At 42.5% G+C, this 115,343-nt stretch carries 113 protein-coding genes, 1 other RNA gene, 2 pseudogenes and 1 other annotated feature (2 of these 117 only partly in view); of the genes and pseudogenes, 32 read left to right on the top strand and 84 right to left on the bottom strand.

Features of this window, described 5'->3' with window-relative positions; all coding sequences use genetic code 11:
* The 3 genes in view from ybaK to IGI84_RS04535 are tightly spaced (at most 50 nt apart) and all read right to left on the bottom strand, a layout consistent with a single transcriptional unit that may run on beyond the window.
* Positions 1-354, bottom strand: partial view of a Cys-tRNA(Pro) deacylase gene (ybaK, locus tag IGI84_RS04545; protein ID WP_220427085.1) — the 5' portion only. The gene continues 138 nt to the left of window position 1, outside the view; 354 of the gene's 492 nt are visible here — the first part of the coding sequence; the start codon lies at positions 352-354; the stop codon falls past the left edge of the window.
* A gap of 50 nt (positions 355-404) precedes the next feature.
* On the bottom strand, positions 405-1,157 hold the full coding sequence (gene aroD, locus IGI84_RS04540; RefSeq protein ID WP_081119498.1) for a type I 3-dehydroquinate dehydratase: 753 nt from the start codon (positions 1,155-1,157) through the stop codon (positions 405-407).
* Between the two features lie 5 nt (positions 1,158-1,162).
* Positions 1,163-2,332 (bottom strand): class I SAM-dependent rRNA methyltransferase, encoded by a 1,170-nt coding sequence (locus IGI84_RS04535; RefSeq protein WP_430600842.1) that lies wholly within the window; start codon positions 2,330-2,332, stop codon positions 1,163-1,165.
* Between the two features lie 237 nt (positions 2,333-2,569).
* On the opposite strand from IGI84_RS04535, the gene IGI84_RS04530 reads away from it, so the two are divergent.
* The 3 genes from IGI84_RS04530 to IGI84_RS04520 all read left to right on the top strand — a co-directional run bounded on the left by IGI84_RS04530 (position 2,570) and on the right by IGI84_RS04520 (position 6,023).
* Positions 2,570-4,654 carry an LTA synthase family protein gene (locus IGI84_RS04530; protein WP_430600957.1) on the top strand — a complete coding sequence of 695 codons (2,085 nt, stop codon included), beginning with the start codon at positions 2,570-2,572 and terminating at the stop codon, positions 4,652-4,654.
* 179 nt (positions 4,655-4,833) lie between these two features.
* Positions 4,834-5,571, top strand: coding sequence for a hypothetical protein (locus IGI84_RS04525; RefSeq protein WP_220427086.1), 738 nt, complete (start codon positions 4,834-4,836; stop codon positions 5,569-5,571).
* On the top strand, positions 5,550-6,023 hold the full coding sequence (locus tag IGI84_RS04520; protein ID WP_077454214.1) for a hypothetical protein: 474 nt from the start codon (positions 5,550-5,552) through the stop codon (positions 6,021-6,023). Before IGI84_RS04525 ends, IGI84_RS04520 begins: the two co-directional genes overlap by 22 nt.
* Before the next feature lie 117 nt (positions 6,024-6,140).
* Here IGI84_RS04520 and IGI84_RS04515 read toward each other — a convergent pair whose 3' ends face one another.
* The 3 genes from IGI84_RS04515 to IGI84_RS04505 are packed head-to-tail and all read right to left on the bottom strand — an operon-like array spanning position 6,141 to position 8,645.
* Complete coding sequence (locus IGI84_RS04515; RefSeq protein ID WP_005237199.1) at positions 6,141-7,601, bottom strand: sensor histidine kinase; 1,461 nt, start codon at positions 7,599-7,601, stop codon at positions 6,141-6,143.
* Positions 7,601-8,314, bottom strand: coding sequence for a response regulator transcription factor (locus IGI84_RS04510; RefSeq protein ID WP_142425101.1), 714 nt, complete (start codon positions 8,312-8,314; stop codon positions 7,601-7,603). Before IGI84_RS04510 ends, IGI84_RS04515 begins: the two co-directional genes overlap by 1 nt.
* The gene (locus IGI84_RS04505; protein ID WP_081119493.1) at positions 8,295-8,645 is read right to left on the bottom strand and encodes an SdpI family protein; all 351 of its coding nucleotides are present in this window, start codon (positions 8,643-8,645) and stop codon (positions 8,295-8,297) included. The genes IGI84_RS04510 and IGI84_RS04505 overlap by 20 nt, the downstream gene beginning before the upstream one ends.
* Before the next feature lie 145 nt (positions 8,646-8,790).
* Here IGI84_RS04505 and IGI84_RS04500 point away from each other — a divergent pair, with 145 nt between their 5' ends.
* A complete protein-coding gene (locus IGI84_RS04500; RefSeq protein ID WP_081119492.1) occupies positions 8,791-9,561 on the top strand; it encodes a Cof-type HAD-IIB family hydrolase in 771 nt (256 codons plus the stop codon).
* A 62-nt stretch (positions 9,562-9,623) separates the two neighbouring features.
* Positions 9,624-9,987, top strand: a transfer-messenger RNA (tmRNA) gene (gene ssrA / locus IGI84_RS04495).
* Between the two features lie 404 nt (positions 9,988-10,391).
* Here the strand turns inward: ssrA and IGI84_RS04490 are convergent.
* The gene (locus IGI84_RS04490) at positions 10,392-10,607 is read right to left on the bottom strand and encodes a helix-turn-helix domain-containing protein (protein ID WP_087664377.1); all 216 of its coding nucleotides are present in this window, start codon (positions 10,605-10,607) and stop codon (positions 10,392-10,394) included.
* A 116-nt stretch (positions 10,608-10,723) separates the two neighbouring features.
* Here IGI84_RS04490 and IGI84_RS04485 point away from each other — a divergent pair, with 116 nt between their 5' ends.
* The 3 genes from IGI84_RS04485 (at position 10,724) to IGI84_RS04475 (ending at position 13,149) form a co-directional block, all read left to right on the top strand.
* Positions 10,724-11,023, top strand: a complete 300-nt coding sequence (locus IGI84_RS04485) for a hypothetical protein (protein WP_220427087.1) — start codon at positions 10,724-10,726, stop codon at positions 11,021-11,023.
* A 147-nt stretch (positions 11,024-11,170) separates the two neighbouring features.
* Positions 11,171-11,539: an ACT domain-containing protein gene (locus IGI84_RS04480; RefSeq protein ID WP_220427088.1), complete on the top strand. Its 369-nt coding sequence runs from the start codon at positions 11,171-11,173 to the stop codon at positions 11,537-11,539.
* A gap of 509 nt (positions 11,540-12,048) precedes the next feature.
* Entirely contained in the window at positions 12,049-13,149 is a 1,101-nt protein-coding gene (locus IGI84_RS04475) for a mandelate racemase/muconate lactonizing enzyme family protein (protein ID WP_220427089.1), read from the top strand.
* Positions 13,150-13,202: 53 nt separating this feature from the next.
* Here the strand turns inward: IGI84_RS04475 and IGI84_RS04470 are convergent, their stop codons facing one another.
* Both IGI84_RS04470 and IGI84_RS04465 read right to left on the bottom strand, forming a co-directional pair.
* Positions 13,203-14,618: a glycoside hydrolase family 1 protein gene (locus IGI84_RS04470; RefSeq protein WP_220427090.1), complete on the bottom strand. Its 1,416-nt coding sequence runs from the start codon at positions 14,616-14,618 to the stop codon at positions 13,203-13,205.
* Positions 14,619-14,633: 15 nt separating this feature from the next.
* Positions 14,634-15,938 carry a PTS transporter subunit EIIC gene (locus IGI84_RS04465; protein WP_220427091.1) on the bottom strand — a complete coding sequence of 435 codons (1,305 nt, stop codon included), beginning with the start codon at positions 15,936-15,938 and terminating at the stop codon, positions 14,634-14,636.
* Positions 15,939-16,109: 171 nt separating this feature from the next.
* Between IGI84_RS04465 and IGI84_RS04460 the strand changes: the two genes are divergently transcribed.
* Positions 16,110-16,811 carry a GntR family transcriptional regulator gene (locus tag IGI84_RS04460; RefSeq protein WP_077454231.1) on the top strand — a complete coding sequence of 234 codons (702 nt, stop codon included), beginning with the start codon at positions 16,110-16,112 and terminating at the stop codon, positions 16,809-16,811.
* A 53-nt stretch (positions 16,812-16,864) separates the two neighbouring features.
* Here the strand turns inward: IGI84_RS04460 and IGI84_RS04455 are convergent, their stop codons facing one another.
* From IGI84_RS04455 to IGI84_RS04440, 4 genes are all read right to left on the bottom strand, one after another.
* Entirely contained in the window at positions 16,865-17,629 is a 765-nt protein-coding gene (locus IGI84_RS04455; protein WP_244351626.1) for a serine hydrolase, read from the bottom strand.
* A 36-nt stretch (positions 17,630-17,665) separates the two neighbouring features.
* Entirely contained in the window at positions 17,666-18,580 is a 915-nt protein-coding gene (locus IGI84_RS04450) for an NlpC/P60 family protein (protein WP_430600839.1), read from the bottom strand.
* A gap of 21 nt (positions 18,581-18,601) precedes the next feature.
* Positions 18,602-19,675: a dipeptide epimerase gene (locus IGI84_RS04445; RefSeq protein ID WP_430600838.1), complete on the bottom strand. Its 1,074-nt coding sequence runs from the start codon at positions 19,673-19,675 to the stop codon at positions 18,602-18,604.
* 188 nt (positions 19,676-19,863) lie between these two features.
* Positions 19,864-21,525 (bottom strand): peptide ABC transporter substrate-binding protein, encoded by a 1,662-nt coding sequence (locus tag IGI84_RS04440; RefSeq protein ID WP_430600836.1) that lies wholly within the window; start codon positions 21,523-21,525, stop codon positions 19,864-19,866.
* A gap of 711 nt (positions 21,526-22,236) precedes the next feature.
* Between IGI84_RS04440 and IGI84_RS04435 the strand changes: the two genes are divergently transcribed.
* Positions 22,237-22,572, top strand: a complete 336-nt coding sequence (locus tag IGI84_RS04435) for an antibiotic biosynthesis monooxygenase family protein (protein ID WP_430600834.1) — start codon at positions 22,237-22,239, stop codon at positions 22,570-22,572.
* A 74-nt stretch (positions 22,573-22,646) separates the two neighbouring features.
* On the opposite strand, the gene IGI84_RS04430 is transcribed toward IGI84_RS04435, so the two are convergent.
* The 10 genes from IGI84_RS04430 to IGI84_RS04385 all read right to left on the bottom strand — a co-directional run bounded on the left by IGI84_RS04430 (position 22,647) and on the right by IGI84_RS04385 (position 29,309).
* Positions 22,647-23,420 (bottom strand): hypothetical protein, encoded by a 774-nt coding sequence (locus tag IGI84_RS04430; RefSeq protein WP_430600833.1) that lies wholly within the window; start codon positions 23,418-23,420, stop codon positions 22,647-22,649.
* Positions 23,421-23,590: 170 nt separating this feature from the next.
* Positions 23,591-23,818, bottom strand: coding sequence for a hypothetical protein (locus tag IGI84_RS04425; protein ID WP_005237217.1), 228 nt, complete (start codon positions 23,816-23,818; stop codon positions 23,591-23,593).
* A gap of 180 nt (positions 23,819-23,998) precedes the next feature.
* Positions 23,999-24,460 (bottom strand): GAF domain-containing protein, encoded by a 462-nt coding sequence (locus IGI84_RS04420; RefSeq protein WP_430600831.1) that lies wholly within the window; start codon positions 24,458-24,460, stop codon positions 23,999-24,001.
* Positions 24,461-24,637: 177 nt separating this feature from the next.
* Positions 24,638-25,288, bottom strand: a complete 651-nt coding sequence (locus IGI84_RS04415; RefSeq protein WP_077454239.1) for an NAD(P)H-binding protein — start codon at positions 25,286-25,288, stop codon at positions 24,638-24,640.
* 135 nt (positions 25,289-25,423) lie between these two features.
* The gene (locus IGI84_RS04410; RefSeq protein ID WP_077454240.1) at positions 25,424-25,849 is read right to left on the bottom strand and encodes an Rrf2 family transcriptional regulator; all 426 of its coding nucleotides are present in this window, start codon (positions 25,847-25,849) and stop codon (positions 25,424-25,426) included.
* Positions 25,850-26,041: 192 nt separating this feature from the next.
* Positions 26,042-26,446: a VOC family protein gene (locus tag IGI84_RS04405; RefSeq protein ID WP_096742382.1), complete on the bottom strand. Its 405-nt coding sequence runs from the start codon at positions 26,444-26,446 to the stop codon at positions 26,042-26,044.
* A gap of 268 nt (positions 26,447-26,714) precedes the next feature.
* A complete protein-coding gene (locus IGI84_RS04400; protein ID WP_430600829.1) occupies positions 26,715-27,266 on the bottom strand; it encodes a helix-turn-helix domain-containing protein in 552 nt (183 codons plus the stop codon).
* Entirely contained in the window at positions 27,230-27,484 is a 255-nt protein-coding gene (locus IGI84_RS04395; protein ID WP_430600827.1) for a hypothetical protein, read from the bottom strand. Before IGI84_RS04395 ends, IGI84_RS04400 begins: the two co-directional genes overlap by 37 nt.
* A 50-nt stretch (positions 27,485-27,534) precedes the next feature.
* Complete coding sequence (adhP, locus tag IGI84_RS04390; protein ID WP_077454243.1) at positions 27,535-28,548, bottom strand: alcohol dehydrogenase AdhP; 1,014 nt, start codon at positions 28,546-28,548, stop codon at positions 27,535-27,537.
* A 344-nt stretch (positions 28,549-28,892) separates the two neighbouring features.
* On the bottom strand, positions 28,893-29,309 hold the full coding sequence (locus IGI84_RS04385; protein WP_430600825.1) for a hypothetical protein: 417 nt from the start codon (positions 29,307-29,309) through the stop codon (positions 28,893-28,895).
* A gap of 544 nt (positions 29,310-29,853) precedes the next feature.
* Between IGI84_RS04385 and IGI84_RS04380 the strand changes: the two genes are divergently transcribed.
* Positions 29,854-30,906 (top strand): zinc-binding dehydrogenase, encoded by a 1,053-nt coding sequence (locus IGI84_RS04380; RefSeq protein WP_430600823.1) that lies wholly within the window; start codon positions 29,854-29,856, stop codon positions 30,904-30,906.
* Between the two features lie 230 nt (positions 30,907-31,136).
* Here the strand turns inward: IGI84_RS04380 and rplS are convergent, their stop codons facing one another.
* The 7 genes from rplS to rpsP all read right to left on the bottom strand — a co-directional run bounded on the left by rplS (position 31,137) and on the right by rpsP (position 34,881).
* On the bottom strand, positions 31,137-31,484 hold the full coding sequence (rplS, locus tag IGI84_RS04375; RefSeq protein WP_002357176.1) for a 50S ribosomal protein L19: 348 nt from the start codon (positions 31,482-31,484) through the stop codon (positions 31,137-31,139).
* A 166-nt stretch (positions 31,485-31,650) separates the two neighbouring features.
* Positions 31,651-32,397, bottom strand: coding sequence for a tRNA (guanosine(37)-N1)-methyltransferase TrmD (trmD, locus tag IGI84_RS04370; protein WP_074536035.1), 747 nt, complete (start codon positions 32,395-32,397; stop codon positions 31,651-31,653).
* A complete protein-coding gene (gene rimM / locus IGI84_RS04365) occupies positions 32,387-32,911 on the bottom strand; it encodes a ribosome maturation factor RimM (protein WP_005228921.1) in 525 nt (174 codons plus the stop codon). Before rimM ends, trmD begins: the two co-directional genes overlap by 11 nt.
* 155 nt (positions 32,912-33,066) lie before the next feature.
* Complete coding sequence (locus IGI84_RS04360; protein ID WP_430600821.1) at positions 33,067-33,891, bottom strand: hypothetical protein; 825 nt, start codon at positions 33,889-33,891, stop codon at positions 33,067-33,069.
* An 87-nt stretch (positions 33,892-33,978) separates the two neighbouring features.
* Positions 33,979-34,236: a hypothetical protein gene (locus IGI84_RS04355; RefSeq protein WP_005228919.1), complete on the bottom strand. Its 258-nt coding sequence runs from the start codon at positions 34,234-34,236 to the stop codon at positions 33,979-33,981.
* 112 nt (positions 34,237-34,348) lie between these two features.
* Positions 34,349-34,594, bottom strand: a complete 246-nt coding sequence (locus IGI84_RS04350; RefSeq protein WP_005228918.1) for a KH domain-containing protein — start codon at positions 34,592-34,594, stop codon at positions 34,349-34,351.
* Between the two features lie 11 nt (positions 34,595-34,605).
* The gene (gene rpsP, locus IGI84_RS04345; protein ID WP_005228917.1) at positions 34,606-34,881 is read right to left on the bottom strand and encodes a 30S ribosomal protein S16; all 276 of its coding nucleotides are present in this window, start codon (positions 34,879-34,881) and stop codon (positions 34,606-34,608) included.
* A 254-nt stretch (positions 34,882-35,135) separates the two neighbouring features.
* On the opposite strand from rpsP, the gene IGI84_RS04340 reads away from it, so the two are divergent.
* A complete protein-coding gene (locus tag IGI84_RS04340) occupies positions 35,136-35,687 on the top strand; it encodes an NAD(P)H-dependent oxidoreductase (protein ID WP_220427103.1) in 552 nt (183 codons plus the stop codon).
* Positions 35,688-35,769: 82 nt separating this feature from the next.
* On the opposite strand, the gene IGI84_RS04335 is transcribed toward IGI84_RS04340, so the two are convergent.
* Together IGI84_RS04335 and IGI84_RS04330 are read right to left on the bottom strand one after the other, a co-directional pair.
* Entirely contained in the window at positions 35,770-36,303 is a 534-nt protein-coding gene (locus IGI84_RS04335; protein ID WP_081118434.1) for a dihydrofolate reductase family protein, read from the bottom strand.
* Between the two features lie 13 nt (positions 36,304-36,316).
* Positions 36,317-36,886 carry a DNA-3-methyladenine glycosylase I gene (locus tag IGI84_RS04330; RefSeq protein ID WP_430600819.1) on the bottom strand — a complete coding sequence of 190 codons (570 nt, stop codon included), beginning with the start codon at positions 36,884-36,886 and terminating at the stop codon, positions 36,317-36,319.
* Between the two features lie 100 nt (positions 36,887-36,986).
* Here IGI84_RS04330 and IGI84_RS04325 point away from each other — a divergent pair, with 100 nt between their 5' ends.
* Genes IGI84_RS04325 through IGI84_RS04315 form a run of 3 tightly spaced genes read left to right on the top strand, consistent with a single transcriptional unit; the run spans position 36,987 to position 39,424 of the window.
* Positions 36,987-37,373 carry a GntR family transcriptional regulator gene (locus IGI84_RS04325; protein ID WP_170920129.1) on the top strand — a complete coding sequence of 129 codons (387 nt, stop codon included), beginning with the start codon at positions 36,987-36,989 and terminating at the stop codon, positions 37,371-37,373.
* On the top strand, positions 37,370-38,251 hold the full coding sequence (locus IGI84_RS04320) for an ABC transporter ATP-binding protein (protein ID WP_077453500.1): 882 nt from the start codon (positions 37,370-37,372) through the stop codon (positions 38,249-38,251). The genes IGI84_RS04325 and IGI84_RS04320 overlap by 4 nt, the downstream gene beginning before the upstream one ends.
* Positions 38,252-38,263: 12 nt before the next feature.
* Positions 38,264-39,424: an ABC transporter permease gene (locus IGI84_RS04315; RefSeq protein WP_430600816.1), complete on the top strand. Its 1,161-nt coding sequence runs from the start codon at positions 38,264-38,266 to the stop codon at positions 39,422-39,424.
* A 46-nt stretch (positions 39,425-39,470) separates the two neighbouring features.
* On the opposite strand, the gene IGI84_RS04310 is transcribed toward IGI84_RS04315, so the two are convergent.
* From IGI84_RS04310 to IGI84_RS04295, 4 genes are all read right to left on the bottom strand, one after another.
* Entirely contained in the window at positions 39,471-39,671 is a 201-nt protein-coding gene (locus IGI84_RS04310) for a CsbD family protein (protein WP_008377398.1), read from the bottom strand.
* Positions 39,672-40,021: 350 nt separating this feature from the next.
* Positions 40,022-41,440 carry a signal recognition particle protein gene (ffh, locus tag IGI84_RS04305; RefSeq protein ID WP_005228902.1) on the bottom strand — a complete coding sequence of 473 codons (1,419 nt, stop codon included), beginning with the start codon at positions 41,438-41,440 and terminating at the stop codon, positions 40,022-40,024.
* 14 nt (positions 41,441-41,454) lie between these two features.
* A complete protein-coding gene (locus IGI84_RS04300; protein WP_005228897.1) occupies positions 41,455-41,793 on the bottom strand; it encodes a putative DNA-binding protein in 339 nt (112 codons plus the stop codon).
* Positions 41,783-42,256, bottom strand: a complete 474-nt coding sequence (locus IGI84_RS04295; RefSeq protein WP_077453503.1) for a DUF523 domain-containing protein — start codon at positions 42,254-42,256, stop codon at positions 41,783-41,785. Before IGI84_RS04295 ends, IGI84_RS04300 begins: the two co-directional genes overlap by 11 nt.
* Before the next feature lie 150 nt (positions 42,257-42,406).
* On the opposite strand from IGI84_RS04295, the gene IGI84_RS04290 reads away from it, so the two are divergent.
* Together IGI84_RS04290 and pnpS are read left to right on the top strand one after the other, a co-directional pair.
* On the top strand, positions 42,407-43,111 hold the full coding sequence (locus tag IGI84_RS04290; RefSeq protein WP_142425440.1) for a response regulator transcription factor: 705 nt from the start codon (positions 42,407-42,409) through the stop codon (positions 43,109-43,111).
* The gene (gene pnpS / locus IGI84_RS04285) at positions 43,111-44,847 is read left to right on the top strand and encodes a two-component system histidine kinase PnpS (protein ID WP_200126905.1); all 1,737 of its coding nucleotides are present in this window, start codon (positions 43,111-43,113) and stop codon (positions 44,845-44,847) included. Before IGI84_RS04290 ends, pnpS begins: the two co-directional genes overlap by 1 nt.
* 146 nt (positions 44,848-44,993) lie before the next feature.
* On the opposite strand, the gene IGI84_RS04280 is transcribed toward pnpS, so the two are convergent.
* Both IGI84_RS04280 and IGI84_RS04275 read right to left on the bottom strand, forming a co-directional pair.
* Positions 44,994-45,902, bottom strand: coding sequence for a phosphate ABC transporter substrate-binding protein PstS family protein (locus IGI84_RS04280; protein WP_016608721.1), 909 nt, complete (start codon positions 45,900-45,902; stop codon positions 44,994-44,996).
* A gap of 187 nt (positions 45,903-46,089) precedes the next feature.
* Entirely contained in the window at positions 46,090-47,259 is a 1,170-nt protein-coding gene (locus tag IGI84_RS04275; RefSeq protein WP_096742372.1) for a pyridoxal phosphate-dependent aminotransferase, read from the bottom strand.
* 178 nt (positions 47,260-47,437) lie between these two features.
* On the opposite strand from IGI84_RS04275, the gene IGI84_RS04270 reads away from it, so the two are divergent.
* Positions 47,438-48,157, top strand: a complete 720-nt coding sequence (locus IGI84_RS04270) for a DUF2087 domain-containing protein (protein ID WP_200126907.1) — start codon at positions 47,438-47,440, stop codon at positions 48,155-48,157.
* A 161-nt stretch (positions 48,158-48,318) separates the two neighbouring features.
* Here IGI84_RS04270 and IGI84_RS04265 read toward each other — a convergent pair whose 3' ends face one another.
* From IGI84_RS04265 to map, 8 genes are all read right to left on the bottom strand, one after another.
* The gene (locus IGI84_RS04265) at positions 48,319-48,846 is read right to left on the bottom strand and encodes a type II toxin-antitoxin system Phd/YefM family antitoxin (protein WP_005237249.1); all 528 of its coding nucleotides are present in this window, start codon (positions 48,844-48,846) and stop codon (positions 48,319-48,321) included.
* A 101-nt stretch (positions 48,847-48,947) separates the two neighbouring features.
* The gene (locus IGI84_RS04260; RefSeq protein WP_325123428.1) at positions 48,948-51,347 is read right to left on the bottom strand and encodes a heavy metal translocating P-type ATPase; all 2,400 of its coding nucleotides are present in this window, start codon (positions 51,345-51,347) and stop codon (positions 48,948-48,950) included.
* A 126-nt stretch (positions 51,348-51,473) separates the two neighbouring features.
* Positions 51,474-51,683, bottom strand: coding sequence for a copper chaperone CopZ (gene copZ, locus IGI84_RS04255; protein WP_005228873.1), 210 nt, complete (start codon positions 51,681-51,683; stop codon positions 51,474-51,476).
* A 37-nt stretch (positions 51,684-51,720) separates the two neighbouring features.
* Positions 51,721-52,167, bottom strand: a complete 447-nt coding sequence (locus tag IGI84_RS04250; RefSeq protein WP_142424768.1) for a CopY/TcrY family copper transport repressor — start codon at positions 52,165-52,167, stop codon at positions 51,721-51,723.
* Between the two features lie 141 nt (positions 52,168-52,308).
* A complete protein-coding gene (locus tag IGI84_RS04245) occupies positions 52,309-53,295 on the bottom strand; it encodes an aldose epimerase family protein (protein ID WP_142424769.1) in 987 nt (328 codons plus the stop codon).
* Between the two features lie 285 nt (positions 53,296-53,580).
* Positions 53,581-54,807, bottom strand: a complete 1,227-nt coding sequence (locus IGI84_RS04240) for a glycosyltransferase family 4 protein (RefSeq protein ID WP_220427113.1) — start codon at positions 54,805-54,807, stop codon at positions 53,581-53,583.
* 19 nt (positions 54,808-54,826) lie between these two features.
* On the bottom strand, positions 54,827-55,750 hold the full coding sequence (locus IGI84_RS04235) for a YihY/virulence factor BrkB family protein (protein ID WP_005237256.1): 924 nt from the start codon (positions 55,748-55,750) through the stop codon (positions 54,827-54,829).
* 79 nt (positions 55,751-55,829) lie between these two features.
* A complete protein-coding gene (gene map / locus IGI84_RS04230) occupies positions 55,830-56,594 on the bottom strand; it encodes a type I methionyl aminopeptidase (protein WP_142424770.1) in 765 nt (254 codons plus the stop codon).
* Positions 56,595-56,770: 176 nt separating this feature from the next.
* Here map and IGI84_RS04225 point away from each other — a divergent pair, with 176 nt between their 5' ends.
* Complete coding sequence (locus IGI84_RS04225; RefSeq protein ID WP_077453512.1) at positions 56,771-57,217, top strand: flavodoxin; 447 nt, start codon at positions 56,771-56,773, stop codon at positions 57,215-57,217.
* A 54-nt stretch (positions 57,218-57,271) separates the two neighbouring features.
* On the opposite strand, the gene IGI84_RS04220 is transcribed toward IGI84_RS04225, so the two are convergent.
* Positions 57,272-57,847 (bottom strand): TetR/AcrR family transcriptional regulator, encoded by a 576-nt coding sequence (locus IGI84_RS04220; RefSeq protein ID WP_005228861.1) that lies wholly within the window; start codon positions 57,845-57,847, stop codon positions 57,272-57,274.
* A 231-nt stretch (positions 57,848-58,078) separates the two neighbouring features.
* Between IGI84_RS04220 and IGI84_RS04215 the strand changes: the two genes are divergently transcribed.
* The 11 genes from IGI84_RS04215 (at position 58,079) to vanS (ending at position 69,537) form a co-directional block, all read left to right on the top strand.
* Positions 58,079-59,314, top strand: a complete 1,236-nt coding sequence (locus tag IGI84_RS04215) for an aminopeptidase (protein ID WP_430600813.1) — start codon at positions 58,079-58,081, stop codon at positions 59,312-59,314.
* Positions 59,315-59,456: 142 nt separating this feature from the next.
* Positions 59,457-60,104, top strand: a complete 648-nt coding sequence (locus IGI84_RS04210; protein WP_008377371.1) for a metal-dependent transcriptional regulator — start codon at positions 59,457-59,459, stop codon at positions 60,102-60,104.
* A 9-nt stretch (positions 60,105-60,113) separates the two neighbouring features.
* Complete coding sequence (zwf, locus tag IGI84_RS04205) at positions 60,114-61,640, top strand: glucose-6-phosphate dehydrogenase (protein WP_077453514.1); 1,527 nt, start codon at positions 60,114-60,116, stop codon at positions 61,638-61,640.
* A gap of 103 nt (positions 61,641-61,743) precedes the next feature.
* Positions 61,744-62,532, top strand: a complete 789-nt coding sequence (gene thiD / locus IGI84_RS04200) for a bifunctional hydroxymethylpyrimidine kinase/phosphomethylpyrimidine kinase (protein ID WP_142424772.1) — start codon at positions 61,744-61,746, stop codon at positions 62,530-62,532.
* Positions 62,529-63,008 carry an ECF transporter S component gene (locus IGI84_RS04195; RefSeq protein ID WP_015510153.1) on the top strand — a complete coding sequence of 160 codons (480 nt, stop codon included), beginning with the start codon at positions 62,529-62,531 and terminating at the stop codon, positions 63,006-63,008. Before thiD ends, IGI84_RS04195 begins: the two co-directional genes overlap by 4 nt.
* Positions 63,009-63,013: 5 nt before the next feature.
* Positions 63,014-63,562, top strand: coding sequence for a TIGR01440 family protein (locus IGI84_RS04190; protein ID WP_430600812.1), 549 nt, complete (start codon positions 63,014-63,016; stop codon positions 63,560-63,562).
* Between the two features lie 339 nt (positions 63,563-63,901).
* Positions 63,902-64,954: a D-alanine--D-serine ligase VanC gene (vanC, locus tag IGI84_RS04185; protein ID WP_430600811.1), complete on the top strand. Its 1,053-nt coding sequence runs from the start codon at positions 63,902-63,904 to the stop codon at positions 64,952-64,954.
* Complete coding sequence (gene vanXY, locus IGI84_RS04180) at positions 64,951-65,523, top strand: D,D-carboxypeptidase/D,D-dipeptidase VanXY (RefSeq protein ID WP_194195552.1); 573 nt, start codon at positions 64,951-64,953, stop codon at positions 65,521-65,523. Before vanC ends, vanXY begins: the two co-directional genes overlap by 4 nt.
* The gene (gene vanT, locus IGI84_RS04175) at positions 65,520-67,622 is read left to right on the top strand and encodes a membrane-bound serine racemase VanT (RefSeq protein WP_430600809.1); all 2,103 of its coding nucleotides are present in this window, start codon (positions 65,520-65,522) and stop codon (positions 67,620-67,622) included. The genes vanXY and vanT overlap by 4 nt, the downstream gene beginning before the upstream one ends.
* A gap of 99 nt (positions 67,623-67,721) precedes the next feature.
* Entirely contained in the window at positions 67,722-68,417 is a 696-nt protein-coding gene (vanR-C, locus tag IGI84_RS04170; protein ID WP_430600808.1) for a vancomycin resistance response regulator transcription factor VanR-C, read from the top strand.
* Positions 68,407-69,537, top strand: a complete 1,131-nt coding sequence (gene vanS / locus IGI84_RS04165) for a vancomycin resistance histidine kinase VanS (RefSeq protein WP_317615668.1) — start codon at positions 68,407-68,409, stop codon at positions 69,535-69,537. The genes vanR-C and vanS overlap by 11 nt, the downstream gene beginning before the upstream one ends.
* A gap of 83 nt (positions 69,538-69,620) precedes the next feature.
* On the opposite strand, the gene IGI84_RS04160 is transcribed toward vanS, so the two are convergent.
* The 19 genes from IGI84_RS04160 to IGI84_RS04070 all read right to left on the bottom strand — a co-directional run bounded on the left by IGI84_RS04160 (position 69,621) and on the right by IGI84_RS04070 (position 94,453).
* Entirely contained in the window at positions 69,621-71,060 is a 1,440-nt protein-coding gene (locus tag IGI84_RS04160) for a glutamate synthase subunit beta (protein ID WP_081118413.1), read from the bottom strand.
* 1 nt (position 71,061) lies between these two features.
* On the bottom strand, positions 71,062-75,567 hold the full coding sequence (gltB, locus tag IGI84_RS04155) for a glutamate synthase large subunit (protein ID WP_430600807.1): 4,506 nt from the start codon (positions 75,565-75,567) through the stop codon (positions 71,062-71,064).
* Between the two features lie 364 nt (positions 75,568-75,931).
* Entirely contained in the window at positions 75,932-78,727 is a 2,796-nt protein-coding gene (gene ileS / locus IGI84_RS04150; RefSeq protein ID WP_144772065.1) for an isoleucine--tRNA ligase, read from the bottom strand.
* Between the two features lie 391 nt (positions 78,728-79,118).
* Positions 79,119-79,348: a binding site (T-box leader), on the bottom strand.
* Positions 79,344-80,099 (bottom strand): DivIVA domain-containing protein, encoded by a 756-nt coding sequence (locus tag IGI84_RS04145; RefSeq protein WP_077453523.1) that lies wholly within the window; start codon positions 80,097-80,099, stop codon positions 79,344-79,346. It overlaps the preceding feature by 5 nt.
* Before the next feature lie 20 nt (positions 80,100-80,119).
* Positions 80,120-80,902: an RNA-binding protein gene (locus IGI84_RS04140; RefSeq protein ID WP_016613826.1), complete on the bottom strand. Its 783-nt coding sequence runs from the start codon at positions 80,900-80,902 to the stop codon at positions 80,120-80,122.
* 18 nt (positions 80,903-80,920) lie between these two features.
* Positions 80,921-81,184, bottom strand: coding sequence for a YggT family protein (locus tag IGI84_RS04135; RefSeq protein WP_005228822.1), 264 nt, complete (start codon positions 81,182-81,184; stop codon positions 80,921-80,923).
* A gap of 26 nt (positions 81,185-81,210) precedes the next feature.
* Positions 81,211-81,864, bottom strand: a complete 654-nt coding sequence (locus IGI84_RS04130) for a cell division protein SepF (RefSeq protein WP_077453524.1) — start codon at positions 81,862-81,864, stop codon at positions 81,211-81,213.
* Between the two features lie 16 nt (positions 81,865-81,880).
* On the bottom strand, positions 81,881-82,552 hold the full coding sequence (locus IGI84_RS04125) for a YggS family pyridoxal phosphate-dependent enzyme (protein ID WP_077453525.1): 672 nt from the start codon (positions 82,550-82,552) through the stop codon (positions 81,881-81,883).
* A 12-nt stretch (positions 82,553-82,564) separates the two neighbouring features.
* Entirely contained in the window at positions 82,565-83,809 is a 1,245-nt protein-coding gene (gene ftsZ / locus IGI84_RS04120) for a cell division protein FtsZ (RefSeq protein WP_005237278.1), read from the bottom strand.
* 31 nt (positions 83,810-83,840) lie between these two features.
* Positions 83,841-85,163 carry a cell division protein FtsA gene (gene ftsA / locus IGI84_RS04115; protein WP_081118410.1) on the bottom strand — a complete coding sequence of 441 codons (1,323 nt, stop codon included), beginning with the start codon at positions 85,161-85,163 and terminating at the stop codon, positions 83,841-83,843.
* Between the two features lie 153 nt (positions 85,164-85,316).
* A complete protein-coding gene (locus IGI84_RS04110) occupies positions 85,317-86,303 on the bottom strand; it encodes a cell division protein FtsQ/DivIB (protein ID WP_096742360.1) in 987 nt (328 codons plus the stop codon).
* An 86-nt stretch (positions 86,304-86,389) separates the two neighbouring features.
* Positions 86,390-87,484, bottom strand: coding sequence for an undecaprenyldiphospho-muramoylpentapeptide beta-N-acetylglucosaminyltransferase (gene murG, locus IGI84_RS04105; protein ID WP_077453529.1), 1,095 nt, complete (start codon positions 87,482-87,484; stop codon positions 86,390-86,392).
* Between the two features lie 15 nt (positions 87,485-87,499).
* Positions 87,500-88,858 (bottom strand): UDP-N-acetylmuramoyl-L-alanine--D-glutamate ligase, encoded by a 1,359-nt coding sequence (gene murD / locus IGI84_RS04100; RefSeq protein WP_081118408.1) that lies wholly within the window; start codon positions 88,856-88,858, stop codon positions 87,500-87,502.
* A gap of 12 nt (positions 88,859-88,870) precedes the next feature.
* Positions 88,871-89,833 carry a phospho-N-acetylmuramoyl-pentapeptide-transferase gene (gene mraY, locus IGI84_RS04095; protein WP_430600806.1) on the bottom strand — a complete coding sequence of 321 codons (963 nt, stop codon included), beginning with the start codon at positions 89,831-89,833 and terminating at the stop codon, positions 88,871-88,873.
* A 15-nt stretch (positions 89,834-89,848) separates the two neighbouring features.
* Positions 89,849-92,044, bottom strand: a complete 2,196-nt coding sequence (locus IGI84_RS04090; protein ID WP_142424782.1) for a penicillin-binding transpeptidase domain-containing protein — start codon at positions 92,042-92,044, stop codon at positions 89,849-89,851.
* Positions 92,045-92,464, bottom strand: coding sequence for a cell division protein FtsL (gene ftsL, locus IGI84_RS04085; RefSeq protein WP_430600805.1), 420 nt, complete (start codon positions 92,462-92,464; stop codon positions 92,045-92,047).
* A gap of 5 nt (positions 92,465-92,469) precedes the next feature.
* A complete protein-coding gene (gene rsmH, locus IGI84_RS04080; RefSeq protein WP_430600804.1) occupies positions 92,470-93,429 on the bottom strand; it encodes a 16S rRNA (cytosine(1402)-N(4))-methyltransferase RsmH in 960 nt (319 codons plus the stop codon).
* Between the two features lie 25 nt (positions 93,430-93,454).
* A complete protein-coding gene (gene mraZ, locus IGI84_RS04075; RefSeq protein ID WP_430600956.1) occupies positions 93,455-93,886 on the bottom strand; it encodes a division/cell wall cluster transcriptional repressor MraZ in 432 nt (143 codons plus the stop codon).
* A gap of 198 nt (positions 93,887-94,084) precedes the next feature.
* Positions 94,085-94,453: a DUF3397 domain-containing protein gene (locus IGI84_RS04070; RefSeq protein WP_086293099.1), complete on the bottom strand. Its 369-nt coding sequence runs from the start codon at positions 94,451-94,453 to the stop codon at positions 94,085-94,087.
* A 332-nt stretch (positions 94,454-94,785) separates the two neighbouring features.
* Between IGI84_RS04070 and IGI84_RS04065 the strand changes: the two genes are divergently transcribed.
* Entirely contained in the window at positions 94,786-94,905 is a 120-nt protein-coding gene (locus IGI84_RS04065) for a DUF4044 domain-containing protein (RefSeq protein WP_005237290.1), read from the top strand.
* Positions 94,906-94,968: 63 nt separating this feature from the next.
* Here the strand turns inward: IGI84_RS04065 and cls are convergent, their stop codons facing one another.
* The 16 genes and pseudogenes from cls to IGI84_RS03985 all read right to left on the bottom strand — a co-directional run bounded on the left by cls (position 94,969) and on the right by IGI84_RS03985 (position 111,295).
* A complete protein-coding gene (gene cls / locus IGI84_RS04060) occupies positions 94,969-96,414 on the bottom strand; it encodes a cardiolipin synthase (protein WP_096742357.1) in 1,446 nt (481 codons plus the stop codon).
* Positions 96,415-96,536: 122 nt separating this feature from the next.
* Positions 96,537-97,421 (bottom strand): permease-like cell division protein FtsX, encoded by an 885-nt coding sequence (gene ftsX, locus IGI84_RS04055; protein WP_077453536.1) that lies wholly within the window; start codon positions 97,419-97,421, stop codon positions 96,537-96,539.
* Positions 97,414-98,100, bottom strand: a complete 687-nt coding sequence (gene ftsE, locus IGI84_RS04050) for a cell division ATP-binding protein FtsE (RefSeq protein ID WP_005237293.1) — start codon at positions 98,098-98,100, stop codon at positions 97,414-97,416. The genes ftsX and ftsE overlap by 8 nt, the downstream gene beginning before the upstream one ends.
* Positions 98,101-98,212: 112 nt before the next feature.
* Positions 98,213-99,320 (bottom strand): peptide chain release factor 2 gene (gene prfB, locus IGI84_RS04045; protein ID WP_102136372.1). Its coding sequence is split into 2 segments (ribosomal slippage): positions 98,213-99,247 and positions 99,249-99,320, totalling 1,107 coding nucleotides; the frame shifts between segments, so codons are not numbered across the junction.
* 88 nt (positions 99,321-99,408) lie between these two features.
* A pseudogene (locus tag IGI84_RS04040) lies at positions 99,409-99,483 on the bottom strand (SEC-C metal-binding domain-containing protein); the annotation flags it as partial.
* 45 nt (positions 99,484-99,528) lie between these two features.
* Positions 99,529-101,913: pseudogene (gene secA, locus IGI84_RS04035) on the bottom strand (preprotein translocase subunit SecA); the annotation flags it as partial.
* A 247-nt stretch (positions 101,914-102,160) separates the two neighbouring features.
* Positions 102,161-102,976: a DUF1189 family protein gene (locus IGI84_RS04030; RefSeq protein ID WP_430600803.1), complete on the bottom strand. Its 816-nt coding sequence runs from the start codon at positions 102,974-102,976 to the stop codon at positions 102,161-102,163.
* A gap of 10 nt (positions 102,977-102,986) precedes the next feature.
* Positions 102,987-103,820, bottom strand: a complete 834-nt coding sequence (locus tag IGI84_RS04025) for a sugar ABC transporter permease (protein ID WP_077453539.1) — start codon at positions 103,818-103,820, stop codon at positions 102,987-102,989.
* Positions 103,821-103,822: 2 nt separating this feature from the next.
* A complete protein-coding gene (locus tag IGI84_RS04020) occupies positions 103,823-105,112 on the bottom strand; it encodes a carbohydrate ABC transporter permease (protein WP_077453540.1) in 1,290 nt (429 codons plus the stop codon).
* A 160-nt stretch (positions 105,113-105,272) separates the two neighbouring features.
* Complete coding sequence (locus IGI84_RS04015; protein WP_077453542.1) at positions 105,273-106,538, bottom strand: extracellular solute-binding protein; 1,266 nt, start codon at positions 106,536-106,538, stop codon at positions 105,273-105,275.
* A gap of 155 nt (positions 106,539-106,693) precedes the next feature.
* Positions 106,694-107,641, bottom strand: a complete 948-nt coding sequence (locus IGI84_RS04010; protein ID WP_430600801.1) for a LacI family DNA-binding transcriptional regulator — start codon at positions 107,639-107,641, stop codon at positions 106,694-106,696.
* Between the two features lie 182 nt (positions 107,642-107,823).
* Complete coding sequence (hpf, locus tag IGI84_RS04005; RefSeq protein WP_005237301.1) at positions 107,824-108,381, bottom strand: ribosome hibernation-promoting factor, HPF/YfiA family; 558 nt, start codon at positions 108,379-108,381, stop codon at positions 107,824-107,826.
* Between the two features lie 137 nt (positions 108,382-108,518).
* Complete coding sequence (locus tag IGI84_RS04000) at positions 108,519-109,202, bottom strand: ComF family protein (RefSeq protein ID WP_077453544.1); 684 nt, start codon at positions 109,200-109,202, stop codon at positions 108,519-108,521.
* Positions 109,192-110,502 (bottom strand): DEAD/DEAH box helicase, encoded by a 1,311-nt coding sequence (locus IGI84_RS03995; protein WP_430600800.1) that lies wholly within the window; start codon positions 110,500-110,502, stop codon positions 109,192-109,194. Before IGI84_RS03995 ends, IGI84_RS04000 begins: the two co-directional genes overlap by 11 nt.
* Positions 110,503-110,608: 106 nt before the next feature.
* Positions 110,609-110,929 (bottom strand): PTS sugar transporter subunit IIB, encoded by a 321-nt coding sequence (locus IGI84_RS03990; protein ID WP_005228768.1) that lies wholly within the window; start codon positions 110,927-110,929, stop codon positions 110,609-110,611.
* Positions 110,930-111,001: 72 nt separating this feature from the next.
* Complete coding sequence (locus IGI84_RS03985; protein WP_005237305.1) at positions 111,002-111,295, bottom strand: DUF7662 domain-containing protein; 294 nt, start codon at positions 111,293-111,295, stop codon at positions 111,002-111,004.
* A gap of 110 nt (positions 111,296-111,405) precedes the next feature.
* Between IGI84_RS03985 and IGI84_RS03980 the strand changes: the two genes are divergently transcribed.
* Positions 111,406-112,047 (top strand): YigZ family protein, encoded by a 642-nt coding sequence (locus tag IGI84_RS03980; protein ID WP_430600799.1) that lies wholly within the window; start codon positions 111,406-111,408, stop codon positions 112,045-112,047.
* A 200-nt stretch (positions 112,048-112,247) separates the two neighbouring features.
* Here IGI84_RS03980 and IGI84_RS03975 read toward each other — a convergent pair whose 3' ends face one another.
* Positions 112,248-112,955: a GntR family transcriptional regulator gene (locus IGI84_RS03975; RefSeq protein WP_005228765.1), complete on the bottom strand. Its 708-nt coding sequence runs from the start codon at positions 112,953-112,955 to the stop codon at positions 112,248-112,250.
* Positions 112,956-113,153: 198 nt separating this feature from the next.
* Positions 113,154-115,343: the 3' portion of an acyl-CoA dehydratase activase-related protein gene (locus IGI84_RS03970; protein WP_430600798.1), read on the bottom strand. 2,037 nt of this gene lie beyond the right edge of the window; only the last 2,190 of its 4,227 coding nucleotides appear in the window; its start codon lies off the right edge, out of view; it ends in the stop codon at positions 113,154-113,156.

Below are 115,343 nucleotides of genomic sequence, written 5' to 3'. Positions count from 1 at the left end.
AATATAAGTAGGAAAGAGCTTTTTCATCCCGATCGGCGAACAGCCGCCGCGAATATAGCCAGTCGTCTCTTCTAAATCTCTCAGATGCAGCATCTCTACTTTTTTGTTTCCACTGACTTTGGCTAACTTTTTCAGATCCACTTCTCTATTTCCAGGAATCACAGCCACCAGCGGTCCTGTTTTGTTGCCCACTGCCACCAGTGTTTTGTAGATAGCTTGCGGGCGTGCTAGTTGCGCAGCGACGGATTGCGCATCGAGATGATCTTCCGACCACTCATAGGTGTATTCGTTATAGGCGATTTTCTGTTGTTCTACTTGACGAATCGCATTGGTTTTTTGTTTCTTCTTCGCCATTTTATCCCTCTTTTGTTTTGGTTTCTTCTAAGAGAAGGCCTTGGCTGGTCTTACTCATTGAGTGAAAATTCTTGTAAGTAGTTGGTCATTCGTTCGATCGGTATTTGTCCAGGTGCTGATGCCCCTTGCAACGAAGCAAAAGTAAAGACCGAACCAGTCAATGCCCCACTAACACGGCTGATTTTCCCCAGCTCCCCCATCGACATGATCGCCAACGGCAGTTGGTTGAAGCCACGAGCTTTAGTAATGATCCCCATTAAACGTAAAACGTCTTGGACTTGCTTGGGCATCATCGCTAACTTGCCAACATCGGCACCAAATTGATTCATTACGCCGATCTTTAAAATCAACACCGCATCTTCTGGCGTTTTCTCAAAATCATGATTGCTCAGTATCAGCTTTACCTGTGCCTTTTTGATTTCTTGAATAAAGCCGCGACCTAAAAATTCAGCTTTCTCTAATTCGATATCGATCCAATCGATCAAGCCTGAATCAGCAGCAGCTAAACACAATTCTTTGTATTGGGTCAACGTGAACGGCCGCTCGCCCCCTTCTTCTATGGTTCGAAAAGTAAAAAGTAGCTCTTTTGATTTTAAAGTCGTGCGAATATGAGACAATGCATCTAAGACCGCTTGTTGATCGTCTGCATGTTTGTAATGGTCAACGCGCCATTCAATGATCTGTGCTTCTGATTCCTCAGCAGCAAGGGCTTGTTTTAAAATTTCCTCATTGGTTTTTCCAATCAATGGGACACAAATCAGGGGTGTTTTCCCATCTAACGTTACTGGTTTTGATCGGCTCATCTCCTTCACTCCTTTTTCATTTGATAAAAGAATACTTTCAGATAATTACCTTCTGGAAAGTGCTTATCTACCGCAAAATCAGCTGGTAGACGATAACTTTGAATACATTCATAAGGAACATGTGCTTTCTCTAATGACGCTTCGATCATTTCTTGAAACTTCTTCGAGGACAGATTGGCCGCATTCGTTGAGGCGATCAATAAACCATCTGGCGCTAAAATCTCCAAGCTATCTGTGACTAAATCGCCATAGTTTTTTGCAACCGAGAAGACTTTTTTCTTGTTGCGGGCAAAACTCGGCGGATCTAAGACGATCACATCAAAGCGCAAGTCTTTTTTGCGGGCATAATTGAAGTAATTGAAGACATCCATGACATGGATACGCTGGGTATCTGGATTAATGCCATTAACTGAAAATTGTTCGCGGGTCTTTTCCAAACTGCGTTTTGCCAAATCAACACTCGTGGTCTGAGTAGCCCCACCGACAGCAGCAGCGACAGAAAACGCCCCCGTATAACTGAACATATTTAAAACAGACTTGCCAGCTGCCAAACCATCGACGAGTTGGCCACGAACTTCTTTTTGATCCAAAAAGATACCCGTCATTAGTCCTTCGTTCAAATACGTCGCATACGTGACGCCATTTTCTTTCACCAGTAAGGGTTCAGGCGCCGTTTCCCCATAGACCCATGCTGATTCAGGCAGTTCAGACGCAAAGCGGATTTTTTCATAAGCCCCTTTGATTTCGGGAAAGATTTGACGAAAAGCCGCCACGATCGCTTTTTTATGTTGATAAAGGGTGGCATTGTACCAAGAAAAAACGACATACTCGCCATACAAATCTACGGTAAGTCCCCCCAATTGATCCCCCTCGCCATTAAAAAGACGAAACGCATCTGTCAGTTCATCTTGATAATACGCACTACGCTTGCCTTTTGCTTTTGCAAAGCGTTGCGCAAAGAATGCTTGGTCGATCACTGTTTCTTCAAAGGATACGACCCATCCGATCCCTTTGTTTTGTTCACCTAGATAGCCGATACCTAAAAATTGGTTGGCCTGATCAGTAAAGGTGACCCACTCCTTTGTCTCGATTGCTTGTTGAAGATCTTCTCGTTGGATCAACGGATTCTTTTTGCGAAGCTTCGCTGATCCTTGCTTCGTTAGTTTTATTTTCATGTTCATCTGCTCCATTCATTCTCCTTTTTAGTATAGCAAAAAGCGACTGTATTGTCTGTATTCTTGAAAGTAAAGAAATACTTAATTCCGCGTCATGACAAGGAATTCATTTGACACGTCTTTCCCAGCCTAGTAAAATGTACTGTGATGTAAAATCGTAATGTACCGGTTATACTGGAAAAAGAGAGGACGATTCCTTTGAAAAAAAATAAAGTATCCACCTTTGTGAATACAAGAATGGGCTTTTTTTTCCTATTAGCCCTATTATTTTGGCTAAAAAATATCTTTGCCTATATGGTGGACTTCCACCTAGGGATTGAAAGCAGCATTCAGTACTTCATCTTATTCATCAATCCGATCGCAACGACCTTATTACTGCTGTCGATCGCATTGTACGTAAGAAGAACCAAAGCAGCTTATATCACGATGCTTGTGATTTATTTCTTGATGACCTTGCTGTTGTTCTCCAATGTTTCATACTATCGAGAATTCACTGACTTTATCACCATCAACACGATGCTTGGTGTTGGAAAAGTGGCAAGTGGTCTAGGAGAAAGCGCGATTCGCTTGTTCCGTCCCTACGATGTGTTGTATTTCATTGACTTTATCGTGCTGATTGCAGCCTTTTCAATGAAGAAAATCAAAATGGACACTCGTCCTGTGCGGGCACGGATGGCTTTTGCGATCTCAACCTTAGCTGTTATGGTCTTTTCTGCCAATCTTTTCTTAGCAGAAGCGGATCGTCCTGAATTGCTTACTCGAACGTTTTCTCGTGACTATTTAGTCAAATATCTTGGGATCAATGCCTTTACGGTTTATGATGGGGTACAAACTTATCAAGCTTCGCAAGTACGTGCCGAAGCGAGTCCCAACGACATGAACGAAGTAGAGAGCTATGTTAAAGAACATTACGCAGAACCAAATGATGATCTGTTTGGTATCGCAAAAGGCAAGAATGTCATTTATATTCACTTAGAAAGTGTTCAGCAATTCTTGATCGATTATAAATTGAAAGATGAAGATGGCGTGGAACATGAAGTCATGCCGTTTATCAATAGTTTATACCATAGCGATAGTACCTTTAGTTTTGATAATTTCTTCCACCAAGTAAAAGCTGGGAAGACCAGTGATGCCGAAACATTATTCGAAAATTCCCTGTTTGGATTGAATCAAGGAGCGTTATTCACTCAACTGGGTGGGAAAAACACCTTTGAAGCAGCACCAGATATTTTAGGTCAAACGCAAGGCTATACCAGTGCCGTTTTCCACGGAAATACGGGTACCTTCTGGAACCGAAATGAAACTTACAAACGGTTTGGCTATGATTATTTCTTTGACGCTTCTTATTATGATGTCAATGATGAAAATTCATTCCAATACGGGTTGCATGACAAACCGTTCTTTGAACAATCGGTACAATACTTAGAACGTCTACAACAACCGTTCTATTCAAAATTCATTGCGGTTTCTAACCACTACCCTTATTCTGAATTTACCAATGAAGAAGGCGGCTTCCCGCTAGCGAACACTTCTGATCAAACGATCAATGGCTATTTCGCAACCGCGAATTATTTGGATAAAGCCGTGGAAGAGTTCTTCAATTACTTGAAAGAAAGTGGCTTGTACGAAAACTCAGTCATCGTTTTATATGGTGACCATTACGGAATTTCAAATTCTCGTAACCGTAACTTAGCAGAATTGCTTGGAAAAACAAGTTCTACGTGGACAAACTTTGACAATGCGTCGTTACAACGTGTCCCTTATATGATTCATATTCCAGGACAATCAAATGGCGGCATCAATCATACGTATGGCGGTCAAGTTGATGCATTGCCGACCCTATTGCACTTACTGGGTGTGGATACATCGAACTATATTCAACTGGGACAAGATTTATTCTCTGATCAAAATGAACAACTGATTGCCTTCCGTGATGGCGACTTTGTGACACCAGACTACACTTACTATAGCAGTACATTGTATGACAATCGTACCGGCATGCCGATCAACGATCCATCCGATGAATTGCAAGCCAAAGTCGATGAATGGAAAGCCAAAGTCGACAAACAGCTTTCGGTTTCTGATCAGATCAACAATGGTGATCTCTTACGTTTCTACGCGAAGAGCGGTCTAGAAGAAGTTGATCCTTCGACCTATAATTACAAAGATGCCCTTCAGCAAATGATGGATATCGAAAAGAATCTAGGCAGTGATTCAACCAGTGTCTTTTCTCAAAACGGGAATCAATCGACCGTCGATCTGTACCAAACAAAAACCTTCCAAGAATACCAGCAGATGATGGAACAAGATAGCGGCGAGTGAAGTAAGAACAACCAATGATCAATCCAGCAAGGCGCCTGCCTTGCTGGATTTTTTGCGCTATTTGTTAGGAAAACGTCGAACTTTCTCGCCACTTTTTTAGCTTCGATATTTTACTACAAGAACTTCATACTTTATTCAAACTCCCCTTTTATACTATGTACTAGGATGAGGTGAATTAGATGAAAACTATACATTTTGCGATTGCTAGCATTTTTTATCATAAAAAAGCCATGGTGCTTTATACGCTTGTATCCTTCTTTGCCGTAATTGGCTTGATCGTGACGTTTGCCTTGATCTACTCGATGGATCAAGTGATCGCTCAGACAAGAGATCTCTTAGCGACAGAAGATCTGCAAACGAAAGTAGCCGAAGAGATCCAACCGGTTACGACGATCTATCATCAACTGTTCTATTTGATTTTCAGCGCCTTTACGCTGGTCTTTATCGGCTTTCAAGTTTACTACCAACTATATAAACGCTCGGAATACACTGCTTGGTTAGCAAGTGGCGCTACCACCAGACAATGGGTAGCAATTCAGATCATTGAAATGCTCTTACCGCTCCTAGCAGCCGCTGTGATCGCCTTTGTGTTATTGCTACTCTTCCAGCCTTATTTCCAGCGGGAATTACTTAGTGGGCATATCATTGCCCTTGATCGAGAGCGTGCTTCTGATAACTTTTGGGAGGCTGTCCAAAGTCTTCCTGGACAAGAATTCGCCATTACGATTCCGCAAAATAGTCAAATTCTGGTCCAAAATGTCGATTTGAACAGCACCACTTGGCTTGCTATTTTATTTGAAAGCACACGCCACACACTTGTCGTCTTACTTGCCGCTGTGACCGGTTTTACTGGTCTGATTGCCAGCGGACATAGTCTGTATTGGAGGAAAAAACAATGGAAAAACCAACTCAGCTAACGAAATCAATTGGTTTCTATTATGTTTCGAAAGACAATGAAACAAAAACTTCTGAATTAAGTTTGCTGCTTTCACAAAAAAAAGCAATCTTGATTCGTGCTCAATGGCCCTCCGTTCCCTTTTTATCCGTGATGGACAATGTATCTCTTGCAAATAAAAAAGGGGACGATTTAGAGAGTGTACTGCCTTATGTTCAGCTTCCCTTATCAGCTTTAAAAAAAGAGCGGACAGAGTTAGCCCCCTTTGAGGAAATCAAAATTCAACTGCTCTTAGCGTTACTTTCAGAAAGAGAAACCCTTTTAATCGAAAATGTCTTGAGCACGTTAACAACAGAAGAGGTCCAAATCCTGCTGCCTTTGTGCCAAGAAATCGCCGAACAATTTGCTGTTGCCATCTATTTGATCCATGAAGACGAATGCTTTGCCCATACGCCCTATACCACTTATCTATAGTTTACATAGCCCTCAAACAAAAAGGCTTGCTTGCAAAAGCAAGTCTTTTTGTTTGAGATGCTGCCAATGAAACGCAAAAAAATCGACCGGCTAAGCAAATTGCTGCCGGTCGATTCCTTATTCTTCATTTAAGTCGATATCTGGAAAAGAGATTTTAAAGGTCGTGCCTTTGCCAAGTTCACTTTCTACACTGATCTTTCCTTTGTGCAGGCGTACGAGCTGTTCAACGATCGATAGTCCCAGACCAGATTCACCAAATTGACGGTTTTTGCGGGAAGGATCAACTTTGTAGTAACGATCCCAAATATTCTTGACTTGTTCCTCAGACATGCCGATTCCCGTATCACTGATTTCGATGATCGTTTCCAAGTAGCCTTTTTCGATTCGAACCCGAATTTCTCCATCTTCCGTAAACTGGATCGCATTTTGTAAAATATTGACCATGATTTGGACGAAACGATCGTAGTCGGCATAGACGTCAATTGGCTCTGTTGTTTCTAAAATCAACACATCTTTGGCGATTTCTGCCTTGCTCTCCAGTTGCGTCAGTAGATTTTTGATAGTTTGCGTCGCATCAAATTTTTTGATGACCATCGAGATTTGATTGGTTCTGATTTTTTCGTAGTCAAGGTTTTCGTTGACTAATCGAATCAAACGATTGGTTTCATTTTTCATCAAGCGGATCGCATTGTCTTTTTGATTCTCAGGAATTGCGTTGTACTCTAAGCCCTCCAATAAGCCATTGATGGTCGTCAACGGGGTACGCATCTCATGAGAAGCATCCGCCATAAATTGCCGACGACGTTCTTCTTGCCGTTCAATCTCTTCTTGGGATTCTTTTAAGGATTTCGTCATTAAATTAAAATCTTCGGCTAATTCATCAAATTCATCCCGATTATGCACCGGCAAGAAAATATCAAAATTGCCATTAGTAATTTCTTTGGTTGCCCGTTTCATGCGATTGATCCGCCTTACTTGGAACGTAGCAAAAAGGTAACTGATCAATAATGAGACAACGATCGAGATCAAACAAACTTTAAACAAGTTTTGATTAAAGGCACTGACAAGATTCAAAATACTGCTTGCCGATTGCGAAACTACCATTACCCCGTAAAAATCCGTGCGATTGACAGAAAAAGGTATCAACACATAGGAAGTCAGTTCTTTTTCCCCGTATAAATTTGTGGCGGAGGTCAGTTGTAGACGCGCCCCATTTTCTAAGGACTGCCAGTCTTTTTCAGAGATCGGAAAATCAACAGCATGAGCGGTATCTAGTGGATAAATAATATCATCAGGACTTTTAAAGAAAGCAAAGGAGATATCTTGGTTGCTCAAAATATTCTCAGCCAAACGCAAGGAATACTGTAGATAGCCATCCCGGGTCATATTTTGCTGTAAATATTCTGAGTCACTGATTTGCGAAATCGTCGCGACCGACGAAGCATACCCCATTAACTGCTCATAATTCCGTTCTTGTAACGTTTGGCGTGTCATTTGAGTAAACGCAATACCAATCGTCATCAAGATCACGAAGATCACCACAAAAAATGCAATCAGCTGTTGATACAGGTAGCGCATTAAGCAGCACCCGCATCATCAAATTTGTACCCAACTCCCCAGACGGTTTGAATGATCTGTGGCCCCACTTTTTCAATTTTTTGTCTTAGTTTTTTGATATGTGCATCGACGGTCCGTTCATCGCCAAAGTATTGGTAATCCCAAACCAGTTCTAACAGCTGTTCTCTCGAAAATACTTGTCGCGGTTTTTTCGCTAACGTATAAAGCAAATCAAATTCTTTCGGCGTCAACCCATCGATGGGTTGACCATTTAAATAGGCTTCCCTTGTTTTTGTGTTCATTTTGAAATGATCGGTGACGATATCAAAGGTGGCATCGGAAGCTTCAGGTGTTGTTTTTTCAACCAATTCACTGCGGCGGTGTAATGCCTTGATCCGTGCAATCAAGGTCAATGGACTAAAGGGTTTCGTCACATAGTCGTCCGCCCCCATCTCTAATCCAATGACTTGATCGCTTTCTGAGTCACGGGCCGTCAACATAATAATAGGGACTGTACTAGAGATTTTACGAATTTCGCGCGCCACCATCATGCCGTCCATGGAAGGAAGATTCAGATCAAGGGTGATCATATCCCATTTTTCTGGTTCAGCAGCAAAGGCCTCAAGTCCTTCTTTGCCATCGTACATAAACACTGCTTCCCATCCTTCATTCAAGAAAAACATTTGCATCATTTCAGAAACAGATTCGTTGTCTTCAATCATTAATATATTCATTTTCTTCACCTCTATGTTCTTTATCAAATCGTTGCAGATTCTCTTCGATCAGGCCAAAGATCGGCACGATGAACCAAGGGATCGCGATCATTTCAATTAGAAAAAAGTTGGTCCATTCTTGCCATTTCAAGACAAACCCAATGAGCGCCATGATTCCGCCGAAAAGCAGAAAGAATCGGGCAGATAGTTTTTGGGCCTGTCGCCAATTTCGTTCATTTTGTTTTGCCAGATAGGAACGGTAGCCATAAATAAGGTTCATTTTTTTTGATGGAAAAAGAAAAAAAGTGAGACCAATCAAGAAAAAAATGCTGCCAATTACTAAAAAAATCATCGTTTCACTCCATTCTTCCTATAGTATACTCGAATTTCTTTCTTCTACCAACAACTTCACCGATTATTCATAAAGGTTTGCCTTTTTTTCAATCTTTGATAAGATTGTGAGTGGACTATGACTATAAACCTTAGGAGTAAGATACATGACCTATAAAGCATTAACTTTTTTTGATCTTGATGGTACGCTTTTAGATGAGCACTCGCAAATCACTTCGGAAATTGCTGAAGCGATGGCGATGTTGCGAAAAAACGAAGTACTGCCGATCATTGCAACGGGAAGAACCGAACCTGAAGTTACCGCCATTCGTGAAGCAGCTGGGATCACCTCAAACATCGTCATGAACGGGGCCTTTATTCGCATTGACGGCAAAGAAGTTTTTTCTGATACTTTAGAACCTGAGCTTTGCGCACGAATGTACCAAGCCGTCAAAGACAATGGTGATGAGCTGTGTTATTACAATGAGAAAGGCTATTGGGCGACTGGTCACACCGAGGAAATGGTCGGTGCATACAACTACGTCCGTAGCCCTCTCCCAGAAATCGATCCTCTGCATTATGAAACGGACCGGACCAATATGTTGTTGGTTTTAGGTGTCGGCAACGATGCTTATTATCATGAGCGTTTTCCCGAATTAACTTTCTATCGTAATACGCCTTTTTCGATCGATGTCGTAAAATCCGGCACCTCTAAAGGAACTGGCGTGAAAACCTTGGTAGAATTGTTAGGTCTAGAAGATGTACCTACCTTCGGCTTTGGTGACGGCAGCAACGATTTCGCCCTTTTAGAAGCCTGTGACCACAAAATTGCCATGGGAAATGGGATTCAAGAGTTGAAAGAGCTGGCAGATTTCGTTACCCTGAAAAATACCGAAGGCGGAATCGTGCACGCCCTGAAACACTTTGACTTGATCTGATCCTTTGCACATGAACAAAAATATGGTATACTAGTGAATGGTAGCGATACCCCTTTTATCGAGGGGATGTTACGGATTCGACAGGCATAGTTGAGCCTGAATTGCGCTTCGTAGGTTACGTCTACGTTAAAACGTTACAGTTAAATATAACTGCTAAAAACGAAAACTCTTACGCTTTAGCTGCCTAAAAACAGTTAGCGTAGATCCTCTTGGCATCGCCCATGTGCTCGAGTAAGGGTCCTATTCTAAGTGGGATACGTTTTATCTTTCCGTCTGTAAGATAAAAAAGAGCTCATCAGACTAGCGATACAGACTGCCTGTCACTCGGCAAGCTGTAAAGCGAACCTTCAAATGAGTTGACTATGAGCGTAGATTTTTAGGTAGCAATATGTTTGGACGCGGGTTCGACTCCCGCCATCTCCATTTTAAACTGTCAGTAAGTGACACTAAGAGCCAAAACCTTGATTTTACAGGGTTTTGGCTTTTTACTTGTGCCAGTATGTGACACTATTTGACTACCAACCTACATCAAAGCCTACATCAAAAAAAGCCCACTACTCCGAAAAGTGATGGGCTTTGACTTTATAATTTGCCAGTATTTAATTTTCGTTGTAATGCTTTCACCCAATTTGATGGGCTAGAAGTGATGCCATCTGCCGGCGTGCTTTTGAAATACTTCTCCGCCTTGATCGTTAACGATCTTCTGTGCGGTCTTCTTCAATTTATACAAGACAATAAAAATAAAGAGAACCTTAGAATAGTCACGTTCTAATAGTATAATCACGATATTCTAAGTGTTCGCTTTATATCTTGTCCTACTTTTCCAAAAGTTATTCTTTCGTAAGTCTGATAATTTCTGAAATATCGTCAATTTCTAATGCATTAGCGATTCTTTCAATATGTGGAAGGTAAACTTTTTCTCGTTTGCCATTTGCCAGCTTATTAATAATCGAAGGTTCAATATCAGATAAGCGTGCTAACTCTCTTAGAGAAATTCCTCGGCTTTTTACAAGCTCTTTTAAGCCTATTTCTATTTTTCTGTTCATGTATTAGCCACCTTTTTCTGCAAGCAGATGTTGTTCATAAGGACATCATATAGTAAAACAGAGCCGAAGGTGGTGTCTATAAAAGCACCAAAAAAAAACAGAATGGAGGCGTTACTTTGAAAGAAATAGAAAAGACTGGCATTAAGACGAGTAATAAGCAGCCGGTAAAAGAAATTAGCTACCAGGACATATATGGTTTAGGAGATACTTTGGAGCAATTGAAATCTTGGCAAGAACCACTCGGTGTATTAGAAAAATTTTTCAGTGACAAAAAAAGACCCGTGAATAAGCAGAAAATCATCCGAGATTATCATGCCTGCTCCTTATTATTCAATGTTTTTCTCACAGACTTTGGTAGCTCCCTCGAAAAAATGGAACGTCAGATTGGTGAGTTAAAAACGCGAAGAAAAGTTTAATACAAGAACGATAGGTTAAGCTCCTATCAAGCTATAGACCATCGTTCCCTTTGCTATTTTGGGTTAAAATTGAAAATGTTTAACAGCTTGTTCCCTTCGTTCTTCCGATTTGATATGATGAAAGCATCAAACGTAGGACGTGATTAGATGAAATTGACCTTATTAGAACCCTCTTTTTCTGTCATACAAGTAAAGAGTATTGATCCTTCGATACTGAAGATTGTTCCTCTTTTTTTTGCCCATACGTCAGAAGAACTTTCTTTGGTGTTACCAACTGCAAACGTTCCAGCTGAAACGCTAAACAGAGAAGATGGATGGAAAGCGATAAAAATAATTGGTGTGCTGGATTTTAGCTTGATTGGCATTATTGCAAAAATCTCTTCCCTTCTAGCCGAGGAGTCAATCAGTATTTTTGCTGTTTCTACCTTCAATACTGATTATATTTTAATCAAGGAGCATCAGGTAGAACAAGCTCGTACTGTTTTAACCGCCAATTATTATTCTTTTGTCAATTGAGAAAAAACTTTTTCTTCCTTACTACAAGTTACTCTCGCTCGCTTTATGAAATACAAAAGAACGACTGAACCAAAGAAGTTCAGTCGTTCTTTTGTATTTCACTTGTCGTTGAAGAAAGATAAGAGTACTAGGTATCCCAAATAAAAGACTTCCCCAAGCTTTCATCTGCCCCAGTACTCTTCATTGCTCGTTGTTAAGATAATCATAATACAAAAATGATTTTTATTCAATAAATATGTCTATAAATTACATTAAATACCTTTTTATGACAATTTATAAGGTTTTCAATTCATTTCTTATAACATCTCTCCAATTTCTATTTATATTCTGAAGAGGTCCTTTAGCTTCGCTCCTAAGTGAATGACCTCTTAAAAAGAGACATTCTTGTTTCCTAAGTATTGAATTTGAGCGATTTTTGTCTTGTCAATCTCGCGTTCCCATGCTAACATGATTATGCAAACGTTAACATTGAAATGCACACGTGAACATTAGTTTGAGGAGGATTTTTAATGGCAAAAATTACAGATGTACAAACAGTGTATTATCGGATACCTCTTCCGGAAATCATGGAAGATGCGAAGCACGGCTTACACACCCACTTTGAAGTGCCTATCGTCAAGATCGTTACTGATGAGGGACGTGAAGGTGTGGGCTATACGTATACTGGTGGCTTCGGTGGCGAATCGATTGCCAAACTGATCGACAAAGAACTAAAAGCAATCCTTTTAGGGAAAGATCCAGCATGTGTGGAGGCCTTGTGGGATCAGATGAACTGGGGCATTCACTATGTTGCCAGAGGCGGTTTAGCGAGTTTCGCCATTGCGGCTTGTGATATTGCCTTATGGGACTTACGCGCGAAAAAAGCACAAGAACCCCTCTACAAACTTTTAGGCGGCGCAAGTAACAAAGTCAAATGCTATGGTGGTGCGATCGATCTAAACTTTTCTCTTGAAAAACTCTTAGCCAATAATCAAAAATATTTAGACATGGGATTAAAAGCGGTCAAAATCAAATTGGGTCAAAAAACACTTGCCGAAGATATTGCTCGAATAAAAGCGGTCAGAGAATTGATTGGTCCCGATGTTGTCTTTATGGTGGATGCCAACATGAGCTGGTCTGTTGAAAAAGCAATCAAAGCCGCCAAACTGATAGCGCCTTATGACATTTTGTTCCTTGAAGAACCAACAATCCCCGAAGATTACGAAGGCTACGCGCGTATCGCTAAAGAAGGGCAAATTGCGGTCGCAGGCGGGGAAAACTTGCGCACCCCTATTGAGTTTGCTCATATGATCAAATATGGCAATGTCGATTTTCCACAACCCGACGCTTCCAATTGCGGTGGGATCACCGGATGGTTGAAAATTGCTGCCTTAACACAAACAAGTAACTTATCTGTTTCTACACATGGCATGCAGGAATTACACGTCAGTCTACTGGCGGCGATGCCTAATGCTGGGTATCTTGAAATGCACAGTTTTCCAATCGATCAATACACCACGAGACCATTAGTGATCGATCCATCCGATGGCTGTGCGATTGCACCAGAAGAACCAGGGATGGGTGTCATATTTGACTGGGAGAAACTTGCTCCTCATAAACAACCCTTTTAACTGAAAACCCACGATTATTTCCTTTAGGATTAGGAAATAATCGTGGGTTTTTATTACAGAATCAATGGTTTTTCTTCAAATGGAAGCCACCGTTCATCAATAAGGGAACGATACCAAGCGGCTGATTTTTTTAATGACCGGGTCCGTTCTTCATTTAACTCAATTCGGACGAGACCATAGCGGTTCTTAAATGCATTCATAGGTGAAACACAATCGGTAAATGCCCAAAGCATATAGCCTTCGCAGTTGGCGCCTTCCTCGACGGCTTTTAGCAGCCAGTAAAGATGTTCGGTAATAAACTGAATCCGATAATCATCTTGGACTTGACCTGTGGCATCCATATACTGTTCTTCATTTTCCCGCCCCATACCATTTTCAGTGATCAGCCATGGAATATTGTCATAATTCTCTTTAAGATAATTAGCCATATCGTACATGACCTTCGGATAGATTTCCCAGCCACGAGAGTTATTCATTTGTTTTCCTGGCAAATCAAAGGTCTCATAAAACATTTCTGGATGAAATGGTGTATCCGAATGCCATTGATATCGTGGTGCCCGCACGCGTTTCGGGTAGTACTGATTGACCCCTAAGAAATCCACCGTATGGGTGCGGATCGTTTCCAAATCTTCTTCTGTCGGATCAAAGTAGATGTCATAGGTTTGGCAAAGTGTGATAAGTTCCTCTGGATAATGACCTTTGACCATTGGATCAAAAAAAATTCGATTGAAAAAAAGATCATACATTTTTTGCGCGTTTTGATCCTCCGGTGAGGAAGAGCGTGCGTAAACCATTTCCGGATTCAGCACACAACCGATGCGCCCCTCGTAGCCTTTTTCATGATAGACAGCCACCGCTTGAGCGGACGCCAATACTTTGTGATAATTCCAAAGCATCCATTTTTTCGTATTTTGTTCATAGGGCCAGCGGATCGCATCGAGATAACAACGAGTCTGAATAACGATCGGCTCATTGAAGGTAAACCAATGTTTGACTCGATCACCGTAACGTTCGAAGGCGATCTCGGCATAACGGGTATACAGATCGACCACTTTCCGCGAGCTCCAGCCATCATAAGCATCCATCAAACTAGCTGGCAGTTCATAATGTTCCAAACAAAGCATCGGTTCGACCCCAGCCGCAAGCAATTGGTCAATAAGCTGATCGATATGAGCAGCATAGTCTTCATCAACGATCAGCTGTTCATGGTCGGTAAAGAAGCGTGCCCAGTTGATCGATGTTCGGTAATGGGTCAAATGAACCTCCTGCATCAGTTGAATATCCTCTGAAAACTTTTCCATAAAATTCGTCGCAACAGCCGGTCCATAGCCATTATGCCAAACAAAGCGTTCTTCTTTGTACCAGCGGTCGAGATACGAATCTTGCCCTTCTTTCTTTCCTTGCCAGCCTTCTGTCTGCCAAGCAGACGAAGCAGCCCCTAAAATAAATGTCTCAGGTATTTTTACCATTTTTTCAAAACTCCTTTATGCAACTTCATTGGTCGTGCGATTCATTACCAAAACAAAAGGGAGATAGATTAAAATCGCCACGACAATACAGATAACTTGCGTGATCACAGCCCCGATATCCCCAGCAGTAGCTAGATAAGCATTGACGATCGGTGGCATTGGCCATGGGACCATTACCACTGCTTTAGCGGCAAAGCCTAGGCTTGTGGCCACGTACCCAATCGTTCCTGTTACTAATGGTGTCAGGATAAAGGGAATCGCCAAAATGGGATTCAACATAATTGGCATTCCGAAGATCACTGGCTCATTGATATTGAAAATCCCAGGTGCTAATGACAATTTAGTGATTTGGCGCATGTCCTCCCGCTTGCCGACGATCAAAATCGCAATCAGCAACCCAATCGTCACGCCAGAGCCACCCATACTCATATACATATCCCAAAACGGCATCGTAATGATATTGGGTACTTCTTTTCCAGCTTCAAAAGCTTCCGTGTTGACGGCGATTGCTGCCAGCAACAATGGTTCACGAATGGGTTTGACCATCTGGTTCCCATGAATCCCGATGACCCAAAAGACTTGTGCGATAAACATCAACAATAAGATACCTGGTAATCCTTGGACGATCCCTTCCAGTGGTCGTTGGACGACATTGTAGATGATATCGTAGGCATACATCCCTGTGAGTACTTTGATAGCAAAGCCAGAGGTGGCGATGATGGTCACGGTGAAAATCGTTGGAAACAATGCCGAAAAACTTGCCGAAACATTCCCTGGAACACTATCAGGCATCGTGATCTGCAGCCGTTTTTGTCTTCCTAGCCACGCATAAAGCTCGATGGAAACGATCGCAACGAACATGCCTAAAAATAGGCCTTTCGTGTCCGTGTATTGCTTAGCCAGCACGTTTTCGGCAACCACCGTCGCATCTTCGTGCAAAAATTCAAAGATCATTGGATTAACAGAAAGATAAGACATCACGGCGATGATTCCTGGAAAGACCCCCGAAATCTTATTTAATTTTGCTAGCTCAATCCCAATCAGAAACACTGCATAGATCGTTAAGAAACTCAACGTCACATAACTGACCGCAGATGAGATCGGTTTTAAACTTTCTAAAAAGCGCAGTGCCTCGATTTGTGCCAATCCATTTTCAGCATCAAAAACCATTGCTGAAAACAAAGTACCAAATGCCCCGGTAATGATTACTGGAATCAAAGCAGCAAAGGCATTTTTAATGACCATGATGTAGCGTAAATTGTTGATCCTATTGGCAAACTTTCCTAAAACGTCAGCGAGTCGATCCATAAATCCTTGCATAAAACTCCCTCCTATACCCCTATTCTTCAATTGTTAGAAAACGATTACATTACAAATGTAATTCATTTCCTGAAGAATGTAAACGCAGGAAAAGCTTTTAAAACAAGGTATGTAAAGCTCCAAGTTTACATACTTCGTTTTATCACTTATTATTATTTTGAGGTGAAGCAAATGGCGAACTACCATGACATCGCTGCCGATCTACGGAGCAAAATCAATCACGGGTTTTACGAAGAAGAGAAAAAATTGCCGAAACAATCCGAACTTGCTGTCCATTATCAGACCAGCCGCGTGACGATTCAAAAAGCATTGAATATTTTACAAATGGAAGGCATTATTTACGGAAAAAAAGGCACGGGTACCTTTATCAGCGACGCCTATTCAACCTTCGATTACAACGCCAAGATCAATCGCGGGCTGACGAAGCGCCTTGGAGAGACAGGAAAAATCACCAGCAAGATCATTTCTTTTGCCATTCTTTTTCCCGATGAGAAAGAACAAGAAAAACTAAAAATCCGCAGTGACCAACAAATTTATGATATCGTTCGTTTGCGCCTGTTTGACGATATTCCTGTTGTTTTAGAATATACCATCATGCCGCTTCATGTCATTCCCGGGATTACCGAGGAAGTCTTAAACTCATCGGTCTACGGTTATATCACCAACCAGCTACACTCCTCGATTGGGACATCTGTCCGTCGCATCAAAGCGGATCGTGCAGATACCTATGATCAGCAATACTTAGCTTGTGCTGCCACCGATCCCATTTTAGAAGTGGAACAAACGGTTTATCTCGGCGATGGGACACCTTTCGAATTTTCTCAGTCACGGCACCGCTATGATATGGGAGATTTTATCGTCGTAAATAATTAATACGCTGCGTATCGAGTACCTCTGAGTGAGGATCGATACGCAGCGTATTTTACTTAAAAATATTGCTGATAGACTGTTTGACCAATTTCTCTTAGCCAACTGATCCCTTGACCACTACCGGTTTTATCATAGGAAAACGCCGCAATGATGATCGTCGTTTCATTGGCTTGTAAATACGCTACATCGTGTTCGATGCGGTCAAGACGGCCTGTCTTATTAAAAATGCGGCACGCAGGATGCGTTGTTTCAGCAAAAGTCCCTGGTATGCCCTCTTGAAATTGCTGCTGATTTAAGGCTGAAAATCCTAGGGCAGCTTCTTCTTGTTTAACACACCTTAGTAGTAGTTTGGCAGCCGCCGAAGGGGTCAAGCGGTTCTCCTTGTCTTTAATCGGTCGCATCATATACCGTTCAAATTGGATCTCCGGCTCCTGGATCCATGCTTGAAGTGTGGGCAACCCAGCTAAGTCCAACAGTACATTGGTGGCGGTATTATCAGATACGGCGATCATCGCTGTAAGCAGTTCACTGATAGCCCAGCTTTTTTTCTGAGGAAAAAGACGGAGGACCCCAGCGCCACCTGTCAGATCAACGGGGCTCACACAAATTACTTGTTGGGGATTGATCTTTTTTTCGATGATTTGTTCAAGGTAATAGGCATACAATACAAGCTTACTGATACTTGCTGCTGGAAATGACTTATGACTCTGATAGTCAACAAGACATTTCGTTGGCGTACCAATCCATAACCCCATTTCCAATGTTGCTTGATATTTTTTTAGGATATGATTTATTTCTAAATAAACGTCATCTTTTGTCATCAAACGCTCCTTTCCTCAAAGTCAGTAAAGGATTGCTTATGTGCCCGGTTCAATTGGTGTATTTGGTTTGTCTTGCCAATAGCGCGCCACAACTGCTAGTTCCGGTTCATAATTAGAACCAGCGATTTTGGTTTTCATGACCCGCGATCCGGGTGTTCTTGAATGAATCATTTCATCATCCCCCAAATACAACCCAACATGATGGACTTCACCTTTTCCTTCTTCATAAGCAAATAGCAACAGATCTCCCGGTTGTGCCTGACTGTAAGGTACAATGTTTGCTTGTTGTGCTTGCTCAATCGTATCTCGGGGGATCAAAATACCATGAAGTCGATGCAGCGAATACATGAATCCAGAACAATCAAAGCCACTGCCGCTAATGCCTGCCCAGACATAGGGCTGATTCACAAATTGTTCTGCTAGTGCAATCATTTTCTCGGGCAGATTTGTCCATGTATCCACAATGACTTGAGCAAAGGATTTAGCGATCGTTGCTGGTCCATTAGGCGTAGCCACTTGATAGGAATCTGCGGTTTCCCCAACTAGGGGTAAAACCGTCCCAAAAGAAACGATCCGTGACGCTGAGTCAAAAACAAGCAAAGCTTCTTTGACAGTCACGCCGAGCATTCTTTTAGCTGTTGCATAGTCTGGTGGCAATGGCTTCAATACCTCGTTTGGTAGATAGCCGGGATAGCCAAGTGGGTGTTTATTGCTTTTTTGATCCAAGACGATCACATGGGACCAACCATCCGTTTGGTCGATGACTTCTACAATCGTCCCATATAATACTTCGGAGTCCACTAAGCTTTCCTGGTAAAGCTGCATCGTATCTTCATCAGTCAAAAAAGTGTGCAACGCTTCTAAAGGAAATGCTTTGATTTTTGCTAGTACTTTGTTTTCTTTGGGTTCCTTCCATAAGAAGAAAGAGCCAGCCTGAACAATTTGTTTCATCTTTGCTCCTCTCATAACTGTTTATTCGTTGATTCCTAGTCCGATGCGTTCGGTGACGCTCAAGCTTCCTGGACGCTGAAGAATCCCTTGCGTTTCAGGGGAAGTCGTTTGGGTCTCCCACATAAAAGGAACATCCAGATCATAAAATTGGACATCGTTCATCCCTAATGCAAAATGGGCGGCGGCAGCCATTCCACCATACCCTTCAATCATCGAACCGACCATCACCGGCACTTGATGCTCTTTTGCCAATTGATAAATTTTTTGTCCCTCTTTGATCCCGCCGCTTTTCATCAATTTAATGTTCAAATAATTGCAGCAGTTTTCAGCAATCAAACGTTTGGCATCCTCATAGGAAAAAAGACTTTCATCGGCCATGATCGGAATCGTCGTCCGAGCAGTCACATAGCTGAGTCCAGCAAAATCATGGGCTTTTACTGGCTGTTCAACAAACTCGATCGGAATGTCTTGCCATTGGTCTAAAATCTGCACCGCTTCTTCTTTGGTCCAGCCTTGATTCGCATCGATTCGAAAGGGGATCTTTCCTGCCAAGCGTTCATTGATGCGGCGAATTTTCGCAACTTCCTCTTCGATCGTTCCTACCCCTAGTTTGATTTTCAAGGAGCGAAACCCCGCTTGGACTTTTGCTTGCGCATCCTGTAGCATCTGCTCCTGTGAGCCGACACTAATCGTATAATCGGTTGCTAACCTATTGACAGAACCTCCTAAATAACGGTAAAGCGGTAAGTTAGCTGCTTTTGCCAGTGCATCATGCAACGCGATATCAATCGCCGCTTTAGGGCTCGTATGATGCTGGATCAACGCATGAAGCTCATCCATTACCGACAATTGCGCATCTACCTTTCTGCCTAACAGGAAGGGGGCAAAAACAGTTTCGATATCTTTTAAAATACTTTCTTTTGTATCACCGGTGATGACTTCGGTAGGTGCTGCTTCTCCGATACCAACGATCCCATTGTCAAAAGAAAGCAGCACTCGAATCACTTCGACGGCGTGCACTTCTCTGAGCGCCGTTTTAAACGGTGCATTCAGCTGGATCGGAATTCGTTTGGTTTCAACTGCTGTGATTTTCATTGGTGTTCCCCCTAAAAAGAAAAGCCGTTCTTATCTAGCTGGAATCAATGATTCCTCTTCACTGCTAGATAAAGAACGGCTGTATTCCTTGTTCTCAAGTTGCTGAACGCTCGAATCGCGTTCCTCTTTTCTGCAGTACTGTTTGACTACATCAGTCGGTAGATGTATGCAAGAATCAATTTTTATACTTATTCTTCGACAAACACATTTTTATAGTCATAGGCAGCACCGACACTATGAACGATGAGACCTTTGATCTTAGGCGACCGCAGATGTGCTTCTGCACTTTGAAAAAGCGGAATAATGCCCAAATCTTCATTTAAGATTTTTTCTGCTTCCACCATATTTTCCCAACGGGCTTCTGGGTTGTTGGCATTTTCATTGGAGGCTTGTTCGGTCAATTGCTCGTAGTCATCATTTAACCATTTCCCACGATTGTAGGAACTGTCTTTTTTGAACAATTCTAAAAAGTTGATTGGATCTGCATAGTCACCGATCCAATTGTTCATGACCATCTCAAAATCGCCGCTATTGGAACGATCCAAACGAACAGAAAAAGGAACATTTGTGACTTCGACAGTCAATCCATCCAGTGTTTGCTGCAAGGTTCCTTGAATGTATTCCGCCATTTTTTTCGATTGGTCGGTATCTGAGGTCAGCAGCTCGAAAGACAACGTATCGATCCCCAGCTCAGCTTTGGCCTTTTCCCAATACTCTTGGGCTTTTTCTTCGTCAAAGGCTAACGTGGTTGCCGCATCCTCAACAAAGTCAGCTTTTGTCTCAGGATTGAAGGCTAGGTCAGAAGGAACAAAACCGACAGCCGGTAATGAGCCGTTGCCTAAAATGTTCTCCACGATTTGTTGCCGATTCATGCTATACGAAATGGCTTGGCGCAGATTTGCATTTCGAAAAGGCGAATCTTCCGGCGCTTGATTCATTTCTAAATACTGAGTGGTCGCACTAGGTTGGACCATGTAATCAGGATGGTTTACATTTTGCATCGCCAATTCACCGCTTAAAATAATGTCATCGGCTTGCCCGCTTTCGTACAGGTTATAAGCGGTCGATGAGTCTTTCACGACATCAAAATTAATTGATTCAAGTTTGACCGAATCGGCATCCCAATAATCCGGATTTTTTTCCAAAGACCATTGGATGTCGGTGCCTGGTCCAGCATAATTGGTCAATAAGAAAGGCCCATTGTACACAGCGTTTTCACTTGTTAAAGCGTATTGATCACTAAATTCCTCCACGACACGTTCGTTTTGTGGGAAGAAGGTTGGAAACGCCAGTAAAGATAAAAAGTACGGCGTCGGTTTTTCTAACGTAATTGTCAATTCATGGTCATTGACTACTTCGATTCCTAACTCGCTTTTATCCAGCGTGCCATCTGAAATAGCAGACGCATTTTTAACGGGTGCTAGCATATAGGCATAATTGGAAGCTGTAGCTGGATCAACGGTTCGCTGCCAGCTAAAAACATAATCAGTCGCTGTAACTGGATCACCATTGGACCATTTTGCCTCTTCTCGCAGTGAAATGGTATAGGTCAGGCCATCTTCACTGACTTCAGCGTCTTTACTTGCCCCAGCAATTACAGGTACATTGTTCTCATCCAAGCGATAAAGGCCTTCATAAGCATTGTTCAGAGTAATAAAGCTATAAGAGTCGGTTGCTAAAGAAATATCGGCACTGCCCATCTCTGCTGAAAATTGCACATTGATCACTTGCTCTGCAGAAGAAGCTGCTGATGAATCCGTCTCGTTTTCTTGCGCGCCATTTTGACAAGCTGCTAAAAAGAAGCTGCCTAGTAACACAAGCGATACTGCATAGTTGCTACGTTTCCCCATTTCTACTCATCCCCTTCTAACATTCAGATAATTCAAAAAATTCTGTTTGTTGTACCGAGTTTACCGCATGTTTATGCAGCCTGTCAATTTAACTCGACCAAAAAATGTAAGAGGTTACATGGTTGTGTCAGAAGCGCTCTTCTGAATGTAAAAAATTAGAAAAGTGCGACTTTATGCTGACTATCGTTGACAGGAGTCGTGCCAAGAAAGCATACAAAAAAGTTCTGATCTTCTAGTGATCAGAACTTTCGATACTTTCTTATACATTATTTCGCAGGTAAAATGGATAAAAAAACTTTCACAATTTTCCTTACCTTTCACACAAAAAAAGAAGACATAAATTTCGTCTTCATAGCGCTTTCTCAGAACCTTCCCACTTTTTTGCCTTTCAACTCAAGGAATAAAAGAAATCTCCTCAGAAAGTAAAAAAAACGTATCTATTTTAAAATGGGAGTGGTACACTAAACAAACGAAGAGTATTGCACGTGAGAAAAGAAAGACTTCCCCAAGTATCCATTTTCTCCAATACTCTTCGGACTCTTCAGTACGTATATTAATTATACGTACTTTTTTCATTTGTTCAAGGCTTTTGAAGGATTTAATCAAAAAGTAAAAATCGATAAAAACGTACCAATTCCCCAAGCTAATTGACAATGATTCTCAATTAGCGCTATACTAAATGAAAGCACTCACAGTCAAAGGAGGAATTTCATGTATATCCGTACCGTTGCGTTTGAAGTCATTCCAGAAGGCAAAGACATCTTTCTTGCTAAAATGAAAAAAGATACCGCCTCAATGAAAACATTTGCTGGGTGTCACTCTGCTGAAGCTTGGTTTTCAGAATCAAAAGACCGCCTCGTTTTCCAGTTAGTGTCAAAATGGACTGAGAAAAAAGCCTTTCAAGCTTGGTTAAAACGCCCCGAACATCTGCAAAAGCACCGAGAGGCGTATCGAGCTGAAAAGGAAGGAACTGCAAAACCGAGCCTTGTTTTGTCCAAGACCGGCCAAGAATTTGTCTTGATCGATGAAGAACCTAGTCCTAGTTAGACTATAAGAGCGATCCACCAAAGCTGATTCCGTTCGCTTTGGTGGATCGCTTTCTTGTTCAGTATCTCTCTTTTCTATTCCACCGTTCGCTCGTTCAGGGTTCTTCCTTGCTGATCTTTTAATTGAAGCCAGCCATTGGTCCCCCCATAGTAAAGAAACATGCCGACCTCATTGACACTTTTTAATACGACGTCTTCAATCGTTCGTCCCTCTTTGATCGCTGATTGATTCTCTTGCCGTATCTTTTCTGCTAATCGAGCTGAAAAGCCCACCGAGCCGTCTTTGTTCAATGGAACCTCTTGACGCAAGGTAGCGCCTTTTTCAATTCGAACCTCGTTGCGTTTCTGCCAATAGACCGTTGCTGTACTTCCTTGATAATCCACCATAAAGGGTTCATCTTGTAATTCTTTTGACCATTTATGACGAGGCTTGCTCCCTTTTTTCACCGCTTTCGTTTCCTTTTTGCTGGTGGATACATAACCCAGAAAATCGATCAAGCAATCAAATGGTTCCGCACAAACAGCGACCTTTTGTTGCAGTTCCTGTGGAATCACGATAGGTGCGTTGGAAGCGTTGGTCAGTTGGTATTTCTCTTGATAATAGGCCGCTAAGTATGGCGCCATGATCTCCCAAGGTGGTGTAAGGATTATTAAGCGGTCATATTCTTGCTTGTCATCAAATGTTTTCTCATCTGTTACTGATAGTAATTGGCCTTTTTTTATGGCTAAGAGGACGGTATTGTCTTTTGCTTCAATAAGTTTTCCTTTAACAATTTGCAGTTGCCCTGCTTCCTGCGGCAATTCAAAAAGCATCTGTTTGTCATCAATGACCGTTTTTTCTAATTCCATTTTGCTCCCTGCTTTCTGCTAGTTTCTCGCCCATTATAGCATGTATTTTTCTACGCAGCTGTGTCGAAGAATCAAAAAAAGAGGCTGCTTCCAAGAAACAGCCCCTTTTTTAAGGGAATTGGTTTACGTGCATGGTTTCATTTTATTTTGATTGGGTGATTACCAATGGATCAGCTAAAAAAGCACTCAACTAGTGCTGGTTGATAGATCTCATTGTATTTTGCAACTACTCGTCCGCAACGTTCTTCGATATCTTCATGATCGATTCCATCATAGCGAATCACATTTAATACGACACACCTTTCCATTTTTCTGACCACTTCACCGATCACACGGCTTTGTAAGCCAACTGGTTTACATTCATATGCTTTACCTAATACAATTGTTTCTGCTTCCATAATTCTCTCCTTAAAAATTCATTTTTCTAATTGTATTATCATATTATCATCTAATTTTAATTAAATAAAGCAATATGCCCGTAATTTGTAAATAATAACTAAAAAAAGCGTTCATATTCAATGAACGCTTCGCTTTAAAACATTATGTTGTTTTTACGTTAATATTAAAAAACAAGTGCTTTATTGGCGACTTGCTACCAATAACGCCGCAAATTCTTCCAGATATTTCTGATCGATCGCATCATAGCTGTTTGTTTTTCCACTATCGATATCCAGCACGCCAAGCAGCTGATTACCAGCTACCATGGGAACTACGATTTCAGACGTTGCTGCTGAGTCACAAGAAATATAATTTTCATGTTCTTTGACATTGGGTACGATCAATGTGGTTTTTTTCTCCGCTGATTCCCCACAAACCCCTTTGCCTAATGTGATTCTGGTGCAAGATACTCTTCCTTGGAATGGGCCTAAGATCAGTTCGCCTTCTTCAAATAAGTAGTAGCCGGCAAATACTGTATCTTCCAATGTTTCATTCAGTAAAGCAGAAGAGTTGGCTAGATTGGCGATCCAATTACTCTCCGCTTCTAACAACCCTTTTAATTGCAGAAGCATCAATTCATACGCTTCGATTTTTTTATTCATTTTCTCACCTCTGTCCTTGATTATAAGCAAACACAGAGGATTTGTCTCGTCTAAATTGCTGGGTACTGGAAACAAAAAATGTGAATAAAGAGAAGTCGCCTGAATCAGTCTACTTGCTAACCTTTGTCAGCAACCGATCTCGATCGATTGGGTTCTCCTTCTCAATCATCTGCTGAACTACTCTGCATCAATCACAGTAAAACGAGTATTTTCATGTCGCACTGTTTCGATTTCATCAAGGATTGCTTTGGCTAACGTACCACTGGATGTTACTGATTCCTTTTGGTCATTGAATAGCAAGTGATCTTTCCCTAAAATCGCTGGTTTAGCTGGTCCTTCTTGAAAGACGTTCCCAGGAGAAATCCCCACCCAAGGGACATTTTTGACGGTTTCTAAAAAGAGGTATTCGTCTAGCTGATTTTCTGGAATCGCAATCCAGCTTTCACTTCCTGGGGCTTTTTTTAATTCGGTAAGATTGCGTTCGCCCGCTTCGTTGAACAGGCTGCCAGCTCCTAAAATGAAGAACAAGCGTGTGTTCTTTTCTCGAAACAGGTGCACTAATTTTGCTGCCAAATCCACATGCAAGTACGCTTGGTCAGGACTTGTCGCAAACGCATCGACCAATACGTCAAACCCGTCGAGGTCTCCTTCTGTTAACGAAAAAGCATCTTTTGTAAGTGTTTTGACTGTATCACCAAATTGTTCTTTGGCTTTAGCTTCATTTCTAACGATAGCAGTCACCTCATGTCCTCGCTGTACTGCTTCTTGATAAATAGCTGAACCTGCATTTCCTGTTGCGCCAATAACACCGATTTTCATGATAATCATCCTTCCTCATCTTTTGTTTGACTAAAAAAGTTGTTACTAAACAAGTTACAACTAGAGTATAAAAGAAACTTTCTTTCCTGTCAAGAAATTGCTTAGCAGGTGAAAGTTCTTTTTACTGTGTTGTGTCCGTTCAATCTACTGTTTGGCTTCTCCTCGAATGCCTTCAATGATTGATTGCAGCGAGATGGCACTCATCTCCTGCTCGATTTTCTTTTGCAGCACATCATAGGTTTCTTCTAATACCGTTTGAATATTCCCCCCAATTAAGCAGTTGGGGTTGGTTTTTTTGTCTGCATGTAAAAGATGGTGATCTTTTTCAACACTCGCATAAATGTCTAACAAAGAAATCTCATTTGGTTCCTTCGTTAGTTTAGGGTTTGGTTTTCCTCTTTGGCTTTCGATCAATCCAGCAACCCGTAAATCACTCATAATCCGGCGAACATAAGCAGGATTCGTTTCAACGCTCTGGGCGATCCGATCACTTGATAAATCAGTTCCTTTAAAGAGGTGGATGTAAGCGAGGATGTGAATGGCGTCGCTGTATTTGGTTGAATATTTCACTTCGTCTCCACTCCTTTTTCTTGTATCATACCTCTTTTTTAGCATTTAGACAAAGGGGACTGATCAATCTTGCAAAACTCAAGAATCCCGTCAAAAAAAAACAGCCCTCAAAAAGTTAGCACAAAAGCCTAACTTCTTGAAGGAACTGCATACTGAACCACTTTTTTACTTTTTATTTAAACGATCACTTTGCTAATAGCCATTCATCCACGCTGATTCAAGCTGATTACCGTCGGGATCAACGATTTCATAGCCGACCATCATGTCCTCTGGAATCCCCATATCAACTTGGAACGACTGTCCACCATTTTCTTCAGCGATTTTTGCAAAATTCTTCGCTTCTTCTGGAGTATCGAAGCTAAACGCAATCAATGCACCACTTGTGTTCTTCGTATCCGCAATACGTCTGCCATTCAGAAACTGTTGATAAAACTCATGTTCTAACAACATCACCCAAATCGATTCACTCCAAACCATCCCGCTGCTAGTCTCGTTTGAGAACTCTTCATTTTTGACAAATCCCAACGCTTCATAAAAGGAGGTTGCACGTTTGATATCAGTGACAGGCAAATTTATAAACACCATTTTGTTCGCCATTTTCTTGCCTCTTTTCTTTGATAAGCTGCATTAACGAATCCGCTCTCATTATACCACCTATCAGTTGATTCACAAAAACATCAAACCTTATCATTTGCTCTTGGTTTCTATCAGCTCATCCAAAAATGTTTTTTTAAGTAAAAAAAGGTCTTTGCATGCAAGACCTTTTTGCTTTTCTTACCTATGAAAAAGTACCCAAATACGCATCGCATAGAAGCCATTTTTTCGCTGATCAATTCAACGCAAGCTACTCTACTTTTTTTAATACTCAAAACTCAAGTCTTGAATCGATCACGGTAGCTTTCCCACGATAAATTTTTCGATACTCTTTGGGCGTATAACTAGTTGCTTTTTTAAATTTCTTACTAAAATAATTTGGATCATTGAATCCCACTCTGACAGAGATTTCATTGATTGATCGATCACTTGTTGAGAGTTCTTTTTTGGCAACTTCAATACGATAAATCATCAAGTACAATGAAAAGGTCATTCCTAAGGTATTCTTGATCAAACGGCTGGTGTGATACCGGCTTAAATGCAGGTGATCTGCTAAAGTGTCTAACGTAATATGTTCTCTATAATTTTCATGAATATAGCGCAATATCTTATGTCTTAAAGAAAGCGAAGGAGAAGCTTCATTGTTTTTCTCGACGTGCAGTAAGGAAATCTGATTGATGGATTGAATCCCCCGGTCTAATGCATAAACAAAATCATTGGTGATCGGTTCCACTAAATAATCGATCAAGCCGTAACGCAACGCTTTTTGAGCGATAGCAAAGCTTTCTACTGCAGAATACAAAATTGCTTTTGCATTCGGCAAAAAGAGAGCAATTCTTTGTATAATTCAAAACAGTCTCCTTCGCCATCCGCATTGATCACTGCAATTTCAACCGTTTGCTCAAGACATGTTCGCTGAAGCGCTTTTTTCGAATCAACCGTCGGAAGTAAGATGACATTTGGGAAATGACGATCGATCAAACGAATCATATCATTAACTGCTCCTCGCTCATTGCTGTCAATGATCAATAAATTACACACGAATTTTTCTCCTTCGTTTAAAATTTATCTGTTGGTATTTCTCTTTCCATTTATTTTTCTTGAAAATCTATGACCATCCGCCCTTTGATTTGGCCAGAGAGCATTTCATCAAAAATATCATTGATCTCTTCTAACTGACGCATAACAACTTTAGGAACGACTTTTCCTTCAGCTGCAAATTGGAAAGCCTCTGCTAAATCAGTTCGTGTTCCGACAAGAGAGCCAACAATCTTAATACCGTCCAATACAAGCCGCGGAATGTTCAAGTCCATGCTTTCTGGTGGAAGACCGACTGCTACAATCGTACCGCCCGCACGAACGGCATCGACAGCAGAGTTGAAGGCTGCTTTTGAAACAGCAGTTACAACAGCTGCATGTGCGCCACCGGTTGCTTCTTGAATGACTTTCGCTGCATCTTCTTTCGCAGGATTGATCACAAGGTCAGCGCCGTGATCTTTTGCAAAGTCCAACTGCTTGTCGTTGATGTCGATCCCAATCACTTTTGCATTGAAGACATTTTTTGCATATTGCAAGGCTAAGTTTCCTAATCCGCCTAAACCATAGATGGCGATCCATTGACCTGGTTTAATATCAGAAACTTTCACCGCTTTATATGTCGTTACGCCTGCACAAGTAATGCTACTGGCTTCAGCAGAACCTAAGTCCTCAGGTACCTTCACTGCATAGTCAGCTACAACGATACACTCTTCAGCCATACCACCATCTACAGAATAGCCGGCATTTCTAACAGAACGACATAATGACTCATTCCCGTTCACACAGTATTCACATGATCCACAGCTTTCATACAACCAAGCAACACTTGCACGGTCACCAATTGCTAGAGAAGTAACATCATCACCGATCGCAACGACTTTACCGATTCCCTCGTGACCAAGTACGATTCCAGATGCATCGCCAAAGTCGCCATCTTTTACATGCAAGTCAGTGTGGCAGACACCGCAACACTCCATTTCTAATAATGCTTCATTCGGACGAAGCGCTCTCAATTCTTTTTCTTCGATTTTTACAACCTTATCTTTTGATACTACAGCTGCTTTCACAAAGACACCTCTTTCAATTCGTTTAAATAAAGAACTTCCTTTTATTTGTGAAGTAATTAACTAACGCATAGAGGTCAGTAATAGCTAGATAAAAGAAAGTTCTCTATCGAGAAGATTACCATAGAAATCATCGAAAAAAGGGGAATATATTGCTTTTTTCTGTAATCATTTATTAGAAAAAAATAATGAAATAATTCAAGTTTTTTTCTTTAATACCGAATTAGATAAAAGATAAAGACAAAAAAACGAGAGAAATCACCGATGTAAATAACGTTTCTATAATTAGAAATATCAAGAGAGACTTCCGCTATCATGTAAACTTTTTTAAATCATTCCCTATCCTTCTATTTTTTTATCAAGTCGATGATTTGGGATTTATTTTCTTTCAGGCGCTGAATGTCATATTGGTATTTAGCAAGATGTCCCTCGTCAATGTTTTTCTGAAAATTCCCATTCCCTTCTTCTCCTTTTCTACTCATAAAAGCAACTAGTGCACAAAGGCGGTCGATCAAACAATCGACAATCTGTACTCTGTCATTATTGGACAGCCGATAAGTATCCACAAAAAGTTTCAATCGATGGCATTGTGTTTCACTCAGACGACTGTTGCCATCAAAATACAAGGGTACCCAGCGGTACGCAGCATAAGAAACATCCCATAACCTGCTTCCTGGCCTTACTGTGTCAAAATCAAAAAGCCCAAAAGGCTCCCCAACTACGATCGGCACATAATACGGAAAAACATAGTAATCAATCAGCAACTACCTAATCACTCAAAATGAACTTCTATAGCCTAAATGTGTAGTGAACGTTTAATTAAAATCTCCGTTTATTGCCTCTTTGCCTTTTTTATAAAAAACTGCTGATCAGTAACAGTTGTTGAGAGGGAAATAAACTTGAATCTGAAGAAAGTATTCTGTCTTCGCAAAACTTTAGACGATCATTTCATGGTATCCTCTGCTAGATAAGCTAAAATCATTTATGAAAAAAGTTACTCTGACGTACATGTAATTTTTGTTGCGCCAAATGAAGCATTGAGGGAAGTTGGATAGAAGTTTCAGAAACGGCAGGCGGTTTGAATGACAAACCGTCTCCAGGCGTCATTTGCGCATGCTCCACTTGAAACATCGTAAGAAACGGCTAACGAATAGAAATAATTATTTTTGTTAGCACTACGTTTGCTCTTGAAGGAAAACCTGAATGGAATTTTTTAGAGAACGTCATTTCTTGATGTGCCTTTTTCTTGACCTAAAGTTAACTTTAACATTTATACTAACAATACTAACTTAAGAAAGAAGGATTTATATGAGAGCAGCAATTTTTGAAAAAGCAGGATTAGTTAAAGTGGAAGAAGTAAAAAAGCCAACTTTACAAGCAGCCGATGATGTTATTATTAAAGTTGTCCGAGCATGTGTTTGCGGTTCTGATCTTTGGTCGTATGCCCATGGCGATAGTAAAGAACCTCATTCAGTTAATGATGGTCATGAGGCATTAGGCATCGTTGAAGAAATCGGTCCAGACATTACGACTGTGAAACTTGGAGATTTTGTCATCGTCCCCTTCACCCATGGTTGTGGTGAATGTGATGCTTGCCGTGCCGGCTTTGATGGCACATGCGACCGTCATCAAGGTACAACGAATTGGTCTAACGGTTTCCAATCTGAGTATATTAACTTCCATTACGGCAACTGGGCCCTTGTAAAAGTTCCAGGTCAGCCAGCTGATTATACGGAAGGTATGATCAAGTCTCTTTTAACTTTGGCAGATGTTATGCCCACAGGATATCATGCGGCACGTTGTGCACATGTAGAAAAAGGGGATAAAGTCGTCGTGATTGGCGATGGTGCCGTAGGACAATGTGCTGTCATCGCGGCAAAAATGCGTGGGGCTTCCCAAATTATTTTAATGAGCCGTCATAAAGATCGACAAGAAATGGCTCTTCAATCAGGTGCTACAGCTGTTGTGGCTGAGCGTGGTGAAGAGGGAATCGCGAAGGTACGCGAGATCCTTGGCGGAGGCGCGGATGCTGCTCTTGAATGTGTTGGTACAGAAGCTGCCATTACACAAGCCCTTGGTGTATTGCATAATGGTGGTCGTGTAGGTTATGTCGGCGTCCCTCACTATGACAATCGACCAATCGGTTCCACTTTTGCTCAAAACATTTCCATTGCGGGAGGATCTGCATCGGTCACAACATATGATAAGGAAATCCTGTTAAAAGCGGTGCTTGATGGTACTATCAATCCAGGCCGCGTTTTCACCCAAACCTATGATTTAGATGATATCAACCAAGCCTATGCCGATATGCAGGAACGAAAAACGATCAAATCTATGGTTGTTGTTTCAAGGGATGAATAGACAAAGCTAATTAAAAAAAGCTCGTCCTAACAATGGACAGCCTCTCGATAGACAAAGTACTATAACCAGTACTTTGTCTTTTTATCTATGAAGAAAGAAAACACTGTAACAGCCTACCCTTTTTCCCACAATTAATCAATTCTAGAACTTTAAAATGATAGAACATAACGCCAAACAAAAGAAAAAAGCCCTTGAAATCAAGGGCTTTTGCTTCATCTGATAATAAATGATTAACGACGAATTTCTTTGATACGAGCTGCTTTTCCGTGTAATGCACGCAAGTAGTACAATTTTGCACGACGTACTTTACCGTAACGAACAACTTCGATTTGTGCAACACGTGGTGTGTGCAATGGGAAGGTACGTTCAACACCTACACCGTTTGATACTTTACGAACTGTATAAGTTTCGCTGATACCAGCACCGCGGCGTTTGATGACAACACCTTCAAATAACTGAATACGTTCGCGAGTTCCTTCGACAACTTTCGCGTGAACGCGAACAGTGTCCCCAGGACGGAAAGCTGGGATGTCAGTACGTAATTGTTCTTGAGTTAGTTCTTGAATCAATGGATTCATGTTTATCATTCTCCTTATTCCCAAACATTCTTAAAGCATGAAAGCTCCAGCGGAACATCGTAATAGTTGAGTTTACACTCACTGAAATATCTTACCACAGTCGACCACAGGCTGTAAAGAGAATTTTCTTGTCATAGCGCAGAATATCAAAAAAACTGGCACTATTTTAGTTGCCAGTCTTCGCTTCGTCTTCAATTTCTTTTAAAAGCTTCTGCATTTCAGCGGTCAGCGGATAAGTTTCCAGCATATCTGGACGTCGCTGATACGTTCGGCGCAATGATTCTTTTAATTGCCACTGCTCGATCAGTTTATGATTGCCATTCATCAAAACTTCCGGCACTTTCATGCCTTTGAACTCTGCCGGGCGTGTATATTGCGGATGCTCTAATAAACCAGTGGAATGAGAATCAGTTTGTGCGGAGGTTTGATTGCCCAAAACTTCTGGTAATAGCCTGACCGTCGCATCGATCATGACCATTGCCCCCAATTCGCCGCCAGTCAAGACGTAATCCCCCAGTGACACTTCATCAGTGACCAATGAACGGATTCGTTCATCATAGCCTTCATAGTGACCGCAAATAAAAACAAGGTGCTCTTCGGTAGAGAATTCTTCCGCCATCTTTTGATCAAAGGGTTTTCCCGCTGGGTCTAATAGGATCACCCGCTTTTTCGTTTCTGGTGTTGCTTCTTCGATCGCTTTGATATTGTCATAGACAGGTTGGACTTTTAATAACATTCCTGCTCCGCCACCATAAGGATAGTCATCCACTGTTTGATGTTTGTTGTCAGAATAATCACGGAAATTAGAGACGTTGATTTCTAACAGTTCCTTTTCCCGTGCTTTGCCGATGATCGACTCTCCTAGAGGCCCTTCAAACATTCGTGGAAATAGTGTCAGCACATCAATTCTCATCGTCTAACAACCCTTCTGGGATTTCCACAGTGACCTGACCATTTTCAAGATCGATCGTGTGGACAACCGACTCGATATAAGGAATCAAGGCATCCTTCTTCCCTTTTCGCTGTACCACCCAAACATCATTGGCGCCTGGTGAAAGGATCTCTTTGACTTTACCAATGACTGTGCCATCCTCTTCGACGACTTCCAGACCAATAATTTCATGGTAGTAAAACTCATTTTCTGCTAGATCCACCAAATCATCCTTGGTAACTTTTAAAATGCCGTTACGAAACGGTTCAACGTCGTTGATGTTGGGATAGCCCTCAAACGTTAACAAATCAAAATTTTTATGTTTGCGATGACCTGAAACGATCAATGGTAATGGCTCTTTATTTTCACGAAAAAGTGTCAATTCAGCCCCTTTACGGTAGCGTTCTTCTGGAAAATCCGTTTGCGATATCACTCGTACTTCTCCACGGATCCCATGTGTATTGACGATTTTCCCTACGTTTAAATATTCTGTCACGTTCGTTCCCCATTTCTTCTAACTTCTGTTCTATTTTAGCATAGCAAAGTACTGAATTCTAGCCGTTTCCTAGCGCCCCCTGTTTTCCTCAAAATCATCGCGCGAAAAACGCCCCTTCGACGCTTGATCAAAGGGGCATTGTCCTAATATAAGCTTTATTGATTCATAGAAACGGCCATTTTCAATGCCGAACGTGCATCTTGATGTTGCACCGTTCGAAGGGTCTTTTCTTGTTGCCAGACCACGGTAGTTGCTGTATGGTCATTTTTTCCCATATCGATGGTGATTTGACCGACCTCAGGCGCTGGGAGCATAGCTTCTTCCAGATACGCCACCACTTCTTTGGCAACCGGCACAGGATCTTGTTCTTCTTGGTTGACTGCTCGAACAGTCAATGACCAATTTCCTTCTTGCCAGCTCAAATAACTGGAGCCAGCAGCTCCTTGCATATGCCCAGTAATCCCATATCCGAGATCAACGGCTTGTCCGCCATCATCAGCTGTTACATTGACCGCTGCGGCAGCTTCATCCGCTGATTGATACTCTTTTGATTGAAAAGCAGCAATCGGTGTTTCCTCGTTCAAAGCCTTGTCATTGAGAGGCAACTGCTGATCAAGTCCATAATAAAGAATTGAGGCATCGGCTTGACTGCCAGTTGTGGCTGCATTCAACACTTTACCTGAAGCAAGTGGAATGTCCTTGGGCAAGACAAGATCAGGGAATACCGCTTGTATTTGAGCGTAGATATCTGCAGTACTATTCGTGTTTGAAGAATCCCTAGAAGCCGTCTGACTAGAAGACGTACTTGATTGACTGGTTTCTGATTGACTACTTGCTTGCGTTTGGGTACTTTCCACCATACTCGTCGCTGTTGTTTCGGCACTACTGGCTTGACTTGTTTCTGGTTCCTGTTGATTATTGCAGCCAGCTAAGGCGCCCATCGTCAGCAGCGTAACGAGTAATCCTAGTTCTTTTTTCATGATGTTCCCCTCCTTATACAAAGGATACCCCTCAATAAAAAAAATGACAAACAAGTCAGATTGTCTGTCATTTTTTTTGTTGATTTTTTAAAGATTTGTCACCCAATTTTGCAGTGATTGAAAGCCATCCTTGATCCATTGCCAAACTTGATTGGCGATCGTCGATAGGTCGCCCCAACGAAAGTTTTGTGTCCATTGGTTCAATTGCGTCATGATCTCCTCACGATAGACCCAAATTAAAAAGAGCAACAACAAGATCCCTAGCGTTCGCCAAAGAAAAGAACCAATTTTATAAATAAATACGAGAATCAAAAGAACGACGATCCATGCGATTAGTTGAGACATACAAGCACCTCCTCCTTTTGATTATCTCAAAACCACCTTTTTTTGTCCTCCATCTTAAGCATGAATTTTACAAAAAAAGCATTCCTCAAAGAGAAATGCTTTTCATTCTTGCTTATTTACCATCAATGATATTCAAACGAACTTTCTTTGGTCCATTTGTCCGTACACTGTAAACGATCGTTCGAATTGCTTTGGCAACCCGACCTTGTTTACCGATGATACGACCAATATCTTCTGGTGCCACAGTAAGATTATATTCCAAGAAATCATCTGACTCTACCAGCTCAAGCTTGATATCCTCAGGTTTGGTAACAAGTGGTGAAACGATCGTTAAGACTAATTCTTGCAAATCTTTCATCCAAAGTCACCTTATTTCTTAGTGAATTTTGCTTCGTGGTGTTTTTTCATAACGCCTTCTTTAGAAAGGATGTTACGAACTGTATCTGAAGGTTGCGCACCTTTAGATAACCAATCAAGAACTAGATCTTCTTTGATTGTTACTTCAGCTGGGTCTAGTAAAGGATTGTAAGTACCAACTGTTTCGATGAAACGTCCGTCACGAGGAGAACGTGAATCTGCTACGACGATACGGTAAAAAGGTTTCTTTTTAGAACCCATGCGTTTTAAACGAATTTTTACTGCCATTATTTACACCTCCATTGATTTAATCACAAGAGCTAGTTTAACAGGTTTTTCTGGTGGTGTAAAGAGTTTTTTCTTTACAGCTAAAAAAAGTTTCTTCTTTCTTATTTTCTGAGCATGGTTATCTTTTGCCAGAATGGATCAGGACGCGTATCATTAGTGATAGAGAAACTTTTTAAAGTCAAATCGTTTTATTTGCACCATTCACTTACTTTTGGTAAGCTAAAAGAGTAGAAAACAACAAGGAGGAATTTTACATGACAAAAAAAATTGGTTTTATCGTCGGCAGTTTACGGGAAGGTTCATTTAATAAACTTGTAGCGAAAAAATTCGCATCATTATTACCAGAAGGTTTTGAAGCATCTTTCATTGAGATCGGCAATTTGCCATTTTACAATGAAGATTTGGAAGTTGAAGGAAAAGTTCCTGCTGAATGGACAGCATTTCGTGAAGTATTAAGTGCCGTTGATGGTGTCTTCTTCTTTACACCAGAATACAATCGCTCTGTTCCTGCAGCGTTGAAAAATGCTTTGGATGTCGGTTCTCGTCCTTATGGTGCTAGCAGCTGGGGTGGTAAACCAGCATTGGTTGTCAGCGTTTCTCCAGGAGCGATCGCTGGATTTGGTGCGAACCATCACTTGCGTCAATCATTAGTCTTTTTGGATATGCCTACTCTGCAACAACCAGAAGCCTATATCGGTGGAATCACCAACTTGATTGATGAAAACAACGAAATCAATCCAGATACAGTAAGCTTCTTTGAAACGATCATTGCAAAATATATTGAACTCTTTCAACGATTCAACTAATCCATGAATCTGTATCAAAAGACCAAGGAACTCAGCGTTGAGTTTCTTGGTCTTTTTTGCGTAGAAAAATAGTTTGTATTTTTTACTCGCTTGCTTGCTCAGCTTTTCGAACATAATGAAGTTCCGTCAGTTCCCCCATCTGTTTTGTTTCAACAAACGTCAAGCGCCTCGCGTAATCCCCCGCTTCAAACAGTGGCTTGCCCTCTCCTAAAAGCACCGGCGCGATTTGAATAAACCATTCATCGATCAGATCCGCTTCTAGTAAGGGTTTTAATAAGGAACCCCCACCCACTACCCATACGTTTTTCTCTTGTTTCAATGCTGAAACAAATGCAACTGGATCCGATGCCACTAGGGTTGCATCCGGCAGCGGTTCTTTTCGGGTATGGGAAAAAACATAATTTGTCGTTTCAGGATACAACGGTCCCTCATCCATCAGTTTTTTCGCTTCTTGATAGGTTTTTCTTCCCATCACGGTCGTGTCGATAGTCGCAAAAAATGCTTCATAGGTCGTTGCAACACCGGTATCGGTTTGAAACAGCCAGTCCAGTTGATCCTCTAGCCCTGCTAAATAGCCATCTAGGCTGATTGCACCATAAAATATCACTTTTCCCATTAATCTCACTCCTTTATTTTACGATTGCTTCTGACCTTCGACAAACACAAGTGACTAAGTGATCGTTGACCATACCAACCGCTTCCATAAAGGCGTAAATAGTTGTCGTTCCGACAAATTTAAAGCCTCGCTTTTTCAAGTCTTTTGCTAGCTGATCGGAGATTTCCGAATGGGTCGGTACATCGGATTGCTGCTGAAATTCATTGATGATCGGCTCATGATTGACATATCGCCATAAGAATGCGGAGAAACTGCCGTATTCTTGCTGGATTTTTAAAACTTCTTGGGCATTGATGATCGCTGCTTCAATCTTTCGTCGATTGCGAATGATTCCTGGATTCATCATCAGCTCTTCCACTTTTTCTACCGTATAGTTCGCTACTTTGGTGATTTCAAACTGATCATATGCTGCATCAAAATTTGCCATTTTATTTAAAATCGTTTGCCAGCTCAATCCTGCTTGATTCATATCTAACACCAGTTTTCGAAATAACTGCTGATCCTCATACTCAGGTTTTCCCCAGACCGAATCATGATACTCTTGCATTGCTGGCGTACTGTTGGCCCACTCACATCGCTTCATTGTTCTCATCAGCTCCTTTTTGCTTATTTTATCATAAAAGACTTTACTTCCACTAGTGTACTACGTATACTAGTACACATAAATGAAAGGAGCTGATTTTGTGGTTCGCATTAACAAAGCCAGCAGCAAACCTTATTATGAGCAATTGGTTTTAAGTATCAAAGAAGATATTCTGAACGGTGTTCTAACCGCCGGAGACCAAGTGCCTTCAGTTCGTGAAATGGCCAAGCACCTGTTGATGAATCCAAATACCGTCAGCAAAGCTTACAAAGTATTGGAAAATGAGCAAGTCCTTGTCACCATCAAAGGAAAAGGCACTTTTGTGAAAGTCACCGAGGACTTGCCTCGCGATGAGATTCGGATCTTACAAGTGAAAGAACGTTTGAAAGAATTGATGATTGAAGCACGCCATTTACAGATCAGCATACGCGAGTTGACCGATTGGATGAATGGCTTTGAACAAGAGTTAGGAGGCGACCCACAGTGAAGATCGAACATGTGACCAAGAAAATGGAGCAAACAACTATCATAGAAAACGTGAACTTCTCCTTGGAAAAAGGAGAAATCGTAGGATTGATCGGCCGCAATGGTTCTGGGAAAACCACGTTGTTTCGAACGATCGCTGGACATTATTTATTAGATGATGGCGAAATTTCGATCGATAACCAACGCCTGGATCAGTACCCGCAATTAAAAGAACAACTTTTTTATATTGATGAAAAAGAAAACTTTCTTTCGGCCTACTCTTTGAAAAAGCTCAATCAATTTTATCGGCTTGCTTATCCAAATTTCGATCAAAATCTTTATTTAGAATTGATGCAAAGTCACGGTCTTCCTCTGACGCTTTCCTACCGACGGATGTCAAAAGGTATGCAAGGTCTTTATAAAATGATTCTTGCGATTGCCTCAAATGCGACGTTCTTACTTTTAGATGAACCTTTTGATGGGCTTGATGTGATCGTCCGTAAAAAAGTGATCGGACTATTGCTGGAAAGCCTCAGCGAATCGAATCGTACCGCATTGATTGCTTCTCATAATCTAAATGAATTAGAACATATTATTGATCGTGCCTTGTTGATCAAAGGGAAAACGATTGAAGGAGACTACCGTTTGGAAACGATTCGCGAACAATCTCGCAAACTCCAACTCGTCTTTCGCAGCAAACAGATTCCTCCCCTTATCAAGCAGCACTCCAAGCTGATTCAAAAGCAAGGCCGAGTCTTGACCGCTTTGTTTGACAATTACACAAAAGAGCTGGCGGCTGAGATTCAGCAACTTGATCCTTTGGTTTTTGAAGAATTACCTTTGACTTTGGAAGATCTGTTTGAAGCAAATTTACGACAAGAAGCATTGGTGGAAGGATAGAGGTGGAAAACGATGTTAAGCAATTTATTTAAAGAACGCTACGGCAAGCTGCTGATCGGCTTTTGTTTTGTCGTGCTCTTCATGTATATTAGTGCTGGCTGGCAATCACAAAAAGCCTGGCATCAGCAAGAACGCTATTTGGCGTCTGAAGAATTTATCAAAGATTTCAACGAAAATCGTGAGTACTATGTCAAAAGCTACAACGGTGAAACCCCGGTTTACTTTGATTCGGCGGCAGAGTACCGCGATGCGGCATTGACGATCAACAAAGAGTACTCTGATGAGATTTATTACAATCACCCTTATATGACTACCATGAATCAATTTGTGATTGTCTTTCTGTTTCTTATAGGCTTTTTGTCCTTTTTTGTCGATGGCCGCACCCATTTCAATCGCTTTTTATTTGCTTTACCCTTTAGCAGAAAGCAGGTCTTTCGCAAGAAAGTGCTTTTTATCGGCTTACCCTTGACGGCTTGTTTAGTGTTGGGCCTGTTAGGTCATATCCTGATCGAATACACAATGATCCCAGCTCGCTATCTCGCTGTGCCGCTTCAAGACGTGCTGCTTTCTGCCCTTAGTACCTTGGCAACGAATCTACTCGTATTTGCTACAGGCCTCCTGTTGGGCGTTTTGCTGGGGAATCTGTTTACTGGCGTGCTATCGATGTTCTTCACTATTTCTCTAGGATCAATGGGGTATAGCTTTTTCCAATGTACCCGCGAGTTTTTTAGTTTTGTGTTTCTTGGTCATGGGGATTTTCTGCTTCCTTTTCAAACGTGGATCGATTGGCCGCAAGGATATGTCTACCCTTGGTGGCTGCTGCTCCTTTACCTCGGCTTGAGCGGCTTGCTGATTCTTGCTGCCGAAAAAGTGTTCTCGAAAATTTCTTTAGAAAATGATGGTGATTATTTAACGATCCCTAAATTGCGCGCCCCGGTTTATTGGCTGCTTTCTTTGGGAACCTGGTTCTATCTATCCATGATATCTTATTACCCGTTAGAAATTTTTTACCGTGATCTCTACGAAGGATATGATGTCAGTCTTTGGAATATCGCCCTCCGGCTTGGTTTGTTGCTGGTTGCTTGCTTATTCATCAGTTTGTTGCTTGTCTATCCTAAAGCACTGATGAATTGGTGGTACAAACGAAAAAACAAACAGGTCAGCAATATTTAAAAAAGCGTCCCGGCAACAATTTCTTGTTGTAGGGACGCTTTTATATTTAATGTTTAGGTTTGTCGTCGTCTTTTTTGTCAAAGAAGTCATTTACTTTGCGAGAAACATCATCCGCAAAATCTTCAACCTTATCTTTGGCTTTCCCATATTTATTTTGGGTTTTCCCTTTTAATTCTTCGGAGTCATCTCCTGTAAGTTTCCCTTTTGTTTCGGTTACTTTTCCTTCAATGCGATCTTTGTTTGTCATCGTAAAAAACTCCTTTCATACTTGCTATAAGTTAATAGTAGCATCATTTGACAGAAAGCACGAATGTTCTGCTTCTACTATTTTTACAGGTGCTAGTTTCTTTTGAATCGTGGAAAATTTTTGGCCTTTCATAGATATCATACTCACACGATAAAAAGTGCTTCCCCTTTTAGGAGGCCATAAAAAACATTGCTTGCATAAAAAAACAGGACCGTCGAAGGCTTTGATTCGAGAAGCTGTTCTTGCTGATTCTAGCAAGGAGGTTTCTCTGAGCGCCTTTTTTCGGTCATGTCTTTTGGAATCCTTCGCTAATCAGGTCTTTTACGCAATCCTTTTTAGCATCAGAATTGTTATTTGCGTTTTTTCTTTTTCTTCTTTTGTTTTTTAACCATGCGGTTCATGGCCATTTTTCCAAGTTTCCCTTTGACCCCACCGCCAAACATTTGATCCATGCCAGGAATGTTCATATTCCCTTTACTCATTTGCTGCATCATTTTGCGAGATTCTTTGAATTGTTTGATCATGCGGTTGACTTCGACGACACTGTTTCCAGAACCGGCGGCAATCCGACGACGGCGGCTTGGATTCAACAAATCTGGATTTTCCCGTTCAGCTGGTGTCATAGAATAGACCATGGCTTTTTGCCGAGCAATTTGTTTCGGATCAACTTTGACATTTTCGATACCAGGCATTTGGCTCATTCCCGGAATCATTTTTAAGAGATCTTCAATTGGGCCCATGCCCATGACTTGATCGATCTGTTCGACAAAGTCATTGAAGTCGAAGGAGTTTTCCTTCATTTTTTGAGCAAGTTCTTCTGCTTTTTTCTCGTCGTAATCTTGCTGTGCTTTTTCGATCAAAGTCAGCATGTCACCCATACCGAGAATCCGACTAGACATCCGATCTGGATGGAATACTTCAAGGTCGGTCAATTTTTCACCGGTACCAGTGAACTTGATTGGAGCGCCAGTAACTTGACGAATCGACAATGCCGCCCCGCCACGAGTATCACCATCTAGTTTGGTGATGACCACCCCTGTGATCCCCAGTTGTTGATTGAAGCTTTCTGCCACGTTGACAGCATCTTGTCCGGTCATCGCATCAACTACCAGTAAAATTTCATTTGGCTGTGCCAGGTCCTTGATTTGTTTTAGCTCTTCCATCAAGTTTTCATCGATATGCAAACGACCTGCCGTATCGATCAAAACATAGTCATTTTTCTTTTCCCGAGCCAAAGCCAGTCCTTGACGCACGATTTCAACTGGACTGACATCTGTTCCCATATCAAAAACAGGTACATCCAATTGCTGCCCTAATACTTTCAACTGGTCGATCGCGGCTGGACGATACACGTCACCAGCGATCATTAATGGGCGAGCGTTTTCGGTTTTGATCAAATGGTTGGCTAATTTTCCAGCAAAGGTGGTTTTCCCTGCCCCTTGCAGACCAGCCATCATGATGATCGTTGGAATCTTCGGTGATTTTTCGATCCCAACTGTTTCTGATCCTAATGTTTTAGTTAATTCTTCATCAACGATTTTAACGATCTGTTGCGCTGGAGATAAGCTTTCTAATACTTCTACCCCAACTGCCCGTTCACGAACATTTTTGGTAAACTCTTTTACAACCTGGAGATTGACGTCGGCTTCTAATAAAGCTAGACGAATCTCACGCATCATTTCTTTTACATCTGCTTCAGATACTTTTCCTTTTCTGCGCAGTTTGCTCATTGCCTGCTGGAGGCGTTCAGTTAAACTTTCAAATGCCATTTTTTTTCATTCCTTTATTCTTCAATTTCTTGGAGCTGTTGAATAAACCCCTGTAAGGTTTCGTCTTTTGGATAGTGAGTTTTCGTATACTCGCTTAGCTGATCCAGCAAGTCTTCCCGCATGATATAGTCCGAAAACATATGTAGTTTTTTTTCATAGTCTTCTAAAATACGTTCGGTGCGTTTGATGTTGTCATAGACTGCTTGACGGCTTACTTGATACTCTTCAGCGATTTCTCCTAGAGAAAAATCATCTGCGTAATACAATTCCATGTAATTCATCTGTTTTTCCGTCAATAACGTGGAATAAAACTCAAACAACGCATTCATGCGATTGGTCTTTTCAATTTCCATTTGCTTCCTCCTGTTTTGCAAGCCATTCGACATCGGACAAAACAGTCATGCCTTGTTGTCGAAAATACGCACAAGCGACACCGACCCCTGTTTTTTTGATTCCAGAAAAATTGCCATCATAAATCGTCTGACTGCCACAAGAGGGACTTTTCTCCTTTAGGATCAGTTGGGTGATGCCTTGCTCTTGTAATTTTTGATAAGCAATTTTCGCGCCGGTAGTAAACTCTTCGGTCACGTCTTCTCCTGAGATGGTGACGACCTTCGCCCGTTGTGCCCAAACATCCACCCCATCACCACCGACGATTTCGGCCGGTTCCCGTGGGATCGGCAAACCGCCAAGAACTTCTGGACAGACCATCATGGCTTGACCTGCTCTTACCAGTTCGATCAATTGTGGCACTGCTTGGTGTTTTCCATCATAGCGGCAAAGTGCACCGCCTAGACACGCACTGATTCCGATCATTTCGCACCCTCAGCTTTCCTATGAAATCGTCCTTTATTATAGCATTTATTTAGTGGTTGCAATAGTACCAATTGTCTATTCATGCTAAAATAGGACTTGTTCGTTGAAATTTAATCGTTTCTTGAAAAAAAGAAACGAAAGGAGTGTATCATGAAAAAAATTCTCGTTGTCGATGATGAACCTTCCATCGTCACACTTTTAACCTTTAATTTAGAAAAAGAAGGCTACCAAGTCGTCTCAGCCGCAGATGGAAAAAAAGCTTACGAATTAGCTTTGTCTAAGCCTTTTGACTTTATCATCTTAGATGTCATGCTGCCAAATATGGACGGTATCGAGATCACGAAGAAATTGCGCCAAGAAAAAATCGAGACCCCGATTCTCGTTTTGACCGCAAAAGATGATCCAATCGATCGGATCTTAGGCTTAGAAATCGGCGCCGATGACTATTTGACGAAGCCTTTCAGCCCTCGAGAAGTATTGGCTCGAATGAAAGCCATCTTCCGTCGTTTAGAACCCCGTCAACAAACACGAGAAGAAGATCAACCTGCAGAGATTCTGCAAGTCGGTGGGATCCAAACAGACCTGACGAATTTCCAAGTCAGTGTGGATGGTGAGAAAATCTTCCTAACGCCAAAAGAATTCGAGCTGCTAGTTTACTTTATGAAACGAAAAGGCCGCGTGATCGATCGCGATACCTTGCTCAATCGCATTTGGAACTTCGACTTTGATGGACAAAGTCGCATCGTGGATGTTCACATCAGTCATTTAAGAGAAAAATTGGAAGCTGATCCAAAACGGCCGGAATACTTAGTAACGGTTCGGGGATTCGGGTATAAATTTCAGGAGCCAGTCTAATGAAAAAACGCTATGGCTATGGTTTATGGTCGATTGGCCTATTGCTGATTTTTTTTCTAAGCTGGCAAGTTCTTAGCAGTTTTTACCGTCAACAAGTCATTGCTCAACAAGTGGATTTCCTTCAAGAAAAAGCTACCGTTTTTTTGAATCTCTCAGATAACCAAACCGCAGCGCTCGAACAATTTGCAGATACCTATGTGGAAGATAGCAATAGTCGCATCACTTTGTTAGATGATCAAGGTCAGATTATTTTCGATACCTATGATCATACACTGCATGAAAACCGCTCCGATCGTCCAGAAGTCCAAGCCGTTTTGCGCGGAAGCGCCGTCGGTCAGTCTCTGAGGGAAAGTGATACTTTACATGAAGAATTGCTCTACGTGGCAGTCCCTGTCAAAGAGGAAGGAAATCTGACGCAAATCTTACGAATCGCCGAACCGACTGCTGCTTTTTTTGCAAAAAACCAAGGAATTAAGCAGTCGATCTTGATTGTCTATCTTGTCTTTTGTTTCTTGATCAGCCTACTGATTTTCCATACCTTGCGTCAGCGGAATCGTCCGATCCAAACGATTCTGCCCGTCGTAAAGAAAATGATCAGCTCGCCCGATCAACAAGCAATCATTATGCAAGAAACACCTGAACATGATGAGTTGTATCAACTGATCAATCAGCTGAGCGAACAAATGAGCCAGACCTATCGTGCCTATGCAGCATCTGAACAACAACTTTACGGATTGCTCAGTGAATTGATGATCGGTGTCTTTATCATCAATGAAGAAAATCAACTGCTGCTGTTGAATCCGACGATGCAAGATCAGTTGGGGATGGAAACTGTGCCCACCTTGCCGCAACCTTTTACTGAAGTGATTCATGACACACAATTGATCCAGTTGATCTATCAATTTAATGACGAGACCCCTATTTTCCATGCGGAGACTACCCTTAGCGGAGAACGTTCAAAAGTCCTGGATGTTACCTTGCGGAGTTTCCAAGAAAACCAGTTGATTGGTATTTCCTATGACTTGACGCGCATCAGACAATTAGAAAAGATGCAAAAAGATTTTGTCGGCAATGTTTCCCATGAATTAAAAACGCCGGTAACTTCCTTGATCGGGTTTACTGAAACATTGCTGGACGGTGCCAAAGAAGATCCTGAGACATTACAAACCTTTCTGGAGATCATCCAAAAAGATGCCTATCGCTTGAAAAATCTAATACAAGATATCATCCAATTGTCTCAAGACAGCGATTCTTTCCAGTATATCAATCAGCCAATCGACTTTTCCGAACTGCTGCAACAAGTCCTTCAAACCTATGGTCCCGCAGCTGCTAAGAAGCAATTGACCTTTCAATTTGAAGGACCAGAACACTACATTTTGTCTACCAAAAAAGAGCTGCTGCAGCCCATCATAAAAAATCTAGTTGAAAATGCGGTCACCTATTCAAAACCTGATGGAACCATCAAATTATCCTTTTCCGAGCAAGATGACCAGCTGCTATTCCAAGTGCAGGATCAAGGCATCGGCATCGATGAAGAAGATCAAGAACGGATTTTTGAACGGTTTTATCGGGTAGACAAAGCCCGCGCCCGCAATTCTGGCGGCACTGGACTCGGACTGGCTATCGTCAAAGACTATACCAAATTATTAGGCGGCAGCATCAAGGTTGACAGTTTCCCCAAAATTGGTTCTACCTTTACGGTGACTTTGCCACTTCATGAAAAAGATGATTATTGATAAAAAACAGCCGATAACAGGTGAATAATTGTTATCGGCTGTTTTTGTCATTGTTTTTCATTACCTAATGAAGCACCAGCCAATACCATCTTCTTGATGCTTTAAACAAAAAAAAGAAGGAGCATTCTCCTTCTTCGGTCATTTCACTATTCAACATTCGTTACTTCGCCGTCTACACTGCGTTCTACTTTCATATCAGTGATTGGCAAATATCCTAATTCGATAACGATTCCTTGTTGGACATCGTCTGTCATGATGTAATCAAGAAAGGCTTTGACGTTAGCATCTGGCTCGCCGTTCGTGTACATATGCTCGTAAGACCAGATTGGCCATTTGTTATCTGCAATATTTTCAGGAGTCGCTTCTACCCCATCAAGAGATAGCGCTTGGATCGAATCGTCCAAATAGGATAAAGCAAGGTAGCTGATTGCTCCTGGTGTTTCAGCAACAATTTTACGGACTGTTCCAGAAGAATCTTGTTCTTGTGTTTGGATCGTCTCTGCACCATCTAAGCCCCATTTTTCAAAGGTCGCTCTCGTACCGCTGCCTGATGCGCGGTTGATTACAGAGATTTCTTGATCTGCTCCACCTAGTTCAGACCAATTCTTCACTTTGCCTGTAAAGATATCGATTAAATCTTGTTGGCTAAGATCCGTAACGCCTGCGTCTTTATTCACCACTGGTGCCATACCAACTACAGCTACTTTATGGTCAACTAATTTGCTGGCATCCACACCATCTTTTTCATCCGCAAAAACATCGGAATTACCGATCGTCACAGCGCCTGCTTCTACTTGACTTAAGCCAGTTCCGCTACCGCCACCTTGAACAGTAATTGTATAATTGGGATTGTCTGCTGAGAAGCTTTCACCTGCTGCTTCAACCAAGGGTTGCAATGCAGTTGAGCCTACCGCTAAAATTTCTACATTTTCATTTGATGCGGCACCTGATGAAGATCCGCCTGATGCTTGACTGCTCTCAGTGCTTGCGCCACCGCTCCCACAGCCAGCTAATAATAAACCAGTTGCAAAAAATAAAAGTCCCAATTTTTTCATTTAGTAAATCTCCTTTCGTTATATGCTTAGTTTAGCAAGGCGGTGTAAACCCTTGATGGATTTCATGTAAAGAATCGATAAAGCGATGTAAATCTTTTGTAAAGTTCGTCGATTGCCTAAAAAAGCCCCCGCTGCATCCATCAGAGGGGGCTTACTTTATCTAAAAACGAAAGAAACGTTTGTAGAATCAATTGCTTTGCATATAGCGTGTCAAGCGATCCATCGCTTCCACCAAGTTTTCCATACTTGCCGCATAGCTTAAACGAACATAGCCTTCTGCTTCGGGACCAAAGGCGATACCCGGGATGATTGCTAATTGATTCTTTTCGGCTAAGTCGACACAAAAAGCCATTGAATCTTGGTTGAAACCTGCTGGTATTTTGGCAAAAATGTAGAATGCACCAGATGGCTTCGCCATTTCAAAACCAAGGGCAGTCATTTTTTCAAACAAGTAATCTCGGCGTTCACGGTAATCGGCTTTCATGACTTCTGCATCATTGATGCCTTCGATCAATGCCCGCACTGCGGCTTTTTGAGAAATCGTTGATGCCGCAGTCACTAAGTATTGGTGGACCTTAATGATCTGAGCAGTCAAGGCTTCTGGTGCAAAAATGAAGCCGACGCGCCACCCAGTCATCGCGTGAGATTTCGACAAGCCGTTGATCACGATCGTTTGGTCACGCAAGTATTCGGCAATGGATACATGGGTTTCATCATAAGTCAACTCACTATAAATTTCATCGCTAATAACAAAAACGGGGTATTTTTCTAAAACTTCTGCCAATGCTTTGACTTGTTCTCGGGTATAAACGACCCCTGTTGGATTGCTGGGATAATTCAAAATGACTGCCTTGACTTGTTCCCCATGTTCTTTTAAGGCTGCTTCTAAAACTTCTGGCGCTAAAACAAAGTCATTGTTCGTCGTATCAAGATAAATCGGTTGGGCATGAGCTAAATGGATGACTGGTTCATAGCCTGGATAAATTGGTGCTGGTAGAATTACTTTATCACCAGGTTCCAGCGTGGCTAATAACGAAGCTGAGATTGCTTCCGTTGCACCGATCGTCACTAATACTTCTGATTGAAAGTCGTAATCAAGCTGATATTTATTTTTCAAAAAGAGACTGGCTGCTTGCCGAACATCTGCTAAGCCTGCCATTCCAGAATAGTGGCTGAAATTTTGTTCAATTGCTTGGACACCCGATTTTTTCACGTGCTCCGGTGTGTTGAAATCCGGCTCGCCTAACGTTAACTTTAAAATATCAGGAATTGAAGAAACCCGTTCATCAAATTTACGAATCAATGAAACAGCTATATTGTACACTTCGTGATTGAAGCGTTGGCTTACGTCTGCCATAGTATCACTCCTTTGAATTAAGCAAATTCATTCGCTATTGTTGTTAATCCTAACACAAAAAGGCGACGATTTTAAGCAACGGATGAAATTAATCTACTAACGATAAATTCATTTACTTATTTACAAACAAAATCAAATTATGTTAGCATATATATAAACAATAAAAGGAGAACCTAAAATGAAACCTTATCAAGAGTTTACCATTTCTGATTACCAGCAAGGATATGTCGAAACAACAACGGATTATTGTTGCGTATTTTGTCAGGAGACCTTCGACAAAGAAGAAATCTATCCCGTTGATGGCGCCTTTTTTACGGCAAAAAAACGAATGATACAGCATATCAATGAGCATCACGGAACCGTTTTATCCGCATTGTTGGCTTTACCCAAAGAACAAACAGGCTTATCAGAGAGCCAACAGGAGATTTTACAATTGTTTGCTCAAGATGTTAGCGATACTGTGATTGCCCAGCGCTTAGGTATCTCTTCTTCGACTGTCAGGAATCATCGCTTTAAACTAAAAGAAAAGCAGCGACAAGCGACTGTTTTTCTAAGTATCATGTCCTTGTTGCAAGATCCCCCGTTGCTGCCGCCTCACAAAGGGGCAACGATGCTTGATGATCGCTATGCCATTACGGCTAGTGAAAGAGAAAAGATCATTGCTACTTATTTTGATGAAACGGGGTTTATCAAACAGTTTCCCAGCAAAGAAAAGCGCAAGATCGTTGTCTTGAGTGTACTGGCACAAAAATTTGATCCGAAGAAAAATTATTCAGAAGCTGCCGTCAACGATGTATTAAAACAAGCGATCACCGATTACGTCACTGTCCGACGTTATTTGATCGAATACGGATTTATGCAACGGACGAAAGACGGGAAAACTTACTGGCTGACTTAAAACCTAGTCTGTAACTGGATGGAACTTTTGTTGGTTGGATGGACAGTATCTTTCACAGTGTTAAAAAGTCAAAAAGCTCCATTTTTTTACAAAAAAAAGACAAAGTACGAAAACACCCGTACTTTGTCTACTGTCTGAAACGCTGGGACAAGTTCCAGCGTTTATTTTTCTTTTAGAAAGATTTTTTTGATGATCAATTTATCAAATAATTGCGTTTGATTGTCTTGTTCCCCAATGACTTCAGCAGTCACCGATTTGCCGTCTTGTTTTTTGCGCAACTGATAAACAATCTTGCCTGTTTCTTTCAATTCGTTCACCATATCGACGACACCGCCAAAACCTGTTTTACGAGTGATGAAGCCTAACGCCACCATCCGCTCATCTAAATTTTTTGCCGAGATGCTGGCACCGGTGATCAGTGCTTGTCGCATGATTTGTAAGAATTCCTCTAGCCCTGCCACTGGGGGCTGTTCGGGTTCTTCTTCCATCAGCGGTCGCTGACGCAAATAATCTAATTCCTGCAATAACGTTTCATACTGTTCTTGTGTCAACATGACCCCCGCCACTTTTTCACGATTGAATACATATACTGCTGTTCCTGCTTCTCGCGCTTGATTAAATACATCCATCGGAGATTTTTTTACTTCAGTAATTGAAGTAGTGGGAACATCCAACTTCTTCAGTTCCATAATCAACGTCCTCCTTGTCTCAACGAACACATTATAGCATAAATCCAGAAGCAGATTATAGAGGTATTTCACTGCTCCTAGGAAAAGAAACAAAAAAGCGGCTAATCGCCGCTTTTTTCAATTGATAAGGTCATTGCATTGATGGCAACGATGATCGTGCTCATAGACATCAAGACAGCTCCGACTGCTGGGTTCAAAATGATTCCGATCGGTGCGAGGACGCCAGCTGCCAAAGGAATGGCAAAAATATTGTATCCTGCGCCCCACCAGAGATTTTGAATCATCTTGCGCCGTGTTTTTTTCGCCAAAGTCAAGAAGTGCAAGATGTCTTGAGGTTCGCTATTCGTCAAAACGACATCGGCTGAATCGATCGCTACATCGGTACCCGCTCCGATCGCAATCCCGATCGTCGCTCTTGCAAGACTTGGGGCGTCATTGATCCCATCGCCTACCATTACGACGCGCTTGCCCTCTTTGACATAGTCACTGACTAGACGTTCTTTATCGTCCGGCAACATTGCCGCGTGGGAGGCTTCGATTCCTAGGTAATCGGCTACGGCTTGCGCCGCTGCTTGGTTGTCCCCAGTAGCCATAACTGGCGTGATGCCTAATTCTTTCACTTTTTGAATAAATTGACTCGCTTCTGGTTTCACCTTATCCCCTAATGCGACGATCCCTTCCACTTTGCCGTCATGAACCAAATAGCTGATGGTATTGCCCTGTTCTTGATAATTTTTCAAAGAGTTCCCTTGATATTGAATGGTTAATTGCTCCAATCCTTTTTGATTGACGATCAACCACTTCTGTCCATCGATCACGCCTTCCAGACCAATCCCCGTCCTTGTTTGAACATCAGTCGCCTTTTTGGCCGTGATGTTTTCCTTTTCAGCTTGGGCTAAAATGCCTTCTGCGATCGGATGATTGGCGGTTTTCTCAAGACCTGCTAGGTAAGCGAGTACTTCTGATGCAGAAAGGCTACCTGTCGCCTCGATGCCAGTTACGGTAAACGTTCCTTCTGTTAACGTACCGGTCTTATCGAGGATCAGGTAATCAACATGATGCGCATTCTCCAGTGCGTTGCGATTTTTTAAGAGCAAGCCATTTTTGGCAGCGATCGATGTTGAACGAGCCACCACGAGGGGAATCGCTAGGCCTAACGCATGGGGACAGGCAATGACGAATACCGTGACCATTCGATCAAGAGCAGTCGGTAGGTCAGCAACAAACAGCCACACAGCAAATGCCAAGACACCAGCAACTAACGCAATATAAAACAACCATTTTGCCACTTTGTCCGAAAGTGCTTCTAAGCGGGATTTATCAGCTTGGGCTTTTCGCACCATTTCCATGACTTTCGCTAAGTAGCTGTCTTCGCCAGTTCCTGTGACTTCCATCGTGATGGTACCATTGCCGTTGACAGATCCTCCAATGACAGTACTGCCGATGGTTTTAGGTACCCGTCTGGATTCACCGGTAACTGCCGACTCATCGATCGTTGTTTCTCCTTCAAGGATCGTTCCGTCTGTAGGAATCTTATCTCCTGAGCGAACGATCAACTGTGTTTTGTTGGTCACTTCTTCTAATGGAATCTGTTCTTCTGATCCATCCGCATTTTTCCGAATCACTTCTTTTGGCAATAGTTCTGCTAATTTCTGTAATGCATTGCCAGCATTAGAAACTGCATTCATCTCGATCCAATGCCCCAACAACATGATCACGATCAGAGTCGCTAGTTCCCAGAAGAAATCCATTACATGAGGAACAGCAAGAAAATGATTGGCGATAAACGCGTAAAGACTATAAAAATAAGAAACCGTGATCCCCATAGCAATCAACGTCATCATGGCTGGGCTTTTTTGTTTCAATTCCATTTTCGCACCACTTAAAAACGGCTGCCCGCCATAAAAAAACAGAATCGTTCCTAAAAGCAATACGACCCAATCTGAGCCAGGAAACGTGAACTGAAAGGGCAATTCGATGCCCATCATTGGTGATAAAATGACGATTGGAATCGCCAAAATCAAGGATAGCCAAAACTTTTGCTTAAAATTTCCCATATGCATACTATGATCCATGCCACCCATTCCATGATCCATATGACTATGATCCATACCAGACATCTCATGATTCATGTGACTATGATTCATGCCAGACATCTCATGGTCCTTGTGGCCGTGATCCATGCCAGACATCTCATGATCCATGTGACTGTGATCCATGCCAGACATCTCATGATCCATGTGGCTATGGTCCATACTGGAATCCTTATGATCCATGTGAGCATGGTTACTATCGGCGTTTTCATGCTTCTGCTGTTTTGATGTCGCCCTGTGATGATCCATCCCATTCATCTGATGGCTAGGCTCAGGGACTTCTGCCACCTGTGATTGCGCAGGTTGCTCTTGTCCCTGTGTACCATTATCCTGCTCATTCCTAGGTTCATGCCTATGATGGCTTGACGTCTGACGATTCTCTGCAGGTGACGTTTTTTTCTGATTCATCCTAGTATTCCCCTTCCTATTTCATTGCATGTGCGCACAGTCTTGCTCCTTCATACAAAAGCTTCAAGCGGCTGGACACTTTTCATTTGTTTTGATTTTTCATTTTCACTTTAGCAATTCCATTGCTTACTCAAATACCCCTTGATAACCCGCTTCGGTGACCGCATTGACTAAGGCTGTTTCTGTCACTTGCGACTCGTCAAACTTGACTGTTCCGCGAGCTTTTTTCAAGTCCACTTTGGCTTTTTTCACACCCGGTACTTCACTAAGCGCTTTTTCAACTTTTGCGGCACAATGGGCACAATTCATTCCGCTGATTTGCATGTTTTTTTTCATTACGATTCCTCATTTCTTTTAACAGTTCGTTGGCTACTTATTTTGTTGCATGGGTTTTGCATTGGCACTGACCAGGAATACAATTACACGAAATCGCTGCTACTGGCACTTTTTGGTCGACTGCTGTTTGGAGCATCGCCAAATCTTCTGCCGTCAATGCTGCTTCTTGGATCATTTCCGCTAATGTCTGCCCAACTTTTTTGGCACAAATATGAGAAAAAAGATTCTCAGCTGCGCTGCGAACGGTTGCTTCTTCGGAAACAAGCGGCGAATAAACAAATTTTTTTCCTTGGCTTTCTGTTTTCAATACGCCTTTTTTGACGAGTCGTCCTAAAAGCGTCTTGACTGTCGCTGCTTTCCAATTTTTATTTTCGCTCAATAAAGCGGTGATCTCTTTCGCGTCGGATTGTCCTAATGTCCAGATCACACGCATGACTTCCCATTCAGAATCGCTGATTTTGATTGGTTCGACCACAGATTGCATTTGTCCACTTCCTTTCATAAGTGATTCACATTTTTAAGTTTACATCTGTAATCGGATTTTGTCAAAAAAAAGCATCGCCAAACTTTCTACGTTTTGACAATGCTTTTTTCTATTTAATTAAAAATGATTTGGTTCCTATGCTTAAAAGTGGACCTGATACGTCGTCACAGAGTGGAAGGGTTCTTCTGGGCGCAGTACGATCTCACCAAAGTGGGGAAATTTTTCAGAGCCAGGAACACCTTGTGTTTCGATCGCCATCCCGCCATGATTGGCAAAAGGACCGGTCTTCATTGGTGCACCAGCTTCTCCTTCACCCGTCGTATAAATAACAACAGCAGGACGGTCGGTGGTTACAGTCAGCTGCACTTTTTGATCGGGACTGGTTACTTTCAGATCCCATTCTTGCCCATGATCCAATAAGAACGGATCATCCAACATCGTCGTTCCCATCGGGCGTTCTTGTCTAAAATCAAATTTTGTGCCTGCGACAGGCGTTTTTTCACCGGTGGTCGTCACATCGTCATTCGTTTCAGCCACATGTTCGGCATTGATTTGAACCAAGTGGTCATCGATCGGCTGTTGCGTATCACCTGTCAAATTGAAATAACCGTGGTTCGTTGGGTTAAATAAAGTCGCTTTGTCTGTGTTGGCATCATAAGCAAGCAATAGTTCATTGTCATTCGTCAACGTATAAGTGACTTGATAACGAACATTTCCCGGGAAGCCGCCATCGCCATCTTGCCGTGTGGTAGTAAAAATCACGCCGACATTGTCTGCTTCCTCAAAGGTTTCAGCGATCCAGATATCGGTGTCAAGTCCCTTGGAACCGCCATGAAGCGTATTGCCACCATCATTGTCTTCCGTTTGGTATTCTTGTCCGTCGATCTCAAAGCGAGTACCGGCGATCCTTCCTGCCACAGGGCCGATCGTTGCGCCATAATAACGTGCTTGGCGATGTCCTTCGATCGTATCAAAACCGACCACGATGTCGCGGCCTTCTTCTACTGGAACGACCCAATCCAATAAGCGTGCGCCTTCAGGACTTAGTCTTACGATGGTACCGCTATCATTAGAAAGCTCATAAATCGTCCCCATTTTTTCTGAGGTTATTTGTTTCACATTTGGCATTCGTTCATATCCTTCTTTCTTTGATTAGTCTGCTACTCTTTTTAAGTATAGCCGTTATGGGCTAGATCCGTCAATTCAAGACGGAAGGATTCAGTAGGAATTTATTTTATGCCGGGCCGTTTTACACAAATAAAAAGCGGCAAGAAGGGCCAACGGGTTGATTGAATCATGGTCAGCTGATCGTGAGAGAAAGTACTAGGAGAAGCACTGGCTGCTCCTGTCTTTTCTTCAATGATCAATCACATTCGCTTCACCTGTTAGGCTCTTATGCCGCAATTGTATCGTTTATTTTTTGTGTTTTGCTTGGTAATGTTTTCTCTTTCGTCGCTTTTCTTTGATTTGAGAAGCACTGGAAGCCAAATCCAAATCCTCGCTTCTCTCTTCTTGCTTGTCTTGTCTTTTTTCTGCCCGCGCCATGAGGACTTTTTGCCTAAATCGACGGTTTCCCAGGAATTTCAGTGCACACATCAATGGTTGCCGATTTTCTCCTACCAAACCAATCAATTCGATAAACAATTCAATACCGAATCCTGTACTGATGATCAGTAAAATGATTGCGGTGTTGCTGGCATAATTCATCAATAACGCAATAAATGAAAACACCATCGCCAAGGCATAGATTGTCAAGACCGTGCCACGGTGGGTAAACCCTAATGAAAGTAAGCGATGATGCAAGTGCATCTTATCTGCTGAAGAGATCTTTTGTTTATTGAATTTTCTACGAATCATGGCATAGACGGTATCGGTAATGGGTACCCCTAAAATCAACATTGGGGTGATCACTGTAATGAAGGTCGCATTTTTTAAGCCTTGCAACGATAGGACGGAGATCATGAAACCTAGAAAAAGTGCCCCAGTGTCCCCTAAAAAAATCGTGGCTGGATAAAAATTATAAGGAAAAAAGCCAACGATCGCAGCGATCAGCGTAAAGATCACCATCGGTACTTCAACTGAATTCGGTAAAAAGAAGTAACTGATGATCCCAATGGTCGTCAGACTGATAATAGAGACCCCACTCGCTAGACCATCCAAACCATCAATCAAGTTGACTGCATTCGTGATCGCCAAAATCCACAGGATGGTCATAGGCAGTCCAAGCCACCCCAAATCAAAAACCCCAAGATAAGGGATCGAAACCGTACTGATTTTGATGCCGGCAACAAAATAGATCTCCAAAGCCGCTAACGTCAAGCCTAGCGTTTTTTGCATAGGGGTCAACTCGAAGATATCATCCAATAATCCAGTAACTACGACGATGGCTGCCCCTAAAAGCATCGGCCAGACGTAGTCAAAAGGAATCATTGCGCGAAATTCCCAAAGCAATGCAAAAGAGAAGGAGAGGAAGATGCTTAATCCCCCTGCGGTCGGCATTGTTTTGGTGTTGATTCGGCGATCTCCTGGTCGATCGACTGCGCCGATCTTAAAAGAAATCAATTTAATGATCGGTGTTAGGATTAAAGACACGATCATTGTTATAAATAAGCGCATTACAAATTTGAATGCAAAATCCATCGTTTATTCTCGCTTTCCGTTATTTCTCTTTATTGGTAAATGTATCCTCGATTTTCGAAGAAATCCGCTGAACAGGATCTGTTCGTTCTTTGATCTCTTGTCCCGATACATACTCTTCTACCACTGCGTTGATGATTCCACCCAAGATAATAATCGTCGCAGCAAGATTCAACCAGATCATTAAAACAATAAAACTTCCAATAATTTGATAGCCAATGATTTTCGCAGCAAAGTAACGGGCGTATAAGCCAAACACTTGTGACAACAACATCCAGCCAATCGTTGCAAAGATCGCCCCCGGCAAAGTCGAACGCAACTTGACCTTCGCATTAGGGACTAACCAATAGATCAGCATCATGATGAACAGCAAAGCAACGATCGTGACTGGCCATTTGACTGTTTGGAACGTATCGATCAGATTGTCTTGAAACTTAAAAATCGGCTGCAAAAAATCAAGAATGATTTTTCCAAGCCCAAATACCATCGTAACACCAACGATCGCAATCATAAAGAGCAGGATGATCACAAATGATACTGCGCGCACCACGATAAAATTGGAACGCTGGTCCACACCGAAGGCTTTGTTCATCGCAATTTGCAAGGCATTGATACTTTGACTCGCCGACCACAAGGCCGCTAAAGCGGAGATCGACAACAATCCACCAGAGCTTGTGGTGAGGAGGTTTTCGATCGCTGGTCCGATAAAATCATAGATTTGATTCGGGATCAATTCCTGTACATAAGATAAAACCGTGTTCGGATCAATTGATAAATAAGGCAACAGATTCCCCAGCGCAATCATTAACGGGAAAAGTGAAAGCAATAAATAGTAGGCCACAACGACTGATGTAGTCCCCATTTCTGAATCGGTTATTCTATTTTGCGTTGTTTCAATGAAACGCATCAGCTTTTGATTGCTTTTTACTTTATCAACGATTTTCATGTTTCTTCCTCCGCCAGCGAATCATCTGCCTTTTTTTCTTTGTCATACGTAACAATCAGAAGTCTTCTACCACCAAAATTTAGTAGGTTCCTTCTTCTCCTTGAGAAGTTAAAATTCTCGGACCATCTTTGGTGATCGCCAAACTATGTTCATATTGGCAGCTTAAGCCGCCATCTAATGTATAGGCGGTCCAGCCATTAGGATCCATTTTCATTTTCCACGTCCCTGTATTGATCATAGGTTCGATGGTAATAACCATTCCTTCTTTTAAACGTAACCCTTTGCCGGCTTCTCCGTAGTGAGGGATCATCGGACTTTCATGGATCGTTGGGCCAATGCCGTGTCCTACGAAATCACGCACAACCCCGTACCCTTCTTTTTCCGCATACGTTTGAATGGCATGACCGATGTCACCGATTCGGTTGCCCACTTGGGCTTGTTCGATTCCTAGATACAACGCTTTTTTGGTTACTTCCATTAATCGATCAATCTCAGGCGTCGAGTTCCCTACGACATAACTCCAACAAGAATCAGAAATGGCGCCTTTTAAATCAATACACATGTCGACTTTGATCAGATCGCCGTCTTTCAATAGTTTTTTTCGAGGAAACCCGTGGCAAATCTCATCATTGATACTGCAGCAAGTGGCATATTTGTAATCTTCAAAACCAATTTGGGCAGCGATGCCGCCGTGGCTTTCAATATAATCTCTGACAAACACTTCGATATCCCAACTCGTGATACCTGGTTTGATGAAACTGCGTAATTGTTTGTGGACATCTGCTAACAGCGCGCCGGATTCGGCCATGCGGTCAATTTCTCTGGCAGATTTTAATGTAATCATGTTCTCGTCTCCCTTAATTAAATTCCTCTTATTTTACCATAGAAATCCCTTATTTTACAAAATTCACAGACATTGTAAAGAGTTTTTCAAGTTTTGTTTTCAAACTTTCGTGCATTTGCTATAATCTGTAAGAGAGTTTTCCTTGAGAATAGGAATGAGATTGGAGGAAAAAGCCCATGGCTTTAGCAAAAATCGTCTATGCAAGCATGACGGGGAATACGGAAGAAATTGCGGATATCGTTTCTGAAGCCCTTGAAAATCTTGACATGGAAGTAGAAATGAATGAGTGTACCCAAGTGGATGCAGATGACTTTGAAGATGCTGATATCTGTATCGTCGCAACGTATACATATGGAGACGGAGAACTACCGGATGAGATCGTCGATTTTTATGAAGATTTGCAAGAACTTGATTTAAGCGGCAAAATCTTTGGAGTCTGTGGCTCCGGCGATACGTTTTATGATGACTTTTGTAAATCCGTTGATGACTTTGAAGCCGCCTTTAGCAAAACTGGTGCGACAAAAGGAGCAGACAGCGTCAAAGTTGACTTGGCTGCAGAAGAAGACGATATTCAAAACTTAGAAGCCTTTGCCAATAAACTCGCAGAAACATTCGCTGAATAAAACAAGAAAACCTCTGACAAAATCAATTGATTCTGTCGGAGGTTTATTGTTTGCTTAATGATAACTGATATCGATGGGTGTTTCTCTTGCTAAAATATTATCGGTGGTTTCTGTCATCAGCTTAGCAATCTGATCTTCTGTCGGATGAATGATTCCCGAAGACATCAATGCCGCTAAGCCAGTAGCGACGATCCAGACACCAGTATGCAATGATTGTAATTTAACATCAGATAGATCTTGATATTTTGGTTCTTTTTTCACTGATTTCACAAAAAGGTCAAATGAAAACTGTTGCATGGAATCCCCACCACCATGCTCTTCTAAGTATAGCGCTCGGTATAATCGTTTTTCTTTATTTGCAAAGCCAATATAATTTAACGTTAAGTCAACGATGACATCTCCCCGTCTCTCAACTGGAAAGACTTCTGTCGCTAAGTAGTCGTAAATCTGATTGATCAATGCATTTTTTAAGTCATCCATATTTTTAAATTCTAAGTAGATCGGTTGCGTTGAACATTTCATCTTCGCTGCGATATTGCGTGCGGTAAAACGTGTAAATCCTTCGGTTGCGACAACTTCATAGGCAGCTTTTAAAATCTGGTCTCTAGTAATAGTTTTCTTTCTTGCCATAATTTTTTAATCTCCTTAATTCTGCTATACATCGCTTTCAGAAATACCTTTTACTTATTGTATCATGTTTTTTTAAGTTTGCAAAAAAACTTTTAAAATTATTGCCCTTAGTGTTTCCAGTTTTTCAATTTGAAGACCACTGTTTTTTTGCTCACTTTTTCGTTTGTTTTCAAAAATACTTAGTGCTATCATGAAGACAGTTATAAATTTAGAATAAATGGAGGAATTTTAATGGTTTTACCAAACTTTAATCAGAACCTTGAAAAATATGCCCAACTGATCACTGAAGTTGGCGTAAATGTCCAAAAAGGGCACACGATCGTCATCCAAATCGCCGTGGACCAAGCACCTTTAGCTCGTCTATTGACGAAAAAAGCGTATGAATTAGGTGCAGACGAAGTAATCGTCCAATGGACCGACGACGAGATCCAAAAAGAATTTCTTACTCATGCGGCCGAAGATCGTTTGTCTACGATTCCTCAGCATAAAATTGATCAAACAGAAGATTGGGTTGAAAAAGGTGCTAGCCGCATCAGTGTCGTTTCTGCCAATCCCGATGCGTTAGCGGGCGTCGACTCAGACCGAGTGGCCGCTTTCCAAGCTGCTTCTGGTAAAGCGATGATGAAATTACGTCAAGCAACACAAGCCAACAAAGTCAGCTGGACTGTGGTTGCGGCGCCTGGTCAAGATTGGGCCCAAAAAGTATTCCCTGACGCTTCCCCTGAAGAAGCACAAGACAAGCTTTGGGATCAAATTTTCAAAACGACACGTATCTATGAAGAAGATCCTGTCGCAGCTTGGAAAAAACACGATGAAACCTTGCAAGTTAAAGCTGAAGAATTGAACAAAGAACAATTCAGTGCTCTGCACTATACGGCACCGGGTACCGATTTGATCATCGGTTTGCCTAAAAACCACTTGTGGGAAGGTGCTGGCAGTTACAATACCCACAATGAAAAATTCATGGCGAACATGCCAACAGAAGAAGTCTTTACTGCCCCAGATAATCGTCGCATCGATGGCTATATTTCAAGTACGAAACCATTGAGCTACGCAGGCACTATCATCTCTGGGATGAAGTTCACCTTCAAAGACGGCAAAGTCGTGGACTTTTCTGCGGAACAAGGCGAAGAAGTGTTAGGCAAACTGCTAGCAATCGATGAAGGAGCAAAATCTTTAGGTGAAGTCGCATTAGTTCCGGATCCTTCCCCTATCTCACAATCCGGCATCATCTTCTTCAATACGTTGTTCGATGAAAATGCCTCAAACCACTTGGCTTTAGGCTCCGCTTATGCCTTCAGCTTGCAAGGCGGCACTGAGATGAGTGAAGAAGAACTGGCAGCGGCTGGTTTGAACCGCAGCCAAACCCACGTAGATTTCATGGTTGGCTCTGACCAAATGTCCATCGATGGCATCAAAGAAGATGGCACCACGGTTCCTGTCTTCCGCAATGGTGACTGGGCTTAATAAAAGAAGGCTGAGGTGGAGTTGCTCCCCTCGGCCTTCTTTTACATAGAATATTGGAAACCGGCGGCTTTTTTCGTAGTAATCAGCCGGCTTTTTTGATAAAATCTACTTTGATAGTCTTTGATAAGAGAGGATGGATCCGATGACACCAAATCGTGAAGATTATTTAAAGCTCATCTTAGAGCTTGGTGGTGACCAAAAGAAAATCAATAACAAACAAATCGTGTCAGGTCTGGACGTCTCAGCAGCTTCAGTAAGTGAAATGATTTCAAAATTATTAAAAGAAGGCTTAGTGGAACATTCACCTTATCAAGGGGTACAGTTGACTGAAACTGGTTTAGCTTCTGCAAGTGCTCTGATCCGCAAGCATCGTTTATGGGAAGTCTTTCTTGTGGAGCACCTGCATTACTCATGGAATGAAGTTCATGATGACGCAGAAGTTTTAGAACACGTCACCTCGGAAACACTGGCGAGCCGCTTAGAAGCCTACCTTGATCATCCTCGGTATTGCCCACATGGCGGAATGATCCCTGAACAAGGAGAACTCATTCACGAAGGCGAAAAAAACACCATGAGTTCCTATCCGGTAGGAACAAAAATTCGTATCGCCCGTGTCCTTGACGAACGAGAACTGCTGGATTACCTCGTTTCGATCCAATTGAATATTCATGAAGAATACGAGATCATCGATGCGGCAGCATACGAGGGTCCGATTACGATCAAAAATGATACAAAAGAAATTGCTGTCAGCTACAAAGCCGCCAGCACGATTTTTGTCGATAAACTGTAAGGAGTGAAGATGATGGAAAAAAAGGTCCTTTTTACGATTTTTGGCGGTACGGGTGACCTTGCCCAACGCAAACTATACCCTTCTTTGTTTCGGTTGTACAAAAAAGGCGATTTGAAAGAAGATTTTGCAGTCATTGGTACTGCTCGCCGTCCTTGGTCGGATGAACACTATCGTGAAGTAGTAATAGGTACGATCAAAGAATTGAGCGACTCACAAGAACAAGCAGAGACATTCGCTTCTCATTTCTACTACCAATCACATGATGTAACAGATACGAGTCATTATGATTCATTGAAAGATTTAGCAGAAACCTTAGATCAAAAATACCATTTAGAAGGCAATCAAATTTTTTACTTAGCGATGTCTCCTAACTTCTTTGGGACGATCGTTTCTCACTTGAAATCCCAAGGGATGCTGGATACTGACGGCTACCATCGGGTGATCATCGAAAAACCATTTGGAAGCGACTATGACTCAGCAAAAGAATTGAATGAAGAGATCAATCAAGTCTTTACAGAACAAGAAATCTACCGGATCGATCATTATTTAGGAAAAGAAATGATCCAAAACATTTCTGCGATTCGTTTTGCCAATAACATTTTTGAGTCGATGTGGAACAATCGGTACATTGACAATGTTCAGATCAATATCGCAGAAAACTTAGGTGTTGAAGAACGCGGTGGGTATTATGATAAGAGCGGCGCCTTAAAAGATATGGTCCAAAATCATATTCTGCAGATCCTTTCCTTATTAGCCATGGAGCCGCCAGTAGCTTTTTCTGAAAAAGAGTTACGGACAGAAAAAATCAAAGCCTTAAATGCGATCCGTATCTACTCCGAAGAAGAAGTGAAACAACACTTCGTTCGTGGTCAATACGATAAAGGACAATTAGAAGACAAGAAATTTGTTGGCTACCGTGAAGAAGCCAATGTCGATGAAAAATCGGCAACGGAAACCTTCGTTGCTGGGAAATTCTTGATCGATAACTTCCGCTGGTCCGGCGTACCATTTTATGTACGCACCGGGAAACGCTTGACGGAAAAAGGCACTCGCATCAACATTGTCTTTAAACAAGTCCCAGTCAATGTCTTTAAGCAAGACCTGAATGAACAAAAGCAAATCGAGAGTTTGGCACCGAATGTGCTGACGATCTACATTCAACCGACGGAAGGCTTCTCTCTTTCCTTGAACGGAAAAGAGATTGGCCAAGGGTTTGAAACATTGCCAGTGAAGCTCGATTACCGAAATAGTACTGAAATCGTCGAAAACACCCCTGAAGCCTACGAAAAATTGATTTTAGATGCTTTGAACGGGGATGGCACTAACTTTACCCACTGGGATGAAGTTGCCCAATCTTGGCGCATCGTTGATGTGATCCGTCACGCTTGGGACCAAGAAACACCTGATTTTCCAAACTATGCCGCAGGAACGATGGGACCCCAAGCTGCCTATGATCTCTTAGCTGCCGATGGGTTTGAATGGATCTGGCGTCCCGATGAATGGTATCGAGAACGGGATTTACTAAATGAAAAATAAGCAAATGGTCAATTGGATGAGGAAAAAACATCCAATTGGCCGTTTTTCTTTTTTTCCGTCTGTTTATAATAGAAAGAAATGAGAAATGAAAGGAGCAGCAGACATGAAACAAGTCTTATCGATCGCCGGTCTTGACAGTTTGGCAGGCGGCGGCATGACGGCGGATTTGAAAACATTTGAGGAATTCGGGGTGTTTGGTCATGCCTTATTGACCTGTGTTGTCGCCATTAACGATGATCTTTTGTTCCATGATTTTCCTGAGCCTGTGATCCAAGCACAGCTGGATTCACTGCGTTCGGTCGTATCCCTAGATGCAATCAAAATTGGGCTGCTTCATCAAACGGCCATCATTGAATTGCTGCGGGATTTTTTACAAGCATTTACCGGACCGATCGTGCTCGATCCCGTGCTTGCTTTTAAAGAAGGAGATACCGCCTTTAACCACTCCTATCAAGCAGGATTGATCTCCTTGTTTCCTTACACAGCATTAGTGACACCTAATCTACTCGAAGCACAACACTTATCTGGACAAAGGATTACCTCCTTAGCGGAGATGAAAACGGCGGCAAAAAAAATCCATGCGCTTGGTGCCCCAAATGTTCTGATCAAAGGTGGCAGTCGACTAACCGGGGAAACAGCCTACGACCTTTTATACCACTCTGGACAGTATACTGTTTTTGAAGCAGAAAAAAGTACCCGACCCACAACCAACGGTGCTGGTTGTACCCTTTCATCGGCGATTGCCGCTTTACTTGCCAAAGGTACTTCATTGGAAACAGCTGTTCAAACTGCAAAAGCATTTGTTTGGGCAGGAATCGAAGAGGGGCTACCTTTAGGTACCTCCGGAAACGTCAATCAACTTGCCTACTTCAGAAAGGATGAATACGTATGAAAGTAAGAAATTTAACCACGATCGCTATGCTGACCGCACTTACCTGTGCACTTTCTTTGACCTTTATCATTCCTGTTCCGCAAACGAAGGGCTTTGTGACCTTATGTGAAGCAGGGATCTATATCTCGGCCCTGTTGTTCGGACCTAGCGCCGGGGCCTTCGTCGGTGGAATGAGTGGCGGCATCATTGATTTTCTATCAGGTTACCCTGAATGGGCCTTCTTTTCCATCGTGATCCATGGTGTGCAAGGCTGGATCGTAGGTAGAATGAGCCATCGGCCACTAGCAGCCGTCATTGTCGGCAGCTTGATCATGATCGCCGGCTATGCAGCAGCAACAGTTTTGCTATTCGGGTTAGGCGCTGGGATCGCCTCGATTCCAAGTAATTTGATCCAAACGGTCTTTGGCAGCATCGTTGCTTTACCGCTGACGCATGCCTTGCGCCGCACGAAAAAGTTTTCTTTAAATGAAAGGTGATTCTTATGACAGATATCAATCAATTAAAAACGGATTTAACTACGATCGTTGAAGAAGTCATTACGACAGCGAACGTTGGTGAAAACGATCTTTTTGTCCTTGGCTGTTCAACAAGTGAAGTCGTGGGCGGCTTGATTGGCAAAAATTCCAGTCAAGAAGTAGGCCTGGTTATCTTTGAAACACTACGAGCGATCTTGCGTCCCAAAAATATTCATTTAGCCGTTCAAGGCTGTGAACACCTCAATCGGGCTTTAGCCGTTGAGCGTGAAACGGCTCGACTATATCAATTAGAAGAAGTCGCTGTAGTGCCCCAGCTGCATGCAGGCGGTGCTTGCTCAGTTGCGGCTTTCCAGCTGTTCGATGAGCCTATTGAAGTGGAGCACATAGTGGCAAAAGCTGGCATCGATATTGGTGACACAGCGATCGGCATGCATGTCAAACATGTTCAAATCCCGATCCGTCCCTCTATTAAGACCCTCGGCGCTGCCCATGTCACAGCTCTGGGATCACGGCCCAAATATATTGGTGGTCCTCGTGCGCATTACGCACAATAAGCGAATCGTATAATAATCGAAAAGCCCTCATCAAAAAGAAAAAGCATGCTTCGGCGTGCTTTTTTTGTGTCAACGTTCCTGCTATTGCCTCCCCCTTTCCTTCAGAGTGCTCTTTTTTCACTATTTTTTCCATTCCATCTTATGGCAGCTTTTTCTACTTCAAAGGCTAGTTTCTTTCTGGTGTAAAAAGAGCGGCAGCTGTCGCCTTCCTTTTGTCATAAATTCGTCAGAATTTCATCACAAAAAGAAAAGAAAGATACCAGTAAGCCCGCAAATTTCTTTTTTCTTTCCTTGATAGACTGAATGTAGTAAGAATCGAAAAGCGGAAGGAAGAAAAACATGAAAAAAATCGCCATTATTTTTGGAGGCAATTCACCGGAATACACCGTTTCTTTAGCCTCAGCAACTAGCGCAATCGAAGCACTCCAATCATCTCCCTATGACTATGACCTCTCTTTGATCGGGATCGCCCCAGATGCTATGGATTGGTATTTGTATACAGGCGAACTGGAAAACATCCGACAAGACACGTGGTTGTTGGATACGAAACATACACAGAAAATCCAGCCACTTTTTGAAGAAAACGGCTTTTGGCTAAGTGAAGCGCAGCAAACGTTGGTACCTGATGTTTTATTTCCCATTATGCATGGCAAATACGGGGAAGATGGCAGTATCCAAGGATTGTTTGAATTGATGAAGCTGCCTTATGTAGGCTGTGGGGTGGCAGCCTCTGCCTTATGTATGAACAAATGGTTGCTGCATCAAGCTGCAGCAGCCATTGGCGTACAAAGCGCCCCTACGATTCTCTTGACAAATCAAGCCAACCAGCAAGAACAAATCGAAGCTTTTATCCAGACCCATGGCTTTCCAGTTTTCTTTAAGCCTAATGAAGCGGGCTCCTCAAAAGGGATCACTAAAGTCACCTGCGTTCAAGAAATCGCTTCTGCCTTAAAAGAAGCCTTTACTTATTGTCCCGCAGTGCTCCTACAAAAAAATATTGCCGGTGTTGAGATCGGTTGCGGTATTTTGGGTAACGACTCTTTGACTGTCGGTGCTTGTGACGCCATTTCCTTAGTAGACGGCTTTTTCGATTTTGAAGAAAAGTACCAGCTGATCAGCGCCAAAATCACCGTCCCTGCGCCATTGCCTGAAACGATTGAAACCAAGGTCAAAGAACAAGCTCAGCTGCTCTATCGTAGTCTTGGTCTTAAAGGTCTTGCTCGCATCGACTTTTTTGTCACGGATCAAGGAGAACTATACTTGAATGAAATCAATACTATGCCGGGCTTTACGAGTCACTCCCGCTATCCTGCCATGATGGCAGCGGTCGGCTTATCCTATCAAGAACTACTACAAAAACTGCTTGTCTTAGCAAAGGAGGAAGTCAAATGAATCCCTATCTACAGTTAGTTAGCAAAGAATTTCCGCTAGAAAAAAACCAAGAACCGCCTCATTTGGTCCTTGCTGCCTTTAGTGAAGACGAGGTTTACTTGCAGCCAGAAGCAGCCAAACAATGGGAACGCCTCGTCAAAGCCTTAAAGCTTGAAGACGAGATCTGCTTATTAGATGGCTACCGAACCGAAAAGCAGCAACGGTATTTATGGGAATATTCCTTGAAAGAAAATGGGCTAGCCTATACGAAACAATTTGTGGCATTGCCCGGCTGCAGCGAGCATCAGTTAGGCTTAGCGATCGATGTTGGTTTAAAGGGCAGCCAGGATGATTTGATCTGCCCACGATTTCGTGACAGCGCAGCCGCTGATTTATTTACCCAGGAAATGATGAACTACGGATTTATTTTACGCTACCCCGCAGACAAACAAGAAATTACAGGGATTGGTTACGAACCATGGCATTTTCGTTATGTCGGTTTGCCTCATAGTCAAATCATGGCCAATCAACAGTGGACCTTGGAAGAATACCATCAGTATCTTGAACAGACCACGAGGCAGTTCGCATGAAGAAGAATCAGGGAATCGAGCAGTTTCGAGTGCTATTAGCGATGATGGTGGTGGCGATCCACTGTCTGCCCCTTCATCGATTGTGGCCCGATGGTGATATCCTGATCACATTGACTCTTTTCAGAATCGCCGTCCCCTTCTTTTTTATGATCAGCGGATATTACGTGTTCAGCGACTTGGCCACCCAAAACAGCTATCCTGCCAGACAGCGTGTCTGGCATTTTATTAAAAAGCAGCTGCAAGTCTATCTCATAGCTACACTGCTTTTTTTGCCGCTTGCTTGGTACAGCGGCATGTTAGGATTGAACATGCCCCTAGGCACTTTTATTCAAACTTTGCTAGTCAATGGCATCCTTTATCATCTATGGTATTTTCCTGCGATCATTACCGGCAGTCTTTTAGTGATGGGACTCTTGGTGCGCTTTTCTTTTAAACAAGTCTTTTTCATGGCTATCGGTTTATACGTGATTGGTTTAGGTGGGGACAGTTGGTCTGGCCTGGCTGAACACACTCCCATCACGCCACTCTATTCACTGATTTTCCAACTATTGGCTGGAACTCGCAACGGCATTTTCTTTGCTCCCTTGTTTTTGCTCTTAGGGGTACTAGCCAGAAGATTTGCCAAAAAACCTGCTTCGCCCCATCGCTATAGTTATCTGATGATCAGTCTGATTTGCTTGCTTTTGGAAAGTTATCTCTTGCATCACTTTACCACGCCGAAACATGACAGCATGTATGTTTTTTTACCCTTCGTCCTGTTGTGCTTATTCCCGATCATTCAGCAATGGCAAGCACCCATAATCTGGAAACAAGCGGGTCGACTGTCCCTTTGGCTCTATTTGCTCCATCCTTATACCATTGCGGTGACTCATTTTCTTAGTCAGAAACTGCCCTTGCTGCAAAACAATCTGATCAATTACATTGTGGTCTTAGGACTGACCATTGGATTGGTTTATGGTCTCTTTGCTTTGCAAAAGCTGTTCCCGTTTCCGAAAAAAACACCACCCCACTTGCAACGGGCAACCAAAGAATTTTCAGCCCCCGCCTTGCTGCACAACTTGCAGGAAATCAAGCGATTGATCCCCGCAAAAACAAAAGTGATGGCGGTGGTTAAAGCAGATGCCTATGGTTGCGATGCGCAATTGGTCGCTCGTACCCTAGAAAGAGTAGGCGTCGATTTTTTTGCTGTTGCCACCATAGAAGAAGCCATCGAATTACGGCGAGCTGGCATCAAAAGTCGCTTACTGATTTTAGGGTACACTTCTGCCCAACGTGCCAAAGAACTGAACCGATATTCCTTAATTCAAACTATCGTCAGTGAAGAACATGGACAAGCGTTAGCCCGAACAGGCCTTCCAATCGAGTGTCATTTAGCGGTAGATACCGGCATGCATCGTCTGGGTGTTGCCCCTGACCTCGAAACAGTTAGAAAGCTTTTCGCCTTGCCATCCCTCAAGATCACAGGCATTTTTTCCCATCTAGGCTCTTCAGATCAGCTAGATACGGCAAGTATCTTACGGACACAAGCCCAAATCACTTGTTTTGATGATCTATTGGCTGGCTTATCCGCTAGAAATATTGCCTATGGACTGACGCATCTGCAAAGCAGTTACGGAATATTGAATTATCCAGAGAAACACTATGATTATGTGCGCCCGGGTATTCTTTTAACTGGTTCACTAAGTGTCCCGAATGAACCAACAAAACAGAAGATAAATGTACAACCGATTTTGACTCTCAAGGCTTTACTGGTAGACAAAAAAACAGTCGCAGCCGGAGAAGCGATCGGCTATGGACTAGGCACTGTTTTTGATCGACCAGCCACGATCGGGATCGTTAGTATCGGCTACTGCGACGGGGTCCCCCGTGCCCTATCAAATCAAGGATTCCAATTGTCTTATCAAGGGATTTTACTCCCGCAGATTGGGTTGGTTTGTATGGACATGCTCTTGATCGATTTAACGGACTATCCAGAACTGGCGGTCGAAAGTTCGCTCGAAGTAATCAGCGATTGGACGACTACAGCTGATCAAGCACAAACCATTACCAATGAATTGATCAGCCGCCTAGGTTCCCGCATCACCTCTAGTGCAAAGTAGAAAACGAATGCATTCGCTTACGGATTACGGTATGATGTGGGTAGAGTAAATGGTAATGTAAATGAAAAAATGATCGTAGATAGTTGGAGTGAATCAAGGATGGCAGAAAAAATAATCGTTGTTGATGATGAAAAAGAAATCGCCGAGTTAGTCACGACGTTTCTAAGAAATGAAGGCTTCCAAGTGGAACCTTTTTATGATGGAACGAGTGCTTTGGCTTATCTCGAAAAAGAAACAGTCGATATGGCAGTTTTAGATGTGATGCTGCCGGATATCGACGGCTTTCAGCTGTTACAGAACATTCGCAAAACCCACTTTTTTCCAGTACTGATGCTCACTGCCAAAGGAGAAGATCTGGATAAAATTACCGGTCTAAGTCTAGGTGCAGATGATTATGTGACTAAACCTTTCAATCCATTAGAAGTTGTTGCTCGGGTCAAAACGCAACTACGGCGATACCAACGATACAATCAGTCAGCTGTTCCGCAGAAGATTGAAGAATACGAAAAGGAAGGCTTACTGTTGAAAATCAACAGCCACCAATGTTTTCTTTATGGCAAAGAGGTTTTTTTGACCCCCATCGAATTTAAAATCTTGCTTTACTTATTTGAACACCAAGGATCGGTCGTTGCCTCAGAAACCCTTTTTGAAGCAGTCTGGAAAGAAAAATATTTAGACAACAATAACACAGTGATGGCACATATTGCCCGTCTGCGGGAAAAGCTAAACGAACAACCCCGCAAACCGAAATTAATCAAAACTGTATGGGGGGTCGGCTATATCATTGAAAAATAGAAGTCCATTGATTCGGAAACTTTTGACTCAATACTTTATCACCACAGGTGTTTTAATGCTCCTCTTGATTCTGATCCCTTTAACTGTTCGTTTTGTAGCAGGATTGAGGGTTTGGTACGGCTATGAGCCCATTTATCAAATATTACGGCTTTTTGCTGATTATTGGCTCGTCTGTCTAGCCATCGGTGCCTTGCTGATCTGGGCAAGTACAACGATTTATTATATGAGTAAAGCCATCAGCTATTTGAATGAAACGATCCAAGCCACGAATCAATTGATTGCCGAACCCACGAAGCGAATCATTCTCTCCAGCAATCTGAACGATGTCCAAGAAGAAATGAACCAGTTACGGGAAAAAAATCTCCAAGATCAACGAGCAGCCAAAGAAGCAGAGCAGCGGAAAAATGATTTGATCGTCTATCTCGCACATGATTTACGCACACCTTTGACCAGTGTGATCGGCTACTTGACGCTGTTAGAAGAGGAACCACAGCTTTCTACCGAACTACGGGCACGCTATACCAAGATCGCCTTGCAAAAAGCCCAGCGGCTAGAATTATTGATCAGCGAGTTTTTCGAAATCACCCGTTTTAATCTTACAACGATCGCCTTACAGACCGAAACCACGGATCTTAGCTTAATGCTGGAACAGTTGACGTTCGAATTTTTACCGCTGTTAGAAGAAAAGAATCTTCATTGGCAACTGCAGCTACAGAAAAAAGTCTTTGCGACCGTTGATACGGAGAAAATGGAACGCGTTTTTGATAACTTGATTCGCAATGCCATCAACTATAGTTATACCGATTCCCCCTTGCATTTAGCCATCAGTGCCTCTGATGATATCTTGATTCGATTGACCAATCATGGGAAAACGATCCCTGCTGAAAAGATTGGCTTGATTTTTGAGCCTTTTTATCGGATGGACGCTTCACGAGCGACTGCGACTGGTGGAACCGGTCTGGGGCTGCCGATTGCCAAAGAAATTGTTGAAGCATTAGGTGGAAAAATCTGGGCGGAAAGCCGTGACGAAACCATCGTCTTTTCGATTCGCCTACCAAAGGCAGCAATGGAAAAAAATGAACAGCGATCAAAGCCCCATCCATCTGAGCCAACTTCCTAACATGCAAACAACCTGAGCATTTCACTGATCCCCTTCTGATTTAGAAGGAGGACGAGCTGCTCAGGTTGTTTTTTATTGATTGCTTATTGATACACCAATGATCGTAACGCTTGGTCGACTTTTTCTGCCGCTAGGCGTCCTTCACGAATCCCCCAGATCACTAAGCTTGGTCCTCTTTTAGCATCGCCTGCCACTAAGACCCGTTCATTATTTGTCGTATAATCATCATAAACTTCTCGCACACCAAAGGCATCAAAGAGTTGGGTCTCTGCGCCAATAAAGCCCATTGCCAACAAGACTAAATCCGCCTTGATCACTTGCTCTGTACCAGGGATTGGCTGAAACTGTTGATCCACCGAGACCGTCTCAATAGCAATCAACTGGCCACGTTCGGCGCCGATAAAGGCCGTTGTGGACACCCCATGATACGTCACTTGTGTTTGCAGCACTTCAGCCGCTTCTTCTTGCCCATAGCCTGTGCGGGCTGTCATTGGGTATTCAGGCCAAGGGTTGCTGTCGGTACGTGTCAATGGCAGTTGGGGCGTGATCTCCAATTGGCGCACAGAAGCGGCTCCTTGCCGAATCGCTGAGCCAATACAATCATTTCCAGTGTCGCCGCCGCCAATCACGACGACATGCTTGCCAGCAAGTTTTTTACTGGTTGCCGCTTTGCCATGCTTTAATACATCTTTGGTTGCTTCCGTCAAATAATCGACTGCGAATTGGACCCCAGTCAATTCACGACCAGGAATTTTCAAGTCACGAGGAACGCTGGCACCTGTCGCCAAAATGACCCGATCATACTGAGCAGCCAATTCCTCTGCTGACAAGTCACGACCGATCTCCGTATTAGCGACAAAGGTCACGCCTAGCTCTGCCATTAGATCAATACGTCGCTGCACGACATCTTTGTCTAATTTCATGTTTGGGATACCATACATTAGCAAACCGCCAAAGCGATCGCTGCGTTCATAGACCGTCACTTGATGTCCTAGTTGATTCAAGCGCCAAGCAGCGGATAAACCAGCCGGTCCACTACCAACGATCGCCACCTTGAAACCAGTCGCTTCTTGAGGCAACCCGGAAGCTTTGACCCAATCGTTTTCAAAAGCAGTATCGATAATAAAACGTTCATTGTCATGGATCGTGACACCTGAGCCATTCAGTGCCTCGGTACAGCCTTTTTCACATGGAGCAGGACAGACACGCCCTGTCATTTCTGGTAGTGGATTGGTTTTGGCTAAACGCTCAAAGGCGGCTTGGAAACGCCCTTGATAAACCAGATCATTCCATTCAGGAATCAGGTTGTCATTGGGACAACCTGAAACCGCCCGTTGACCGCCGTAAAAAGACCCGGTATGACAAAAAGGAATGCCACAATTCATACAGCGCGCCGCTTGCTCTTGACGCTCATTTTCAGGCAACGGCGTCTGTAATTCTTGCCAGTCTTGGATACGTTCTGAAACCGGTCGGGTAGGATTTTCTACTCTTGGGTACTTTAAAAAACCAAATGGATCTGCCATATTAGTCGCGCTCCTTTCCTGGAATAGTCAATTGTGGACCGACGACGGCTTCGAAAGCTTTCGTCACAAGTTCCTCCCCGATAAATCCTTGCTCAGCCAAAGTCTCCGTTGCTTGGATCATCTGATGGTACTCTGTCGGATAGACTTTGATGAAATGTTGCTGCTGATTTTCCCAATCTTCTAGGATCTCAGCCGCCTTCAATGAATCTGTATAGGCAAAATGCTGCTGGATCATCTCCTTCAGCTGATGGTCATCGCCACTTTCGCCAATCCGGTACAAATCAACCATTTCCCGATTGCATTTTTCTGCAAAAGTTTGATCAGGGTCATAGACGTATGCCACGCCACCGGACATTCCGGCACCGAAGTTGCGGCCGGTTTTTCCTAAAATCACCACGACGCCGCCAGTCATGTACTCACAGCCATGGTCCCCAACACCTTCTACAACGACTTTGGCTCCACTATTACGGACGCAAAAGCGTTCGCCAGCAATGCCGCGGAAATAGCCTTCACCCCGATTCGCCCCAAAACAAGCAACGTTACCGACAATCGGTGAATGCTCTGCGTCATAAGCGGCATCATCAGGCGGCACAATGATCAAACGGGCACCACTCAATCCTTTGGCTACATAATCGTTGGCCTCGCCAATCAGTTTCAACTGGATGCCCTGGGTGGCAAACGCCCCAAAACTTTGTCCAGCAATGCCGCGGTACGTAAACTGCAACAAACCTGGCGTTACTTCGTAATTGCCAAAGCGTTCTGCGATCCAGCCCCCTAAACGAGCGCCGACTGAACGTTGAACATTATTGATCGTATGATTCATAACGATTTCTTGATTATTGTCGATAGCTGCTTGGGCAAAAGCGTCTAATTCTGGCCACTGTCGTTTCTCAAGGAATGGGTCCGTCACTTTCCGTTCGATTGGGATCGTCGTCCCAATCATTCTAGAAAAGTCTAACGACTTTGCTTTGCCCTTGGCAACGAAGCGTGGTGTCAACACTTCCGCGTGTCCTACCATCTCATCAATCGTGCGAAACCCTAGCTCGGCCATTGTTTCCCGTAAATCTTCTGCTAAAAAGTACATCGTATTGATGATGTGCTCAGGTTTCCCTGCGAAAAATTTGCGCAACGCTGGATTTTGCGTAGCAATGCCGACAGGACATGTATTGATACTGCAAACCCGCATCATAACACAACCAATCGCAACTAGCGCTAAAGAGGCAAAGCTATATTCTTCTGCTCCTAAAAGAGCAGCAATGGCGATGTCTCGACCCGTCATTAATTTTCCATCTGTCTCTAAGGTCATTCGCTGCCGCAAATGATTCATAGCTAACGTTTGATGGGCTTCTGCAAGCCCCATCTCCCAAGGCAAGCCAGCATCACGAATCGAATTTCTCGGAGAAGCACCGGTCCCACCGTCATAGCCTGAGATCACGACTACGTCTGCGCCGGCTTTGACGACACCGGTAGCGATCGTACCCACGCCCGTACTAGAAACCAATTTGACATTGATCCGTGCATAGGGATTGATTGCCTTTAAGTCATAGATCAGCTGGGCTAAGTCTTCAATCGAATAAATGTCGTGATGTGGTGGCGGCGAAATCAATCGGACCCCAGGTGTTGAGCCACGAATCTCAGCGACCCACGGGAAGACTTTGTTGCCTGGCAATTGCCCCCCTTCACCAGGTTTCGCCCCTTGCGCCATTTTGATCTGGAGTTCGTCCGCACTCATTAAATATTCGGCGTTGACACCAAAACGGCCAGAAGCTACTTGTTTGATGCGACTATTATAATTAATGCCATTCACTGGTTTGAAACGATTTCGGTTTTCTCCACCTTCTCCACTGTTGGATTTTGCCCCGATCGCATTCATTCCTTCAGCAATACAGCGATGTGCCTCTTCACTTAGAGAGCCGTAAGACATCGCACCGACTTTAAATCGTTTGACGATCGTTTCAACTGGCTCCACCTCAGCTAATGGAATACTGCGTCTTGTGTTCGCAAAAGTCCACATAGAACGGAGGGTCGTTGGATTCTCTAACGCGTCTTGGTTCATCTCCGCCGCATATTCTTTATAAAGCGCATAGCTACCGGTACGAACAGCTTTTTGAAATCCATAGATTGTTTTTGGATTGAACAGATGATGTTCCCCGTCAGCTTTGTATTGGAAACTACCACCCGAATCAAGATAATCCACGCGTTTCTCGCCATACGCCGCTTCATAACGCGTTAAGTATTCTTGCTCGATTTGCGCTAATGAAAGTCCACCGATACGAGTAACCGTGCCGGTAAAGTATTCGGAGATAACTTTCTCAGAGATACCAACAGCTTCAAACAATTGCGCCCCATGGTAACCGGCGATCGTTGAAATCCCCATCCGTGACATAATTTTGACAATACCTTTCTCACAAGCTTTGCGGTAACTTTCAATCTTCTCTGAAAGCTCAAAGTGGGCCAATGTCTGGTAAGCCCCATAAGGGTGGACTCCACTTGCTCCGTAGCCGACTAACATGGCATAATGATGGACCTCACAGACTTCCGCAGTATCTACAACGACCGATGCCAAGGAACGTTTGCCTTTTCGCACCAAGTAATTGTGCAGGCCAGATACTGCCAAAAGGATCGGAATTGCCAATTTTCCTTCTTGCGGCTGAACGACTTCCCGATCAGTTAAAATGACGATCGTTGCCCCAGAATCAATTTTTTGTTCCGTTTCTTTAAAAAGCGCTTCTAACGCTTGCTGCAATGCTGCTCCATTTTCTGGTACATAATCATAGAGAATCGACTGTAAAACCGCTTTTTGACCATTTTGATCTAACTGTTTGATTTTTTCATATTCACTCGTTTTTAACACAGGACTAGCAATCTTCAGCTTATTGCAATTGATTCGAATGTCCTTTGAAACATCACCATCTCGACCTAAAAACAGTTCGGTACCAATTACCAATTTTTCACGAATCGCATCGATTGGCGGATTGGTCACTTGAGCAAATTGTTGTTTAAAGTACGTAAACAAAGATTGGGGACGTTCGCTTAAGATGGCTAAGGGTGAATCAAACCCCATGGAAATCACTGGTTCTTCTCCCGTTTGAGCCATTGGTAAAATCAACGTGCGAATGATCTCATCCGTGTAGCCATTTCGTTTCCAAAGGGTCTGGATCGCATCATCTGCCGTTTCCTCCTGTCTTTCTGCGTCAGGAAGCAGCTCTGGTGTTAATAAGTGATCGGCTAACCACTCTTGGTAAGGATGGGCGTTCGCATAATGCGCTTTGATTTCTTGATTGCGTAAGATCACCCCTTTTTTGGTATCCACCAAAAACATATTTGCTGGTCCAAGCACCCCTTTTTCAATCACTTCTGACGCTGGCAAATCGACAACCCCTGACTCAGAGGCCACGATAACAAAACCAGCTTTCGTGATCGAGTAGCGAGATGGCCGCAACCCATTTCGATCGAGTGCAGCTCCTACCAGATCCCCATCGGTAAAGCATAAAGCTGCTGGTCCATCCCAAGGGGCCATAAAGCTTGCATTGTATTCATTAAAAGCCGTCAGTTCTGGCGTCAAGCCAGCTTCTTTGGACCATGCTTCTGGCACCATCATCAACAGTGCTTGGGGAATGTCTCGACCTTGACGATACAAATACTCCATACAATTTTCCAACTTCGACGAATCGGAGTTTTCGTCATCGTAGACTTCGATCTGATGTCCATGCATCCAATTTTCCGCCCCGCGTAATGTGTTGATTTCGCCATTATGGGCTAAGAAACGAAAAGGTTGCGCCCGACTCCAGCTTGGAAAGGTATTCGTTGAAAAACGAGAATGGGTCAAAGCAATACTGGAAGTCATTTCTGGGCTTTGAAGATCTTTGAAAAACAAGCCAACTTGATAGGCATGCAGCATCCCTTTATAAACAACTGTCTTACTAGATAAGCTGCAGATAGACAGCTCATCGGTATGATACGTTTTTTCCAGTTTTCGCCGTAACCGATAAAGCTGATCTTCAAAGGGACGGCCTGCAGCTACATCGACAGGTTTTTCAATAAAGACTTGCACAAATGAGGGCATGACTTTTTGAGCCCCTGGCCCACATTGATAATAATCATAAGGCACATCTCGTTGCCATAAAACCGTAAAACCCATTTGTTGAATGTCTTTAGTTACTTCTTCTTGGACCTGTGCTGCTCGGAGCTTTTCTTTCGGTAAAAAAAACATCCCAACAGCATAGGCGCCTTTTTCAGGCAATGGGATTTCGGCCTCTTTTGCTCGCTGTTGAAAAAATGGATCAGGCATCGCCATCAAAATCCCAGCTCCGTCTCCTGTGTCAGGTTCTGCCCCAGTTCCCCCTCGATGGTTCATCCGTTCTAACATCGTTAAGGCATTTTGCACAAGTTCTCGAGAATAGCGACCATCTTTTTGTGCAATAAAGCCCATCCCACAAGCATCTTTTTCAAAAGCGGCATCGTACATCATTTGGTTCGTTTTCCTCATCATCTCTAAATCACTCATGGAATCACACTTTCTTTCAATATTCTGAATATTCCGATTTTTAACAGTTTACAATCTGTTTTTCTATCTGGCAAGTTTTTTTTACTTGATCCGTGCTCGTTGATTTCTTCCTTCAAGGGTTACTTAAATCCATTGAACAAATAGTGACTAGTAAATCACAGGCAGGAATCTTCGTCTAATAAGGTTTTTTTATTATACAATAAACTGTCGGAAAATTATTGCAAACAAATGAGAATCGTTATCAATTAAGTTAGATTTTCTCATTTGGATGTCACAAACAGCTGTTTATGTCCCATTCTCAAGGAACAAGCTTGACTGATTTCAAAAAAAATGACCCGCAATGGGGTCATCTTTTTTCGTTCTTTTATTTTTCAAAGCCTTCTGCAACTGCTTCGGGATAGTTTTCTTTGACGATGGCTGCACAATGGCCGCAAAGTGTTGGCAGTTGCTCTTCTACACCAACATCTACACGGACTTGGCGGCAACGTTCGCAGACTTCACCTTCGGCTTTTTCCACTAAGATCGCCACGTCTTCGAATTGATAGGCCGCTTCTGGTGCTGCTTCCCCTGCTTCTTTGATCGTTAAGAAGTCTGGTGAAATGATCAGCAGTTGTGCAATATCTGAATCGATAGCTTTTAGTAATGCCGCAACCGGTTCGGTTGGATAGACAGTCACTTTTGCTTCAAACGATTTCCCAATCAGTTTTGCATTACGCGCTTCTTCCAATGCTTTTAAGACATTGTCACGGAAATCAAGGAAAGCACGCCATAAATCAAGCAGCTCTTCTTGGTTAGCAAATGTATCATAGCCAGGGAACTCCGCTAATTGAACATATTCCTCTTCTTCTTTCAAATGTGACCAGATTTCTTCTGCCGTATGGGGAATGATCGGCGTCAGTAATTTCGTCAACGCAACCGCTGTTTGATAGAATACGGTTTGCATGGCGCGACGTTGGAAATCATTTTCAGCTTCGATATAAACGACATCTTTTGCAAAATCCAAATAGAAGGATGACATATCGACTGTCAAGAAGTTGATGACTGTCCGGTAAATATGCAAGAAGTTATATTTTTCATAGCCATCTTCCCGAATCGTTTTGATCGTTTGATTCAAGCGAACCATCATGTATTTATCAACAGAACGCAAGTTTTCAAATGGTACGCTGTCTTTTGCTGGATCAAAATCATTCGTATTAGCCAATAAGAAACGCATGGTATTGCGAATTTTTCGATAGACTTCTGACACTTGATTCAAGATATCCATAGACACCCGGACATCCGCTTCGTAGTCAACACTGCTGACCCAAAGGCGCAAAATATCCGCACCCATTTGATTGATCACTTTTTCTGGTGCAATGGTATTACCAAGAGATTTACTCATCTTGCGACCTTCGCCATCTAAGGTGAAGCCTTGAGACAAGACGGCTTTATATGGTGCGACTTCATTGATCGCAACACTAGTCGTGATACTTGAGTTGAACCACCCACGATATTGGTCAGAACCTTCCAAGTACATGTCAGCTGGGAATGTCAATTCTGGACGTTGACGTAACACGGCTTCGTGAGAAGAACCTGAATCAAACCAAACATCCATGATGTCAGTCTCTTTCGAGAATTTGCCGTTAGGTGAGCCCGGATGCGTGAAGCCAGCTGGCAGTAATTCTTCTGCTTCTTTTTCAAACCAAATCGTTGAACCATGTTCAGCAAATAAGTTTGCCACATGCTCAATCGTTTCAGGCGTAATGATGGCTTCGCCGTTTTCTGCATAGAAGATTGGCAACGGAACGCCCCACGCACGTTGACGAGAGATCACCCAGTCGCCGCGGTCACGAATCATATTGTATAAACGAGTTTTGCCCCATGGAATGATCCAATCTACTTTTTCGATCTCATCCAAAATATTTTGACGGAACTTATCAATAGACGCAAACCATTGTGGCGTTGCCCGATAGATGACTGGTTTTTTCGTCCGCCAATCATGTGGATAGCTGTGAGTAAAGAAGTTTAGTTTTAATAGGGCTCCTTTTTCTTCTAAAAGCTCAGTGATCATTGGATTGGCTTTGTCATAAAAGATCCCTTCAAATCCCGGTGCTTCTTCTGTAAAGATCCCGCGACTATCGACTGGTGATAAGACATCTAGACCATATTTTTTGCTGACGATGTAGTCATCTTCCCCGTGTCCTGGTGCAGTGTGGACCAAACCAGTACCGGCATCCAATGTCACATGGTCCCCTAACATTACTAGAGACGTACGATCATAAAAAGGATGTTGTGCCGTCATTTTTTCCAATTGATCGCCAGCCAATTCTTGTAATACTTCGACAGATTCCCAACCGATCTCATTCGTCACGGTTTCTAATAAATCTTTTGCCACGACGAATTTACGACCATCAGCCAAGATTTGAACATAGGCAAAGGTTGGATTCACAGAGATTCCTAGGTTCGCTGGTAAGGTCCATGGCGTCGTCGTCCAGATAACAAAAGCTGTATCTGAATCAAGCAAATCTTTGCCATCTGCGACTGGAAAAGCCACATAGATCGATGGTGATTTCACATCTTTGTATTCGATCTCAGCTTCTGCTAATGATGATTCACTAGATGGTGACCAGTAAATAGGTTTCAATCCTTTGTAGATGTAGCCTTTTTCTGCCATTTTTCCGAACACGCGGATTTCTGCTGCTTCATAGTCTGGTGTCAATGTGATATATGGATGATCCCAGTCACCAGAAACGCCTAAACGTTTGAAATCAGCTCTTTGCGTATCCACTTGTGTCAAAGCATATTCTTCACATTTTTTGCGATATTCTGCCAAGCTCATTTCTTTGCGCTTGATCCCTTTATTGGTCAGTACTTGTTCGATCGGTAAACCATGAGTATCCCAACCAGGTACATAAGGGGAACGGAAACCTGACATCGATTTGGAACGTACGATGATGTCTTTACTGATTTTGTTTAATGAATGTCCGATATGGATATTTCCATTTGCGTAGGGAGGGCCATCGTGTAAGACAAAGGTTGGCTTGCCTTCATTTAATTCTTGACGACGTTGATACAATTGATTTTCTTCCCATTCTTTTTGCCAATCCACTTCGCGGTTTGGCAAGTTGCCTCGCATTGGAAAAGCGGTTTTTCCAAGATGCAGTGTTTCTTTCATTTTCATTCTTGTTTCGCTCCTTTTCGTCTCTCAACGTTTTGGTATAGTTTCAAAATCCATCGACTCGATCAACCGATTGCTTCTATTGAACCTGTCAAATGGATTGGTTGCCATAAATTCAAAGCATTCAGGATTCACTGATTGTTAACAGCTGGCTAGCGTCTGCTCTGTTCCGCTTTGCGGACCAATCATTGTGATTCCTAGTACGGTTACTACGCTCCCTATGGTCGCCTAGTACTGTTCATCGTCTGCTCTGTTCCGCATTGCGGAACAGTCATTGTGATTCCTAGTACGGTTACTACGCTCCCTATGGTCGCCTAGTACTGTTCATCATCTGCTCTGTTCCGCTTTGCGGACCAATCGCAGTGATTCACAGCAAAAAACACGTCCGTCCCTGGCAAGGGACGAACGTGTTCGTGGTACCACCCAAATTTAATTGTCATTTTGACAATTCTTTGATGATCGGTAACGGGATCAGGCGTCGTTCTCTACTCGAGTCTTTGAAAAGTCAGCTCTTTCAAGAACGCAACTCACAGATGATCTGATTTCTTGCAGGGTTTTATTTGGCTTCCACTCTCCCAAACTCGCTTGAAAAATATAAGAAATTTTTCTGTTCTGTGTCTTAGTTGTTATCTGTTTTGTTCAACTCGTCTAATAAGTTTCTCGCATCATCTAACGTTTTCACTTCAGGGCTTTCACTTACATCAACGATTTTTTCATCTGATTCAACAATGTCCACATCAAATGTTTCCACTGCTTCTGAGTTTACTCCAGAACCATTTTCACTGTCAAGTTCTTTTGACAAAACTTCTCTGATCACTTGGTGGGAATCTTGTACATAGCTTGAAAATGGCGCCAAAATTTCTTCCCATTCAGGGCTCTTCACTTGTTCTAATTGCGTTTGCAACATAACTAATAAGTTGTTATGGAAGACTCTGGTTTTCTTCTTCAAGTCATTTGTTTCTGTCGCCAATTGACGTGCATTATTTGTTGCATCTGTCAAAATCTCTTTGGCTTTTTCTTCTGCTGAGGTCATCAAGGCATGGGCATGTTTTTCTGCAGTAGCAACCATCTCATCCGCACGGTTTTGGGCAGAAGTAACGATTACTTCTGATTCTTTGCTTGCGCTTGTTTTTACTTTATCCGCCGTATCTTGAGCCACGATAATGGATTGGTTCAAGGCGTCTTTCAATTCATTGAAGTATTCGAGTTTTTCTTCTGCATGTTTCAATGATTTCTCTAACTCACGATTGCGTTGAACAGCTTCTTCATAATCACGAACAATCATATCCAAGAAGTCATCGACTTCGTCTTGATTGTAGCCTCTCATTTTTACTGAAAAGTTTTTATTTTGAATGTCTAATGGAGTTAATGCCATATTCTATACACCTCTTTGATTTATTTACGTAATACACCTAATAACAATCTAACTTTTTCTTTTTTCGTGGTTCCTTCTAACCCCTGTATTTGAATCCGACCAAATCCTCTTACTGAAACGATATCCAGTAAATCCAGAACAAAATCTGGTCGTAATGCTTCTGTCCAGTTTACTTTTACTTTTCCTGATTCGATCAACTGTTTCGATCGCTGACGAGAGATGTTGTACACGGCGGAGATCACTGTATCAAGACGCAATGAACTAACCGTTTCTCTTTCCTCGGTCCAGCCATCTTTAGGCACGATCAAATCGGTATATTTCGTTTCTTCCAAACGTACCGATACGTTGCCGATTTTATCCACTTGTAGTTGAATAAAATGACTGACTTCAGTAGCAACGAATACTTGCCATATTTCACCATCGGAAAGAATGTCTCCAAAGTATTCCCTCTTGACTCCAGTCCCCATTAACGTGCCCAAAACTTTTCCATGACTCAAAACCGTAAATTTTTTCGGGTATTGAATCGTAAATAAAGTCATGTCAAACTCATCGGTGGTGGGCTCATAGTAATCAGGATAAATTAAACAGCGTCGTCTTTCAGCAGCTTCGTATCCGCCAAAAAAACGGAAGCTTAAATCCGTTGATTGACGAATCAAGCTTTCTAAGATATACGCTTGTCTTGGATCTAAGAAATCAGTCAAGTATGGCGCATACTGCATTTGCACTTGTTCGATCCATCCTTGAGCGGAATCAATAAAAGGGCGTTCATCGTTTCGAAAATGTTGATAGACATTTGCGTTCACCGATAACCACCCCTTACGTTAAAATAAAATTGATTGTAGGATCAATATCAATGCTTGTGATGCTAGCTGTAAGACAATAATTGCAAATGCAATCGTAAAATCGATACCAGCAAAACTTAATTTCAATCGATCAAATAAACTCAAATACGGTTCACACACTTTTGCCAAGAAACGGCCAAAAGCGGATTGATACCCTCCTGGAAACCAAGACAAAAGTGCATAGATCACTAATAAAATGGTATACAGATAAACAGCATCACTCAGTAATTTAACGAATCTCAAGAATAAAATTGGCGTTCCTCCTCACTTTAGATATCAAAAAAATTGGTATCTGCTAATGTTTGGGCAGTGCCTTCAATTTCCATACCCTTAGGCGTGCAAAGAAAAATTTCATCGCCAACGCGCTTGATATCACCATCTTCAGCGTACACTGTTCCTGTTAAAAAATCAACTATTCGACGAGCTTGGTACTCTTCAATTAAATGAAAATTAACAAGTACAGCATCACCATTGATGACTTGCTTCGCAATCCCCATTGCTTCAGAGTAAACACGTGGTTCTACGATCGTTATTTTTCCTGCCACTTGCGAGGAAGTTTCTTTTGCTTTTGTATCTTTGACTCTCGTATTGGTTCTTTGTTGCGCCATCGGAACGACTTTTTCTTCCGTCTTAGGTACCGATCTTACTCGTTCAGCCGCAGCTGAGGATTGTTGATAAGCAGCAGTTTGAGGTTGCTGTCTGTATTGATAAGCTTGATTTTGTGGTTGACTTGTTGTACGGGTTGCCGCTTGGCCAGATGCATACGTATTCGCGGATGTTCTGGAGGCTGTAAAAGCTCCTCCTTGGTTCACAGCCGGTTTAGATGCTGTTCGTGCCGGTTCTTCAGTGGCATATGTTTCTTCGTAATAATCTTCTTCGTCAGTCAATCCAAAAAAATTGGTCAGTTTCTCTTTGAGCGACATCGGTCAACCTCCTTTTTTATTGAAATAATGCTGTTCCTACACGAATAAATGTTGCGCCTTCTTGGATCGCAATGGGAAAGTCATTACTCATTCCCATACTCGTTTCTAAGCAAGGGGCATGTGTAAGATGCAGGTCAGCGATTTGTTGTTGAATCCTTTTTAATTCTTTAAAAATCTGATGCTGCTCGTCTTTGGAAGCAGTGAGCGGGGCCATCGTCATCAATCCAACAACACGAATTTTATCGAACGAAGCGAGTGCTTCAATAAAAGCCATCACCTCTTCTACGAAAATCCCTTGTTTCGTTGCTTCCTGCGAAACATTTACTTCCACAAAGCAGTTGATCGGATGCTCTGCTCGTTTTTGAATTTCTTGTGCCAGTTTGATTGAATCTAACGCATGGAAAAAATCAATCTCGTTTATAATTGATTTTACCTTTCTACGCTGCAAATTGCCAATAAAATGCCAACGGACATCTGGAAAATCCGTTAATGCTGCTTTTTTTTCAAGTAGTTTTTCTACTCGATTTTCAGCACAATTCCGCACACCATTTTCTAGAAGTTCTCTTGTCGTTTCTGTATCGACGGATTTTGTTACAGCTGTCAAACAGACCTCACTGGCGTTTCTAGAAACAAGAGCACAGGAGTCCTGTATCTCTTGCTGGATCTTGTGCAAGTTCTCAGAAATCATGTGCTCTGCCCCCTAGCGTTTACGACGGAAAAATGGTGGTGTGCTTAATTCGTCGTCATCATTCGAGCGTACTTCATCACGGCTGAAGGTGTCGAATTCTTTCTTTTCTACATTTTCAAATGTGTTTTCTTCTACTTTAGGTCGTACATTTTGTTCTTTACGGATATCCCAATCACCGAAACCGTTGCTTTCCTCTGCTTGCGCAGGGCGTGCTTGGTCCATATCTAATGTGGGTTTTTGTGGGATAGAATGAATTTGGCTTTGGCTTTGTCTGCTAGAGCGAGACCCACGTTCTTTTTTAGAAGGGTCAATGCCAGTTGCAATGACAGTCACACGGATTTCATCGCCTAGGTCTTCGTTGATTGAGGTACCTAAGATAATATTTACATCACCTGTTGCTGCATGAGCGACGATATCAGAAGCATCTTGTGCTTCAAATAAAGTCATATCCAATCCGCCAGTGATGTTCAATAGTACTTGTTCGGCACCATCGATCGAAGTTTCTAGTAATGGTGAAGAGATTGCTTTTTTCGTTGCTTCGATTACACGTTCTTCGCCGCTAGCAACACCAATTCCCATCAAAGCGGTGCCTTGGTTTTCCATCACTGTTTTCACATCAGCGAAGTCCAAGTTAACGTAGCCTGGAGCAGTGATCAAGTCTGAGATCCCTTGAACCCCTTGACGCAAGACATTGTCTGCTTCACGGAATGCTTCAAGCATTGGTGTTTTCTTATCGACAACTTCTAACAAGCGATTGTTCGAGATGATCAATAGTGTATCGACATTCTCTTTCAATTTAGCAATTCCTTCAGCCGCAAAACGGCCGCGTTTTGGTCCTTCAAAAGTAAATGGGCGAGTAACGACACCGACTGTCAATGCGCCGATTTCTTTGGCGATTTTCGCTACGATCGGTGCAGCACCGGTCCCGGTTCCGCCACCCATACCAGCGGTAATGAAAATCATGTCCGCGCCTTCTAATGATTCACGAATAGAATCTTCACTTTCTTCTGCCGCTTTTTGACCAACTTCTGGTTGAGAACCAGCACCAAGACCGCGGGTATATTTAGGGCCTAATTGAATCACTGTTTCTGCTTTTGAATTTTTTAATGCTTGAACGTCAGTGTTGGCCGCAATAAATTCTACGCCTTTGACATTTTCTTCGATCATACGGTTGACTGCGTTGCCGCCACCGCCGCCGACTCCGATGACTTTGATCACAGCGCCGTCATTGATGTTATTATCAATTGAAAATTCCATAGTTTATCTTCCTCCTGAGAATCGTTTTAGATTATTCAAAGATATTTGAGAAGAAATCTTTTACTCGGTTTGTGATCGACTCACCTTTTTTCTCTTCTTCTACTTCTTCATAAGTTTCTTCTGGAGCTTCATATTGTTCGTAATGTACTTCTTGTTGTTGAATAGCAACGGGCTGTTGCGCGACTGTTTTTTCACCGGTGATCGCACTTTTGGCAAGCTGATAGACTTCGCTTAAGTTTGCTGAATAGTCAACGATACTGATTACATTGGTGAATACAGGATTTCTAAGTCCCATATGATTAGGAACGTAAAGCTTAACGTTTGTTTCGAATACTTCTTGAGCAAGATCTACGACACCTGGCAGGCTTGCAGCGCCACCAGTTAAAATCACGCCACCTGGTAAATCAAGTCCATCAATTTCGTCTAAGACTTCTTTTGATTTAGTGAAAATTTGTTCCATACGGGCTTCAATGATTTCTGACAAATAGCGTTCATCAATCTTCACAGGTTCTGATTTTCCAATCACATCGACCGGAAATTCTTCGCTAGCTGAAGTTCGTTCAGGATACGCATCCCCATAATTGATCTTCAATGCTTCTGCATTGTTGAAAGAGGTATTTAAAACCGTTGAAATGTCTTTGGTGACAAATTCGCCGCCCTCTTGGTTCACATGAGTAAATTTCAATTGTTTGTCGTGCATCGCAGCTGTCGTTGTTTGGCCGCCACCGATATCGATAACGATCGTGCCAAAATCTTTTTCACCATCAGATAAAATCGATTCTGTCAATGCTAATGGCGTAATGACCACTTCATTGACGATCAGTCCGGATTTTTCCACACACTTACGAATGTTGTGAATGATGGTTTTTGGTCCTGTATAAACCACCCCAAACATTTCTAAGCGAACACCGATCATGCCACGAGGATCTTTGATCCCTTCAAACCCATCCACAGTAAATTCTTGCGGTAAAATAGCAATGATCTGTCTTTCGGGAGGGGTTGAACGTACAAGTGCTGCGGAAGCAACATTGCGGACGTCCTCGTCGGTGATCTCTTTTGATTCACTATTGACCGCGATCATCCCTTGACAATTTTCCACTTCAAGAAGATTGGCTGGTACACCAACACTTACACTGCGAATTTGAATTCCTGCTTTTTCTTCTGCTTGTCTTACTGCTCTTTGAATGGCTTGTACCGTTTTATCGATATCTACAATAATCCCACGGTTGATTCCTTCTGATTTTGCATTTCCTACACCAATGATATTCATTTGGCTGTCAACGTATTCGGCTACTACAACTTTTACAGATGTCGTACCGATATCAAGGCCAACATACATTCCCGTTTTTGCCATGGATGGGGTTCCCTCCTACTTAAATTGGATATATAGCGAACCATCACAGTCCGTTTTTAGAGTTCATTCGAATAATTTGTTCACTGTTACCAATTCTACCATATAATGGCGCTTTTTAGAAACAAGTTAATGAAAAAAACTCTTGAATTTTTCCTAAGAATCACTATCAGCTGTTTGATTTTCGTCTGCATCGTCTTCTTGTGTATTTGAAATAGGATACGTAAAGATCCCAACTTCCATATCCACAATACTGTCCTCGGTCAAATCTTTGGCAATTTGCGGATAATACTGCATTTGACTCACCATATTTGAGATGTTGACGATCACTTGATTGCCATCATTCATAAAGAGAGTCAGCAGCTCATCATTGCTGTCACGGGGGGTGTATTTGATTTGAGAAATGCCATCGCGAATTTCTGAACTTAATTCTTGATAGGCACTGAGTGTCGCTTTGATTTTATCTTCAGCCGAAAAATTTTCTAAAACCGGCAATCCTTCCTCTGGCTGCTCACTGATGTCTTCCAAAACAGCGCCATTTTCCAAAACTGGTGCATAGCCGCCGTCTTTGGCTAATAAAGCCACTTCTTGAAATTCAGTAACAGTGATATCGAAACGATTAATACCAGATAGAGAAATGGAAGCATTTTTTATGCGCGGCAATTCTTTTTTGATTGCGGCCACACTCTGATTCCGTTCAAAAAATTGCGGCCACATCTCTTCATTGACGGCTAGGTCAGAATTTTCGAGAATCGCTTCTGCGGATACTTCTTGATTGCCTTTGACCACCACATTAGCCAAACGACTAAGCGGCGAAACAAAATACAAAACAATCAACAAAGGAATCATCAGTAGACCGATAATCAGCGCTAAGCGGCGAATCAATACCTGATTGCGGTACGCCTTTAGATTAGGCAGCCGATCAGCGAAAGAGCGAGCTTTTTTTTCTGGCTCAGTCACTCCTTCTTTCTCATCGTCTGTTTCTTCTATCGCTTGTTCTGCTTCAAAAAGTGTTTCTTCTGTCAACTCATCTTCATGTGCTTGGGACATGTCTTCTGTTTCATCAGACGCGGATGACGACCAAGCTGGCTGATTGCCTTTTTCTTGCAAATATTTTAGATTTTCTTTTTGCCAAGGGGTCAACTCTTCCGTTGACGAGGGGGTTTGATCATCATGAGGTGTTTTGTCTTTACTAATGATAATCGCTCCTTTCTATCCCACACATTGTACTATTTGATTACCTCTTGCACAAGTCGAAATAATCGTTCCGAGGCATCGCTGATCCCTTGTTCTTTTGAGGCTTTGGCCATCTTACTACGAAGGGCTTCATCTTGCATGATACTATCTACTGCTTCCACGAGGTTTTGGCTGTTTAATTCATGATCGGCAATCATTTTGACTGCTCCTGCATTGGCTAAACTTTGGGCGTTCTTCGTTTGGTGGTCATTGGTCACATAAGGACTTGGAATCAGAATCGCTGGAATCCCTAATGCCGTAAATTCGGCGATCGATGTGGCACCCGCTCGACCAATCAACAAATCGCTATTTGCCATCACTTCTGCCATTTGATCGATATAGGGACGAATACTGATATTAGGAAAGGCATCTTTTGACATCCCAATTTTTTCTTCGATCTCTTTGTAATACCTTTCGCCAGATGCATAAAGTAACTGATACTCTTTTTGAGCAAACAGCGGCAGCGCATCAATGATCGCTTGATTGATTTTCAGAGCTCCTTGACTCCCACCAAAAACTAAGACTGTTTTTTTCGCCGGATTTAAATCGTAAGAAGACAAAATCGTCGACTTTTGACTATTCCGTACTTCTTGACCACGAGGATTGCCCACCAACACCGTTTTCTTCGCTGGAAAGTATTGAGAAGCATCGTGAAAAGCAATGGCGATTTTATCCACATATTTGGTTAGAAATTTATTGGTGATTCCAGGTACACTATTTTGTTCATGAATAATGGTAGGTATTTTCAACTTCGAGGCAGCAAAGACCACGGCGCCGGATACATAGCCGCCGGTGCCGATCACTACATCCGGTTGGAACTCTTTGATGATTTTCTTTGCCGCGTAGTAGCTTTTCATAAAAAGCTGGATCGTTTTTACGTTATCCAAAGATAGCTTACGCTTAAATCCTTGAATCTCTAATGTTTTAAAAGGAATACCTGTTGGAGGGACGATTTTATTCTCTAAGCCCCTTGTTGCACCAATGTATAAAAATTCGGCTGTCGGGTCAATCTCCTTCACGTAATCCACAAAAGACAACGCTGGATAGATGTGTCCGCCAGTACCGCCGCCAGTCACAAGTATTTTCATATCCTTCACTCATTTCTATTTAAGTTCTGCTACTGCCGCCATAAATTTGTCGCCTCGAACTTCAAAATCAGGGTATTGATCCCAACTTGCATTCGCCGGTGACAATAGAATCGTATCTCCAGCAGCACTTAAAGAAAAGGCTAATGGGACGGCTGTTTCAACATTCTCTGTCATTTCAATCGTTTTTACACCAGCGGCTTGAGCAGCAGCGGCTAATTTTTCTTTTGTTTCTCCAAACACAACGATAGCTTTGAGCCCTTTTAGTGCTGGAACCAACTCATCAAAGCTGTTGCCACGATCCAATCCGCCTGCCAGTAAGACCAATTTTTCATTGTCAAAACCACCTAATGCCATTTCTGTTGCTAAGATGTTGGTTGCTTTGGAATCATTGAAAAATTTCACCTGATTGATAGTGGTGACATACTGGGTCCGATGAGGCACCCCAGTGAAGGTCTGTAACGCTTGTTTGATTGCTTCGTTCGACATATCGCAAAGTTTCCCAACAGCGATCGCCGCTAAGGCATTTTCAATATTATGTGCCCCAGGTACACCGAGTTCCTCCGCTGCCATAATTGCTTCTTCTTTATAGTAGAGCATCCCATCAAGCATATATGCTCCTGCTACTTTTTCCTTGGTGGAAAAAGGAATGATTTTCGCCTTTGATTTGGCCGACAGTGCTTCTAGTTCTGGTTGGTTCCAGTTGATCACTAAATAATCGTCAGCGGTCATTCGTTGTTGCAAGCGCCATTTTGCTAAAACATATTCCGGGCGACTACCATGGTAATCGATATGGGCTTCATAAATATTCGTGATGACAGCGATTTTCGGCCGCAAGGTATCGATTCCCATCAATTGGAAACTTGAAAGCTCCATCACCAAGCGATCTTCAGGCTTAGCTGTTTGAGCAACGGAACTTGCAGGAAACCCGATATTTCCAGAAAGCAATGCCTGTCCTTTTTCCATTCCGGCATTCAAGACATTGGCGATCATGGTCGTTGTAGTGGTTTTTCCATTCGTACCAGTAATACCGATAATCGGCGCTTCAGAGATTTGATACGCCAGTTCCACTTCCGTGATCACAGGAATTTTTTTCTCTAAAGCTTTTTGGACAAGAGGTTGTGAATAAGGGATCCCTGGATTTTTAACAACTAGGGAGAAGCCTTCATCCAATAATTCAATTGGGTGGCTGCCAGTGATCACTTTGACCCCTAAAGCCAAAAGATCTTGTGCTTCTGGATTTTCAGCAAATGGCTTTCCGTCATTAACGGTCACAAGTGCGCCCAAATCATGTAACAATTTGGCCGCACTGAATCCACTACGCGCTAATCCTAGCACAAGAACTTTTTTATTTTGATATGTTGTAATTTTTTTCATTTTCTTCATCTCCTACCATACAAGGGCTATTGTGAGCAACGAGCAACCTAACGCGATACACCAAAATACAGTATCGATCTTCCACTCAGACCATCCACTCATTTCAAAATGATGATGAATGGGTGACATCTTGAAGATTCGTTTGCCCGTTAATTTGAATGAGGCAACTTGCAGCATCACGCTTGCTGTTTCACAAACATAGACCAATCCGACAAGCAAGAGGGTCCATTCTTGGTGTAAAAGAATCGAGATAGCTGCCAACAGACCGCCTAAAGCCAGTGAGCCGACATCTCCCATGAAAATTTTTGCCGGTTTGCGATTGTAGGGAAAGAAGCCGATCAATCCGCCAATGATCGCAAGACAAACGATCAAAACATCGATTTGATCTTGTCGCCAAGCAATCAGTGCGTATGTTGAAAAAGAAATCGTGCCCAGTCCTGCGACTAGTCCATCGATACCATCCGTCAAGTTGACTGCATTTGAAAAACCCACAAGCCAAAAAATGACGAATAAGCCATAAAAAATCGATAGCGATACATCGATCCCAAAGAAATTCAGTACATCCGCATTGCCTTCAGATCGGAAAACAAAGTAAAAGACGAGTCCGCCTAAAATCTGTCCAATCAGCTTTTGCAGCGAGTTTAAGCCCATATTTCTTTTGCGGAAAATCTTGATGAAGTCATCAAGAAATCCTAATGCACCATAAACCGAGGTAATGAACAAAAGAATGAACAATGAAGCAGTCAATTGATTTTGCCATGCTCCTACCCAGATGGCAGTGATCATTGCAGAAATCAAAAATACAAACCCACCCATCGTTGGTGTTCCGGCCTTTACATTGTGCCATTTGGGACCGTCACCACGTATTTCCTGTCCGTATTTCTTCATTTGAAAATAGCCGATAAACAAAGGCATTGTGGCTGTTACGATCGCAAAGCCACTTGCCAAAGGTAATATCATCTCTGTCCATTCCATATTGTTCTCTCCTATTTATTCGTTTTCACTTAGTGTAAACTTGATCGATTGCCCCGATAATTCGGTGTAAGGCTCAACGCTTTGTTTGGTACAATAGCCGTCTCCTTCAAAACTAACATCTACATTTAGTAGACTGCCAAATTTAATCAAATCTGCTTTTGACCAGGAAGTTGTATCCGGCATATAGTACTTATCGCTATCGGTAACGAGCAGTACTCGTTCTCCTGGCATGATCGAAGTTCCACTGTCAACCGATTGGGCAATGACTTTTTCACCATCCCCGATGACTATTGGAATCAACCCAGCTTTTTGAACGTCGGTTGCAGCAGATTCTGTATCGAGATTGCGATAATCCCCCACAGTCGTTTCGCTACCAGATGTTGTGCTTTCTTCTAATGCAGAGTTTTTCAGATCCATGACCCGTTTCATCAATGGATTGGCAATCTCACCTAACACGGTACTTTCATGCTTCTCTGGTAGTTTAATGGTCAAATACAAAATATATTCTGGTTCTTCTGAAGGAAACATCAAAACGACAGAATACAGATAATTGGTGCCTCCAGACAAATACTTGCCGGTTGTTGGATCAGCTACTTGGGCCGTCCCGGTTTTCGCAGAAATGTTGTAGCCAGGTAATTCATAAACGCCATAGGCACTTCCGTAATTTTCACTTTCGACAACATCACGCATATATTCGCGAACCTTCGTTGCCGCTTCTTCTGTGATGGGGTGCCCCACCTCTTCAGGTTGCGTGACCGTTTCTTCTCCAGTATTACCATCAACGATTTTACTAATAAATTGTGGTTTCAGCATCGTTCCATTATTGGCGACCGATGTAAAAGCCTGCATCATTTGGAAATTCGTCACACCAATCGCTTGACCAAAAGAAGTCATCGCCTGGCTGACAGGATTATCTTCTGGGGTGATTCCCGTATTTTCGTTAGGCAATCCTGAATAGGTGCTACGACCAAAGCCAAATTCTTTTAAGTATTGTTGCCAGCGGTCAGCCATTCGCTGTTCCAAGGTCACCATTCCAATATTACTGGACCACGAAAGAGCTTGGCGCATCGTCAAGGTTCCTTTTTGACCAAAGTCCCAGTCATTGATGGTGGCATCATAAAGTTTCAATCCATCAGGGCTTGGGGTAAAAGTTTCGTTCTCATTGAAGATGCCTTGATCGATGGCAGCTGCCGTCGTTAAGATTTTCATGGTGGATCCTGGCTCATAGTTGTCTTCAACCAATAGATTTTGCCAATCATTGATTGAATCCAAATTTTCTGGATTGTAGGTTGGTCGTTGTGCCATCGCTATGATTTCGCCGGTTTTGGCATCCATTAAATTGGCTGTTAAGTTTTCTGGTTTGTTTTCTTTAAAAACACTGTCCATCAGCGTTTCCAAATAGCTTTGGATCCGACTATCGATGGTTGTATAGACGTCTTTCCCATCCACCGCTGCGACGGTCTCGGCAACTGTTCCTGGTAGCGGATTTTGATTGTTGTCTTTTTGATAAACAATCTCGCCATCGGTTCCCGATAACACATCATTGTAGGCAGCTTCTAACCCGGTTTTACCGACTAGACCAGTATCGTCGTCATTGGCAACCGCATAGCCGATAAAGTGAGAAGAAAAGACCCCATTCGGATAAAGGCGAGCTGGATGGCTATCAAAATGGAAGCCAGCAATATCTTCTTGTTCCATCGCATCTTCAATCGCATTTTTTTGTTCTAATGTAATATTATTTCCCTTACTCCCAAAAGACACTCGCCACAATTGTTGCTCAAGACCATCCTCTAACGTATTGACTGCTGTCTCTTGATCAATGGACAAGACATCTGACAAGATTTTGGCCAACTTATTGAAGTTTGCTTTTTCTGCAAAGAGATTCTTATTACCATCTTTGTAATTTTGATTTAAAACAGCGTAAATAGAGTATGAGGTCACGTCCTCAGCAATCGGGATTCCATTGCGATCATAGATCGTTCCTCGTTTCGCCTTGATGACTTCACTGCCCTCATAGAGATTTTTGGTTTTTTCTGCTAATGAAGTCCCCGCAACATCTCCGACAATGACGATATAGCTCAAACGCGTGACAAACAAAAAGAACAATCCAATACTCGTAGCAAACAGAATAATACCTACTTTTTTGCGATTGTTCGTTGTAGTTTGATTGTTCTTTTTTAAGTATTGCTTGAATTTATCTGTTAACTTCATTTAGTCCACTTTCCTTAAATTGCCATCATCGATCGACAATCCATTATCCTCAGCAATCTTTTGGATCCGTTCGGTTTTAGAAAGCTCATTTTTCTCTTGTTCCAACTGTTCTGCTTGTGTCGTTTTTTCACTGATATCCGATTGGATAAGAGAAATATCATGTTCGACTTGGCTGATATTGGTCCGAATATTGATGGTCAAGATCGCCAACGTCAATACAGCGATGATCACAAAGGCAGCAATCAGTTTTTCTAGAGTAGAAATACTTTTTAACCGACGAGCCGGAGATGCTGGTACACGGATGACCTCAGGACGCTGGGGATCAGTAGGCAGTTTTTCAGTTGTCGGTTCAGAGTGAACCAAAGGTTGTGATTCAAGTGGTTCTCTGAATTCATAGTCATGAACTTTTAGTTCTGCCATAGTTGTTACCCTTCGCTTTCCTTGATTTTTTCCGCGATTCGTAGTTTCGCACTACGAGAACGATTATTTTCAGCTACTTCTTCCTCAGTAGGAAGCAGTGGTTTTCTTGTTATAAGTTTTAGTGTTGGTTGAAATTCTTCTGGTATCATCGGCAGACCTGGCGGCATGTCCTTCGGTGTACTGTATTCCTTGAACATCGATTTCACGATTCGATCTTCTAAAGAGTGGAACGTGATCACACTGACACGTCCGTTAACTGATAAAAGATGAATTGCTTGTTCAAGAGATTCTTCAATTACACCTAGCTCATCATTGACTGCAATTCGAATGGCTTGGAAAACCCGTTTTGCTGGGTGACCGCCCTTTCTTCTTGCTGGAGCTGGAATGACTGCTTTGATGATATCGACCAATTCCCCCGTTGTTTCGATGGGATGATCTTGTCTCACCCGCTCGATTTCACGAGCGATTTGTTTTGAGAATTTTTCTTCTCCATAGCGGAAGAAGATTTTGACTAATTGATGGTAGTCGAATTGATTGACCACTTCATAGGCAGTCAATGCTGCAGTTTGATCCATCCGCATATCTAGCGGTGCATCTTGGTGGTAGCTAAAGCCACGTTCGGCTTCATCTAATTGGGGTGAGGAAACACCTAAATCGTAAAAAATCCCATCGACTCGGCTCACACCGTGTTGATGCAATGCTTCCTTTAAATAGCGAAAATTACTTTTAATAAACGTGACCATCCCTTTAGCAACATATGGCGCTAAACGTTCTTTAGCATGGTCGATGGCGGTTTGGTCTTGATCAAAGGCAAAGAGATGTCCCTCTTCAGATAGTTGTGACAATAGATATTCACTATGACCGGCTCCACCTAATGTACAATCGACATAGACGCCTTCTGGACGAATCTTTAACCCATCAACGGTCTCCTGTAGCATAACGGTGTAGTGTTGAAAATCTGCCATGTGTTTTTTCCTCTTCCTATCAAGCCTATAAGCCAAAGTCGATCATTGTTTCAGCAATTTCATCAAAGTTTTCTTCTGCTTCTTCAGAGAATGCTTGCCAACGCGTTTCATCCCAAATCTCAATCCGGTTTGAAACCCCGATGATCACGCAGTTTTTAGTAAGGTCTGCATGATTTCTCAATGTAACAGGGATATTGATCCGACCTTGTTTATCGATCTCGCACTCTGTTGCAGCAGAATAAAAGAAGCGGACAAATGTCCGAGCATCCTTTTTCGCTAAAGGCATTTCGTTTAGTTTTTCTTCAAGTTTTTCCCATTCAGATAAGGGGTAGCCAAATAAACAGCCATCTAATCCACGTGTCACCACAAATTTTTCTCCGAGTTTTTCTCGTAGTTTTGAAGGGACGATTAGTCGGCCTTTTGCATCTATCGAATGTTGAAATTCTCCCATAAACATCGATAAATAACCCCCGATCTCCACCTGATATTCACAGTCTACCACAATCCCCCACTTTCTACCACAAATTATATGAAATTTGAAAGGGAAGTTGTTTGACTTTTCTTTACCAAATGAACAAAAAGGGAGAAAAAGACTTCTTAGAGTTTTTAAAAAAACTCTAAGAGGAAAAATGGACGTTTATCAATGGTCAAACCACTATAAGTAACTTACAATATTTAAAATGATCAAAACGATATGAAAGATGATCGTAAAGAGGAAAATACTGCGCCAATACATCTTAAAATAGCGACTATATTGGATTTCTTCATAGTAGTACGCCTGAAAGACGGCCAGTAGAATGCCTAATAGAAAAATGGAGATCAAATAGTACAATGTGATCGCTTGATCAAAAGTATATTTTGATAATTGGTGAATCCCCACCATTAAAAATGGTACCGCTAAATCCGGTGCCTTCACATGGAAACGATCATTCAACGAAAGTGCAGAAACGAGAAAACGACAAGCAAAATAAACGAGCACAGGAAAAATATACCAAAACAAAACGATTGGATTAAATCCAGACATACAGCAAAATCCTTTCTAACAACTAGTGTCACTATACTTTATTTTCTTTACATCCATGTTTCAGTTCTTTTAAAAATCTAAGCCGGAATAAGACAGCCATGAAATTTTTTAAGGAGGCTCTTATTTCAGCAACTAACTTTTGAAAGTTTTAAAGAATGTATTTCTTTACCTATTAAAGCAGAAGGGCGTAGCTTCAACAAGCCTATCTTGCCATTCTAACGAATTTTTTTATGGTGAAATTGAAATTTTCTTAATTTCTCCTTGGATCAACTTGAGTTCTTGAGAAATTGAGGGTAAACTGTCACTAGAATAACTCTAAAAGGTGGATTAGAATGAACGAGAAAAAACCAAAAAGTACCTTTGCAAAAATCACACAAGTCGTGATCTGGACCATGCTTATTCTCACTGTCGGCTCGATTTTCTTAGCAGCATACACAAGTATTATGGGTTAATCCTATTAAAAAGTGCCCTTTTCCAAAATGATGGCTTCCATCTTTTGGAAAAGGGCACTTTTTTTATAGTAACGGTGACACAAGACGTGCCAAACCTTCTTTGATTTTGATCGTCAACTTTCTTTGTTGATATGCTTCGATCGTTAGTGGCTTTGAATCGATCGAATCTGCTAGAAACGCTTCTTTCGTTTTGGTCGCTAGCTGCGCATCATAGATGATTGTATTAACTTCAAAATCTAGGCGAAAAGATCGGACATCAATATTTGCCGAACCAATCGATACAAGTCCACTGTCAATGATCATCGTTTTTGCATGCATAAACCCTTTTTCATAAGTCTCGATGATTGCGCCAAAGCGGAGCAATTCAGCCGCAAATGAATAGGTCGCCCAGTAAACCAAGGGGTGATCAGGTTTGTTCGGAATTTGTATATGAACTTTCACCCCAGAGAGCAGGGCTAACTTTAAGGCATTATGAATGGCTTCATCCGGAATATAGTACGGCGTTTGGATTAGGATCTCTTTTTTAGCTAAATTGATCATTTTCAAATAAGTCATTTTGATTTCTTCATGTTCCGTATCAGGACCACTAGTGATGACTTGGGCAGCGACTGTCCCCGTTTGTTTGATCTCAGGAAACAATGCCGGATCATATTTGATCTCCAAGGCATGCTGTGAGTTCCAGTCCATTAGAAACCGATTTTGCAGCGAATAGACTGCTGAGCCGGCAATTCGCAAGTGATTATCTCGCCAATAACCGAATTTTTCCACTTGTCCTAGATACTCGTCTCCCACATTAAATCCACCTGTATAACCAATCTCACCATCAATCACCACGATTTTGCGATGATTCCGATAATTGATTCGCGGATTGACATAAGGAACGAACAAAGGAAAGAAAAAGGCAATTTGCCCGCCATGTAGACGCAACTCATCAAAAAACTTCAAGGATACTTGGGTACTGCCCCAAGCATCTAATAAGACTCTTACTTTCACACCTCGCTTTGCCGCTCGTACCAATGCTTCTTTGACCTCATTTCCTAATGCATCGCTGCGATAAATATAATATTCCATATGAATGTGATTTTTTGCCTGTTCGATATCAGCAATCAAAGCATCAAATTTCTGCCGTCCATCGGTATAAAGCGTCATGCTATTGGCTGTCGTATAGAGAGATTGACCAAAGACCGTCAACAGATAGACTAACTGCTGGACTTCTACTTGAGCAGTCGGCGGATGCGGAAACAAATGACGCGAAAGTGCTTGTTTTTGCTCTTCTAGTTCAACATTTAGACCAATCTTTGCTTGCGAGCGCATATCAAAGATCTTTTCCTTGGAGATCCCTCTTCCGAAGAAAAAGTAAAGAACAAAACCAACAATAGGAATAAACATCAAGACCAAAAGCCAGGCCCATGTTTGAGCAGTCTGCCGCCTTTCTCTAAAAATGATAATAATCGATAACAAAATATTTACTATAAATAAAATGGTTACTAGATTGTCCATTACAACCATTTTTTCACCTCTTCCCCGATTTCCCGCTACTAAAGCATATCAAAAAATGGTACCTAAAGTAAAGAAACACTGTGAGGAAACAAAAAAAGCCGATCTGACGATCGACTTAAGAAAACATCGGTTTAGAATTTTAAGAATCGGCGCATCGATAAGACGGAACCAAGTGAACCGATCACGATTCCAATCAACGCCATCACACCACATACTTGAATCAAGAACAGATTTGGTGCAATTAGACTGTAATTTGAACGTAGCAAGGATGGATTGACCATTGCATAAACTTGATGATACCCGAAGTACATCAACGCAATTGGGACGATTGATCCTAAGAGTCCGATCCAGCCGCCTTCAAGAAAGAATGGCCAACGAATGTAGCCGTTTTTCGCCCCTACCAGACGCATGATTTGAATTTCTCTTTGACGAGACAAAATCGTGATCCGAATCGTATTGGAGATCAAAAACATTGCTACAAAAATCAGTAAGACTGCCGCCGCTAAGCCCCAAGTCCGCACAGCCGCAGACAATTCAAAGATTCGGTCAGAAGAATCTCCGCCGTAATCGGCTTTGAAAACATTTGGCAATTCGCCCGCTTGTTCAGCGATCTCTGTCGTATACTCTGGATCTGTTGCACTGACGACAAACACGTTATAGAGCGGATTGCTGTCGCCTTCGAACAAGTTCCATGAATCTCCCATGGCATCTTGGATCTTCTGCAATTCTTCGTCTCGACTAGAAAATTTCACTTCCGAAACGTTAGGTAGATCGTTTAAGGATTGTTCTAAAGCATCCATATCTTCTTGTTCCGTACCAATATCAACGAAAACCGAAACATCCACATTCTCACGAATGTCTTCGGCTAATTTTGTTGCATTTAAGATTACACCTAGAAAAATACCGACTAATGTCAGTGTGATCGTTACCGCACTCAACGACGCGATGGTCATCCAGCCGTTACGCTTTAAACTTTTGATACTCTCCAGGAGATGACGGAAAAATGTTCTAATCATCGTAACCATATTCTCCTTCCGCTTGGTCGCGAATAATGCGGCCATTCTCAATCGCGATCACGCGATGACGAATCGTATTTACGATCGTACTATTATGGGTCGCCATAACGACCGTTGTTCCTTGGGCATTGATCCGATCAAGCAATTTCATGATTTCCCATGAGTTTTCAGGATCTAGGTTCCCCGTTGGTTCATCCGCAATCAATACTTTCGGCGTATTTACGATGGCACGAGCGATTGACACACGTTGTTGTTCCCCACCGGAAAGCTCACTCGGAAATACCCGTACTTTATGTTTCAGTCCGACTAAATCCAGAACTTCCATCACCCGTTTTTTGATATCACGGGGTTTGCGTCCGATAACTTGCATTGCATAAGCAACATTTTCAAAGACCGTTTTCCGCGGTAAAAGTTTGTAGTCTTGGAAGACCACGCCGATTTCTCGGCGCATCAAAGGGATCTCACGGTTTTTCATGCCGACCAAATCATATCCTGCGACATTCAAAACGCCTTTTGTTGCTCTTTCTTCTCGATACATCAATTTGATAAAGGTTGATTTTCCGGCACCGGATGGTCCAACGACATAGACAAACTCCCCTTGATCAATCGAAATCGAAAGGTTGCGGATAGCAGTCGTACCATTAGAGTACTTTTTCATTATATCTTTCATTTCTATCATACAGCTATCTCTCCATCTCAAATTTTCATTCTGGCTTATTATAGCATGAATATATTTCACCTTGCTTGCAACAGATTACAATTATGTTTCAATCTGTTTAAGTCACACCAGGTTATTTTTGATTCAGTTTTAGCTTCAAATACGCATCGATAAAGCCATCCAAATCGCCATCCATGACTGCCTGTACATTCCCAGTTTCGAAATTTGTCCGGTGATCTTTGACCATCGAATAGGGATGGAAGACATAGGAACGGATTTGCGAGCCCCATCCAATTTCTAACTGTTCGCCTCGCAAAGCTGCTGCTTCTTGTTCTTTCTTTTCCACTTCTAATTGATACAGCTTGGCTTTCAACATCCCCATCGCTTGCTCGCGGTTTTTCAATTGTGAGCGCTGGGCTTGGCTAGCAACTACCGTACCTGTTGGGATATGGGTGATCCGCACAGCAGATTCGGTTTTGTTGATGTGCTGTCCACCAGCGCCGCTTGCGCGGTACGTATCGATCTTCAAATCATCTGAGTTGATCTCCACATCGATCGCCCCATCTAATTCTGGCATCACATCCACCGAACAAAATGACGTATGTCGTCTCTTAGCAGAATCAAAAGGTGAAATACGGACCAAGCGATGCACGCCTTTTTCCGACTTCAAATAACCATAGGCGTTGTGCCCTTTCACAAGTAATGTGACACTTTTGATCCCCGCTTCATCACCGGCTTGATAGTCCAAGGTTTCCACCTGATATCCATGCTGTTCGCAAAAACGAGTATACATCCGTAACAGCATGCTGCCCCAGTCTTGCGACTCCGTACCGCCTGCGCCCGGATGAAGCTCGATGATCGCATTGTTCCGATCATAGGGTTCATCTAACAACATCGACAATTCATAAGAAGCCATTTTCTCATTTAACTTACCGATTCGTGCTTCAAGTTCTGCTTCCATTTCCGGATCAGCTTCTTCTTGAATCATTTCTAGCATCACTTCGAGCTCTTCCAATTCTTCTGCTAGCTGATTGAATTGATCGTAGGTCTCTTTGTTGGCATTATTGGCGTTAATGACTTGTTGGGCTTTTTCCGAGTCATCCCAAAAGGTGGGATCTGCCATTTGGTGCTCCGCTTCCGCAATGTCCTCTTCTAACTGATCTAAGTCAAAGAGACCCCCTAAAACTGATTATTTTTTCATTCATCTGGGTCAATTGATTCCGAATATCTGCGATTTCCATTAAAATTCCTTCTTTCTTTTTTTCTTACAAACGAAAGTAGACTGGACAAAAACGTCTGCCAGCCTACTCTCACCTTTTTCAAAACTTGTTACATATTTTTCCCGTGGCAATTCTTGAATTTTTTCCCGCTTCCGCATGGACAAGGATCATTGCGACCCACGTTTTTGAAACTTGGCGCTTGGGCAGCCGGTGCTTCTTCTACCCCTTGCGCTTCTCCTTGGGCTACTTGTTCCCGTTGAACGTTTTGACGAATCTCTGCCTTCATAAACAGACGCGTTACTTCATACTCGATGGCTCCAACCATGTTTTCAAACATATTGAATCCTTCTGTTTGGTACTCAACTAATGGATTGTTTTGTCCATAAGCCCGTAACCCAACCGATTGACGCAACTGATCCATAGCATCGATGTGGTCGGTCCACTTCGTATCAACGACTCGTAAAATCACTACTTTTTCAAATTCCAGTAATTGTTCTGGACTATTAAGTTGTGTTTTCTTTTGTTCAAAGACTTCTTCTGCCCGTTGGTTTAGATAATCTTTGATCTCTTGAGCTGATTTGCCCTTGATGTCTTCGATGCTGATGGTATCTTCATGAACAAGTGCATTGGCCGCAAAATCAACGATTCCTTCATAATTCCAATTGCTTTCCTCTAATTGCGTATGACTGTCAACGACCCGGCTGATGGAGCGTTTCACCATATTCATTAATTGTGGTGAAAGATCCGTTTCTTCCATGATCACTTCTTGACGTTGTCCGTAAATAACTTCCCGCTGTTCTCGCATTACGTCATCGTATTGCAAGACGTTTTTCCGGGTATCGTAGTTATTCCCTTCCACACGTCTTTGGGCAGATTCTACTTGTTTTGAAAGCATCTTGCTTTGGATCACGGCATCGCCTTCATCGATTTTCATCCGATCCAAGAACACTTTGATTCGTTCAGAACCAAAACGCTTCATTAAATCATCTTCTAGCGATAAGTAAAATTGCGACATCCCTGGATCTCCTTGACGTCCCGCACGTCCCCGCAACTGATTATCGATCCGTCGTGATTCATGACGCTCAGTACCGATAACTGCCAAGCCGCCTAGTTCAGCAACACCAAGACCTAACTTGATGTCCGTTCCCCGACCAGCCATATTGGTCGCGATCGTTACAGCGCCTTTTTGTCCCGCATTCAAAATGATTTCTGCTTCTTTAAAGTGATTCTTGGCATTCAATACTTCATGAGGAACTTTCTCACGATCAAGCATTGATGACAATAATTCAGACGTCTCAACAGCGACCGTCCCTACAAGGACGGGTTGTCCTTTGCGGTGACGCTCTTTGATGTCTTGAACGACTGCTTGGAATTTGCTGGTAAGCGTTGGATAAAGCAAGTCCGCACGATCATCCCGTAAAATTGGTTTGTTTGTAGGAATCTGAATGACTTGCATGTTATAGATTTCTCGAAACTCTTCTTCTTCTGTTTTCGCTGTACCGGTCATCCCAGACAGTTTTTTGTACATCCGGAAGTAGTTCTGGAATGTGATCGTCGCCATCGTTTTGGTTTCATCTTCGATCTCGACACTTTCTTTTGCTTCGATCGCTTGATGGAGCCCGTCAGAATAGCGGCGGCCATCCATGATCCGACCTGTAAATTGGTCAACGATCATTACTTTCCCATCTTGCACCACGTAATCAATGTCGCGAATCATAATGTAATTCGCTCGTAGCGCTTGGTCCAAGTGATGGGTCAATGCCGTGTTTTCAATATCATACAAGTTTTCTAAGCCGAAAGTCTCTTCCGCTTTTTCGATCCCACGCTCTGTCAAACCGATCGTTTTTGATTGGATATCGATTTTGTAGTCTTCTTCTTCCGTCAAGCGTTTGACAAAATTGTCGACCCGGGTGTATAGCGCAGTTGATTTTTCTGCTTGTCCTGAAATGATCAACGGTGTTCTCGCTTCATCGATCAAGATCGAATCGACCTCATCGACGATGGCATAGTTTAATGGACGTTGTACCATTTGATGACGGTAAACCACCATGTTGTCCCGCAAATAGTCAAACCCTAATTCATTGTTTGTACTGTAAGTGATGTCACAAGCATACGCCGCACGTTTTTCTTCTGCTGATTTTGAGTTGATGTTCAAGCCGACCGTCAAGCCTAAAAAGTTGTACAGCTCTCCCATCTCAGTCGAGTCACGAGTTGCCAAGTATTCATTGACGGTTACGACGTGGACGCCTTGACCGCTCAAAGCATTCAAATAAACAGGTAATGTCGCCGTCAAGGTTTTCCCTTCACCGGTACGCATCTCTGGAATATTCCCATCATGTAAGACGATCCCACCCATTAATTGGACGTGGTAAGGATACAGACCCAAAACGCGTTTTGCAGCTTCACGAACTACTGCAAAGGCTTCAGGTAATAATTTATCCAAAGTCTCTCCCTCTTGGAAACGACGACGAAATTCATCGGTTTTCCCGCGTAATTGTTCATCAGATAAAGCGGCCATTTCATCCGCATGTGATTCAACTTGATTCGCAATATGGTCAAGACGTTTTAATTCTTTTTTGTCGTTTTCGATTAATTTTCTAAAAAAATTGGCCATACCTTAATAATTCTCCTTTTACTTCTACATTATCCTAGCTGGAAACTCTCCTAACTATTTTAGCACTAGTTCACCATAAATGAAATATTTTTCGATAGAACTATCGCATCAATCTTGCGTGATAAACGGATTCTTAACCTTTTTTCACAGATTTTAAAGAAACGAAGGGAAAAAATACGCAACAAGCCATTGATCGGCGCCAAAAGTCCAGCGCACGTCCAAATGACTTGTTGCGAATGTTTGCAAATTAGGCCGTTTTAAAACGGGTTTTTAAGAAAGCTAAGAAAAGCATCAGCAGCATGCCTAAAGACTGAATCCCGATCATCAAGATGATATCAGCGCCAATAAATCCTGCCAACATTGCCACCAGAGAGCCTACCCCCAATGCATTTAAAATCACGTTCGTGCTTTCTTTGAAGCTGCCGATTGTCGACAGTCGTGATTTTTTCGTCAACCAGAGGAAAAATGCTGCGCCTATGACGAGAATACTATTCATTGCCACCAATAAAAATGCCACTGTGATCGTCTGACTGAAGAAAATCGCCGTCTCGTTGTTGCGATAGAAGCCGTCTTCGATCACTTTCTGAAACGAAGTCGCATCATGCACTTGATCAGGCATCATTTCCGCCGTGTAACGCATTTTATAGTGATAGGTTTGTCCATCGATTTCTTCTTTGATGGTCCAGTCTGTTTCTCGGAAATTGATGGCATATTTGGCTTCCTCAAGGTCCGCTTCTGAAAGCCCAACGCCTATAATGCCCGTTTCTGTTTGCGAAAAGACTTGTGACTCATCCGTTAAAAGTTTGCCATCTTCTAGCTGCAGTTCACTGTATTTGGCTGCTGTTTCAGCAGTCATGAGTGTTTTTGCATGGGGGAAAAATGCCGCAAAGGCTTGATCCGTTTGCTTGCTGATCATCAAGGTCAGCGGGACCATCAGCAAGGACATCAAGAAAATATAGACGAACACTTGCTGCCAGCGATTTAATTTTTTACGCCATGCATAGACTTTTGTTGGAGAAAAAATGGCCCCAAAGTATGTTAAGGGAAATCGTTGTTCAGACATCCTATCATTCCTATCCTTTTGTTCCGCCCGAGGTCAAACCTGAAACAAAGTATTTTTGTAAGAAGAAAAACAGTGCAGCAATCGGTACGGCGATCAAAATCGCCCCAGCCGCAAAAAGTGCTACCCGTTGGTTACGGGCATCGTTGATAAAAGTCTGCAGACCGACTGCGACAGTCAAACGCTCTTGTGAGCGAAGCAAGAACCGCGCTAGCAAGAATTCGCCGAATGGTCCCATAAAGGCCCATAATGCTTGCACGGCGACCATTGGTTTTACGAGGGGCAAAACGATTTGCCAAAAGATGCGAAAATGCCCTGCACCATCAAGTTTTGCTGATTCATCCAAGTCAATCGGTACCGTATCAAAGTACCCTTTCATCAGCCAAGTGTTCATGGGAATCCCACCACCGATATAGATCAGTGTCAAAAACCAAAAACTATCTAGACCGTTTGCTAATAAGCCCATGACATAAAAAGCGGTCAACGCCGACATCGTTGGCACCATCTGAACGATCAAGAACACCATCAAACTGCTCTTACGACCGGCAAAGCGATAACGACTGTAAGTATACCCTGCCAGCGTTACGATCATTACTTGGATCACCATCGTGGAAACAGCCACGATCAAAGTGTTTTTATACCATGTCAAATAGGGGGTTTCATTGAACAATCGTCGAAAGTTGTTCAATGTCCAATCCGCATCAAAATCCAAGCGAAAAGCGATCATATTCCCTGCCTTAAAGGCTGAGGTTGCGGTAATCAACAAGGGATAGATGATAATGATCGATAAAGCGATCATAAACAAGTAGGTAAATAATTTGCTGAAAGAAAACTTTTTCTTTTTCATCCTCAGTCCTCCATATTAAATGCATTCGTCTTTTTAAACACCAGTAATGAAATGGAGATCACCACAAAGGAAATGATCAAGGTCAATGCAGATGCGATCGAATATTGTGGCGAGCCACCCGTCGTCAATTTGTAGATCCATGAAATCAAAATATCTGTCGAACCGGCATTTCCGCCTAAACTTCCTGGACCACCTTCGTTAAAGAGATAGATCATGGAGAAGTTATTAAAGTTCCCTGTGTATTGCGTAACGAAGGTTGGTGCTGCCACCAAAAAGATCGCCGGCAACGTAATATTGCGAAAACGCTGAATCGCATTTGCCCCATCCATTTTGGCTGCTTCGTATAAATCTTCAGAAATGGATTGTAAAATCCCTGAGACCATGACATAAATATATGGAAAACCTAACCACCCTTGAATCAAAATAATCGCCGTCTTTGTCCAAAACGGGTCGGTTTTCCAAGCAATATTGCCAATATCAACAAAAGGCAAGTTGTTCAATAGCGGGATCACCTGAGTATTGATTGCTCCAGCGGTATCATTAAACATGTTCGAAAAACTCATGATCGTGATGAACGCTGGCACCGCCCAAGGAAGTAAGAAAATCACCCCGAAGACCCGACGGAACTTCACAAATTTTTGATTGGCAACAACTGCTGTCAGTATTCCTAAGGTAATTTGCAGAGTAGTTGCTAAAACGGTCCAAATCACCGTCCAACTAAACACTTTTACAAAGGTGTCGCGGTAAGAACTTAAGGTGAAGATATTCGTAAAATTCGAAAAACCGATCCAGTCGATTAAGTTTGCTGGCGGAATATGTCGAAAATCATAGTTGGTAAACGCCATGAAGAGTGTCACCATTACCGGAAAAATAATTGCTACGATCATCACCAGATAGGCTGGGATCGTCAATAGATAAGCGAAACCATCCTCATACAATTTATTGAAAAACTCTTTTCTCGTAACTGCCACCGGGAACCCTTTTTCAATACTTTGGCGAACTTGATAGGCATCTTTGATATTTAAAACCCAAAAGATAATGAAAATAACGGTAACGATGACCTGTAGCGTTCCTTCGATCAACAAGAACAAAGAATTGTGTTCCATCGGTACGGATCCCAGTGTGACAAAATTATATAATGCTTGTCCACCGAACAAAAGCATTTCGCCAAGAAAAATTAGAAAGACCGCAAAAAAGAGTCCCGCTTTAAATTTCTGACCATTTTTGAATTGTCCCACCCCAGGGATGATTGAAAGAAGCGCTGTCTGCATGGCTTTTGAATTCGTCCTCATATGTATCCTCCTTAAAATCGAAAGTCTGCCAAGCGGCCGACGATCCATAGAAATCAATCTCATCAAGCAATTTCTTGCGTGCTACGTTGCAAGGAATCCTTTTGACAAACATCCTCTATAGAATCGTCGACATGAATGACAGACCGTAATCGGCTATTTATTAATATTTCTGCTCAATCGCTTCTTCGATTGTTTTGGCAGCATTATCCGCTGCTTCTTGAGGAGTCATATTACCTGAACCTGCATCAAATAGCATGTTTTCAGCCCCTACCCAAACCTCAGACATTTCAGGGATATTTGGCATTGGTTGTGAAACACTGTATTGCTCGATTACTGCTTTTGCTACTGGATCATCAGAAGCAGCGACTGTTTCTTGAGCCATAATGTTTGCTGGAATATCATGACGCATTTCATACAATTTCTCTTGATTGGCTTCGTTGGTCAAATACTCGACAAATTGTTGAGAAACGTCTTTGTTTTGTGAGTAGTTGGAAACAACCCACGCTTTTCCTCCGCCAAATGTTTCATAATCATTGCCATTGCTCAATGTTGGGATTTTCGCTACGCCATAGTTGATCCCTGCTTCTTCAAAGCCGTTCACGCCCCATGGGCCGTAGATGATAGCTGCTGTTTTGCCTTGGTTGAAGTAATCCAACATCAAGTTTTCGTTGGCTGATACGTCCAGCATTCCTTGCGGCCAAACATTTTGGAACCAATCTGTTGCATAGGTGATCGCTTCAACAGAACCTTCATTGTTGATCCCTAAATCAGATGGATCTGTTCCTTCATCCCCAAAGACATAACCACCATAACCAGCTAATAGACCATACGTATAATAAAAGTCTGTCCAGCGAGCTAAGAAGCCAACATTGTCATCGCCTTCTGCAAAACGATCATCTTTTGCTAGTTCTTCTAAATCAGAAAATGTTGCTGGCGCTTCATCGATCAAATCTTTGTTATAAAACATGACAACCGCTTCAATCATTGCTGGTGCGCCATAGATTTTATCATCGATCGTCACTTGTTGCTTGTCTGTATCGCTGTAACGGCCATCATCTGGCAAAGTCATCTCTGCCAAATGCCCTTGCGATCCTACTTGACCCACGCGGTCATAAGGAGACATCGTAACGTCGGGTCCTTTGCCAGCAGGTCCGTCTAATTGAAGCGCATCCATTTGATCGAACATGTCCATTTCTACAACGTTGATGGTCACATCATTTTCAGATTCAAAGTCAGATTTCACTTCATTGATATAATCAATATAGTCTGCGCCTACAGAGACCGTGATCGTTTTTTCATCGCTACCTGAACCTGCATCTGCATTGCTACCATCGGTACTACCGCTGTTGCCACCACATGCCGCAAGCGCTAACAATGCGCTTCCTGAAACTAATCCTAAAGCTGCCTTTTTCCAATTCACTTTCATCCTCTTTACCTCCTGCAATTTGTAACTCCATTATGCAACCGGTTTCTTAAAATGGCAAACCTTTTCTAAATGTTAGCGATAACAAAAATAGAAAAAGCCTTTAAATTAAGATATCTAGGAATCAAAAAGAAATTGCGCAACCATTTGCTTAATTCTCACCTTGTGGATTCACGAACCACCAGTTGAGGTAAAAAGCGCTGTTGTCGCTGGCTTGTATCATTATGTTCGATTTTTTGGATCAATAATTCGCCGCAAGCTTCCCCCATTTCCACGATGGCTTGCTTCATCGTTGTCAATTTTGGCGAACTTACCTGATCAAGGAATACGCCATCATAGCCGATGATCCCAAAATCAGCTGGCACCTCCACTCCGATCGACTGCAAGCCTTGATTAATGCCTAAGGCTAAACGATCCGTAGCACAGATAAAACAAGTGTTTTTCACTAAATGCTCATTCTGCGTTTGGATAAACTTGCGGGCGGCGGAAGAGCGATTGTCGAAACGATAGATTTTTGGTGCTTGTCCCACTTTTGTGACTGTATCTATGTATCCTTTTTCTCGGCTTTTCGTAAACGCTTCTTCCAACTCTAAACCAATATAGACCAATTGTTGATAGCCGGCCTCGATAGCATGTTTGCATGCAAAAACGATTCCCTGGTAGTTGTCACTGTCGACAAAACTGAACCCAGCTTCATTTTCACCAAACAACACCACAGGCTTCCTTAAATTTCTTATCCAGTCCATGTCAGCCTGCCGAAAGCCCGTAATGATACTGCCATCTGCTGGGCCACGATCCACCCCGTCAGTCGTAACCAGCTGCAAAGAATAGTGTGCTTTACCGATAGAACGAGCGATCCCAACCAATAAGTTCATATAGTAAGGTTCTGTCGTATCCATCTCCTCTAAGATATACACTTTGATGATATGGGAACGCTTGGAAACTAATGATTTGGCAGCAATGTTCGGCTGATAATCCAATTCAAGCATCGCTTGATGAACTAATTGCTTTAACTCTTCAGTTACTTTGTCCGGATGATTGATCACTCGAGAAACGGTCATTGCGGAAACATTTGCTTTTTTAGCAACATCTGCTAGCGTAGTCATGATTCACTCTCCTTGTATTATTTCATCTATAGTATAACACATTAACTTAAAAGATAACTTGAAAGGATTTAGATATAAAAAGAATTTCTCCCTTTATAGACAATATAAAAAAACAGAGTAGCTTCTCAGCTACTCTGTCAAAAAAGACTTTTTGGGGTGTCGAGAAAAAGACTCAACACTTGTTAATCTGTTTCGATCAACCCGTATTTGCCATCTTTTCGACGATACACAATGCTCGTTCCATTCGTTTCCGCATCTTCAAAGATAAAGAAGTTGTGTCCAAGCATGTTCATTTGTAAAACAGCTTCTTCACTGTCCATTGGTTTTAAAGACAAACGTTTTGTACGTACGATGTCTAATTCAGAACCATTGTTTTCTTCATCATTTGCTTCAGTTGTGAACAAATCACCATCTGTTGGCGGAACCAACGCTGTCTCACGAGATTTGCGGTTGATTTTTGTTTTAAATTTGCGGATTTGGCGTTCCAATTTGTCAACAACCAAATCGATACTAGCATATAGATCAGGTGAGGTTTCTTCCGCACGCAGAACTAAGAATGGTAAAGGAATCGTTACTTCTACTTTTGCTGTTTTTTCAGTATATACTTTCAAATTAACATGTGCTGTTGCTTCCGGCACATCATTAAAATAACGTTCTAATTTACCTACTTTTTTCTCGACGTAATCACGGATCGCTTCTGTTACCTCGATATTTTCGCCGCGCACATTATATCTAAACATAAAAATTACCCCTTTCGTCTACCAGTAAAGAAGGAAAAGGACCACTCTTTTCTTCTTCTTAACTCTATTATATCGAACTCTTGGTCATTTGCCTAGTAAATCGAACAATTTTCTTTAAGCGTTTTCAAAATAACGATTCAACGGGCAAATGAAAAGGATCGAATCGACTGGGGGGCAAAGGTCTGCAATGCTTCAGCTGCGTGATATAACGTTCTACCGGTAGTGTAAACATCATCGATCAACAATAATTTTTTCCCTTTGATTTCACATGCTACATCCGGTTTCACCGCAAAAGGTTGGGCCTCCTCTAATCGTTGCTTGCGAGAACGTTGAGCTTGTGGTGCGGTATCAACCACTTTATCCAGCCATTCTTGCGACTTGACTCCGGCTGCGTCCAGCACAGCGGTCACTTGATTAAACCCTCGCTGCTGGTAACGTTCTGCCGATAGCGGGATGGGTATCAAACAATCGTATTCAAAGTTGTTGATCTTTTGTCTGATGGCCGCAGCAAAGGTCTCCCGCAACTGATAGTTTCCCATTAATTTGTATTCGTGAATCCACGCCTTCATCCCTTGATCGTAAGCGAACAGTGCCCGATGCTGCAAATGGATCATGGGACAGGTTTTCGCCCAAAAGAGACAGTCACTGCAGGAAATGGTATCCTTTTTGCCACATGTTGGGCAGCAGCTTTGCCAATCGATCACGGTAAATCGCTGAGCGCATTGTGGACATAATTCTTTTTCGGGGATGCGCCAAGGAGCCAACAGCTCAATGATCGTTACCTCTCTTGGAAAAAATATTTGGCACCAACTACACTCCATCGGTCAACCAGCTCCTTGCTAATTGGTTCATCTCATTGATTTCTTTAATTGCTTGACGGATCGCTTCTGTCATTTGGTCGTATAAAAAAATGACTTCCCCTTCTGTAAACGCACCTTTGCGATCGACACGGCCAGCGATTTGTACTAACGCCGATTTTGTAAAGACCGGGTGATTGGCTCCTAGTACCACCACTGAGACATTTTCAAACGTTACGCCTCGTTCTAAAATCATCGTTGTAAACAACACCTTGTACACTTGGCTGCGTGCCGATTGGACTTTTTCCCTCCGTTTTTCATCTTGTGAAGAAACACTAGTGATGAGCCATGATGCTTCTTGCCTGCGGACAGCCCCTTCCATTTCCTTCATCAGCTGAATACTTGGACAAAATACCAAGACAAAGTTTTTTTTAACCAACCGCTGCAAGTGCTGTAGCAATGGTCGCAGCCAACGTTTTTTGCGATAAGCCTGCGCCCAGCGGCTATAATGAATAGGTTTGGGAACGATCAGCGGACGCTGATGAAACCGCAACGGCATTTTCAACACAGCGAATTTTCCACGAATTTCTTGCAGCAGCCGTTCTGAAGGCGTCGCACTTAAATAGATCAGACACCCGTTTTCTGCCAAGGCATTGTATAATCCGTAACGCAGCTGCGCATCGCCCTCGTAGGGAAATGCATCTACCTCATCCACCACGATCAGTTGAAAGCTGCGATAAAAATGCAGTAGCTGATGAGTGGTGGCAATAAGGATCGTTGTATAACGATAAGGTTCTTCTGATTTCCCATAAAGGAGCAGGCTTTCCTCTTGTGGGAACGCTTGTTGAATCCGGGGGAACAGTTCACGGCAGACATCGATCCGTGGCGAGACGATCGCCACACGACCACCTTCTTGCCGTACGTGGCGGATCGTTTCAAAGATCATCTCGGTCTTCCCTGAACCCGTGACTGACCAAACAAGAGACGATTTCTTTTGTCGACAATTTGCTACTAGTTGCTGAGAAATTTTTTGCTGAAATGAAGTCAACACTCCTGGCCAAACGATCTTGTGATCAAAGGCTGGAAGATCCGTTTGTTGAATTACAAGTTGGCCATCTGATGTGATCCGACCATAACGAATACAAGTTGGACAGTAATAGCAACCTATCGGTAATAGAACCGACTGTTTAGAATGAGCGCGACCGCAACGCTGACAAATAATCTTTTTCCCGTGCTCTACCATTGCCGGACGAGAATCGATGGATTTATCTGCAACTGCTATTTCAGCTAAGACAAAATATTGTTTTCCTTTTTGACGATTCATAAAATACACCTCAGTTTTAAGTACGCAAAAAAACCGGTTCAAGTACTTTTCAAAAAGTACTTGAACCGGTTACAGAATCTATCGTTCATTTAACAGTAGGTCTTGATTATTCGCCGATCAATGTCAAGGCTTGATCTAAGACTTTTTCGCCGTTCATCATGCCGTAATCTGCCATGTTGATTACTTCTAATGGAATTCCTTTTGGCGCTAGACGTTTCTCAAAATCGCCTTTCATGAAACGAACTTGTGGTCCTAATAATAAAACATTTACGTCTTTGCTTTCTAAATGTTGATCTGCTTCTGATGCGGAAACTGCAAAAATATCTGCTTCTAATCCTTTTGCTTCAGCTGCTTTTTGCATTTTTGTTACTAATAAGCTTGTACTCATTCCTGCAGAACAAACTAACATAATTGTTTTTTTCGCCATATCGAACACTCCTTGAATTTTAAGAATAAGATAACATTTCCTATCTCTAGTATAGAACAAGTTTGAAATTTGTCAACGCTTTCTATCCAGCAACCAGTTTGATTTTACTAAACGATTAAAAACGACATACTCTTTTTTTAAATTGACGAGGACTACCTCGTAGCCGGCATTCAGCCACGCATACGCCCCATTTTCTGGATGGCGGTAATCATTCGCCCACCAATCGCTACTGGTGCGGGCACTTTTGGGCAAACCGGATGCGGGGAAAAGAAATTCATCAAACTGCGTAAACGTTAAGGTGATTTGCGAACCGCCGTTGTTCTTTAAATAGTGAGTGATCGTATCGTACTTTTTGCGTCTACCCAAAGCAAATGCCTCCTCTTTTTAGGGTCTATGTTCGTACCTGTTTCTTTCTTCTATTTGTAACTTTCCTTCCGATTGCCTATACTAGAAACATAAAGGAGGCGATCGTACGCGTGACTTATCGAACGATTCGACAAGACGGAGAAACAGAAATAGAAATCAAAAAATCGCGTTTCCTCTGTTCATTAAAAAGAATTCAATCAGAAGACGAAGCCAAAGCGTTTATTCAAGCCCTCAAGAAAGAGCATTGGAAGGCAAATCATCATTGCAGCGCCTATGTATTGGGTGAAAACCATGAGATCCAACGCAGCAGTGATGATGGTGAACCTAGCGGCACCGCTGGGGTACCGATTTTAGAAGTGTTAAAGAAAAACGAACTGATCAACGTGATCGCCGTTGTTACCCGCTACTTCGGTGGAACGAAACTGGGTGCTGGTGGATTGATTCGCGCTTATTCAAGTTCGGCCTCTGCTGGAATCAAAGAGGTAGGAATCGTCGAGGGTATTTTGCATCAAGAACTTGCCTTGACCATCGAGTATCCCCTTTTAGGCAAGCTCCAAAACTACTTAGAACTGCAGAATATCTATATAAAAGATATTGCTTATACGGAGAAAATCGTTGTCACCTTAATGATTCCTGAAGCAGGACTTGCCGACCAAGAAGCCGCTCTGATCGATTTGCTACAAGGTCAAGTGCAATTGACCAGAGGGACTACCGAATATGTAGAACGCTTGATCGAGCAGTCAACAGAGTAAGCCAGCTTACTAAAGACCTTCCAGTGTGTGCTCTTTTCCTCAAGGAGGACGCTGCCAAGTTTGCTACAACCAATGCAGGAAGCCCAAATATTTGAAAAGCCGAAACGGTCATACACCCAGCGACGCTAAGCAACAGCAGATACGCTCGTAAGGTCCTTTCGGCTTTTTTGGTCTTTTAGTTGCCAATTGGAAGAGACAGGTTATTTTTCCATATAAAATTCAAAACGATTACCAACATATTGGGTACGCACGTATTCAAATGGTTGACCATCTTCAAATGAAGTGATTTGCCGCATACGTAAAATCGCATCGCCGCGTTTGATTTGTAAGTAATCCGCAATTTGCTCGGAAGCGACCATGGCTGAGATCGTTTGCGAAGCGCCGCCAATTTTCCGCTGTCCTTTTTCTTCCAACACTTTATAGAGGGAAGAGATGATCTCCTCCTTGCTAAAGTCATGAATAAACTTTTCAGGGATACTCGCGACTTCAAAACAGATCGGCACATCATCCGCATACCGAATCCGCTCCATCCGTAAAATCGTTTCGTGACCTTCTAATTGCAGCTTTTCCATTTCACTGGAGCTAGGTGCAGTTAAGAAATAAGCGACCGCTTTGCTAGAAGGCTTACGACCAAGAGAATTCATAATTTCGGTAAAACTCGTCGTGCCCGTCATTTTTTCCTGTACTTTTTGGCGAGCCACATAAGTGCCGGAACCGATTTTACGCTCAAGAATCCCCTCATCTGCTAAGGTTTGGATCGCTTGTCGCAACGTCATGCGACTCACGCCGAATTGTTTCGACAACTCCCGTTCTGAAGGCAGACGATCCCCGATTTTGTATGTATTGTTTTCGATATTGGCTTTAATTTGATCATGAATCTGGATATAAACAGGTAATTTTTCCACCACTACACATTCCTCCGTTCCCCTCCTATTATAACTGGTATATACCTAAATAGCTAATAAAAAAAGCAAAAACTGCTCTGTTTTTCTCAATTTGTGCGAATTCTTTCCCCATTTTATAGGCAGAAAAAGAAGTTATCACAAATTGTCCAAACAAGAGCAGTTTCTTTGCTTTTAAATTGGTTCGGTCGCTGACTTGGGAATTTATTCAGCCAACGCTTTATTAGCAGTGGCCATCAGCAAGCGGATACGATTCAATTGATTGACGATCGAGACGCCTGGATCGTAATCAATCGCTGCAATGTTCGCCTGTGGGTATTGACGACGTAATTCTTTCATAACACCTTTTCCTACTACATGGTTAGGCAGGCAGCCAAATGGTTGCAGACAAATGATATTGTTGACATCATTTTCCAACAGATCAATCATCTCACCGGTCAAGAACCAGCCTTCTCCCGTATGATTGCCGATGGAAACAATCTCGCTCGCTTGCTCCGCAAGCTGATGGATCGAATGGATACCATCAAAACGCGTTGACGCCCTAAGTGCTTTATCCATCGGTTTTTGGAGCCTTTCAATCGCCATGATCGCAAAATCAGCGATCATTTTACTTTTCTTCGCCATCCCCAAATGCTCGTAGCGCCAAATCTGATTGTAGAGGGAATAATTCATGAAGCCGACAATATCCGGTACGACCGCTTCCGCTCCTTCTGCTTCTAACAGGCGAACGACATCGTTATTAGCTGTCGGTGAATATTTCACTAAAATCTCTCCCACGACTCCGACACGCGGCTTCTTGATATCTGTTAGGGGCACTTGATCAAAGGCTTGAATGATTTTTTTCATATTGCGATTAAACAGACTGAAGGAGCCATTACGAACGTTTTTGGCAATTTTTTCCAGCCATTCTTGATGGAGCCGATCGACAGCCCCTGCTTCTTGCTCATACGGACGGGTGCGATAAACGACCCGTTCAAAGAGATCTCCGTATAAAAATGCCACCGCCAAACGCTTCATCATCGGTAAGGTAAAGCGAAAGCCCGGATTTGATTCAACCCCGGTGTTGCCCATCGAAATAGATACCACCGGCACTTGTGGGAATCCTGCATCGTTCAGTGCTTTACGTAACAAAGGAATATAGTTCGTTGCACGACACCCGCCGCCCGTCTGGGTCATCAAAACACTGGTATTTTCAACATCATATTTTCCGCTTTGCAATGCTTCTACTAGCTGTCCAATGGAAATGATCGCCGGATAACACGCATCATTATTGACAAAGCGTAAACCGACATTAACCGCCTCACGATCTTCACTAGGTAGACAGACCACTTGATACCCAGAAGCTTGCAAAGCAACATCGACTAACCCGCTTTGATGAATGGGACTCAACATCGGCAATAAGAGCGTGTGCTGCTTGCGCATCTCTTTGGTAAAAATGATCTTTGCCGGTTCCTCGTATTGCTTTTTAGGTACAAAGTGCTGTTTGTCCCGTTCGTTGACTGCTGCTTTCAAGGAACGCAACCGAATCCGAATTGCCCCAAGGTTCGCTCCCTCATCGATTTTCAACACCGTATATAACTTCCCATACTGCGCCATAATCTCTTCGACTTGATCAGTAGTGACTGCGTCGATCCCGCAACCGAATGAGTTTAATTGAACCAGTTCTAATTGTTTGTTTTTCGCGACCACTCGAGCTGCCGCATACAATCGCGAATGATAGACCCATTGATCCACAACCCTCAGATCGCCGACATTTGCTAAATGAGCAATACTGTCCTCAGTCAATACATGGAAGCCTTCTTGGGTAATGACTTCTGCAATCCCATGGTTGATTTCAGGGTCCAAATGATACGGTCTTCCAGATAAAACGATCCCTTTTTGATTGGTCGTCATCAGCATACGTAGCGTTTCTTCTCCCCGTTGCGCAACATCTGCCTTGAACTGGTCCAGCTCCTCGAAACCGCTGCGTAGGGCTTGGGCAATTTCTTCTTCTACAAAACCAAAATCTTGAAAAGTACTCGTTAAAGTTTTGACCATTGAGGCTTCATCCGCCAAATTCAAAAACGGACAGCGGTAGTCAACCGCCCCTTCACGAATCGCATCGACGTTGTTACGAATCACTTCTGGATAGCTTTGCACAATCGGACAGTTAAAATGATTCTCAGCGGCAGTGTTCTCTAATCGCTCAAAAATGACCCCTGGATAAAATATCAACGGTACGTTTTGATCAATCAGTGCTTGGATGTGTCCATGGGCTAGTTTGGCTGGGTAACAAACCGTATCACTAGGAATCGTTTCAATCCCTTGCTCATATAGTTCTTTGTTGGAACGTGGCGACAAGGTTACTCGAAACCCTAACTTGGTGAAAAAGGTATGCCAAAGCGGATAATTTTC

The organism is Enterococcus sp. DIV0008 (assembly GCF_050542615.1).
GTDB classification, from domain to species: domain Bacteria; phylum Bacillota; class Bacilli; order Lactobacillales; family Enterococcaceae; genus Enterococcus_D; species Enterococcus_D innesii.
The sequence above is the reverse complement of the archived record's forward strand: the minus strand, read 5'-3'. Positions and strand labels throughout refer to the sequence as shown.

Bases quoted from the DNA above. Each gene is read 5' to 3' on its own strand.
- murD (WP_081118408.1), bottom strand. From the start codon at position 88,858: ATGAAAAAAATTACAACATATCAAAATAAAAAAGTTCTTGTGCTAGGA.
- IGI84_RS04160 (WP_081118413.1), bottom strand. From the start codon at position 71,060: ATGGCAGATCCATTTGGTTTTTTAAAGTACCCAAGAGTAGAAAATCCT.
- IGI84_RS04425 (WP_005237217.1), bottom strand. From the start codon at position 23,818: ATGGAAGCAGAAACAATTGTATTAGGTAAAGCATATGAATGTAAACCA.
- ftsE (WP_005237293.1), bottom strand. From the start codon at position 98,100: ATGATAGAAATGAAAGATATAATGAAAAAGTACTCTAATGGTACGACT.
- IGI84_RS04530 (WP_430600957.1), top strand. From the start codon at position 2,570: ATGGGCTTTTTTTTCCTATTAGCCCTATTATTTTGGCTAAAAAATATC.
- IGI84_RS04460 (WP_077454231.1), top strand. From the start codon at position 16,110: ATGGCGAACTACCATGACATCGCTGCCGATCTACGGAGCAAAATCAAT.
- IGI84_RS04380 (WP_430600823.1), top strand. From the start codon at position 29,854: ATGAGAGCAGCAATTTTTGAAAAAGCAGGATTAGTTAAAGTGGAAGAA.
- trmD (WP_074536035.1), bottom strand. From the start codon at position 32,397: ATGAGAATTGATGTGCTGACACTATTTCCACGAATGTTTGAAGGGCCT.
- pnpS (WP_200126905.1), top strand. From the start codon at position 43,111: ATGAAAAAACGCTATGGCTATGGTTTATGGTCGATTGGCCTATTGCTG.
- IGI84_RS04240 (WP_220427113.1), bottom strand. From the start codon at position 54,807: ATGGATTTTGCATTCAAATTTGTAATGCGCTTATTTATAACAATGATC.
- ftsA (WP_081118410.1), bottom strand. From the start codon at position 85,163: ATGGCAAAAACGGGAATGTATGTTGGCCTTGATATCGGTACGACATCT.
- IGI84_RS04440 (WP_430600836.1), bottom strand. From the start codon at position 21,525: ATGGGGAAACGTAGCAACTATGCAGTATCGCTTGTGTTACTAGGCAGC.
- IGI84_RS04145 (WP_077453523.1), bottom strand. From the start codon at position 80,099: ATGGCATTAACTCCATTAGACATTCAAAATAAAAACTTTTCAGTAAAA.
- ftsX (WP_077453536.1), bottom strand. From the start codon at position 97,421: ATGATTAGAACATTTTTCCGTCATCTCCTGGAGAGTATCAAAAGTTTA.
- IGI84_RS04520 (WP_077454214.1), top strand. From the start codon at position 5,550: ATGGAAAAACCAACTCAGCTAACGAAATCAATTGGTTTCTATTATGTT.
- ileS (WP_144772065.1), bottom strand. From the start codon at position 78,727: ATGAAAATGAAAGAAACACTGCATCTTGGAAAAACCGCTTTTCCAATG.
- IGI84_RS04030 (WP_430600803.1), bottom strand. From the start codon at position 102,976: ATGTCTGAACAACGATTTCCCTTAACATACTTTGGGGCCATTTTTTCT.
- rplS (WP_002357176.1), bottom strand. From the start codon at position 31,484: ATGAATCCATTGATTCAAGAACTAACTCAAGAACAATTACGTACTGAC.
- IGI84_RS04525 (WP_220427086.1), top strand. From the start codon at position 4,834: ATGAAAACTATACATTTTGCGATTGCTAGCATTTTTTATCATAAAAAA.
- IGI84_RS04245 (WP_142424769.1), bottom strand. From the start codon at position 53,295: ATGCCAAATGTGAAACAAATAACCTCAGAAAAAATGGGGACGATTTAT.
- IGI84_RS04260 (WP_325123428.1), bottom strand. From the start codon at position 51,347: ATGAATCAGAAAAAAACGTCACCTGCAGAGAATCGTCAGACGTCAAGC.
- IGI84_RS04020 (WP_077453540.1), bottom strand. From the start codon at position 105,112: ATGAGGACGAATTCAAAAGCCATGCAGACAGCGCTTCTTTCAATCATC.
- vanXY (WP_194195552.1), top strand. From the start codon at position 64,951: ATGAATCCCTATCTACAGTTAGTTAGCAAAGAATTTCCGCTAGAAAAA.
- IGI84_RS04340 (WP_220427103.1), top strand. From the start codon at position 35,136: ATGACAAAAAAAATTGGTTTTATCGTCGGCAGTTTACGGGAAGGTTCA.
- hpf (WP_005237301.1), bottom strand. From the start codon at position 108,381: ATGTTTAGATATAATGTGCGCGGCGAAAATATCGAGGTAACAGAAGCG.
- map (WP_142424770.1), bottom strand. From the start codon at position 56,594: ATGATTACATTAAAATCTGCCAGAGAAATTGACCGCATGGCCGAATCC.
- IGI84_RS04275 (WP_096742372.1), bottom strand. From the start codon at position 47,259: ATGGCAGACGTAAGCCAACGCTTCAATCACGAAGTGTACAATATAGCT.
- IGI84_RS04090 (WP_142424782.1), bottom strand. From the start codon at position 92,044: ATGAAGTTAACAGATAAATTCAAGCAATACTTAAAAAAGAACAATCAA.
- IGI84_RS04510 (WP_142425101.1), bottom strand. From the start codon at position 8,314: ATGAATATATTAATGATTGAAGACAACGAATCTGTTTCTGAAATGATG.
- IGI84_RS04220 (WP_005228861.1), bottom strand. From the start codon at position 57,847: ATGGCAAGAAAGAAAACTATTACTAGAGACCAGATTTTAAAAGCTGCC.
- IGI84_RS04310 (WP_008377398.1), bottom strand. From the start codon at position 39,671: ATGACAAACAAAGATCGCATTGAAGGAAAAGTAACCGAAACAAAAGGG.
- IGI84_RS04315 (WP_430600816.1), top strand. From the start codon at position 38,264: ATGTTAAGCAATTTATTTAAAGAACGCTACGGCAAGCTGCTGATCGGC.
- IGI84_RS04475 (WP_220427089.1), top strand. From the start codon at position 12,049: ATGGCAAAAATTACAGATGTACAAACAGTGTATTATCGGATACCTCTT.
- IGI84_RS04290 (WP_142425440.1), top strand. From the start codon at position 42,407: ATGAAAAAAATTCTCGTTGTCGATGATGAACCTTCCATCGTCACACTT.
- IGI84_RS04445 (WP_430600838.1), bottom strand. From the start codon at position 19,675: ATGAAAATCACAGCAGTTGAAACCAAACGAATTCCGATCCAGCTGAAT.
- IGI84_RS04470 (WP_220427090.1), bottom strand. From the start codon at position 14,618: ATGGTAAAAATACCTGAGACATTTATTTTAGGGGCTGCTTCGTCTGCT.
- IGI84_RS04280 (WP_016608721.1), bottom strand. From the start codon at position 45,902: ATGAAAAAATTGGGACTTTTATTTTTTGCAACTGGTTTATTATTAGCT.
- IGI84_RS04190 (WP_430600812.1), top strand. From the start codon at position 63,014: ATGACAGATATCAATCAATTAAAAACGGATTTAACTACGATCGTTGAA.
- IGI84_RS04405 (WP_096742382.1), bottom strand. From the start codon at position 26,446: ATGGCGAACAAAATGGTGTTTATAAATTTGCCTGTCACTGATATCAAA.
- IGI84_RS04195 (WP_015510153.1), top strand. From the start codon at position 62,529: ATGAAAGTAAGAAATTTAACCACGATCGCTATGCTGACCGCACTTACC.
- zwf (WP_077453514.1), top strand. From the start codon at position 60,114: ATGATGGAAAAAAAGGTCCTTTTTACGATTTTTGGCGGTACGGGTGAC.
- IGI84_RS04455 (WP_244351626.1), bottom strand. From the start codon at position 17,629: ATGACAAAAGATGACGTTTATTTAGAAATAAATCATATCCTAAAAAAA.
- IGI84_RS04130 (WP_077453524.1), bottom strand. From the start codon at position 81,864: ATGTCGCTCAAAGAGAAACTGACCAATTTTTTTGGATTGACTGACGAA.
- IGI84_RS04500 (WP_081119492.1), top strand. From the start codon at position 8,791: ATGACCTATAAAGCATTAACTTTTTTTGATCTTGATGGTACGCTTTTA.
- IGI84_RS04430 (WP_430600833.1), bottom strand. From the start codon at position 23,420: ATGGAATTAGAAAAAACGGTCATTGATGACAAACAGATGCTTTTTGAA.
- IGI84_RS04465 (WP_220427091.1), bottom strand. From the start codon at position 15,938: ATGCAAGGATTTATGGATCGACTCGCTGACGTTTTAGGAAAGTTTGCC.
- IGI84_RS04360 (WP_430600821.1), bottom strand. From the start codon at position 33,891: ATGAAAAAAGAACTAGGATTACTCGTTACGCTGCTGACGATGGGCGCC.
- ftsL (WP_430600805.1), bottom strand. From the start codon at position 92,464: ATGGCAGAACTAAAAGTTCATGACTATGAATTCAGAGAACCACTTGAA.
- gltB (WP_430600807.1), bottom strand. From the start codon at position 75,567: ATGAGTGATTTAGAGATGATGAGGAAAACGAACCAAATGATGTACGAT.
- IGI84_RS04125 (WP_077453525.1), bottom strand. From the start codon at position 82,552: ATGATTTCTGAGAACTTGCACAAGATCCAGCAAGAGATACAGGACTCC.
- vanR-C (WP_430600808.1), top strand. From the start codon at position 67,722: ATGGCAGAAAAAATAATCGTTGTTGATGATGAAAAAGAAATCGCCGAG.
- IGI84_RS04015 (WP_077453542.1), bottom strand. From the start codon at position 106,538: ATGAAAGTGAATTGGAAAAAGGCAGCTTTAGGATTAGTTTCAGGAAGC.
- IGI84_RS04535 (WP_430600842.1), bottom strand. From the start codon at position 2,332: ATGAAAATAAAACTAACGAAGCAAGGATCAGCGAAGCTTCGCAAAAAG.
- IGI84_RS03995 (WP_430600800.1), bottom strand. From the start codon at position 110,502: ATGAATCGTCAAAAAGGAAAACAATATTTTGTCTTAGCTGAAATAGCA.
- copZ (WP_005228873.1), bottom strand. From the start codon at position 51,683: ATGAAAAAAAACATGCAAATCAGCGGAATGAATTGTGCCCATTGTGCC.
- IGI84_RS04335 (WP_081118434.1), bottom strand. From the start codon at position 36,303: ATGGGAAAAGTGATATTTTATGGTGCAATCAGCCTAGATGGCTATTTA.
- IGI84_RS04070 (WP_086293099.1), bottom strand. From the start codon at position 94,453: ATGTCTGGATTTAATCCAATCGTTTTGTTTTGGTATATTTTTCCTGTG.
- IGI84_RS04235 (WP_005237256.1), bottom strand. From the start codon at position 55,750: ATGAAAATCGTTGATAAAGTAAAAAGCAATCAAAAGCTGATGCGTTTC.
- IGI84_RS04515 (WP_005237199.1), bottom strand. From the start codon at position 7,601: ATGCGCTACCTGTATCAACAGCTGATTGCATTTTTTGTGGTGATCTTC.
- vanC (WP_430600811.1), top strand. From the start codon at position 63,902: ATGAAAAAAATCGCCATTATTTTTGGAGGCAATTCACCGGAATACACC.
- IGI84_RS04065 (WP_005237290.1), top strand. From the start codon at position 94,786: ATGAACGAGAAAAAACCAAAAAGTACCTTTGCAAAAATCACACAAGTC.
- IGI84_RS03990 (WP_005228768.1), bottom strand. From the start codon at position 110,929: ATGGCGAAAAAAACAATTATGTTAGTTTGTTCTGCAGGAATGAGTACA.
- ftsZ (WP_005237278.1), bottom strand. From the start codon at position 83,809: ATGGAATTTTCAATTGATAATAACATCAATGACGGCGCTGTGATCAAA.
- IGI84_RS04415 (WP_077454239.1), bottom strand. From the start codon at position 25,288: ATGATTATCATGAAAATCGGTGTTATTGGCGCAACAGGAAATGCAGGT.
- IGI84_RS04295 (WP_077453503.1), bottom strand. From the start codon at position 42,256: ATGATCGGAATCAGTGCGTGTCTAGGCGGTGCACTTTGCCGCTATGAT.
- IGI84_RS04000 (WP_077453544.1), bottom strand. From the start codon at position 109,202: ATGGAGTGTAGTTGGTGCCAAATATTTTTTCCAAGAGAGGTAACGATC.
- IGI84_RS04330 (WP_430600819.1), bottom strand. From the start codon at position 36,886: ATGAAGCGATGTGAGTGGGCCAACAGTACGCCAGCAATGCAAGAGTAT.
- mraY (WP_430600806.1), bottom strand. From the start codon at position 89,833: ATGGAATGGACAGAGATGATATTACCTTTGGCAAGTGGCTTTGCGATC.
- IGI84_RS04435 (WP_430600834.1), top strand. From the start codon at position 22,237: ATGTATATCCGTACCGTTGCGTTTGAAGTCATTCCAGAAGGCAAAGAC.
- IGI84_RS04225 (WP_077453512.1), top strand. From the start codon at position 56,771: ATGGCTTTAGCAAAAATCGTCTATGCAAGCATGACGGGGAATACGGAA.
- murG (WP_077453529.1), bottom strand. From the start codon at position 87,484: ATGAAAATACTTGTGACTGGCGGCGGTACTGGCGGACACATCTATCCA.
- IGI84_RS04355 (WP_005228919.1), bottom strand. From the start codon at position 34,236: ATGTCTCAACTAATCGCATGGATCGTCGTTCTTTTGATTCTCGTATTT.
- thiD (WP_142424772.1), top strand. From the start codon at position 61,744: ATGAAACAAGTCTTATCGATCGCCGGTCTTGACAGTTTGGCAGGCGGC.
- rpsP (WP_005228917.1), bottom strand. From the start codon at position 34,881: ATGGCAGTAAAAATTCGTTTAAAACGCATGGGTTCTAAAAAGAAACCT.
- rsmH (WP_430600804.1), bottom strand. From the start codon at position 93,429: ATGGCAGATTTTCAACACTACACCGTTATGCTACAGGAGACCGTTGAT.
- ffh (WP_005228902.1), bottom strand. From the start codon at position 41,440: ATGGCATTTGAAAGTTTAACTGAACGCCTCCAGCAGGCAATGAGCAAA.
- aroD (WP_081119498.1), bottom strand. From the start codon at position 1,157: ATGAGCCGATCAAAACCAGTAACGTTAGATGGGAAAACACCCCTGATT.
- IGI84_RS04450 (WP_430600839.1), bottom strand. From the start codon at position 18,580: ATGAAACAAATTGTTCAGGCTGGCTCTTTCTTCTTATGGAAGGAACCC.
- mraZ (WP_430600956.1), bottom strand. From the start codon at position 93,886: ATGTTTATGGGAGAATTTCAACATTCGATAGATGCAAAAGGCCGACTA.
- IGI84_RS04210 (WP_008377371.1), top strand. From the start codon at position 59,457: ATGACACCAAATCGTGAAGATTATTTAAAGCTCATCTTAGAGCTTGGT.
- IGI84_RS04010 (WP_430600801.1), bottom strand. From the start codon at position 107,641: ATGACTACGCTAGCAGATGTTGCTAAAAAAGCAAATGTTTCCGCAATG.
- IGI84_RS04265 (WP_005237249.1), bottom strand. From the start codon at position 48,846: ATGGAACTGAAGAAGTTGGATGTTCCCACTACTTCAATTACTGAAGTA.
- IGI84_RS04250 (WP_142424768.1), bottom strand. From the start codon at position 52,167: ATGCAATCTGTGGTCGAACCAATCAAAATCAGCGATTCTGAATGGGAA.
- IGI84_RS04490 (WP_087664377.1), bottom strand. From the start codon at position 10,607: ATGAACAGAAAAATAGAAATAGGCTTAAAAGAGCTTGTAAAAAGCCGA.
- vanT (WP_430600809.1), top strand. From the start codon at position 65,520: ATGAAGAAGAATCAGGGAATCGAGCAGTTTCGAGTGCTATTAGCGATG.
- IGI84_RS04025 (WP_077453539.1), bottom strand. From the start codon at position 103,820: ATGAAAAAGAAAAAGTTTTCTTTCAGCAAATTATTTACCTACTTGTTT.
- IGI84_RS04505 (WP_081119493.1), bottom strand. From the start codon at position 8,645: ATGATTTTTTTAGTAATTGGCAGCATTTTTTTCTTGATTGGTCTCACT.
- IGI84_RS04350 (WP_005228918.1), bottom strand. From the start codon at position 34,594: ATGAAAGATTTGCAAGAATTAGTCTTAACGATCGTTTCACCACTTGTT.
- IGI84_RS04480 (WP_220427088.1), top strand. From the start codon at position 11,171: ATGAAATTGACCTTATTAGAACCCTCTTTTTCTGTCATACAAGTAAAG.
- IGI84_RS04215 (WP_430600813.1), top strand. From the start codon at position 58,079: ATGGTTTTACCAAACTTTAATCAGAACCTTGAAAAATATGCCCAACTG.
- IGI84_RS04300 (WP_005228897.1), bottom strand. From the start codon at position 41,793: ATGGAAATTGAAAAGACCAATCGCATGAATGCGTTGTTTGAGTTTTAT.
- IGI84_RS04420 (WP_430600831.1), bottom strand. From the start codon at position 24,460: ATGAATAAAAAAATCGAAGCGTATGAATTGATGCTTCTGCAATTAAAA.
- IGI84_RS04270 (WP_200126907.1), top strand. From the start codon at position 47,438: ATGAAACCTTATCAAGAGTTTACCATTTCTGATTACCAGCAAGGATAT.
- cls (WP_096742357.1), bottom strand. From the start codon at position 96,414: ATGGTTGTAATGGACAATCTAGTAACCATTTTATTTATAGTAAATATT.